Raw genomic sequence first — 113,571 nt, 5'->3', positions numbered from 1 at the left:
GAGGACACCGATCTCCTCTACCGCCTCCCGGACGAGGACCCCCGCAAGCCGATGGTGATGGCGTACCTCTGGCTGGGTGGACTCCAGGAGACCCTGGTCGAAACCCTTATGCCCTGACCTGTCAGGACATAACGCCTCTCGCGTTCGCTCAGCGGACGCTCAAATCCGGATAACGATCGCGTCACCGTAACCGCGTCCTATGGGGCGCGGTTCGACATTTTGTCCGGTTCTTCCTGTGGTCTGCGCAACACGACCCTCAACCGATCAACGCCGCCGCCGTGATAGATCTTCACGACCGCCCGGCAGGACACCACCCATGTCCCGCCGGGTGCGCCACCGAGCCGGCGGACCGCCGGCCAGGCACAGCTCCACCTATCCGGGGGGATCGGAAACCGATCCGAAGCCAAGGGACTGGCTCGGACCGGCATGGAGAAAGGCGCATCAGACATGACCTCATCGCAGGTCGGCAAGAGTTACGACGGCAGTGAGGCCGTGGGCGGCGACGCCCCCGAAGAGGGGTACGAGCGCGGGCTCGGCAGCCGTCAGGTCCAGATGATCGCGATCGGCGGCGCCATCGGCGTCGGCCTCTTCCTGAACGCCGGGGCGAACATCGCCAAGGCGGGACCCAGTCTCATCCTCATGTACGCCCTCGCGGGCGTGATCATCTTCTTCATCATGCGGGCGCTCGGCGAGCTCCTGCTCTACCGCCCGGTCTCGGGCTCCTTCGCGGAGTACTCCCGCGAGTTCCTCGGCCCGTTCTTCGGCTACTTCACGGCCTGGACCTACTGGCTGATGTGGGTGGTCACCGGCATGGCGGAACTGACCGCCGCCGCGATCTACGTCCACTACTGGTTCCCGTCGATCCACCAGTGGGTGTCGGCGCTGGTCTTCCTGGTCGTGCTGTTCGTGGCCAACCTGATCTCGGTGAAGCTCTTCGGAGAGATCGAGTTCTGGGCCTCGATGGTCAAGGTCACGGCCCTCATCGGCATGATCGTGATCGGCCTGGGCGTGCTCACCTTCGGCTTCAGCTCCGCCGGCGACACCGCGGCCGTCGGCAACCTCTGGCAGTTCGACGGCTTCTTCCCCAACGGCATCGGCTCGTCCCTGATGACCCTCCAGGGCGTCATGTTCGCCTACCTCGCCGTCGAGCTCGTCGGCGTCACGGCGGGCGAGTCCGAGAACCCCGAGAAGACGCTCCCCAAGGCCATCAACACCCTCCCGTGGCGCATCGCCCTCTTCTACGTCGGCGCCCTCACGGTCATCCTCTGTGTCGTCAAGTGGACCGAGTTCATGCCAGGGGTGAGCCCCTTCGTGAAGGCGTTCGCCGTGATCGGCATCCCGGCCGGCGCCGGCATCGTCAACTTCGTGGTCCTCACCGCCGCCCTGTCCTCCTGCAACTCGGGCATGTACTCCACGGGCCGCATGCTGCGCAACCTCGCCGACAACGGCGAGGCCCCCAAGGGCTTCAGCAAGCTGTCCTCGACCAAGACCCCGGCGCTCGGCATCACGATCTCGGTCCTCTTCATGGGCATCGGCGTGATCCTGAACTACGTCGTCCCCGAGAAGGCCTTCCAGTACGTCACCTCGGTGGCCACCGGAGCGGGCATCTGGACCTGGCTGATGATCCTGGTCAGCCACATCCGCTACCGCCGCGCGGTCGACGCGGGCCGGCTCCCGGCCTCGTCCTTCCCCGCCCCCGGCGGCGCGAAGTGCAGCTACCTCGCGGTCGCGTTCCTCCTCTTCGTCACCGGCCTGATCGCGTACGACCCCGAGTCGCGCATCTGCCTGTACGTGATGGCCGGCTGGGCCGCCGCGCTGGCCATCGGCTGGGCGATCCTCAAGGCCCGCAACCCGCAGGTCACCGAACGTCGCGAGCAGGAGTTCGAGACCGTCGGCTGACCGCCCCCACGGACGTCCGGCCGCTCCGGCCACCGCTCAGGACGTCCGGCATTCGGGCCGTCCCGTACCACACCTCGGTACGGGACGGCCCTTCTGTCTATCCTGACCAGCATGCTGACCATCACCGAGGCCCTGTTCGACCAGATCGTCGCGCACGCGCGCCAGGACCACCCCGACGAGGCGTGCGGCGTCGTCGCGGGGCCCGCGGGCACCGACCGCCCCGAGCGGTTCATCCCGATGCTGAACGCGGCCCGCTCGCCCACGTTCTACGAGTTCGACTCCGGCGACCTGCTGAAGCTCTACCGCGAGATGGACGACCGCGACGAGGAGCCCGTCGTCATCTACCACTCGCACACCGCGACCGAGGCCTACCCCTCCCGCACCGACCTCTCCTACGCGAACGAACCGGGCGCGCACTACGTGCTGGTCTCCACGGCGGACACGGACGACGCCGGCCCGTTCCAGTTCCGCTCCTACCGGATCGTGGAAGGCGAGGTCACGGAGGAGGAGGTCAAGGTCGTGGAGAGCTACTGATCTCACCCGTCGATCAAAAAGCGTCCGGAATGCGAGATCACACTCCGGGACCCGTACCGGGAATCGATACGATGAGCCCATGGTTTTCCACGACGTGAGCGAAAAGACGCCGGGCACACTGCTCGTGGCGCGGCTGCACGTCGACCTGTGCAGGCTGCAGAGCGCCATCTGTACGCGCTGACCTGCCGCCGCCGTACGGCCGAGAGCCGCGGCACCGCAACCGGCGTACCCCCTGCCTTGCCCGCGCCGCCGCGCGTCTTCCGACCTGACTTTCCTTCCGACAGGAGCCCGCAACCATGGCCATCGAGGTCCGCATCCCCACCATCCTCCGCACCTACACGAACGGCGAGAAGGCCGTCGAGGGCGGCGGGGCGACCCTTGCCGAGCTGTTCACCGACCTCGACACCCGTCACGCGGGCATCCGGGCCCGGATCGTCGACGGCGGCGAGCTGCGCCGCTTCGTCAACGTCTACCTCAACGACGAGGACGTCCGCTTCCTCGACGGCATCAACACCAAGCTGACCGACGGCGACAGCGTCACGATCCTGCCGGCCGTCGCCGGTGGCATGGCCTGATCGGCCGCTGGTCCCCATGCGCTACGACTCCCCGCTCGCCGCGGTGGGCAACACCCCTCTGGTGCGCCTGCCGCGGCTCTCGCCGTCCGCGGACGTCCGTATCTGGGCGAAGCTGGAGGACCGCAACCCGACCGGTTCGGTCAAGGACCGGCCGGCCCTCCACATGATCGAGCAGGCGGAGAAGGACGGCCGTCTGACGCCGGGCTGCACGATCCTGGAGCCGACCAGCGGCAACACCGGCATCTCGCTGGCCATGGCGGCGAAGCTCAAGGGCTACCGCATGGTCTGCGTGATGCCCGAGAACACCTCGCAGGAACGGCGTGACCTGCTCGGCATGTGGGGCGCCGAGATCATTCCCAGCCCGGCCGCCGGCGGCTCCAACACCGCCGTCCGCGTCGCCAAGGAACTCTCCGCGCAGCACCCGGACTGGGTGATGCTCTACCAGTACGGCAACCCGGACAACGCCGGCGCCCACTACGCCACGACGGGCCCGGAGATCCTCGCCGACCTCCCGTCCATCACCCACTTCGTGGCGGGCCTCGGCACCACGGGCACCCTCATGGGCGTCGGCCGCTTCCTGCGCGAGAACAAGCCGGACGTCAAGATCGTCGCCGCGGAGCCGCGCTACGACGACCTCGTCTACGGGCTCAGGAACCTGGACGAGGGCTTCGTACCGGAGCTGTACGACGCCTCCGTCCTCACCACCCGCTTCTCCGTCGGCTCGGCGGACGCGGTCACCCGCACCCGGGAACTCCTCCAGCAGGAGGGCATCTTCGCGGGCGTCTCCACGGGAGCCGCGCTGCACGCCGCGATCGGCGTCGGCAACAAGGCCGTCAAGGCCGGAGAGCCGGCCGACATCGCCTTCGTGGTCGCGGACGGCGGCTGGAAGTACCTGTCGACGGGCGTCTACACGGCGGCGACGACGGAAGAGGCGATCGAGGCATTGCAGGGCCAGCTCTGGGCCTAGCACCCCGATGACGCGGACGGAGGGCGCGGCGGCCGAGGAACGGCCCCCGCGCCCTCCGCCGTTTTCGAGGAGAAACATCTGTTCCGGCGCGTGCCGCGCGAACGGCGAGCCCGGTGCGGCCTCGGTGCCGCCTCCGCCCGGCGGTGCGACCCGGCCGTCTCCGCCCGGCGGTCTTGGCCCAGCGGAGACGGCCCGGCCGTCTCAACCCGGCGGTCTCGGCCCGGCGGTCTTGGCCCGGGGGTCTCGGTCCGGCCGTCTCAGCCCGCCAGGTAGCGGACCTGGTCCCACAGGACCGGGTCCACCACGCCCACCCGCCGGCGGAAGTCGCCCACCGGTACTTCGCGCAGCTCGTCCGTCTCGAGGAAGCTCGGCCGTCCGTGGGCGTCCCCCACGGCTCCCGGGGGCAGCGGGATCACCCCGGGCCTCTCGTCGTGGTACTTGCTGGTGATCTTCGCGACGGTCACCCGCTTCCCGTGCACCACCAGCACGAGACAGGGCCGGTCCTTGACCCCCGGCCCGTCCTCGTAGGGGACGTTCGCCCACCAGATCTCCGACGCCTGCGGAAGCGGCTCGCCGCGCCGGGTTCCGCCCCGGCGGGGTCCACGGGGCCGGCTCGGCGGACGCGTCCGCCCGGCCGGCCGGCGCCCGCGGCGCCCCCAGCCGTCCACCAGCGTCGCGACCAGTGCGAGCAGTACCACCGCCGCCAACGCGAGCCACCAGGATGTGTCCACAGCAAAGAAGGTACCGGCGCGCATGTGCGCCCGCCCGCCCTGCGGTGATCCCGGATGCCCCAAGGTCCATCCGAACCGGTGACAGCACAGGTGAGTTCGCCCACAACAGCCCCTGGCGGAGGAGCGACCGGCCCTTTTGCGCCTTACGCTCGATGGACCGCACGACCCCCGTTTCCGTATCTGCAACCGAGTACCTGCACCCCGCATCTACTCTCTGCACTTCCTGTCAGCGCGGAGGTTCCAGCTCTTATGAAGCTCACCGTCGTCGGCTGCTCGGGGTCGTTCCCGTCCGCGGAATCGGCCTGCTCGAGCTACCTCGTAGAGGCCGACGGCTTCAGGCTGCTTCTCGACATGGGCAACGGTGCCCTGGGCGAGCTGCAGCGCCACTGCGGTCTCTACGACCTCGACGCGATCTTCCTCAGCCATCTGCACGCCGACCACTGCATCGACATGTGCGCGTACTTCGTCGCCCGGTACTACCGTCACGACGGCGGCCGCTGCGACCCGATCCCCGTCTACGGACCCGAGGGAACGGAGCATCGCCTGACCACGGCCTACGCCGACACGCCGTCCGCGTCCTCGATGAGCGAGGTCTTCGACTTCCACACCGTCAAGCCGGGCACGTTCGAGGTCGGCCCGTTCACCGTGCACACGGAGCGGGTGCGCCACCCCGTCGAGGCGTACGGCATCCGGGTGGAACACGGCGGAAGGTCCCTCACGTACTCCGGGGACACCGGGGTGACCGGGACCCTGGACGAACTCGCCCGCGACACGGACCTGTTCCTGTGCGAGGCCGCGTTCACCCACGGCAAGGAGGACATCCCCGACCTCCACCTCAACGGCCGGGAGGCCGGCGAGACCGCCGCCCGCGCCGGCGCCCGCCGCCTCGTCCTCACCCACATCCCCCCGTGGACGGACCCCGGGACCAACCTGGCCGACGCCCGCTCGGCGTACACGGGTCCGGTGGAACTGGCGGCGCCCCGAGTGACGTACGAGATCTGACGGCTTCCGCGCACACGAAGGCCCCCGGAACCAGGTGGTTCCGGGGGCCTTCGGCCGTATGGAGGGACGGCTCACGCCTTCGTGAGGTCCTCGATCTCCTCCTCGGGCTCACGGCCCGGGGTGGCGAGGTTGAACTTGATGATCGCGAAGCGGAAGACCACGTAGTAGATCACCGCGAAGACCAGGCCGATCGGGATGATCATCCAGGGCTTGGTGGCCAGGTTCCAGTTCAGGAAGTAGTCGATCGCACCGGCCGAGAAGCTGAAGCCGTGATGCACGCCCAGGGCCCAGGTGATGGCCATCGACAGGGCGGTCAGGACCGCGTGGATCACGTACAGGACCGGCGCGATGAACATGAACGCGAACTCGATCGGCTCGGTGATGCCCGTGACGAACGAGGTGAGCGCGAGCGACATCATCATGCCGCCGACGACCTTGCGGCGCTCGGGGCGGGCGGTGTGCGTGATCGCCAGGGCGGCGGCCGGCAGCGCGAACATCATGATGGGGAAGAAGCCGGTCATGAACTGCCCGGCGGTCGGGTCGCCGTGGAAGAAGCGCGGCAGGTCGCCGTGCCACAGGGCGCCCGTGGAGTCCTTGTACGAGCCGATCTCCTGCCAGGCCACCGTGTTCACGAACTGGTGCATGCCGACCGGGAGCAGCGCGCGGTTGATCGCGCCGAAGATGCCGGCGCCGACGGCGCCGAGGCCGGTCATCCACTCACCGAAATTGGTGATGACGTCGCCGATGGGCTCCCAGACCAGGCCGAAGAACACGCCGACGGCGGTGCCGATGAAGGCCATCAGGATCGGGACCAGACGGCGGCCGTTGAAGAAGCCGAGCCAGTCGGGCAGCTTGGTGCGGTGGAACCGCTGCCAAGTGACGGCGGCTATCAGGCCCATGATGATGCCGCCGAAGACCTTCGGGTCGTTGTACGTCGCGGCGACGTCCGCGCCCTTGGTCACCTTGGCGTCGGTGATGGGGAACGCGGTCAGCACGTTCTTGTAGACCAGGAAGCCGACCAGCGCCGCCAGTGCCGTGGAGCCGTCGGCCTTCTTGGCGAAGCCGATGGCGATGCCGACACAGAACAGCAGCGGCAGGTTGCCGAACACGGCGTCACCTGCGGTCATGAACACGGCCGCGACCTTGTTCCAGCCGAGGCCGTCCTTGCCGAAGACGTCGTCCTGGCCGAGGCGGAGCAGAATGCCCGCCGCCGGCAGCACGGCGATCGGCAGCTGCAGGCTGCGGCCGACCTTCTGCAGGCCCTGGAACAGGCCGGATCCCCGCTTCTTTGCGGGTGCCGCCGATGCGGTGGCGGTGCTCATAGTTCCTCCATGTGCTGGCGCTGCCGGGGGACGGGAAGGGCGAAACAGGGGTGGGCAGCGGCCGCGTGGTCTACACCACTCAGTGGTGTAGACCTGTTCTAGCACGGTGAAGGCTGGATAAGGAAGGCACGAATTTTGTGGCCTCGGCCATAACGGGAACAAGCGGTTCCGGTCATGTCGAAGGGCCCCCGGACCGACAGGTCCGGGGGCCCTTCGTGAAACGGCCTCCGCCGCGGAGGCCTGGGCGGGCCTCCGCGGCAGAGGCCGCTGTCCTGGCGCGGAGCTCTACGCCTTGGTGGTGTCCTCCACGTCCTCCTCGGGCTCCCGCCCCGGAGTCTTCAGATCGAACTTCGTGATCGCGAACCGGAAGATCGCGTAATACACGGCGGCGAAGCACAGCCCGATCGGCACGATCGCCCACGGCCTGGTCGCCAGGTTCCAGTTGATGACGTAGTCGATCAGACCCGCGGAGAAGCTGAAGCCGTCGTGCACACCCAGCCCCCATGTCACCGCCATGGAAACGCCGGTGAGCACCGCGTGCACCGCGAAGAGCAGCGGCGCGATGAACAGGAACGAGTACTCGATCGGCTCGGTGATACCCGTGACGAACGACGTCAGCGCCACCGACAGCATCAGACCGCCGATCTCCTTGCGGCGATGGGGCTTCGCGGTGTGCGCGATCGCAAGCGCCGCCGCGGGCAGCGCGAACATCATGATCGGGAAGAAGCCCGAGAGGAACTGCCCCGCGTTCGGGTCGCCCGCAAGGAACATATTGATGTCGCCGTGCACGACCTGACCGTCCGGCTTGGTGTAACTGCCGAACTGGAACCAGATGGGCACGTTCAGGAACTGGTGCAGACCGATCACCAGCAACGCCCGGTTGGCCAGACCGAACACACCCGAACCCCACGCCCCCAACCCGACCAGCCAGTCGCTGAAGTTCTCCAGCGCGTCACCGATCGGCGGCCACACCCACACGCACAGAGAGGCGAACGCGATCGCCACGAACGCCATGATGATCGGCACCAGACGGCGGCCGTTGAAGAAGCCGAGCCAGTCCACCAGCTTCGTCCGGTGATAACGCTGCCAGAAGTACGCCGACAGCAGCCCGATGACGATGCCGCCGAAGACCCCGGGATTCTGGTAGGTGAACTCCACGACGGAGTTGTCCTCCAGCTGGCAGCCCAGCTTGATGGCGGCGCTCCCGGACGGACAGTCCTCCGGGAACGCGCGCAGCACGTTGTAGTAGACGAGGAAGCCCACGACCGCCGCGAGCGCCGTGGAACCGTCCGCCTTCTTCGCCATACCGATGGCCACGCCGACACAGAACAGCATCGGCAGCCCGAGCTGACCGTCCAGCAGCGCGCCGCCCGCCGCGCCCATCACCTTGGAGACGTTGTCCCAGCCGAGCCCGTCCGCACCGAACACGTCCGGCTGACCCAGCCGGTTGAGGATGCCGGCGGCCGGCAGCACGGCGATCGGCAACTGAAGACTGCGGCCCATCTTCTGCAGGCCCTGGAAGGCCTTGTTCCAGCGGGCGCGCGCCGGTGAGACAGCACTGACGGCACTCATGGGCGTCCTCCGGGCCGGGCCGGTTTGGCGACTCCAGGCCGACTGGTGTAGACCAGTTGACGACGGGTCGCTCTGTCGTGATCGCCATCATTCGGCACCTACGACATGGCCGCTCGCGAAGATGGGCCAACTGTGGGTTACTGCGACAAAGCGGTTCTGATCAGGGAGTAGGACATGGCCACGAAGGCTGAGAAGATCGTCGCCGGGCTCGGCGGCATCGAGAACATCGAAGAGGTCGAAGGCTGCATCACCCGGCTCCGCACCGAGGTCGCCAACCCGGACCTGGTGAACGAGGCCGCCCTGAAGGCCGCCGGCGCGCACGGAGTCGTCAGGATGGGCACCGCCATCCAGGTCGTCATCGGCACGGACGCCGACCCCATCGCGGGCGAGATCGAAGACATGATGTGAGCGACCGGACCCACTGAAGCCGGCCCGGCTCCCCGCGAGCCACCCACCGCTTCAAACGCTCCGGCTCACCCTTGAGGGGCTGTTTCCGCCACCGGCGGACAGCCCCTCACCCCTGTGCGGATAGGCTCGACGCCATGTCTCGAATCGACGGCCGCACCCCCGAACAGCTGCGCCCCATCACCATCCAGCGCGGTTGGAGCAAGCATGCCGAGGGCTCCGTCCTCGTCTCCTTCGGCGACACCAAGGTCTTCTGCACGGCCTCCGTCACCGAAGGCGTCCCGCGCTGGCGCAAGGGCAGCGGCGAGGGCTGGGTCACCGCCGAGTACTCCATGCTGCCCCGCGCCACCAACACCCGCGGCGACCGCGAATCGGTCCGCGGCAAGATCGGCGGCCGCACCCACGAGATCAGCCGCCTCATCGGACGCTCCCTGCGCGCCGTCATCGACTACAAGGCGCTCGGCGAGATCACCATCGTCCTCGACTGCGACGTCCTCCAGGCCGACGGCGGCACCCGCACCGCGGCCATCACCGGCGCGTACGTCGCCCTCGCCGACGCCGTCACCTGGGCCCAGGGCAAGAAGCTGATCAAGGCCGGCCGCAAGCCGCTCACCGGCACCGTCTCCGCCGTCTCCGTCGGCATCGTCGGCGGCGTCCCGCTCCTCGACCTCTGCTACGAGGAGGACGTGAAGGCCGACACCGACATGAACGTCGTGTGCACCGGCGACGGCCGCTTCGTCGAGGTCCAGGGCACCGCCGAGGCCGAGCCCTTCGACCGCAAGGAGCTCAACGCCCTTCTGGACCTCGCCGTCGGGGGCTGCGACGAACTCGCCGCCATCCAGCGCGCGGTACTCGAAGCGACAGGTGAGGCAACCGCGCGTTAACCTTTCGCGTTCTTAGGGGTACGGGCGTACGGTCCAGCCGTGCGCCCGCCGGCCCTGTCGGGCGGTTCGGGCCCTCCGCGCAGCGGAGTGCACCGGCCGCCGGCGCGGCCGCGCCACATCATGCCCACGGGGAGGGACCGTTCCATGGCCGCGCGCCACCGCCATCGTCGCCGTACCGCAGCACTCGCCGTCGTCGCCGCACTCGTCGCCCTGCCGGCGGCCGTCGGCTGCGACGCCGTGAGCAAGGCGCTCGACTGCGTCCAGACCGCCGACTCGATCGCCGACAGCGTCACCGACCTCCAACAGGCCGTCGAGAACGCGGCGAACGACCCGACGCAGACCGACGAGTCCCTCAACTCGATCGAGAACAACCTCGACAAGATAGGTGACAAGACCGACAACGCGGACGTCAACAAGGCGGTCGACGACCTCAGCAAGGCCGTCGCCAACGTCCGCACGGCCGTCAAGAACGGCGACAGCACCCCCGACATCAGCCCCGTGACGGACGCGGCGGGCGAACTGACGAAGGTGTGCACGCCGTAACGCACGCGCGGAACGGACGGGGACCGGACGGGGCCGACTCGGATCGGACCTGCGGACCGGACCCGAACCCGGACCGGCTCGGGATCGGACGGGCGACCGACTCGGATCGGACCCGGGGCCCGGACTCGGAGATACTGGCGACCATGACCCGCCTGATCCTCGCCACCCGCAATGCCGGAAAGCTCACCGAGTTGAAGGCGATCCTCGCCGACGCAGGGCTCACCCATGACCTCGTCGGCGCGGACGCCTACCCGGACATCCCCGACGTCAAGGAAACCGGCGTCACCTTCGCGGAGAACGCCCTGCTGAAGGCCCACGCGCTGGCGCAGGCCACCGGCCTGCCGGCCGTCGCCGACGACTCGGGCCTGTGCGTCGACGTCCTGAACGGCGCCCCCGGCATCTTCTCCGCCCGCTGGGCCGGCAGCCACGGCAACGACCGGGCCAACCTGGACCTGCTCCTCGCCCAGCTCTCCGACATCGACGCCCCCCACCGGGGCGCCCACTTCGCCTGCGCGGCGGCCCTCGCCCTGCCGGACGGCACGGAACGCGTCGTCGAGGGCCAACTGCTCGGCACCCTCCGCCACAACCCCGCCGGCACGAACGGCTTCGGCTACGACCCGATCCTCCAGCCCGAGGGCGACACCCGGACCTGCGCGGAGCTCTCCCCCACGGAGAAGAACGCGATCAGCCACCGGGGCAAGGCGTTCCGGGCACTGGTGCCGGTGGTACGGGAGCTGTTGGGCTGACGCAAGCGAGCCGTGGACCCGTCCTTGGCGGACTGGATCCACGGCTCGTCGGCAGTGCGGCCGGTGGGATTCGAACCCACACGGGTGTGAACCCACTGGGACCTAAACCCAGCATGACTGCCATTCCATCACGGCCGCTCAAAAACGGTCATAGTCTTCGACCGGCGGCGTTCAGTCTACGGGGGGAGCAGCTCGCCCGGCGAGTGGCATTCGCCCCTTCTGGCGGCACCACGTCTCCGTCAGGGCATGACAGTTGGGACACAGATACCGCAGATTCTCCCTGCGGTTGTCCCGCCAGTCCCCGTTGACGTGGTCGATCTGCAAGGTGATCCGGCGGCCCAACCACTCACCGGTGCTGCCGCAGCTCGTACATGCGTAAGGCACCCCGATCTCGGTCATGGCCCGGTGGAGCCGGGTTCTGTTGGTCCGTCCGGCTTTGTTCGGCATGACGACCAGCACCTGGTGTGCGATCGATGGAGGTGCTGGGCGCTCCGGCCGCCCCCAGGCCCGGCGCTTGAAGTGACTGGTGTCGAGAGCGAGGCGGGAGGCTGCGCGCCGGACCCGGCGGTGATTGGTGTCCGTAACGTTCATCCCGAGCCCGCGCATGACATCGGCGTAGCTGGTGGAACGTGCTACGAGACTGCGGAGCTCGTCCTCGGGAATCCGTGCGCGCTGGTGCGAGAAGTGTCCGATGTCGACGCCATGGGCCGCCAGCATGCGGCCCACTGCCGCTCGCGAGCGGCTGTCGTCCGGGACCCCCAGTGTGCGTGCCGTGCCACGCACGCTGGTGGCCGTGGCTGCGGCTTTCCGTAGTTCTTCAGGGGTGAAGGGCAGGCCTGGTTCGGCGCGATCCATGCCCGGGAAGTGGGCGATGTCAATTCCCGCCGCGCTGATGCGGCGTCGGATGTGGGAGAGCGTCCCCGTGGCCAGCGTGGCGCCCAGCTTCAAAGCCACTTCGCGCAGGGAGGACGACGAGGCGGCAGCTTCGGCGATGGCGGCATCGGGGTATTTGCGCCACGGGCTGCGTTTGGCGAAGTGGCTGGTGTCGAGCCCGTGATTCGCTACTTTCTCCTGGAGCACACGGCGTTGGCCCCCACTCGTCCTGAGACCGAGCCGTCGCATCAGATCAGTCCAGTTGCGCGCCTCGGCGATGACCGGCGCGAGTTGCTCCCTGCTGTACGGGTCTCGTTCTGGTGCGCTGTGGCCAGGCGCGGCCGTCGCGCCAGGTCCTGCCGTACTCCCCATGCTCATGTACCTCCTGCCTCGACCGCGCGTTCGCAGCTTCGTACGGAGTAACGAGCCGTTGATCGGATGGTCACCTCCCTTGACGTGCTGCTGACCGGCAGTCAGGTCCCCGGGGGTGGGGGCACGTCCGCCCAGGAGGCTTCTGGCGCGGCCGGGGCGGGTGACCTCAATGCCCCGACGTAGCCTTCAGCCCCACCACCGCCACCAGGAGCAGGCAGACGAAGAAGATGCGGGCCGCTGTTGCCGGTTCGCCGAGGATCGTCATGCCGAGGACTGCCGCGCCCGCCGCGCCGATGCCGACCCAGACGCCGTAGGCCGTGCCGATCGGGAGCGACTTCGCGGCGTAGGAGAGGAGGACCATGCTCGCGATGATTCCCGCGCCCGTCAGGAGGCTGGGGACCAGGCGTGTGAAGCCCTCGGTGTACTTCATTCCGATCGACCAGCCCACTTCGAGCAGACCGGCGACGATCAACAGGACCCAGGCCATGGGGGCACCTCCGGGAGACGACGGCTTGACGGCGGTGCGTCGTCTTTGCGGTGCCCGGTACGGCGCGTCTCGTCGGGGTCCCTCCACGGTAGCAAAGGGATGGCAAAAGGGGCCGGTGACCATGGTCACCGGCCCCTCTGGACGACGTATGCCCTACAAATACAGGCCGGTCGAGTCCTCGGACCCTTCGAACCGGTCGGCGGCCACGGCGTGCAGATCCCGCTCGCGCATCAGCACGTAGGCGGTCCCGCGCACCTCGACCTCGGCACGGTCCTCGGGGTCGTACAGGACCCGGTCGCCCGGTTCGACCGTCCGGACGTTCTGTCCGACCGCGACGACCTCGGCCCAGGCGAGCCGACGGCCGACGGCCGCCGTCGCGGGGATCAGGATGCCGCCGCCGGAGCGCCGCTCGCCCTCGGCGGCGTCCTGCCGTACCAGCACGCGGTCGTGCAGCATCCGGATGGGCAACTTGTCGTCATGGGTGCTGTGCTTTTCCCGATTGGCGCTCACGCCCCGAACCTACCTGTCCCTGCCGGTTTCGTACGCGGGCGGGTCAGCGCTTGCGCCGCTGCGTGCCCACCACGAGCAGCCCGACGAGTCCGACCGCGACCAGAGCCGCGGGCACGATGCGTCCCAGCCTGGGAGCGCCCTCTTCGGTGACGAACTGCCCCTTCACATCGCCGACGACGCGATTGACGCCGACGTAGGCGCGCCCCAGCGTGTGATCGATGTTCGAGGCGACCTTGGCCTTGGCGTCTCCGACGATCGTCTTCGGGTGTACTCGTACGCCGATCTCGTCGAGCGTGTCGGCGAGTGTTGCGCGGCGGTTCTTGATGTCCGCCTCGATCTGCGCCGGAGTCCTGGTATCCGGCGTTCTCGACGTATCCGACACCGCGCTGCCTCCGTGGTCGTGTTGTGACTCCCTGATTCGGACAGTCTGTCAGTTCGGACCGGACCGCACCCCTCGGCACCCCCCATTACGCTCGTTCCGTATCCATTCCATCCCCCCGGCCACGTGAGGTTCCGATGAGCGAGCGACTCCAGCCCGGCGACACCGCCCCCGCCTTCACCCTGCCCGACGCCGACGGCAACGAGGTTTCCCTCGCCGATCACAAGGGCCGCAAGGTCATCGTCTACTTCTACCCGGCCGCCCTCACTCCCGGCTGCACGAAGCAGGCCTGCGACTTCACGGACAACCTCGACGTGCTGGCGAGCGCCGGTTACGACGTCATCGGGGTCTCCCCGGACAAGCCGGAGAAGCTCGCCAAGTTCCGCGAGAAGGAGTCCCTGAAGGTGACGCTGGTCGGGGACACGGACAAGACGGTTCTGGAGGCGTACGGCGCCTTCGGCGAGAAGAAGCTGTACGGCAAGACGGTCGTCGGTGTCATCCGTTCCACGGTGGTCGTGGACGAGGAGGGCAAGGTCGAGCGGGCGCTGTACAACGTGAAGGCGACCGGGCACGTGGCGAAGATCATCAAGGATCTCGGGATCTGACCGCGGGGATCCGGCCGCAGGAGTCCGACCGGTGGCTGACCGCGGGGCTCGGACCGTTCAGGGCCTCCTGGGCGGGAGCCCGCTCAGGGCTTTCTGGACGTGAGCCCGCCCAGTGGGTCCACGCCTGGTGTCGTGCCCGTGGTGCCGCCGTTCGTGGCTCCGCCGGTCGTGCCGCCGCTGGTGGGGGATCCGGTGGTGCCGCCGCCCGTGGTGGCACCACCGGTGGTGCCGCTGGGGGTTCCGCCGGAGCTGTTGGTGCCGCCGGTGGCCGGACTCTGGGTCTGGCCGTTCGTCGGCGCCGGTGTGCTGCCGTTCGCTCCGCCCTGTGTCTCGTCCTCGTCCTGGCCGCCGTCCGTGCTGCCGTCGTCCTGACCGTCGGTGGCGTCCGGTTCGCTGGGCTCGTAGCTGGGATAGTCCGGTTCCTCGGCGCCCGGCTGGAGCCGGAGGTCGAAGTCCGCCGCCTCGGTGTCCCCGAGGGCGTCCCCGGTGAACTGGGCCCAGATCTGGGCGGGGTAGCCGCCGCCGTTGATGCGGGGCTGTCCGAGGGCGCCGTACAGGGACTTGTGGGCGCCGGTCTCGGGATCCTGGCCCATCACGGAGACGACGGTGGCGAGGTCGGGGGTGTAGCCCGCGAACCAGGCGGCCGTGTCCTCCTCCGCGGTGCCGGTCTTGCCCGCGGCGGGGCGGCCGGCGGCCTGCGCGGCCTGGCCGGTGCCGCCGTCGACGACGCTCTGGAGCATCGAGGTGGTGGTGTCGGCCGCCTCGCGGCTCACCGTCTGCCGAACGCTGCGGGCAGGCAGCTCCACATCCTCCTCGCCGTCCTTGGTGACCTTCTCGACGAGTGTGTACGTGCCGTGCCTGCCGTGGTTGGCGAGCGTGGCGTACGCCTCCGCCATGTCGAGGACGCTGGCGGTGGCCGGACCGAGGGCGATGGAGGGGGAGGCGGTCAGGTCGGGGGTGCCGGCGGGGAGGCCGAGGGCCACGGCGGTCTTCTCCACCTTGGCGGGGCCGACGTCGACGGCCATCTGCGCGTACACCGAGTTGACCGACTTGTCGGTGGCGGTGCGGACGGTGATGTCGCCGTACGAGACGCCGTCCTCGTTCTCCGGGGCGTAGAAGCCGCCGTTCCAGCCTTCCACGGGCCGCTGGTCGGTGCCGTCGTAGATCGTGTTCGGGGTGATGACGCGGCCGTCCTGGGTCTGCGAGTCGTTCTGGACGGCCGAGGTGAAGACGAACGGCTTGAAGGTGGAGCCGACCTGGTAGTCGCGGCGGGTCGCGTTGTTGACGTACTGCTGGGTGTAGTCGATGCCGCCGTACATCGCGAGGACCTTGCCGCTGGACGGGTCGATGGCGACGCCGCCGGCGCGGACGTAGGTGTCGACCTTGCGGTTCTTCTTGTCGAGCTGGTCCATCACCTGGTCGTTCACGGCCTTCACGAAGGCGTCCTGCTTGGGCTTCTGGAGTGTGGTGGTGACGCGGTAGCCGCCGGTGGTGAGGGTGTCCTCGTCGATGATCTTGTTCGAGGTCAGATAGTCGTTGACGGCCTGCACGAGGTAGCCGCGCTGGCCCGACATGCCCGCCGAGCCCTTGGCCTGCTTGGGCGGAGCGAAGGTGATGCGGGCGCGATCCGCCGGGGTCAGCCACTTCTTCTTGACCATGCCGTCGAGGACGTAGTTCCAGCGGGAGAGGGCCGCGGCCTTGTTCTCGGGGTGCGCGATCACGTCGTACTCGCTGGGCGCGTTGAGCAGGGCGGCGAGGTAGGCGCCCTGGGCGACGGTCAGACGCCGGGCGTCGACGCCGTAGTAGGCCTGCGCGGCGGCCTGGATGCCGTAGGCGTTGCGGCCGTAGTAGCTGGTGTTGAGGTAGCCCTCCAGGATGTCGTCCTTGCTCTTCTCCCGGTCGAGCTTGATGGAGATGAAGAACTCCTTCACCTTGCGGGTGACGGTCTGTTCCTGGCCCAGGTAGTAGTTCTTCACGTACTGCTGGGTGATCGTCGAGCCGGACTGTCTGCCCTTGCCGGTGACGGTGTTCCAGCCGGCGCGGAGCATCGCCTTCGGGTCGACGGCGGACTCGGTGTAGAAGTCGCGGTCCTCGGCGGCGAGGGTGGCGTGCTGGGCGTCCTTGGAGATCTGGGCGAGCGAGACGTTCTCGCGGTTGACGTCGCCGTCGCGGGCGAGCTGGCTGCCGTCGGCGTACAGGTAGACGTTGCTCTGCTTGGTCGCGGCGGCGTTCGCGGGCGGGATCTTGACGAGGAAGTAGCCGAGCGCGAAGAGGCCGATGACGAGCAGCAGCGCGCCGAGGATCGTGCCGAGCAGCATGCGCCAGGTCGGGACGAGCCTGCGCCAGCCGGTCCTTTTCCGCTTCTGCGTCTTGCCGGGCTTGCCCGGTCCTGTCTGTGGTCCCGCCGCGGGGGCCGGGGCCGGGCGGGGGCCCGGTTCCGGTTCCCTGGGTGCCCAGCCCTGGCTGCGTTGCTGCGGCTGCGGCTTGTCGCTCATCTGTTCGCCGAACTCCTGTTTATGGTCGTACGTTCCCATACGACCTCGTACGCCTGGTGCGTCCCCTCTTGAAGACTCTCGCACCATGCGTTCCGTTCCCGGATCCCGGGACGTGTCGCGCCGGAAAATGCCTGGCGGGCCACACGGGGCCGGGACTAGGCTCCTGCGCTTTGGCTCAACGCGGAGGAAAGGGACGGGTTGTGGGCACAGCGCGGTTGTACGCGTCCGTCGCGGCGAGCGGGTTCCGGCGCTACGCCACCTATCGGATCGCCACCGCGGCGGGTGTCTTCACCAACACCGTCTTCGGGCTGATCCTGGCGTACATCTTCATCGCCCTGTGGGACACCAAGCCGCACCTCGGCGGCTACGACCAGGCGCAGGCGCTCAGCTATGTGTGGCTCAGCCAGGCGCTGCTGATGGTGGTCGCCGTGATGGGCGGCGGCTTCGAGGACGAACTGATCGAGCGGATCCGTACGGGTGACATCGCGATCGACCTGTACCGGCCGGCCGACCTCCAGATGTGGTGGCTCGCCCAGGACATGGGCCGGGCGCTGTTCCATCTGATGGGCCGCGGAGTGATTCCGCTGGCCTTCGGCGCCTTCTTCTTCGACCTGGCGCTGCCCTCCGATCCGCTGACCTGGCTCGCCTTCCTGGTGGCGGTCGTGCTCGGGGTGGCCGTCAGTTTCGCGATCCGTTTCCTGGTGGCGCTGTCCGCGTTCTGGCTTCTCGACGGGGCGGGTGTGGCGCAGCTGGCGTTCATCGCGGGGATCTTCTGCTCGGGGATGCTGCTGCCGCTGAACGTGTTCCCGGGCGTCCTCGGCGACGTCGTACGGGCCCTGCCCTGGTCGTCGCTGATCCAGGCACCCGTGGACGTCCTGCTCGGCACGGCCGATCCGCTGAGCACGTACGTGTCGCAGGCCGCCTGGGCCCTCGGGCTGCTCACGGCCGGGCGGCTGGTCCAGTCGGTGGCGACGAGGAGGGTGGTGGTGCAGGGTGGCTGACCCGGTGGAGCGGGGGACGCGGGTCGTGGCCGGTCCGGTGGGGGAGGGGGCGCCCCGGTGGGCCGGTCCGGTGCGGGAGGTGGTCCGCGCGGCGGACTTCCCGCCCTTCGAGCGGCAGGGGGCGTACGAGCGGCTGCGCGACGGGCTGCGCGCCTACCGCCTGATCACCGCGATGTGGATCCGCTCCACGATGGCCTACCGGGCCTCCTTCGCGATGACGGCCTTCGGGAACTTCCTTGCCACCGCCCTCGACTTCGTGGCGATCCTGCTGATGTTCTCGCAGGTCGACCGGATCGGCGGCTACAGCCTGCCCGAGGTCGCCCTGCTCTACGGCGCGGCCGGCACCGCCTTCGGGCTCGCGGACCTCGCGCTCGGCTCGATGGACCGGCTCGGGCGCCGGGTGCGCGACGGCACACTCGACACGCTCCTGGTCCGCCCCGTGCCGGTGCTCGCCCAGGTCGCCGCGGACCGCTTCGCACTGCGCCGCCTCGGCCGTATCACCCAGGGTCTGCTCGTCCTCGGATACGCCCTCGTGGTTCTCGACATCCACTGGACGCCGCTCAAGGTGCTGATGATCCCGCTGATGCTGCTCAGCGGGGGAGCGATCTTCTCGGCGGTGTTCGTGGCGGGCGCGTCCTTCCAGTTCATCGCCCAGGACGCCGCCGAGGTGCAGAACTCCTTCACGTACGGCGGCAGCACGCTCCTGCAGTACCCGCCGACCGTCTTCGCCAAGGACCTGCTGCGCGGGGTGACCTTCGTGCTCCCGCTCGCCTTCGTCAACTGGCTGCCCGCGCTGTACGTGCTGGGGCGGCCCTATCCGCTCGACCTGCCGACGTGGGTCGCGTTCACACCACCACTCGTGGCGGCGGGCTGCTGCGCGCTGGCCGGGATCGCCTGGCGCGCGGGGCTGCGCGCGTACCGGAGTACGGGAAGTTAGGGGAATGGGCGTGGCCATCGCCGGGGACAGCGAATGCACCGGTCCGGAGCGGGACTTCACCGGGCCGGACCGGGAACGGGACTTCACCGGGCCGGAGAGGGAACGGGACTTCGCCGGGCCGGAACGGGACATCAAGGGTCCGGACGACGCCTTCATCGAGCTCGACGGCGTCGAGAAGGTCTTCGACGTGCGCAAGAAGACGGGCTTCCTGCGCAGTGAGCGCCGGCGGGTGCGGGCCGTCGACTCGATCTCCTTCACCGTGCGGCGCGGCGAGATGGTCGGCTACATCGGCCCGAACGGCGCCGGCAAGTCGACCACCATCAAGATGCTGACCGGCATCCTCACCCCGTCCGGGGGCCGGCTGCGTGTCGCGGGCCTCGACCCGTCGCGCGAGCGCACCCGTCTCGCGCGCCGGATCGGCGTCGTGTTCGGGCAGCGCACCACCCTGTGGTGGGACCTCCCGCTGATCGACTCCTACCGGCTGATGCACCGCATGTACCGCATCCCGGACGGTCGTTACCGGGAGAACCTCGACCGTTGTGTCGAACTCCTGGAGCTCGGCGACCTGTTGGACGTCCCGGTGCGGCAGCTGTCGCTGGGGCAGCGGATGCGCGGCGACATCGCGGCGGCCCTGCTGCACGACCCTGAGGTGCTCTACCTGGACGAGCCGACGATCGGGCTCGACGTGATCAGCAAGGCGCGGGTCCGGGAGTTCCTGCGGGACCTGAACGCCGAGCGGGGTACGACCGTTCTGCTCACCACGCACGACCTCACCGACATCGAGCAGTTGTGCCGGCGGGTGATGGTCATCGACCACGGGCGGCTGATGTACGACGGTCCGCTGAGCGGGCTGCACGAGGTGGGGGAGAGCGAGCGGACGCTGGTGGTGGACCTGGAGCGGGAACTGCCGCCGATCGAGGTGGAGTCGGCGCGGGTGGTGAAGGTGGAGGGGCCGCGGCAGTGGCTGGCGTTTCCCGCCGCCGGGTCGGCGGCTCCGCTGGTGGCGCGGATCGCGGCGGAGTATCCGTTGATGGACCTCTCGGTGCGGGAGCCGGACATCGAGGCGGTCATCAGCCGCATGTACGCGGGGAAGGCCGGTACGGCAGGGAAAGCGGTCTCGCAGCGGGAGGCGCCGGAAGGCCGGGCCGGATAGCCCGCGGGCGGGGGAACTCGTAGGCTGCTGTCCATGACCGACGACGAACTCCCGGAGCTGCGCGCCTCCGACGCCGATCGTGAACGAGTCGCCGAACAGCTGAGGGACGCCCTCGCCGAAGGCCGCCTCGACATGGAGGAGTTCGAGGAGCGGCTGGAGGCGACGTACAGCGCCCGTACCTACGGTGAGTTGACCCCGATCACCCGTGATCTGCCGGGCGCGGCCGCGAGTGCTCCCATATCCATGGTCAAGAGGCCTATGGACGACGGGAGTTGGGGCGCTCGTGTCGTCGGCGGCGAGGGCTCGTCCTCGTGGGGCGTGGCGATCCTGTCCGGATTCGAGCGCAAGGGCCGCTGGACGGTGCCGAAGCGTTTCAACTCCTTCGCCTTCATGGGCGGCGGCGAACTCGACCTGCGTGAGGCGAACTTCGCGGACCACGAGGTCGTCATCAACTGCGTCGCGATCATGGGCGGGATGAACGTGATCGTGCCGCCCGGCGTCGAGGTCGTCGTCCGGGGCATCGGCATCATGGGCGGCTTCGACCACCGTGAGTCGGACCAGGCCGGCGAACCCGGGGCACCCCGGGTGATCGTCACGGGCTTCGCCTTCTGGGGCGGTGTCGGCGTCGAGCGGAAACTCACCCGTGCCGAGCGGCAGCGCCTCAAGGAGGAGCGCCGCCAGGAGAAGCTGGAGCGCAGGGCGGCCCGCAAGGAGCTCCAGGGTTCACGGGGCGGGGGCCTCGACGACATGTTCGACGTGCTCGACGACGCCCGCGACCTGATCCGGGACCGTCACGAGGACCGGCACGAACGCCACGAGGAGCGCAGGGAGCGGCACCGGGAACGCCGGGAGGACCGCCACCGGCGGCGCGACGGCGACTACTGAACGGCGGCCCCGTCCGGGCCGCGGGCCTCTGGCGCCGTCCGGTGACACCGAGGTCCGGTGTCCTGCCACCGAGGCGTGCGCCGTCCGGGGCCGGCGACGCCCGGCGGATCACAGGTCCGCCGGAGCCGCACCCTTCAGGTCTCCCAGGTCGAACACGTCGGCCATCCGCCGGTACCCCTTGTCGCTGGGGTGCAGGTGATCGCCCGAGTCGTAGTCGCTCCGCAGCCGGCGCGGGTTGTACGGGTCCCGCAGGGCCGCGTCGAAGTCGACGACGGCGTCGTACACGTTCCCGGACCGGATCTCCGCGTTCACGGCCCGGCGTACGGCATCCCGCGCGTCCGTGTAGCCCCGGTGTCCCTGGAAGGGCATCAGTGTGGCGCCGACGACCCGCAGTCCACGGGCGTGCGCCTGCCGCACCAGGGTCCGCAGGCCGTCGGTGACGGTGCGCGGATCGACCTGGTTCGGGTTGCGCAGGATGTCGTTGACCCCGAGGTCGATGACGACGGCCCTGACGTTCGTACGGTCGAGCACGTCCCGCCCGAAGCGGCTCAGCCCGCTGGGGTTGTCGGCCGGCCGGCCGAGCCCGGCGGCGAGGATCCGGTTCCCGCTGATGCCCTGGTTGACGACGCTGTAGCGGGGCGTCTCGCCGCTTCCGGCCGAGGCGCGCAGCCGCTCCGAAAGGACGTCCGTCCAGCGGTGGTTGGCCCCCACGGTGGAGGTGATGCCGTCGGTGAGCGAATCGCCGAGGACGACGACGGTGCCCGCGGCCTCGTCGCTCAGCACGTCGAGCGCGGTCAAGTAGCGCCAGTACGGGCTCTGTCCGGTGTACGAGACGCCGCTCACGTCCTCGGTGCGGTCGCCCTCGGCGACGTACGAGAGCTGCCGTGCGAACGGGTGGTAGGTCACCGGTCCGGACGGGGTCGGCGAGTACGTCGTCACGAGGACGTCCGCGCCGTGCGGGATGCGCACCCGCACGGCGTCGCTCATCACCTGTCCGCCTGCCGGGACCGCGACCGTCGTGGCGCCGCCGAACGTGAGGCGGCGCATGGTGCCGACCGCGGCGGCGGCGTTGTTCGCCGTCGCGGCCACGGCGATCGTGGCGTGCGAGACGGTGAGCGGCTGCTGCCCGTAGAGATTGGACAGCGTGATGCGGGCACTCGTACCCCCGGCGGCCGCGTGCACGACGTTGCGCACGGAGCGGCCCGCCAGTCCGGTCGTTTCCGTGCCGGGCTCGGCTCCGGCCGGGGAGGCCGACCAGGCGCCGACCCAGGTGCCGGTGGAGGCGGGTGCGGCGGCGTTGTGTGTCGTGCGGCCACCGGCGACGTCGGACCTGGTGCCCGTGCCGTCGTCGGCCGCGACACCGATGTATATGGCTGCGGAAAGGACCACGACCACGGCAAGGACCGCGGCGAGCAGGGCATAACCGTGACGCTTGGTCATGCGATGCGTTTCTCCTCCAACGAGTGGGAGCCCGGGACTCCGATGTGATCACCCCATGATGCGTCATGGGGTGGACGAGCACCGAAGCACCCCCTACGGGACCCCCCGGTCGATTCCCCAACCGAACAGACGCCGGGAACTCCTGTGTCGTTCCAGGAGTCGGTCAGGAAGAGAGGGAGAAAGGGACAATGTGTACGGGGTGTGACGGGGCTTGCGAACGGGTGGAGTGAATGGAACGCACGAATTCGGGTGAACCGGACGACATGGAGCAGCATGCCCGTCCCGGCGCCGCCGCGAACACGACGACGGCCGCCGGGCCTCCGGGCCGGGCGATGAACACCTTCAGCCCCGCCGACGAGGAGAAGCGCCGCGGGGTGCGCCGGATGAAGGCGACCGCCACCGGCCTGCTGCTCTTCGTCGCCGTCGTCTACGTGCTGGCCAAGTGGGCCTCGCACGAGGGCGCGGGCGCCTGGGCCGGCTATGTCGCGGCGGCCGCGGAGGCGGGCATGGTCGGCGCGCTGGCGGACTGGTTCGCCGTCACGGCCCTCTTCCGGCATCCGCTCGGCCTGCCCATCCCGCACACCGCGATCATCCCCACGAAGAAGGACCAGCTGGGCGTCTCGCTGGGCGAGTTCGTCGGCGAGAACTTCCTCTCCGAGGACGTCGTCCGGCAGCGGCTGCGCGCCGTGGGCATCGGCAGCAGGCTGGGCGCCTGGCTCGCCGATCCCGAACACGCGGACCGGGTCACGGCCGAGCTGGCCGCCGCGCTCCGAGGCGCGCTGACCGTCCTCAGGGACTCCGACGTGCAGGCCGTCGTCGGTGAGGCGATCACCCGGCGCGCCGACGCCCAGGAGATCGCGCCCGGCATAGGGAAGATGCTGGAGAAGATCGTCGCGGACGGCGGCCACAAACGGATCGTCGACCTGGTGGTCACCCGCGCCCACGACTGGCTGGTGTTCCACGACGAGCAGGTCATGGACGCCGTCCAGGGCGGCGCGCCCGGCTGGACGCCCCGCTTCGTCGACAAGAAGGTCGGCGAGCGCGTCTACAGGGAACTGCTCCGCTTCGTCACGGAGATGCGCGACTCCCCGTCCCACCCGGCCCGCGGCGCCCTCGACCGGTTCCTCACCGACTTCGCCTCCGACCTCCAGTCCGACACCGACACCCGTGCGCGCGTCGAGCGCCTCAAGGGCGAGGTGCTGGGCCGGGGCGAGGTCCAGGACCTGATCGCCTCCGCGTGGACGGCCGTACGGTCGATGATCGTGTCCGCGGCCGAGGACGAGCGCAGTGAGCTGCGGCTGCGCGTGCGCGCCTCCCTGCTGTCCCTCGGCGCCCGGATGGCCACCGAACCCAAGCTCCAGGCCAAGGTCGACGGCTGGCTGGAGGGCGCCGCGGTGTACGTCGTGACCACGTACCGCAAGGAGATCACCTCGCTCATCACAGATACGGTCGCGGGCTGGGACGCCGAGCACACGACCAAGAAGATCGAGGCGAACATCGGCCGGGACCTCCAGTTCATCCGGATCAACGGCACGGTGGTCGGCTCACTGGCCGGACTGCTGATCTACGTCGTGTCACGGGCGCTGGGGGCGTAATCGGCCGGGTCGTGGGCACCCGGGCGGGGTTCGTCCGAAGAAGAGGGAGCCCATGTCAGCCCCAGCCTCGCCGGTTCCGACGCCCGCCTCCACCGATACCGTCACGACGGACGTGCCCGCCCGCCTGGACCGTCTGCCGTGGTCCCGCTGGCACTGGATGATCGTGATCGGCCTCGGGACCGTCTGGATCCTGGACGGCCTCGAGGTCACGACCGTCGGCAACATCGCGGGCCGGCTCTCCGAGGAGGGCAGCGGCCTGGCCGTCTCCTCGGCGCAGGTCACGGGTATCGCGGCGGCGCTCTATGTGGCCGGCGCCTGCGCGGGCGCCCTGTTCTTCGGGTGGCTGACGGACCGGCACGGCCGCAAGAAGCTCTTCATGATCACCCTCGTCGTCTACCTCTCGGCGACCGCGCTGACCGCGCTGTCCTTCGACGCCTGGTGGTTCTTCACCTTCCGCTTCCTCACCGGCTTCGGCATCGGCGGCGAGTACGCGGCCATCAACTCGGCGATCGACGAGCTCATCCCCGCCAAGTTCCGCGGCCGCGTCGACCTGATCATCAACGGCAGCTACTGGCTCGGCGCGATCGGCGGCGCGCTGCTGTCGATCGTCATGCTGAACACGGACATCTTCCCCAAGGACCTCGGCTGGCGGCTGACCTTCGGCCTCGGTGTCGTCCTCGGTCTGGTGATCCTGCTGGTCAGGCGGCATGTGCCGGAGAGCCCGCGGTGGCAGTTCATCCACGGCCGCGGCGCGGAGGCGGAAGATCTGGTCGGCTCCGTCGAGCGGGAGATCGAGGAGGAGAAGGGCACACCGCTGCCGCCTCCCGAGGGCGAGATCACCATCCAGCAGCGCAAGAGCATCGGCTTCGGCGTGATCGCCAGGACCGTCTTCGGGCGCTACCCGAAACGGGCCGTGCTCGGCCTCGCCCTCTTCATCGGCCAGGCCTTCCTCTACAACGCGATCACCTTCGGCTTCGGCTCGATCCTCACCACGTTCTTCGACGTGCCCACCGGCGGCACCGGCTACTACTTCGCCGTCATCGCGGCCGGCAACTTCCTCGGCCCGCTGCTCCTTGGCAAGCTCTTCGACACCGTCGGCCGCCGGGTGATGATCTCCTCGACCTATCTGCTCTCGGGTGTGCTGCTGTTCGGCACGGCATGGCTCTTCGACCAGGGCTCGCTCGACGCGGTGACGATGACAGCTTGCTGGTGCGTGGTGCTCTTCTTCGCGTCGGCGGGTGCCTCCAGCGCCTATCTGACCGTCTCCGAGGTCTTCCCCATGGAGACCCGGGCGATGGCCATCGCCTTCTTCTACGCCATCGGCACCGCCGCCGGCGGCATCAGCGGGCCGCTGGTCTTCGCCGACCTCACCAAGTCCGGCGTCGTCGGCGACACGGTGCTCGCCTTCCAGATCGGCGCCGGCCTGATGTGCGCCGCGGGCCTGGTCGCCGTGTTCCTGGCGGTCGACGCCGAGCGCCGCTCCCTGGAGGACATCGCCGCGCCGCTGTCGACGGCACCCGCCACGGCCGACGCGTCCTCGTCGGCATCGTCCGCGCAGGCGACCTGAGTCGGGCCCCCGCGCCTTCTGAGTATCCCGTTCTGAGTACGCGTACTCTGTCGCGCCCCCGCCGTGCGCGGAACCCTCGTACGCATGACCGAGAAGCTGCTCCGCCCCTTGCGAACGTGCCCCTGGCCGGAACGCTGGCTGACGCGCGTGCTCGGCGCCGCCCTGTCCTGCGCGGCGTACCTCATCTGCCTTCCCTGGGACCTGCGCAACCGCCCCGAGACGCCGGACTCCGTCGTGGAGACCACCCCGGTGACCGGGACGGGAGTCCTCGCCCTCGGCGCGGCCCTGCTGCTCCTGGCCGTCCACTTCGGGCACCGGGACGCGCTGGCCTGGCCGTTGCTGCTGGTCGTGGCACCTCCGGCGACCCTGCTGTACGTGTCGCTGCGCACCCACCCAGGCCCCCCGGACGGCTTCGCCGACGCGTGGCCGCTGACGTGGGCGTTCCTCACCCTGGTGGGGGCTGCCGCCGTGCTGTTCGTGGCCGCGGTGGCACGGCAGTTCCGGGCGGACCTGGTGGACGCGTGGGAGGAGGAACTGAGCCTGGCCGCCCGGTCGTGAGACCGTTCGTCCGATGGTCCGTGGCGCGCCGGCCGACTGCTCGTCACGCACCGCGCCCGCTGTGCGTCACGGACGTCGGCCGCCGTCCGTCACGGACGTCGGCCCCTGCCCCTGTGTCGCGAGGAGGACACCGGTGACCATCCGCAGGATCGTCCCCGACATCCAGGTCGGGTCCGAGCAGGACATGACGACGAACCGGGACTTCTACGGCCTGCTCGGCCTCGAGGAGGTCATGAACCAGGGCTGGGTCATGACCCTCGCGTCCCCGTCCAACCCCACCGCCCAGATCAGCTTCCTCACCGAGGAACGCACCGCTCCCGTCGTCCCCGACCTGAGCGTGGAGGTCGAGGACGTCGACGCCGTGTACGCGCAGGTGATGGCGTCGGGTGCGGAGGTCCTGCGGGAGCTGCGGGACGAGGAGTGGGGCGTACGGCGGTTCTTCGTACGGGATCCGAACGGGCGGGTGGTGAATGTGCTGGGGCATCGGGGCCCGTAAGTCCCGTGCCCTCACTGGCCGTAGAAGTACCGGGAACCCTTCTCGTTGAAGTACGAGGCGTAGACGCGTCCGAGGACCGGCTTGCCGCGGTACATCCCGACGTACTGGCGCGAACTGTCGACCACGACGGGCCGGGTCATGCAGGCGAACTTGACCCGCTGCTGCGCCTCGGCCCACTGCACGGCCGCCGGATCGACCCGGTCGCTGACCAGCAGCGGGAAGGCGCCGATGCCGTTCTGCATGCCGACGGGCAGACCGCCCTTGGTGTCCTTGGCGTACCGCATCACCTGGTCGGTGAAGCCGGAGAGAGCCGGCACGGTTATCTCCGGGACGGCCGCGGCCACCGTGAACAGATGCAGCTTCGTCGCCATCCAGCGCATCCGGAACTCGGCCCGCCGCCCGACGAGTACGGGCACCCCGGCCCAGTCCTCCCACCGCGTGGCGCAACCGTCCTCGGTCAACTGACGTTCCACGAAGGCCAGGTAGGTGCCCGGCGCCGACTGATCCTGGTGTGCGTACAGGGGCGGGATCTTAGGCCCCCGGAGACGGCACGCTAAGCCCCTGTGGTGGACCCCGGCCGGATGATCATCAGGACGGTGACGGTGGCCCACAGCAGGTTGAAGATCCCGGTGAACATCGCGAGCCGCACGGTCGCCGCACGGTCTCCCGCCCTCTCCGGGGTCAGGCCGTCCGCGGTCAGGCCCTCCGCGGTCAGGACCTCCAGGATCGCGCTCTGCCGGGGCAGCACCAGCGCGGCGAGGACCACGGCCGCGAGTGCGGTCAGCGCGATCGAGACGATCAGCCAGGTGTCGCCGAGCACGCCCATGGAGTTCGCCGTGGCGAACCCGAAGACGGGAACGACGACGCCCACCACGGCGTACACCCGGCAGATGCGGTGCAGCAGCCGCGTGGTGGCGAGGGCGTCCGCGCCGTCCGGCGCGTCGAGAACCTTGCGCGCGGCCGGCGGGAACATGCTCGCGGCCACCGTGACGGGCCCGATGGCGACGATCGCGGCGATGACATGGACGGCGAGGAGGAACTTGGTCACGGGGTGACGGTAGGTTCCGGGGCGGATCTTGCAGAAGTGGCACTTCTGCCAGGGAGCAACGGATTCCAGCCACCACCTGACGGCTGGTCCGAACTGGGCCGCATGGCTGGTCCGGGCCGGCCGTCAGGCGGCTTCACGGCCGGCCCGGGTCGGGCCGCGTGGCGGGTCCAAGCCGGGTTGCATGCCCGATCCGGACTCGGTCGCATGGCTGATCAGGGCTGGGCTGCATGGCTGATCCGGATTGGTCTCCATCGCTGGCCGGGGCCGGGGCCGGGCTTCGGGTTCTGTTCATGCCGGTGTGCGCCCGGCTGCTCGTAGCTTCTCCGGGTGACGGGAATCCGGCGTACGCCTAGGCTCCAGCCATGCACACCGTGGCCGTACTGGCACTGGACCAGGTCATCCCGTTCGACCTCTCCGCCCCGATCGACACCTTCGGCTGGGCCCGGCTGCCCGACGGGCGGCCCGCGTACCGGACCCGGGTGTGCTCGGTCACCGCTGACACGGAGGTGAGCGCGGGCCCGTTCACGCTGCGCGCCCCGTACGGTCTGGAGGCGCTGGCCGAGGCGGACACGATCATCCTGCCGGGCGTCGCCGACCCGTCCGCTCCCCTCCCGCCGGGCGTCGCCGAGGCGCTGCGCGCTGCCGCCGCGAACGGTACGCGGATCGCGTCGATCTGCGTCGGCGCGTTCGTCTTCGCCGCCACGGGCCTGCTGGACGGACTCCGAGCGACCACACACTGGCTCGCGGCCGGTGAACTGGCAGCGAAGTACCCCGCGGTGACCGTCGACCCGAACGTCCTCTACGTCGACAACGGCCAGTTCCTCACCTCTGCGGGCGCGGCGGCGGCCCTGGACCTGTGCCTGCACATGATCCGCAAGGACCACGGCTCGGCGGTCGCCGCACACGCGGCCCGGCTGTCCGTCATGCCGCTCGAACGGGAGGGCGGCCAGGCCCAGTTCATCGTCCACGCACAGCCGCCGGTACCGGCCGGGACGACCATGGAGCCGCTCCTCGTCTGGCTGGAGGAGAACGCGGACCGCGAGCTGACCCTGGAGAACATCGCGGACCACGCCGGCATGAGTACCCGCACGCTCAACCGCCGCTTCCGCGAACAGACCGGCACGACACCGCTCCAGTGGCTCCACCGGGCCCGGGTACGCCGCGCCCAGTACCTCCTGGAGACGACCACCTACCCGGTCGAACGCATCGCGTCCCAGGCGGGCTTCGGCTCCCCGACGGCTTTCCGGGACCGCTTCAAGCGGGTGGTGGGGACGAGCCCGTACGCGTATCGGCGGGCGTTCCGGGGGGTGGGGGTGTCCTGACGGGGTTCCGTGACCGGGCCGGGTTCTGTGACCGGGCCGGATTCTGTGACCGGGCTCCCTGACCCCTGATCCCTGACCCCTGATCCCTGACTCCTGATCCCTCACCCCTGATCCCTGACCCGGCTCCCTGAAGGGGGGAGGGGAGCCGAGCCGTTCCGGCCCACCGGCCGACGAATGGCCGGGCCCGCCGGGGTCGGCGAGCTGCTCGGGCCCGCGAGTGAGCAGCGTGTTCAGGCCGGCCGGTCGGTGAGTGGCTCGGGCCCGCCGGTCAGCGGATCGTTCAGGCCCGCCGGTCGGCGACGGCCCAGGAGGCGAGGGCCATGGCACCGGCGACGCCGAAGACGGCAGGCCAGGCGCCCACCTTCTTGGCCAGCGGATGCGACCCGGCGAAGGCGGCGACGTAACCGGCGGTCAACGCCCCGGCGGCCTTCCCGCCGGCCTGCTGCTTCCACTGCTGCGCGGCGACAGCCCCGGCGGCGGCCAGCACGACCCCGCCCAACTGCCGCTTCCTCGTCCAACGGGCGACGCCGTACCCACCGACAAGCCCGCCGGCGGCCACCATCGCGGCCGGAACCTTCGCCATCACTGCCTCCTCGTTCGTCACCCGAGGCTAACGCGGGAGTGGAATTGAGTAGACGGGTGCCCACCTTTCCGGCACATCGGAGAGGTCCGCTCCGCCCGGGCCCAGATCATTGGCCTCAATGCACGACCTCCACCGATGCGGCCGTCCAGTCGGCCTGGTCAACCGCGCAGATAGGCGTGGATGGCCGAGGCGATGGCCGTACCGAGAGGGATGGGAACGGCATTGCCGATCTGTCGTGCGATATCGGTTTTCGAGCCGCACCAGCGGAAGTCGAGGGGGAAGCCCTGTATCCGGGCGGCCTCGTAGTGGGTGATCGGTCGGTGCTCGGTCGGGTGAAGGTAGCGACCCTTCTCGGGCTTGAAGAACTCGGTTCGGATGGTTACCGAGGGCTCGCCCAGGCGCAGTCGACCCATGACGTCTCCGGTGCCCGTATCGTGCTTGTCCCAGCTGTCGGTGGAGAGGGGCCCGACCGGTGTCTTCACGCCGGAAGGATTCCGGGTTTCGAAGATCCGAATTTCGCCGTCCTCGTCCACGGTGAACCACTTGCCGCGAAGATCCTTGCGGTTTCCGCCTCGGGGGATTGCTCGGTAGCGGGCTCGTGAAAGCGGTTCAGGGTTTCGGCCGAAGTGGAGATCGCGTGTCGTGAAGATTCCGGAGACCATGGTCTCCACATCGGCAATGTAGTCCTTGCCGTCCGGAAGTTCGGTCCCTTGCAGGGGGAGTGGCTTCGACTCGTCGAACACCCCGTCGACCGAGCGCCAATAGGGGCCGTCCTTGATGCCGTCGAGCGGCTGAACCGAGGCGTCGAGGGCGCCCTTCGGGCGTCGTACGTGAGTCGCCGCGGGGTAGGTCATGGCTCGATCTGTGTCGATGTCTCGACGGACACCGATGACGATGGCACGCCTTCGAGCCTGGGGCGCGCCGTAGTCGGCGGCGTTGAGGAGGTAGCGCTTGTGTTTGCGTTCCTCTGTTTCAGTCGGTACATGACCGGGGGGATCGATCAGTTTGTACTCGCTCAACAAGCCGCCCTGTTGCACCTCGCTGAGCAGATTCTGGAATTCGTCCGACTTGAGAAAGCGATCGACATTCTCGATCACGAATACCTTCGGGCGAATTTTCGCCACGATGTGAACGTATTCCTCCCACAGGCGATTGCGTTCCAAGCCCTTCTTGTGTCGGTTCAGGGCAGAAAAGCCCTGGCACGGAGGACCTCCGACCACCACGTCTGCGTGGAGGGCTTCCTCCGACGGCTTCCATTCCTCAATGTCTTCGAGGTGTACCCGGGCTTCCGGAAGGCTCTCGTCCGGGCGGCGACTTCCGAAGTTCACGGCGTAGGTGGCAGCCGCGGCGAGGTCGTGTTCGACCGCCGCGACACTGTGGAACACGGGCCCGCCGCCCTTTGCCCCCTCGGGGCGGAACTCGTGGAACCCCTGAGTGAAGCCGCCACACCCGCTGAACAGGTCGAGGACAGTGATGGGCCGGGGGTCGAGGGGGCGGGGCGTGTGCATGGGCCGATCTTAGCTTCGGAGTGCGGCCGCGACGGCCCGTCCGACGGCTGTTGCCAGAGGCGGTGGCATCGCGTGGCCGATCTGTCGGTACCTGGACGTCTTGCCACCGAAGAAGCGCCATTCCGCGGGGATGGCCTGGATCGTCGCGGCTTGGTCGACGGTCAGCTTGGGTTGGCCGTCCGCGGGAAAACTCGAGTCAGGGGGTTCGTCGCCGAGACTGTTGCCGTTCACTCCGAGCGAGGCCCATGCCTTTTTGCTGCCGGTGGGGCCGAGGTCGGCACCGCCACGCCGGTCCGACCCTCCGACCAGCGCGGGTGCGATGCGATCGGCGCCCTTGATCCAGCGTTCCACTCCGGGCCACCCGTCCGCGGACATGGAGGGGCCGAGTACCTGGCCGACGGTGGGGGGAGGCGACGCGTCCCGTTCGGGCCAGGCGAATCGAGAGAAGTACGGGTTCTTCAAGGCGACTAGGAAGCCGCTGCTGCGGTTCTGCGGTACACCGAAGTCCGAGGCATTGAGGACTCGCCAACTCCAGCGGTAGCCCGCGTCGCCGAGCTGGGCCTCGATCCATGAGCGGTCGGTTTCGAAATCAGGACTCTCGACGAGGTCCGGAACATTCTCCAGGAGCACGGCTTTCGGGTCGATCTCGCGTATGAGCCCGATCACGGCCCTGAGAACGCCACGTTCCTCCGTGTCCTCGGAGCGACCCACGGTGGCGGAGGACTTCACCCGAGGGAGTCCACCGCTGACGAGATCGACGCCCCGAGCATCGGGGCGCATGCCTGGGTGGAATTGCGCCACGTCCATGCAGATCACGTCCCAGCCGGGTCGGTTGAGATCGATCGTGAAGCAGGCGTCGGCCTTGCTGTCGATGAGCAGCATGGGGTCGAATCCGGCACGTTCGAGTCCGAGCGCCTGGGCTCCGGACCCGGCGCAGACCTCCACCGAGCTGAAACGCCGGGGTTCGATCGGCGTCGTCGCGCCGGACTGCGGAGTGGGTTGTCTCCCAGCAGGCGCGGTCATGGGTGACCGTACAGCGGCGGAGCTGTTCCGATCAGCGTCTCGTCCGGTCTCCGGTGAGTGGTCCTCGGGGCGCGGGGAAGCCGCGCGTTGGGCGTTGACCGACTCCCTGGCGACCGCCCGAAGCTCGTCGTCCAGAGCCCTTTCCTCGATGCCGTCGAAGAGCACGAACGGGGCGAGCCGCAGCAGCCTCTTGAGGAAGTCGCGCAGGGTCTCGCGCTCGTTCAGGCCCGTGAGATCGAGGTCCTTCCAGACGCGGAGGATGGCTCGAACCATGTGCGGGCTGCCACCGAGTGCGGCACGGCGGGCGTAGATCTGGTCGAAGGCGGCCTCGCCGAGGATCTCGAGCGCGCTGTACGGCTCCGGGGCATCGGAGGAGCGCACGAGCTGAGCCCGCCACCACAGCCGGCCGAAGACATGGCGAGTGAGGTCCGTGCCCAGGACCCGATCCCTGGGGGGCTGCGGATAGCGCCAGAAGGCGACGTCCGGGAGCAGGACCAGCGCGAGGAAGGCCCAGACGTCCCTCGAAGCGGCTTCGGCGGGCACCATACCCATCTCGGCATGCAGAAGGGCCGCCAACTGGAGGTCGAACTCGGCGTTGCGGGCACGGTCGGACTCGTCGGGAAAGCCTGCGCGCTTGGCAAGGTCGACGACGCCGGTACGCAGTTCCTGAAGCCGGTGAGGGGAGACTCGGTCGCCACCGGTGGCCACGTACACGGCCGACTCGTGGGTTGCTGACACTCGACCGGCCAGTTCGGCGGTCGTCAGGTGCCGGTACTCCTCGAAGAGCGGTCTGGCCTGTTCGGCGAGCAGGCGGGGGTACAGGAAGCTCATCACGACACCTCGAAGATCTTGACTGCTGCCTGCAGGTCCGACGCGAACAGAGCGGGTGACTGGCGTCGACGCAACCGGATGTCATTGATCGACTGCCCGGGGAAGAGTTGGTCGAACAGGCTCAACAGCGTGGCGCCCAGTGAGCCGTCGGCGAAGTCCGCGTCCTCGGCGAAGTCGTCGTGACCGAGAGCGTGCTCGACCATTGTTCGTGCGGCGTCCGCGTACACCGCGGAGAGCACGATTCGATCGACCTGACGAGGCTTGCCGGCGTTCTCGAATGCCGTGGCGGTAACGGTGTTCCGCTCGTTGACCAGCAGGAGCAGCGACCCCATGGTCGCGCTCTCCAGTCCTCCGCTGATCTGCAGATGCCAAGCCGCGGTTTCGGGAAAAGAGGTTCGGGCGAAGTCGATCACAGCCATGGGGAACTGCGGTGCGTCTCCTTGGAGACGCAGAGTCTCCCGATCGCTCCACAGCACGGAGCCGGCCCGTCGGGGCGAGGAGGGACGAGCGTCGCTCCGGCGTTCGGCCAGGACCAGGGCGGTGTCCAGGAGGAGAAGGCCGCCCAGATCGGCGCCCCGCAGGCGGACGTCCAACTCCACCTTCTCTGTCCCGCCGGCGGTCAGGCGTATGTGCCGAGCCGGTCCGCTCAGGTTGGATCCGGTGGCCGTCCAGACGACCGCGAGCACGAGCGCCGTGTTGTTCGGAAGGCCCGACTGCGAGCGGACCCGATCCAGGTCGACACGAACGGTCCTGCGCAGGTGTAGGTCCATCTGGTAGTCCCAGTCCGGCAGCGCCTCGGGCAGGGCGATTTCGCCGTCCTCCGTCACCAACAACCACGGCTCGGCCATCATGACGTCCTCGGTCGGGACGCGGTACGGAAGAACGCGCCGAGTCATGTGGTCTTCACCGCTTCGACCTTGATGCCGATTTCGGTCATGGTGTCCGGGGCGGGGCACACGAGCGCGCGCCAGACATACTCGCCGCCGTTGATCACCAACGTCTCCGTGGCATGCAGGTGACCGTCGCCGTCCTCCCAACCAAGGAGCACAGGGATGCCGGCCCCCAGGGGCGGATCAGTCTCCCGACCGCCGGTTCCCGGGAGTGTGACGGCAAGGTCGATATGTACTCGCTGCGGTCCGGGCACAGGCAGTCGGAAGTCCTGGACGAGCACGGAGGCGTCGCCTCGTTCGTCGTAGTAGGGATCGCCGACGTACTGAACTCGTGGACGACGGCGAGGCGTGTCGGCCGCACCGCTCTCAGGTGAGTCCGCGAACGAAGGACCGTTGTCCTCGATATCGGCCGGGCCTGCCGCTCCGACGGGCGGGAGCGACCTCGTACGGGACGCGGTCGCGGCGGGTCGGCCCGATACCGACGAGTTCTCCTCGGCAGTGTCCTGCCGTGAGGTTCGCACGGCGGTGCTTCCGGGCTTGGAGTACGCGGTGGCTCCCCCGATCCCCCAGGCTCCCCCCACCAGTCCGGAGAAGAGTGAACTGGCAGCTCCCAGCGCGACATTGGCGGAACCCGAACGCGCGACTCCGCCGAGGGAGAGGAGCCGCGCCTGAGCCTCCGCGATGCGCGTGAATGTCGTATGCACGAAGGTGCTCTCGGGCCTGTCGAGAGACTGACCGTTCCAGGCGTCGTGCGTGGGTGGTTCGGCCTTCGCGTAGATGTCGTCCATGTCCTCGTCCGCGCGGAAGACGCCGGCGTAACCCTGATTCACACTGGGGGGCTTGGGCCCGGGGTGGTACGTGACGACGAGCTCCGCGGGGCGCATCAGGCAGACGTGATGGACGAGGTCCTCGATGTCGAGCATGCGGGAAGCACGCGTCGGTTCCAGCGGCGGCATGATCCTTTTCACCAGCCCGAGGCGCCCCAGATACCTCTTCGGCCTCAGGCAATGCAGATCGCTGCCGTCCGGCCCGGTCATGGTCTCGTAGGCGGCGACGAACATGTGGAGCGGGCGGGTGTCGCGCGGATCCGGTACGGAATGGTGGACGCCGTCACAGGTGACGGAGAAGCTCATGGCGGGTGGTCTGCCATCCGTCGAGATCATCTTCGGCCAGAGATGCCAGGTGATGGTCTCTGCCAAGTAGTCGGCCGCCTGGGTGGGTTCGAGATCGTCCAGATTCGGATCGATGACGACGACCGTGGTCCCTGTCTCCTCGGGACCGAAGGACTTGAGACCGAGACGTTGAGCAGTGGCGTCCGCCTCTTGGTCGACCAGGGGTTCGATGACGTCTCCCGAAGTGTCGCCCCACCAGTGCCGGCCGGTGTAACGGCGCTTTCCGGAGGGCTCGGCGGCCGTGTAGCTCTTCCAGAGCGTGCAGCCGATGAGACGGGTCTCGTAACCTCCCCGGTTTGTGCGGCACCGGGAGTGGACCAGGACGGTTCCGGACTTGGACAGCAGGTAGAAGATGCCCTTGCCGAAACCGTAGGTGCCGCCGCCCAGAGCAGTGTCGCGTGGCTCCCCGATGTTGCGAATGAAGGAGACGAAGTCGCGTTCGGAACCGACGGCGTCGTCAGCGCGGGTGGGCCCTCCCAGCCCTCGCGTGCCGCGGTCCGAGACGGCCAGGACGCGTATCGGGCCGCGCCGCAGGGTGTCCCGCAAGGGAAATGTCTCGGCGTCGCTGGGCGCGCCGTCGATCAGGAGCTCGCGCCATGCGCCGGTGTGGGCCGGCCCGACGGTCCACATGTCGATGCGGTAGTCGACCGTGGGGGCGGGCTGCCTGACACGGGCATCCCAGCTGTTCTGCGCGGACTCGCGCACGAGAATGGTGAGCAGATCGAGTTCCGGCCGACCGAGCTGGTTGCGGATGCCCTCGGCGGCGCTTGCGCCTTCCGGTGGATAAGGCTGGGAGAACCAGCGAGGACCGGTCACACGGACTCCTGGATCAGGTTTTGGGTCACCCGGGACACCTCGTCGGGGGGCAGCGGAGCAGGCGTGTCGCCGGACAGGTCGATGGTGTACTCGACGTCCAGAGCCGACACGGACAGACCTGCCGACTTGAGTGCCAGGCGGGTGAGCCCCGGGAAATCGGCACCGACTCGGTACCACCGCTCCTCACGGACCGTGAAGCGCACCTCCTGGTACCGGTCGGAGTCGGAAACGTGGTAGCCGGCGCCGGCGAGCAACTCGAGGAGCGCTCCCTCGTCGTCGCACAGGTGAAGGGCTCGATCGACCATGTGCACGAAAGCGGTGCCTGAACTGTTCGCGGTCGCGGGCTGAAGGCGGAGCCACGCCAGCCAGAGCGTCCCGCCCTCGGGTGCATCGAGTTGATCGAGCCCGTGAATCCGGGGCCTTCGCCCTTCGCCCTCGGTGGTCGATTTGACTTCGACGGCATTGACCCCGGCCGAGAAGTCGTGACGGTGTCCCTCGGGACCGCGCCACAGTCGATGCGCGCTGGGGTCCTCCGCGAGAAGGCGATTGAGGATGACCAGCTCGCCGAAGAGCCCGGCGAGCTGGTCCGGCCCCAGTGGTGCTCCCTGCGTTTTGAAGAGGGCCTTCCACCGGTCGAGGACGCGATACAGCGCCTTGATCGGATTGTCGGGCAGCTCGTCGGTCGCGCCGAGAACGTCCACGCACAGCTCGGTGAACAGATCGCTGAGATCGTCGCGGCGGCAGGCGAGGTCGGCATAGGCCTGGTAGGTCTGCTCGTCCTCAAGTATTCGTTTGTGCAGACTGAGTACTGGACCATCCAGGCCAGGACGTACTTTGCGGTTCGTGTGGATCGGCACCAGTAGGTGGCGGTGCCCGTCGTGGTCGACGGCCAGGGTCAGGGGGCCGCCCTTCGTGGCGACAGGCAGTTGGGCGACGCGCAGGCGTCGTTCCCCCGTGGTCTGCTCGGTCTCGAGCGCGGTCCAACGCTCCTCGATGAGTGTGCGGAGGGCGTCGTCGTTCATGCGTCCTCGCCGTCGAGCAGGCTGTAGTCCTCGTCCTCGATCCTCACGTTGGACAGGTCGGCCGAGATGTACTTCTTGACCGTGCTGTCCTCGTCCCAAGGCTTGGGGAAGACCAGTCCGACGCCGATGACGTGCTCGGCGGCGTCCAGCGGAACACGACGATTCTTCGACGGGCTCGGCTCGGACACCTTGTCGATCGGGTACAGAACCAGCAGGCCGGTGTCCGGGAGCTGGACGCGACGCTCGTCCATGATGGCCTCCTCGGGCAGCGTCGCGGTGTCACCGATCAGATCCACCGCGGCGTCGCGGCGGCTCATCAGGGTCTTGATGTCTGCGAAGTCGGGTGTGGGGTTGGAGAGATCGAGGCGTGCGCGGACGTTGAGCCCGACGGTCACGTTGTCGGCGAAGTCGAAGTCCTCTCCACGTGGGTTGCCGACAATCGCGACGTTCCACCGGCGGAGTGAGCTGGCGGTCGCCACTCGCTTCCTGATGTAGTCGATGATCAGGCCGGCGTCGTTCTCCGGGGACTTCTCATGGAACTGGTAGGTCGACAGGAAGTCGATGACGACGTCGTGGGGCACGTCACGGAAGACCCATCGACCCTGAGCCGAGCGATCCTCCACCTTGACCGCGTTCGCGACCGAGGCGGCGACCAGGACGCGTGCGGCGTTGATGTTCCCTTTCAACCAGTCGGAGTTGGTGTGGAAGTAGTGAGTTTGGATCCGCTTGCCGCCGTACGACGAGGCCGCCGTGACGGAGTCGCGCATCTTGGCGGCGGCGGTCACTCGTAGATTGGGGTGGGTGCGCAGACGCACGGCGAATGTCCGAGGAGTCTCGTCCTCGGTCATGTAGATGTCGATGTCGCGGCGCATCTCGGTTTCCACCGTGGCCAGGTGACGGAACCACTCGGCCAGTTCGTCGGTCATCCAGATCCGAGGCAGATCGGCATATCCGTTCCGGAAGCCGAACCAACGTCCCATCTGCAGCAGTGTGTCGTACGCGGACACGGCGCGGACGAAGTAGCTGACCGACAGGCCTTCCAGCGTCAGCCCTCGGGAGAGGGTGTTGCCGCCCACCGCGATCGCCACGACGGGACCGTTCTCGTAGTCGAGCCGGTCCTCACTGCCGGAGTTGTCCATGATGATGCGGCAGTTGTCCAGGACCTGCGGCAGCTCCGGCACCAACTCCTCGAACGGCACCTTCGATTCGCCGAGGTCTCCGGCCGGAACGCGCTCCGTCTCCCGCTCCCACAGGTCACGCAGTCGGGCGAGGAAGACCGCGTCGGTCAAGGACCGGGCGGATCGGTCGCGCAGACGCCTCAGCGGCCTCTCGAAGCTGTTGTGCACGGACGTGTTGACGCTGGTGTGGATCAACATCGTGCTGTGCGGATTGCCGGTTCGGCGCACGCGACGGGCCGCCGTGACGAGCCAGAAGTACTCGACTGCCGCACGGAGGGTCTCGGTGATGACAGGCTCGAAACCCTCGACGTCGGCCCTGGTCTCGGGGCGTACACAGGGAACGTCGTCCTCGGGGATCGACCGGATCATGTCGTATCCGTCGTCGACCTGCTCCGGGTCCTCACCGTCGAGGGCATAGCGGCCGAAGAGCACCTCGGTGCCGAAATGCCCGTCCGGTTTCGGGAGATTGACGACGAAGTCCTTGGGATACAGATCCTCGGCGCTCGGGTCGATGAGCAGGTTCGCGAAGGGGGAGGCCGTGTACCCGACGTAGGCGCTCCTCGGCAGCGAACTCATGATGTCGAGGATCAGCGGGTTGATCGACTTGGTCGCCACCGTGGCCTGGTCAGCTTCGTCGTCGATGATCAGAGCGGGGCAGTCCTCGAGGTAGTCGGACGCCTTCTCGAGCCATCGTGCGAGCTTGCGCAGCACCGTGGCGTTCTTCTTCACAACGCAGAGCACGCGTGTCTTGTTGCTCTTGCCGAAGTAGGAAGCCGGGTTCTCCTGCGGTGTGAAGTCCTTGTCGAGACCGGTCAGCTGAGACCACATGGAGGGATTCGGCTCCACCAGCTGCTGCACCAGTCGGGCTTGCGTCTGGCGCCGAAGGCCGTTGTGGATGCCGGCGAGGACGATGAACAACTTGTAGCCGCGGTCGGCCGCCTTGGCCACGACCGAGGTGAAATTGGTCGTCTTGCCGGACTGCACATAACCCACGACCAAGCCGCGAGTGGAGAAGGCCTTCTCCTTCGGGTGGTTCAGCAATGAGACGATGCGGGTTGAGGCTTCGTCGAGGCTGCTGATCGAGGGATCCTCGGGCCAGCCGTCCTTGCGGAGCAGGTTCACGATCGCGGGCCAGCATTTGTCCCTGGACTGCGGCCCTGTGTACCAGGTGTCGCGGTTGCCCAGAATCACCGCATGCGGCTCTTCGAGTTCCTTGATGCGTATCGTCTGTTGCTCGTGTCGCTCACGGATCTGCTCGACGACCTCGGGACTGATGCCGAACTGCTCGAGCCGCTTGATCGCTTCCGTCGGGGGGAACGCGTCCAGGAGCGCCTTGAACGTCCCGTACATGCCATCGAATTCGTCGGTCATGAGTATCGACCGTTCCCCCACTCTCGTTCCCTGAAGCCGCCGTGCCACGGCCCCACCTGCTGCCCCTCATGGAGGTGCGGCTCAAGGGACCAGTAGGCACGTCTCACACAACTTCTACACACTATTGGGTGTGGTGGGCACCGATAAGCGAAACGAGGGCTCCATCTTGCTGAGCCCCCGGGTTCGCCCGGCCCGCGGTGGAGTTTTTCTCCCTTTTGGGCCCCGTTTGCTCTCGGTGGTTGCCGTCGTCCTCGGCCCGTGGTGTCAGGGTTCGCGCGGAGACGACTGCTGAGCGGCGAGAGCGGCCTGGATCTTGCGTGCGACGTCCCCGCTCGACTCGTGCTCCCAGAACCTGAGGACGGTCCACCCCGCGGCGAGGAGGTGATCGGTTGTCTCGCGATCGCGTGTCACGTTCTTGCTGAGCTTGGCGCGCCACCACTCGGCATTGGCCTTGGGCTGCGTCGCGTGCTCGGGGCAGCCGTGCCAGAAGCAGCCGTCCATGAAGATGGCGATCTTCGCCTTGCCGAACACGATATCGATCGTGCGGCGTGGCAGGCCGGGCACGGGAACGTTCACTCGGTAGCGCAGTCCGGAGGAGTGCAGGAGGCGGCGAACCGCGATTTCGGGCGCGGTGTCGCGGGAACCTTGACGGCTCATGCGAGCAGACACCGCGGGAGAGGAGGGAACAGCATCAGCCACAGGTGCATTCTGCCGGCGTCGTCGGCATCACGTCCGGCAAGTGTCCACGAGACGAAACGCCCCCGGGCGCCGAGTGCGCCTGTGCGTGGCGCCCGGGGAGTGAGTCGCCGAACTCAGACCCCGTGACACTCGCCGTAAATCGCCTCCGACCCGCACCAGCACGCCGCCCCCCGCTGCGGCGGCCAAGCGACCGCCAACCCCCGGGCCGCCAGCGTCGTCGCGTACTGGGGGAGCAGGGTCGTGTCCGACGGGGACGAGGCCTCCGAGGCTGCGAAGGCCTCGTAGGACGGGACCGTGGCGGTGACGATGCCGAGGTTCGGGGTGCCGGAGGCGGCCAGTTCGCGCAGGGACGCCTCTATCGTCGCGAGGTGCTCCTCGTGGGAGGGGTACTCGGCGGTGAGGGCCGGGTACGCGGCGACCAGTTCCGCGAGTTCGGGCGCCGACCAGTGGAGGACCGCCACCGGGAAGGGGCGCGACAAGGCCTCGCGGTAGGCGCCCAGTTCGGCCTGGAGGCGGGTGATCTCGGCCTGGAGTTCCGCCGGGTTGTCCGAACCGAGGGACCAGACCCGCTTCGGGTCGTGGAGTTCGTCCAGGGAGATCGGGGACGAGTGGAGGGTGTCGGCCAGGGCGTCCCACTCGTCGTGGGCCGCACCCAGCATGCGGCGCACGCGGTGGCGGCCGAAGAGGAGGGGGAGCGTGGAGTACGGGGGTTCCGGTACGTCCGTCAGGAGCAGGACCGCTCCCTCGGTGAAGGTGTCCTGCGCCGCTTCCAGCTCGTCGTGCGACTCCAGGGCCTCCGCCACGATCACCCAGGGGGCCGGGTCACGGGGGGCCGCGGCCCTGACTCCGTCGATGATCGCGCGTGCCTCGGCCTCGTGGTCGTACTCCCACAGGTTCGAGGCCTTGAGGGCGCGTACCAGATACGGCCCCTCCAAGGGGGTGTCCGAGGCGAGGAGGCGGTCGTAGAGAGTGGTGGCGCCGGGGCGGTCGCCGGCCAGTTCGAGGTGGGCCGCGGCCTGCAGGAGCAGGTGCTCGGCGTCCTCCGGATACAGGCCGGCGGTCCGCTCCAGGCGAGCCGCTTCGGCGGTGTGGTCGACGTTCTCGGCAGGCGTGTCGGGGCGCATGGTGGACACCGTACTGCCGCCGGGCCGCCAAGGAGAGAGACCTGCAGGCCAGAGAGGCGGGAGTCCCCGGGGGCATATTCCGTAATCCCCCGAGGTGCGGTATCGCTTCCCGACGCCCAGGTCATCGAGTCCGTGCCGGGCAGCGCCCGGGCCGTGAGCCCCGTGCCTGCCCGCGCCCCGGCCGGAGACCGGGCGCTCGCCGACGCCCCGGCCAGGGCCGGGCGGGCTGACCTGGCCTGTCGGCCGGCTCCCTGCCCCGCGGGTCAACTCCTCCTGCCGCGGCCCCTTCGACGAGCCCTCTCACCCTCGCCTCACACCACCACGCCGTCCACCTGCATCGTCTGCACCGCCCCCGCCGCGAAGGGCACCGCGAGGGTCTTGCCGGTCAGGTGGGTGTCCGAATGGGGTGTGTAGAGGTCGCCGCCGCCGGAGGTCAGGGTGTTCCAGCGGGGGACCAGGCCGCCCGTGCCGCCGGTGACCGTGGTGAAACGGGAGAGGTCGAAGGTCAGGGTCTGGGCCGACGTGGCCTTGTTGGCCGCGACGATCACCAGGCGCTTCGCCGTCGCGTCGTACGCCGCCACCGCGTAGTCCACGCCCGTGTCCACGATCGTCATCCCCGGGCGGATGTGGCGGCTGAACTGGGCCATCACATAGAGCTTCGTCTCCACCGCGCCGGCCGTCAGGGTGCTCGCGTCGTACTTGATCATGCCCCAGCCCGCCGTGGGGTCCATCACCTGCCAGTAGACCCAGGCCGTCGGGTGCAGCCAGCGGAAGTCGAGGAGGAGGTTGCTCGCCAGGGTCAGTCCGGTGCCGTCACCGTCGCCGTACTCGGAGTTCCACAGCGCCTTGCCGGAGGAGGTCACGGCATCCGTGTAGAGGAGGTCCCGGCGGCCGCCCGAACCCTGGTAGCCGTGCACGTTGACCCGGTTGACCAGGCCCTTGGTCGTCGAGCCGAAGGAGTTCCACGTCGTACGGGCCAGGTCGTAGCTCGTCTCGTCCGACGCGGAGATCTTGGTGCCCGTCAGGCCCCGCTTGTCCAACTCGCCGCGCAGATAAGGAAGTACGGCCGACTGGACGGACGCGTCCATGTGACAGCCCTCCTGCGTGCCGGTGGACGTCCACCAGCTGGAGGCGGGCTCGTTGAACGCCTCCACGGTGGCGAAGTTCACACCCCAGTTCGTCTTCGCGTAGAGCGCGACCGCCGCGAGGTGGGAGGCGTGCTGGCGGTAGTTCCAGGACTGGAGGTTGTTGCCCCCGCCGGACGCACCCGACGGGTTGTGGTTCAGACACATCCACCACATCGGGGAGTTGGCGAACAGCTCGCTCGACGCGCCGCGTGCCGTCGCCTTGGTGAGGGCGGCGCGCTGGGTGGCGTCCGCCGTCCATTTCCAGGCCGACGACGTCGGGTCCTCGTTGTTCCAGTCCTGCCAGTAGCCCTCGATCTGCTTGAAGGAGGGGATGTTGGCGGAGGCGGTCATACTTTCGCCGCCCACGGTGTTCCAGCTGCACGCGCCGAGGTTGTAGCGGGCGATGGTCATACCCAGGCCGGGGCGTGAAGCGCCGTTGTACGTGGTCGACTTCGTGGTGAAGAAGAGGTCGGCGAAGTCGTCGCGGGCACCGAAGACGTTGGCCCACCACGCCAGAGAAGTGCCCCAGCCCTCCCATTTCCCGTACGTCGTGGCGGGGTTGACGGCGATCGTCGCGTCCGCGCGGGCGGTGCCCGTCGCCAGGGCGCTGCCGAGGGCCGTACCGCCCGCGGCGGCCAGAAGTGTTCTGCGTCGGATCATGGCTGGCTTCTCCGTCCGTCTGAAGCGCAACTGCCGGTCGTCCCACCGGAGTTGGCCGTCGGATTACGACTCGACTTCGACTCGGCCGCCGGCTCGTCCCCACCGGCGCTCGCCCGTCCCGCTGATGCCATCAGGAAGCATCGGGTGTGGCGTGTGGGGTTGTCGAGAGTTGTGACAGCCCTTTCTAAAACCAGTGGAGGAAGCAGTCACGGATGCGGCGGCTCCTCTGGGGAGAGTTCCGTCGTGGGGGTCCCGCTTCGTCGGGCGCGGGGGCGTCGTCGCGTACGAAAGCCGCGCGGGGCTGGTGAGTTGGCGGGGTGCCGCCTATCGTGCGGCCCGGCGAAGGGGGCGTAGGGATGCGAGCTCCGGGGATCGTGCACCACGGCACGCGGCGACGACGGGCCGTGTACCGGCGCGCGGTCTGGAGCGGCGCCGAGGTGCTCGTCACCGTCGGAGTGGTGCTGCTCCTCCTGGTCGTGCACCAGATGTGGTGGACCAACCGGCAGGCGCGGCACAACGCGGAGCGCAAGGTGCAGGCGCTGGAGCGGGAGTGGGGGAACCCGGCTCCGGGGAGTGCCGACCCCGGCACGAGCACCGGTCCCGGCACGGAGGAGAGCGGGGAGGGGAAGGGCGAGCCGGGGCAGACCGGTGCCGGGGGCGGCGGGCGGTCCGCCGGACAGTCCTCCTCGTCCGCTTCCGGGCGGGCCGGGGCCGACAGCGGCCGGACGCGGCCCCGTTGGTCCCAGGCCTACGCCGTCCTCGGCATTCCCCGGCTCTCCCTCCGGGTGCCCGTCGCCGAGGGTGTCAGCAAGCCGGACGTCCTCAACAAGGGCTATGTCGGCCACTACAAGGGCACCCAACAGCCGGGTCAGGCAGGGAACTTCGCGCTCGCCGGGCACCGGAACACGCACGGGGAGCCCTTCCGGTACCTCCCGAGGCTCCGGCGCGGCGACACGATCACCGTCGAGACGAAGGCCGCCGTCTACACGTACACCGTCGACCGGACGCTCTCGCGCACCTCCCCGCGGGACGGAGGGGTGATCCGCCCGGTGCCCCGCAGCACCGTCCGGCCGTCGTACGGGTACAGCGAGCCCGGGTACTACATCACGCTCACGACCTGCACCCCCGAGTACACCTCCACGTACCGCATGGCGGTGTGGGGGAAGCTCACCGCCATGCGCCCCCGATGACGCACGCCGGGCTCCGGATCCGGGTGACTCGGGCTGGGCCTCGCCGGCCCACACCCGGCACTGTTGCCTCACCGTCGGCTCCAGCGGCCCCCGCTCGGCCCCGTCGGCTCACGCCCGGTCCCGCAGCACCAGCACGCTCGCCGCCGCCAGTGCGGCGAGCCCCGCCGAGACGACGATCGCGATGTCCGCGCCGCGCGCCGGTCCGCCGGTGGAGGTGACGAGGGCGATCGTGAGGGCGACCCCGGCGCACGAACCGATGTAGCGGAAGGTCTGCTGGGCGCCCGAGCCCATCGCGGCGCGGGTCGCGGGCACGGATTCGACGGCGAGCAGTGGCAGCGCGGCGTTGAGCAGGCCGCTGCCCACCCCGGAGATGACGAAGCCCGGGAGCAGACGGGCCCAGGAGCCGGCCCCGACCGCGCCGAGCATCGTCAGGACACCGGCCGCGTGCAGCGCGAAGCCGAGGGCGAGCTGGTGGCGGTGGGAGACCCGGCCGGCGAGACGGCGGGCCTGGAGGGCGACCGTGAACGAGAGACCGGACCACAGCAGGAACAGCCAGGCGGTGTCCATCGCGGAGAGCCCGAGCGTCCGCTGGAGCAGTGCCGGCAGGAAGCTGAACAGACCGATCACCGCGAGGCCCATGAAGAGCCCGCCCGCCGACGAGGCGAGGAAACGGCGGTGGCGGAGCAGACCGAGGTCGATCATGGGCGTCCTGGTGCGGCGTTCGACGGCGACGAACACGGCCATCAGGACGAGAAACGCCGCCAGCAACAGCCCCACGGGCGCGCGCAGCCAGCCGTCGCGGCCCAGCGTCAGCGCGGCCACCAGCGACACCAGCGCCAGGCCGAAGGTCAGCGCCCCCGCGAGGTCGGGGCGGCCGCCGCGGGGTGCGCGGGACTCGGTCAGGGCGCGGGTGCCGAGAAGGGCGACGACCAGGGCGGCGGCGCCCAGGACGGCGTACGCCATCCGCCAGTTCCACCCCGCTATGGCCCCCGCGAGGAGCGGGCCCACCGCGATGCCGCCGCTCACGAACGCGCCCCACACCCCCGTCGCGTGCAGTCGTCCGCGCGGCGTCGGGAAGGCGTGCACGATCAGTCCCAGGCTGCTCGCGAGGATCGCCGCGCTCGCCGCGCCCTGCGCGATGCGGGTCAGGGTGAACAGCCAGGTCGAGCCCGCGAGCGCGCCGAGGGCGGTGGTGACGCCGAGCGCGACGGTGCCGGCCAGGAAGATCCGGCGGCGGCCGTAGTCGTCCGCGAGACTCCCCGCGACCAGGAGCAGCGCGGCCAGGCCCAGCGGGGTGCCGTTGAGCAGCCAGGCCTGGGCGGAGACCGAGGTGTGCAGCGCGGCCGCGGTGTCGGGGAGCGTGACCATCGGGGCCGTGTACGTCATCAGGGCCACGGCGGTGGCGGCACTGGTCAGGGCGAGGGTCGGAGTGGCCCGCGGAGAGCTTTCCGCGGGGGTTGCGACCGAGGACGCCGACGCCGGAGAGGGCGCGGAGGTCGAACCGGCCGGCGGGGTCGAGATCACGGTGCCCCCGGAGGACGCGGTGGCGTGGTCGGGCTGTGTGCTGGTGTCGGTCCGGTCGAGCCGGGTCATGGCCTGCCCCTTCGAAACGGCGGAACATCCGTACGGTGCCGCAGTAGGTTCGGTCATTGAACCTACCGCTGGGGTAGACCGTAACACCTGAGGTTCGTTCACTGAACCAACATGTCGGAAAGTGGCTACAGTGGGGTCATGGCTCTGGGCAAGGACTACGCGACGCAGGAGTGCTCGATCGCCCGCGCGCTGGAGATCGTCGGCGAGCGCTGGACGCTCCTCGTCGTCCGCGACGCGCTCTACGGCGTACGGCGCTACAACGACTTCCTCGTGCACCTCGGCATCCCGCGCGCCGTGCTCGCGGCGCGCCTCCAGACGCTCACCACCGAGGGCATCCTCGAGAAGCGCCGCTACCAGGAGTCGCCGCCGCGCGACGAGTACGTCCTCACCGATCGCGGTATCGCCCTGTGGCCCACCCTGCGCTCGCTCGGCCTGTGGGGGCGCGAGCACTTCGACGAGACCCGCCTGCGTTACTTCCGGCACGCCGCCTGCGGCACGGAGCTCGGCCCGTACGGCGAATGCCCCGCCTGCGCCATGGTCGTGCCCGTCCCCGACGTCGAGATGACACCGGGCCCCGGACTCGACCGGGACCCGGCGGATCCGGTCAGCCGGGCCCTGCTGGGGCCGAGGCGGCTGCTGGAGCCGATCGAGACGGACTCCCAGAAGCAGGCAGGGGCGGTCACCCGGAAGCCTGCCGGAGCGGGCCATCGGGAGTCGGCCGGAGCGGGCCATCGGGAGTCGGCCGGAACGGACCGGCGGGAGCCCGCCGGAACCGATCACCGGGAGCCCGCCGGAACCGATCACCGGGAGCCCGCCGGAACCGATCACCGGGAGTCGGTCGGAACGGATCACTGAGACGCGGCCGGAATCGCCCACCGAGACGCGGCGGGAACGGACCGGCGGGAGTCGGCCGGGGTGGACCGGCGGGAGCCCGTCGGAACCGATCACCGGGAGTCGGCCGGGGTGGACCGGCGGGAGCCCGTTGGAACCGATCACCGGGAGGCCCGCCGGAACCGATCACCGGGGTTCGGTCGGAACCGTCCACCGGGACGCGGTGGGAACGGACCGGGGAGAGGCGGCCGGGGCCGATTCCCGGGGGTCGGTCGAGAGGCATCCTGTATAACGAACGGAAGGGCACGCGCACCACGTACGAGAGGAGGGGGAGCCGATGATCCGGACCTGGGCCGACGCCCGCCCCGCCGGCGTACTGCTGCTCCTGCTCCTCGAGGTCGCCCTGCTCGACACCGGCAGCCTCACCGCCACCGTCGCGCTCGCCGCCACCGCCGCGGCCGGGTCCGCCTTCGCCGCCTGCTCCCTCATCGTGTCGCGCTGCGCGCCCGCCGTGCCGCCCACCCGGGTGCGCACGGCCATCCGCGACCGCGCCCGCCGCACGGCCTTCCTGCCACAACGCGATCCGGACGCCAGCGGCCGGCCGCGGCCCAGGGCCCCCGGACACGCCCTCCAGGCGACCGCGTAGGGCACCCCTTCGGCTCTCCACCCCCGGTGACTCTCCACCCGGGGTGGGCTCTCCGTCCCAGGTGACCCCGCGCGGGTCGTCATGCCGCGTTCCGTCATCCCGGCACGACGAGACCCCCGGAGGGCTCACCCATGTCCACGTTCATGTCCGCTTTCGCGCACTTGGTCGAGCGGTTCGCCGACCTGCTCCAGCCGTTGTTCCACGCCTCGGCGGCCGCTGCCGCGATCGTCCTGTTCACCGCGCTCGTACGACTGCTCGTGCACCCCCTGTCGCGAGCGGCGGCGCGGGGACAGCGGGCCCGCGCGGCGCTTCAGCCGCAGATCGCCCAGCTGCGCAAGAAGCACGGGAAAGACCCCGAGAAACTCCAGAAGGCGCTGATGGAGCTGCACGCCGAGGAGAAGGTGTCGCCGCTCTCCGGGTGCCTGCCCAGCCTGCTCCAGATGCCGGCCTTCTTCCTCCTCTACCACCTGTTCTCCAGCTCGACGATCGGCGGCGGGACCAACGCCCTGCTCGGGCACACGCTGTCCGCCGCACCGCTCGGGGGCCGCTGGGCGGACGCGCTCGGCGGCGGCGGGCTCTTCGGGCCGGCCGGCCTCGTCTATCTGGCCCTCTTCGCCGTCGTCGCGGCCGTGGCCACCTTCAACTACCTCCGGACGAAGCGCATGACCGCCGCGGCGCCCGTGGTGGGCGACGGCGAGCAGGTGCCCGGGCTCGCCTCGGTCACCAAGCTCATGCCGTTCATGTCCTTCTTCACGCTGTTCACCGTGGCCGTCGTGCCGCTGGCGGCCGCGCTGTACGTGGTGACCAGTACGACCTGGAGCGCGGTGGAGCGGGCGGTGCTCTACCGGGACATGCCGGGGGCCGCGCCCGCGACCGCGGCCGTCGTCTGACGGGGCTTCGCGCGCAGACCGGGCGCAGGCATGGGCGGTCCAGTCCGTGAACGGGGTCTTGCGGACTGGACAGCGAGCTTGGAGGATCGACCAGTCCTCCGATGGCTGCACCCGTCGGTCGACGGCCCGCGATCGAGGGAGATGGTGACCATGAAGCTGCTGCGAGTCGGTACGGCCGGGGCGGAGCGGCCCGCGTTGCTCGACACCGAGGGGACCCTGCGGGATCTGTCGGGCGTCGTCGCCGACATCGACGGGGCGCTGCTCGCCGACGGCGCGGCGCTCGGCCGCGTCCGGTCCGCCGCCGAGGCCGGTGAGCTGCCCGCGCTGGACCCGGCCGGACTGCGCGTCGGACCGCCGCTGGCCCGGATCGGCAAGGTCGTGTGCATCGGGCTCAACTACCACGACCACGCCCGCGAGACCGGCGCCGAGGCGCCCGCCGAGCCGGTGATCTTCTTCAAGGCCGCGGACACCGTGGTCGGGCCGAACGACACCGTGCTCGTACCGCGCGGGTCGGTGAAGACCGACTGGGAGGTCGAGCTGGCGGTCGTCATCGGCCGTACCGCCCGCTACCTGGAGTCCGGGGAGGAGGCACTCGCCCATGTCGCCGGGTACGCGGTGGCGCACGACGTCTCCGAGCGCGAGTTCCAGATCGAGCGGGGCGGCACCTGGGACAAGGGCAAGAACTGCGAGACGTTCAACCCGCTGGGTCCGTGGCTGGTGACAGCGGACGAGGTCCCGGACCCGCAGGCGCTGTCGCTGAAGCTCTGGGTGAACGGTGAGCTGAAGCAGGACGGCACGACGGCCGAGCAGATCTTCCCGGTGGCCGAGGTCGTCCGCTACGTGAGCCAGTTCATGACGCTGTACCCCGGCGACGTCATCAACACCGGTACGCCGGCCGGGGTGGCGCTCGGACAGCCCGAGCCGAAGCCGTTCCTGCGGGCCGGTGACGTGGTGGAGCTGGAGATCGCGGGGCTGGGGCGGCAGCGGCAGGAACTCAAGAACGCGTAAGCGCTCCGCTTGGTCTGCGGTTGGGGTCCGCGGGGGCGGGGGTGTGCTGTCCGCCTCGGGCCCGCTGTGGCTGGTCGCGCCGTTCCTCGCGCCCCCTTGGGGGTTCTGGTGTCCGCTTTCGGCTGCGGGTGCGTCGTGGCTGGTCGCGCAGTCCCTCGCGCCCCTGACGGGGCTCTGGTGGCCGTTGTGGTCGGTCGCGTAGTTCCTCGCGCCCCTGGACTGGGCTGCCGTCCTTGGTGATCTGCGGGTTCCCCGCGCCCCTTTCAGGGCGCAGGGAACCGGCTTGCTACGCCGAGAGGAACCTCTCCAGGGCCTCGACCACCATCTTGTGGTCCTCGACCTGGGGGAGACCCGAGACGACCACCGTGCCGATGACGCCCGCGTCCGTCACGGCGATCGGGAACGCGCCGCCGTGGGCCGCGTACGTGTCCGGGTCCAGGCGCGAGGACTCCTCGAAGGTCGTGCCCTTGGCGCGGAAGCGGGAGCCGACCAGGAGCGAGGAGCAGCCGTAGCGCTCGACGACGCGGCGCTTGCGGTCGATCCAGGCGTCGTTGTCCGGGGTCGAACCCGGCAGCGCCGCGTGGAAGAGCTGCTGGCCCCCGCGGCGGATGTCGACGGCGACCGGCGCGTTGCGCTCGCGGGCGAGCTCGACGAGAAGCGCGCCGAGGGCCCAGGCGTCGTCGTGGGTGAAGCGGGGGAGCGTCAGACGGCGCTCCTGCCCTTCCAGCTCGGTGATCAGCTCGGTGATCTCCGGTGCGGGCGCGTTCACAGGGACACCACCACTCCCTCGTGGGCGGAGCGGCGGGCCGCCTCCAGGACGTCGAGGGCGGCCGCGGCCTCGTGCGCGGTCACCGGGTTGGGGCCGCCGTCACGGATGGCGGCGGCGACGGCCGCGTAGTACGCCGGGTACGCGCCCGGGACCGTGGGCTCGGGGCGGCCGCCGCCGGTCAACGGGGACTCGCCGGAGCCGACGCGGCCCCACAGGGCCTCCGGCTCGATGCCCCAGTCGGCCGTGGCGCCCGGCCGCTTGCCCTCGCGCAGGTCGGCCTCCTGCGGGTCGAGGCCGTACTTGACATACCCCGCCTGCGAGCCGAGGACGCGGAGGCGCGGGCCGAGCTGCGCGGTCGTCGCGGAGACGTAGAGGTGGGAGCGGACCCCGCTCGTGTGCGTGATCGCGAAGAACGTGTCGTCGTCGGTGAGCGCGCCGGGGCGGCGGATGTCCGACTCCGCGTACACCGAGGCGGCGGGGCCGAAGAGGACGAGCGCCTGGTCGACGAGATGGCTGCCGAGGTCGTAGAGGAGACCTCCGATCTCTGCCGGGTCGCCGGACTCGCGCCAGCCGCCCTTCGGCTGCGGGCGCCAGCGCTCGAAACGCGACTCGAAGCGCCAGACGTCGCCCAGCTCGCCCTCGGCGAGCAGCTTGCGGAGCGTCAGGAAGTCGTTGTCCCAGCGGCGGTTCTGGAAGACGGAGAGCAGCAGGCCGCGGTCGTCGGCCAGGGCGGCCAGCTCGCGGGCCTCGGCGGCCGTACCGGCGATGGGCTTGTCCACGACCACGGGGATGCCGGCCTTCAGGGCGGCGGTCGCGATCGGGACGTGGGTCTTGTTCGGGGTCGCGATGACGATCAGGTCGAGCTCGTCGGCGCGTGCCAGCAGTTCGTCCGGCGTGGCGGCGAAGCGGAGTCCGTCGCCGAACTCGGCGCGGGCCTGCGCCTGGCGCTCCGGTTGGGAGGTGACGACCGTGTCGAGGGCGAGGCCCTCGGTCGTGGCGATCAGCGGGGCGTGGAAAACGGAACCCGCGAGGCCGTAGCCGACGAGACCCACGCGGAGGGGCGTACCAGTCATGCCTGTCATGCGTCCTACTTTCGCAACGCTGTTGCCAAAGTGCAAGCGCGGGGGACAATGGGTGATGTGAACAGGACCAAAGTGGGTGGGGCCGGGGTGTCGGGGATCCCAGGGAATCAAGGTGTTCCCGGAAATCCGGGAACCGTCGCGGGTGCCGGGGCGGCCGGGGTGAACCTGCCCGCCCTGCGCAGTCACAACGCCGCGCTGGTGCTCGATCTGCTGCGCACGGCGGGGGCCGCCGGCATCAGCCGCCTCGAACTCGCCGAGCGGACCGGACTGACCCCGCAGGCCGTCAGCAAGATCACCGCGCGGCTGCGGGCGGACGGTCTCGCGACGGAGGCGGGGCGCCGCGCGTCCACGGGCGGCAAACCCCGTACGGTGCTGCGGCTCGTGCCCGAGGCGGGGCACGCGGTCGGGCTGCACCTCGACCGGGACGAGCTGACCGTGGTGCTCTGCGATCTCACCGGGGCCGTGGTGGCCGAGCGGCGCGCACCGCTGGACCTGGGAGCCGGGGCCGACGCGGTGGTCGATGGGGCGGCCGGGGAGGTCTCGGCCCTGCTCGGCGGCGTGGCGCCGCTGGGTGTGGGGGTCGCGCTGCCGGGGCCGCTCGATCACACCTCGGGGGTGCTGCACCGGGTCACGGGTTTCCCCGAGTGGGACGGGTTCGCGCTGCGGGACGCGCTGACCGGGCGGCTCGGGCTGCCGGTGGTGGTGGACAAGGACACCAACGCGGCGGCACTCGGCGTCGCGGTGGGGCCCGGCACCGGCGTCGGCTCCGGCTCTTCCGGCGGCGGATCCTTCGCGTATCTGCACCTCGGTACGGGCCTCGGTGCCGGGCTCGTGCTCGGTGGGGTCGTACACCGGGGGACCCGTACCGGGGCCGGGGAGTTCGGGCATCAGGTCATCCAGCTGGACGGGCCGCTGTGCGAGTGCGGGAACCGGGGATGCATCGAGGTGCTGTGTCTGGACGCGGTGGGGCGCGGGACCGTGGCCGAGGCGGCCCGGGTGCTCGGCGCCGGGGCGGCGAATCTGGTGGGGCTGCTGGACATCGACCTCGTCCTGCTGGGCGGGCGCACGGTCGCTGCCCACGAGGAGGTCTTCGTACGTGGCGTCGGCGCCGTCCTTGAGGAACGGGCCCGGCGCGAAGGGGGCGGCGCCGCGGTGCCGGTCCGGGTGGCCCCCGGTGGGGCACGTGGAGTGGCCGAGGGCGCGGCCCAACTCCTGCTGGCCCCGCTGTTCGGCCGGGGAGAGGGCTGAGCGAGGGGGTGCGGGCGGCTCGGCCGGCGGGACGGCCGGGCGGCCGAGGACGTGGGCGGCTCGGCGGCCCGGCCGTCCCACCGGCCCGAGGACGCGGGCAGCTCGGCGAGGAGCTGACCGGGCGGAGGGGCTGTGGGTTGAGCCACGGGGTGCCCTGGCGGAGGGGATCCGGGCTGAGCCACGGAGTGGCCTGGTGGAGGGGATCCGGGCTGAGCCACGGGGTGGTGGCCTGGCGAAGGCTCAGCACTGAGCTCGAGGCATGTCGGCCGGGCTGAGGGGATGTGGGCTCAGTGGGACATGCGGGCGGCCGGGCGCGTGCGGGGATGCGGGTTGGGCCCGAGGCGTGTGGACTGGGCGAGGGGGTGGCGGGCCGAGCAGAGGAGATGGCTGGGCGGAGGGGCGGTGCGGGTCCGGTGATGGGGGTTCGGGCTCGGTGGCGGGGGATGCGGGCCGGGTGAGGGGATCTGTGCGGCCGAACGGGGTGACTCCGGGCGTGGCGGTCCGTCGGTGGGGGTGACGCGTGGCAGGGTCACGAGGCCATTGCCCGGTACCGACTGACGCTTTCGATCCTCCCGATCCCCGCCACCCTCCGATCGGCCAAAGGCTCCTCATGCGACTGCGTACGTCCCACCCGCTCGCCCCGACCGCCCTCGCCCCGACGGCTCTCGCCCTGTGCGTGACGCTCACGCCGACCCCGGCGCACGCGCTGGAACCCCGGCCCGCCTGCGTCTCGTCCGACACCCGCGACTTCCCGATCAAGACCCGTATCCACGGTGGTCCCGACGCCTATGAGGCCGGCGGCGGCTTCGGGACCTGGTACATCGACCTCACCAACACCACGGCGCACACCTGCGGTGCGATCCATCCGGTGGTCGTCCTCGTCGACGCGAAGCGGACGCTGCGGCCGGAGCAGGCACGGCTGGAGTTCTACGAGGGGGAGCGGACGCACGCGGTGACGTTCGTACGGAGCGACGAGGACGAGAACGTGGGGCCGTTCGACGACGGTTTCCCCGGGTTCACCGTGGCGCCCGGCCGCACCCTCACCGTGAAGGTGCGGCTCTCCCTGACCGCCGGCGCGACCGCGCCGAACACCGTCGTCGCGAACGCGGCCGTCGTGCAGCGGCACGAGGACGACGGCGACTGGGTGGGGGAGTCGAACGACTACCGGTTCCGCGTCGAGGACGACGGCACGGGCAAGAGCGAGGAGACGGGCGAGGAGGCGGGCAAGGAGACGGGCGAGGACGTGGGCGGCGCCGCGACCACCGGTACCGACGCCGGTGCCAGTGCCGGCACGGGCATTCCGAGCGGCGGGACCGGCAGCGGGACGACCGTCGGCGGGACCGCGGGGACCGGTGCGGCGGCGCCGTCCGCCGACCAGCTGGCCAGCACCGGACCCGGTGCCTCGAACCGGCTGGGACTGGCCGCGCTCGCGCTCACCCTGCTCGCCTCCGGAGCCGGACTTCTCGCCCTGGCACGACGGGTGCGTCCGCGCCGGCCCTGACACCTGACAGCCGCCCGCGAGACGGTGCGTCAATCGCTCCGCGAGCGCTGCTTGCCCGAAGGGAAGCTGCGGTGGCAGGGGCGCGGCACGGTGGTCGCCGGTCCCGAGCCGGAGCAGCCGCTGTCGCCGGCGAGCGGTACTGGGAGTCGACGGCGTATCGGTCGGGCCGGTCCGGCCCGGCCGGGCCGGGATCACGCCGCCCTGACTAGGCTGGGGGCGTCGGCACAGCGTCGTTCCGGCGCCCCCGGATCGAGTGCGTACGTACGCCAGGACGGCAGGAGACCCCGTACATGTCAGAGCGCAAGCCCATCGAGTCGTGGCTCACCGACATGGACGGTGTCCTCATCCACGAAGGTGTGCCGATCCCCGGCGCCGACGCGTTCATCAAGAAACTGCGGGAGTCGGGAAGGCCGTTCCTGGTCCTGACCAACAACTCGATCTACACGGCCCGCGACCTGCACGCCAGGCTCCGGCGCATGGGCCTGGACGTGCCCGTCGAGAACATCTGGACCTCCGCCCTCGCCACGGCCAAGTTCCTGGACGACCAGCGGCCCGGTGGCACGGCGTACGTCATCGGCGAGGCGGGCCTGACCACCGCGCTGCACGACATCGGGTACGTCCTGACGGACCACGAACCGGACTATGTGGTCCTCGGGGAGACCCGTACCTACTCCTTCGAGGCCATGACGAAGGCGGTCCGGCTGATCAAGGGCGGCGCCCGGTTCATCGCCACCAACCCGGACGAGACCGGCCCGTCCACCGAGGGACCGCTGCCCGCCACCGGAGCGGTCGCCGCGCTGATCACCAAGGCCACCGGCAAGCAGCCCTACTTCGCGGGCAAGCCGAACCCGCTGATGATGCGGACCGGGCTGAACGCCATCGGCGCGCACTCGGAGACGAGCGCGATGATCGGCGACCGCATGGACACCGACGTCCTGGCCGGTCTGGAGGCGGGGATGCAGACCTTCCTCGTCCTGACCGGACTGACCACGCCGGAGGAGATCGAGCGCTACCCGTACCGGCCGTCGAAGATCGTCGACTCGATCGCGGATCTCGTCGACCGCGTCTGAATCCCGGAGCGCGCCGAGCGGATCCGAAACCCGCACCGCCGCGGACTGACCCGTACGGAGCAGCGGCGGCCCCCTGAAGATGCGGGCCGCCGCCCCGAGGGGGAGTCTCCAGATATCTGGAGGTTTCACGATGCGCTCAATGCGACTCACTCTCTGTGCCGGGGCGGTGGTCGCGGCCGCGTTCACGCCCGCCGCGTACGCGGCCGACGCGGGACCGGCCGGTATCTCCGTGACACCCGTGTCCCCCGGCCCCGGCAGCGACATCCAGTTGCGGGTCATGGGCTGCGCGGGCCGGACGGGCACCGCGACGTCGGAAGCGTTCGTCTCGGACGCACGGCTGACCGGCGGGGGCGGCGGCGGACTGACCGGGGAGACCCGCGTCCGTACCTCGCTCCACCCCGGCAGCTACGGCATCGAGGTCGACTGCGACGGCCACTCCGGCCGGGTCAAGGGCACGGTCACCGTCGCGGCGCCGGACTCCGCCCCGGGCGTCTCCCCGCCCGCCTCGCCGATCGCGCCCGTGCACGCGGGTGGCGGCGGCACCGCCCACCTCGCCTCGGTGGACGCCAGGGCGGCCGGACCCGGCACCAAGCAGGCCGTGGTCGGCCTGGTCCTCGCGGGCGTCGCCGCGGCCGCCGTGGCGGTCCGCAGCGCGCGCCGGGGCCACGACAGCCGCGACTGACATGGCCGAACGGGAGCGTTCCCCGGGCGCCGGCCGCCTGCTGACCGGCGTGGCGTGGCTGGTGCTGCTGCTCGGACTGTGGCTGTGGGGCCGTCAGGTGACGGACCTGCGGCTGGGGATATCCGCGCCGACCACGGGGGACATCGCGGCCGTCGGCCGGCCGCCGGAGGTGCGGCTGCCGCCCGCGCTGAAGCCCCTCGGGAACGCCCGGCCGCAGCGCGTCGACATTCCCTCGATGGGCGTGCAGGCCCCCGTGGTGGCCCGCGGACTCGACCGGCGGGGCGCGATCGATCCGCCGCCGTACGAGCAGCCGGGCGTCGTCGGCTGGTACGCGGCCGGGGCGAAGCCGGGCGCCGCCGGGACCGCGCTGATGGTCGGGCATGTCGACACCGAGACCCGGCCCGCGGTCTTCTACAAGCTCAGCGCCGTCAAGCCCGGCGACACCGTCAGGGTCGTCCGCGACGACGGGACGGTCGCGGAGTTCACCGTGGACGACGTCCAGGTGCTCGCGCGCGACCATTTCGACGCCCAACAGGCTTACGGTGAACGGCAGTCGGGTCGGGCTGAGCTGCGGCTGATCACGTGCGGCGGGACCTTCGACCGGGCCAGCGGCAGCTACACGGCCAACGTGATCGTCTCGGCGTACCTCACGGGGAACGGGCCGTGAGCGGACACGGACGCGGTTACCGGGCCCGGTCGACGACCCGCTCCCCCGAAGCCGCCGACCGGGCTGGTCCTCTACCGCGCGCGCACGGGTTGCGGGAGTAACCCGGCGCCGGCGCGGGAGGTCTGGAGCCCGTCCGCCGGGGCGGGACGGTCGGGCCGGAGCAACCGGCCGGGGCCGCTCGAGGCCACCTGAGAACAGGTGAGCGGCCTGGCCCGGAGGCTGTCCGACGCCAAGTCCGCGACGGGTGATGCCCGCAGATCGGGCGCGGTCGCTCCGGAAGCCTTCCCGGAACGGCGGATGACTATGCGTTGCGTTCGCCCCGGTCCATGGCCCGGTCCGGGACCCGCGCGGCTCGTCCGCGGGGAGCCGGCGCCGGAGCGCTCGCCCGCGGAGGCGGGGCTGTAACAGCTCTCCGACAAGGATCGGGCGGCCTCGTGGGCCGCGCGGCAGGTATGTCACGATTGAGCCTTAGGACGGTGCACCCGAGGGGGAGTTGCATGTACGGCAAGAGGGGTGCCGGGGCACGGGCGTCCACGGCGGTGCTGGGGGCGGCACTGCTGCTCGCGGGGTGTTCCTCCGGGGGCGACGGCGGCAAGGACGAGGGTTCCGGAGCCAAGATCACACAGCAGCCGAAGAACGCGGACCCGTTCTGGGTGAATCCGGACGGGAACGCGGCCGAGCAGGTCGCCGCCTACGCCAGAGCGGGCAAGGACGAGGACGCCGAGCAGATCCGCAAGATAGCCGAGCAGCCCACCGGTGAGTGGATCGGCGCGGAGAACCCGGAGCAGGAGGCGCGTGGCTTCACCGAGGCCGCCGAGAAGGCCGACCGGGCCGCGATCCTCGTCCTGTACAACATCCCGCACCGCGACTGCGGCCAGTTCTCGCAGGGTGGTGCCGCCGACGGCGACGCCTACCGGACCTGGATCGACGGGGTGGCGAAGGGGATCGGGGACCGCCCCGCCACGGTGATCCTGGAACCGGACGCCATCCTGCACCTGGTCAACCAGTGCACTCCGGAGGAGTTCCACGAGGAGCGCTACGACCTCCTCAAGGGCGCCATCGGCAAGCTCAAGTCCCTGAAGAACACGAAGGTGTACCTGGACGCGGGCAACGCGGGCTGGGGTCACCCCGACCAGATCTTCCAGCCGCTGCAGTGGGCGGGCATCGCCGAGGCCGACGGCTTCTCCGTCAACGTCTCCAACTTCTACTCGACCGAGGACTCCGTCGCCTACGGCAAGCAGCTGGCCGCGAAGGTCGCGGGCAAGCATTTCGTCGTCGACACCAGCCGCAACGGCAACGGCCCCTACACGGGCGGCAAGGCCGACGAGAACTGGTGCAATCCGCCGGGCCGCGCGCTCGGCGAGAGCCCGACGACCAAGACCGCCGACCCGCTCGTCGACGCGTATCTGTGGGTCAAGCGGCCGGGCGAGTCGGACGGCACGTGCAAGGGAGGCCCGAAGGCGGGCGAATGGTGGGCGGAGTACGCCCTGAAGCTCGCGAAGGCCTCCGGGTAGCGGCAGTTCACACGCGATGGGGGCGCCCTCCGCTTCTCGCGGAGGGCGCCCCCATCACGTACGCGTGTACAAATGCCTTGGAATCAGGGCACCTTGACCCACTGAGCCTTGCTCGGGGTGCCCTGGTCGTCCGTCACGAACAGCATGTACCAGCCGGACTCGACGAGATTCCGGTTCTTCGGCACCGTCACCGAGATCCCGGTCTTCGTCTTCTTGAAGTCCAGGGCGATGGACCGCTGGTCGACATCGGTGACATGCGTGGACGCGCTCGGCCGGATCAGCCGGGCCGTCTTGATGGACGAGGTGTGCGCCGAGGTGAAGTCCGCCGAGGCGCCGCGGGCGATCGTCTTCGGTCCGCCGGACAGCGAGGGCCGCGAATCCCGGTAGAGGTACGGCGGCGTGTAGATCTCGATGCGCTGCTCGAAGGTGGCCGGCTTCGTGTTGGCCTTGTCCGCGTAGAGCGAGTTGGAGCCGAAGAACATCACGCGCCCGTCGGGCAGCAGGATCGAGCCCGAGTGGTAGTTGCGGCCCACCAGCGGGTCGGCCACCCGGTCGAAGCTGTTCGACCCGGGGTTGTAGATCCGCGCCTGGAGGATGTTGGAGTCGCCCCGCCCGCGGTAGTCCTCGGAGCCGCCGGACACCAGGACGGTGTCGTCGGGCAGGATCGAGGACTGCGGGTAGCGGGTGCCCTTCTCCAGCTCGGGCCCGTCCACGAACTTCGGATTCTTGTCCAGGAGGCCGATCAGCCGGGTCTTCTTGCTGGACAGCTTGGACTCGCCGACCCCGCCGCCGCCGATCACCATGTACTTCTCGTCCTGCGCGGGCGGAAGCAGGACGGTGCCGGACGTCTCCATCATGTTCGGGTCGCTCAGGCCCTTGAGCTTGCTGAACTTGTTGCTCTCCAGGTCCCAGACGCCGGGGTCGCGGCCCACGTCGTCGGGGCCGTAGCCGGCGTTCGCGCCCGAGTAGAAGAGCTTGCCGTTCTGCATCAGGGATATCGCCGGGTAGGTCGGGAACTGGCGGATGCCCTTGGCGTACGTCCACTTCTTGGTCTTCGGGTCGAAGACCTCGTTCTTGCCCGGGACGAGCTGGCCGATCTCGTCCAGGCCGGAGAGGCTGAGGATCTTGCCGTCGCCGAGAGTGGTCAGCGTCGGGTACCAGCGCGCCTCGTTCATCGGGTCGACCTTGATGTACTTCTCGGCGACCGGATCGAACTCGTAGGCGTCCCGGATGCCCTGGAAGTCCTTCTTGTCCAGGGCGAGCTTCTGGGCGATGCCGTAGGTGTTGCGGGCGTCGGTCCCGGTCAGCCCCTGGACCCGGTAGTTGTCCTGGGTGCCGGTCTCGTGCTTCTGGCCGCTCTGGTGCGCCTCGACATAGATGCGGCCGAGGCCCGGGTCGTTGCGCACGAACGCGCCGGTCGCCTTGTCGAAGACCTTCTTGGCGCGCGGAACGAGCACCGGGTCCTTCGACACGAAGGTCTTGCCGTTCTTCTTCCCGGTGAACTTGGTGCCCGCGGGCAGCGTGATGGGCTTGTCGGGGTTCTCGTTGTGGACGACCATCAGGCCGCCGGCCTTGGTGACGTCGCCCTTCAGCGTCTCGTACCGCTTGGTGCCGCCGGCGATCAGCAGATTGCCGTTGGCGAGCTGAGTGTGTCCCGTGCAGAACAGGTCGGCGGGCGTCGGGATCTTCTTGATCGTGCCCTTGACCGGGTCCCAGATCCGCGTGTCGAACTTCTTCGCGTCGAAGTTGTCCTGGTTGTTGCCCGAGCCCGCGATCAGCAGGATCTTGCCGGTGTGCAGCAGGGCCGCGTGGATCGTGTTGAGCCGGTACTCCTCCGGGAAATCGATGATGTCCCAGTGGCCGTTGGCGGCTTTGTACTCCGGCTTGTTGATCGTGTACTGGTGGTACTTGTTCGTTCCGAAGCGATACAGCCACGGCCCGTTCATTCCGGCCAGCGCGAGCACCACCACCCCGGTTATGCCGAGGCGGCGGGCGCGGCGGCGACGGGCACCGTCTTTCATTTCTTACGTCCCCCAAGGGCGATCTGCATGGTCTGGTCGTTCCCCCCGTTCGCGGCGGCCCAGCTGGGCTTCTGCTGCGCGTGCGGGGCGTGTTGTTCCTGCTGCGGCGCGGGGGCCTGCTGCGGAACGCGGACATCCTCGGGCGCGGCCGGCGGCTTCTTGCGCTCCTGGCGCATGGACCAGCGCCAGGCGAAGATCGGCGAGGCGGTGATCAGCAGGGCGAAGATTCCCCAGGTGATCATCGCGGGGTGGGAGTGCCCGAAGACGAAACCGGCGGTGATCGAGCCGGCGAAGACCAGGATGAAGAACAGGTGGATCCGGAAGGTCCCGAACAGTGTGTCGGGGCTGGCCGAGTCGCCCTTGGGCGTCACCACGAACTTGCTCTTGCGGCGCAGCACGGCGTCCATGAGCGACCGTGCGTAGATCGGTGCGGACAGCGCCGACATCACCATGCCGGCGACACCGCCGGAGCCTTCCGGCTCGTGCGGCGAGACGTTGTGCCGGCGGTTCCAGATGTACAGGCCGATCTGGAGCGCCGAGGCGTTGCCGTACAGCATCAGCCAGACCGTCGGGTCGATGTTCACGCCCGATGCGCCGAGCCCGAGGAACAGGGCGCAGCTCAGCGCCGCGAGGATCCAGTTGAGCGCGGACATCGGATAGAAGATGATCATCATCGTGTAGTTGAAGAGCTTGCCCGGAGGCATCGAGAAGAAGCCCTTCCAGTACTGCTTGAGGATCGTCTCGTAGGTGCCCCGCGACCAGCGCAGCTGCTGGGTGAAGAAGTCCGTCCAGGCGCCAGGACCCTCACCGACGGCCAGCACGTCCGGTGTGTACACGGACTTCCATTTGCGGCCCGTCGCCGGGTTCTTGGCGCGGTGCATCTCGAAGCCGGTCGCCATGTCCTCGGTGATCGAGTCGTACAGGCCGCCGATCTGCTTCAGCGCCTTGATGCGTACGGCGTTGGAGGTGCCCACGAACATCGGGGAGCCGTAGAAGTTGCCCGCCCGCTGGATGAGGGCGTGGAAGAGGAACTGCTGAGACTCCGCGGCCTTGGTGATGGGGTTGTCGTAATTGCCGTACACCTGCGGGCCGATGACGAATCCGACATTCGGGTCGCGGAAGAAGCCGAGCATCCGCTCCAGGTAGTTGGGCAGCGGCACGTGGTCGGTGTCGACCGAGGCGAAGTAGTCGTAGTCGTCGCCATGGGCTTCCAGCCAGGCGTTGTAGTTGCCGTGCTTGGTCTTGGCGCGGTGCGGGCCCTTGGCCTGGTTCCACTTCGCGACGCCCTTGCGGGAGAAGTGGTGCACGCCCAGGCGCGCGCAGACCTCCTTCACCTCGGGGTCGTCGCCCTCGTCGAGGAGCCAGATGTGCAGAAGCCCCCGGTGGCGCAGCTTGACGGCCGCCTCCAGGGTCTTCGTCACCATGGCGAGGGGTTCCTTGCCGGGGACGAAGGAGGTGAGGAAGGCGACTCTCGTGCCGGTTTCGGGCACCACCGGGACCGGGTCGCGGGCGACCAGGGTGGCGTGCGCGTTGGACAGCACGTTCATGCAGCGGAAGAACTCGATCAGGCCGATCGAGACCAGCATCACGATGTCCAGCGCGGGCAGGAAGTCATAGGCGGGATAGTCGCGTTCGGTCCAGTGCTCGGGCTGGAGCAGCCAGCCGAGCAGGACCAGCGAGAGAAGCGGTGCGGCGCCCAGCATCAGGGCCGCGCGTATGCGGTGCGTCTCCTGCGACAGCAGGGAGCGGTACTGCACCTTGTACGGCTTGCCCGGATCGGGCTGCGTGAGGGGTCCCGCGAGTCGGCTGTAGTGCTCGTAGTCGTACCTCGGAAGCGACTTCTTGATCCTGCGGAAGCTGCCCGTCCGGTGCGATGGCACACGGAGCTGGGTCGTCTCCGATCCGTCGAAATCCTGCCGGGCGCCCGTCGGCGTCGACGTCATGAGTCATCCCCCCGCACGCACCGTCGGGTGCGTGTTCGTCGGTTCTTTCGTTCGCTCGGGTCCCCCTCGACCCTCGCGGACACAGTCACTGGCCGGCCGGCGTCACCACATCATTCACACCATATAGACATGGAACTACGGCCTTCCGGTTGCATGATGCCCCCCTCGGCATCGTTCACGAATGGGCCCCCAGCCCCTCGCGGCCGCAACCGGTCCCGCCCCCGCCTGTCTCAACTGCCTTAAATCGACAGACTTTTGAAGCCCAGGGTTCTACGCCGTCCGTCATGATCGCAAGATGCGAAACGCGGTGTTAACCGGTCATACGCGCTCATTGGGATGTGAGTGCGAAAAGAGGACCGGCGCCCGATCCCGGTGGCGGACATTCCGGTATGACGACGGGCCCCCTCGTCGCTGCGAGGGGGCCCGTCGGTCTGTGCGCCGCCAGGGACTCGAACCCCGGACCCGCTGATTAAGAGTCAGCTGCTCTAACCAACTGAGCTAGCGGCGCCTGCTGACGCGAAAACTCTACCCGACCCGCGGGGGTGCTCCTGACCGGGAGGGGTGCTCCGTGGCAGGTGGGAGCGGTCCCGTACATCATTCGGACCGTCAACGTGCGACACCGGATGACAGTTGAGAAACTGACGAATGTGCAGAAATGCGGACATTTCCATCTGGAGTGTGAGGGGCAGCGCATGAAGACTCCGGTATTCGAGGAACTCGATCCCGCGAGTGACTGCGACTGCCCCGGATGCGTTCACTGGCGGCGCGTCCTGCCCTTCTCCTCACGGCCCGGGCCGTCCGGCCCGGTGGGCCATCCGGCGGCCCTCGCCCACGTTCGCGGCCTCGCCGGGGTGGGGCGGGCCCCCATGGCCCTCGCGCTCGTCGCCACGGCGGGCACCGTCCTCGGCGCGGTGCCCGCCGTGGCGGCCGTGCACGGTCCCGTCCGGCCCGGACTGCCCGCGGCCGACGAGCCCGACACCCCCCAGGGCGGCAAGGAGCCGCTGCACGGCCCCGCGGGGAAGCCGGCGCAGCCGGGACAGACCGTCAAGCTGCCCACCACCACCCGGGCCGAGATCATCAACCGGGCCAAGACCTGGATCAACGCGCGGGTGCCGTACAGCATGAGCGAGTACTGGCAGGACGGGTACCGCCAGGACTGCTCCGGCTTCGTCTCGATGGCCTGGAGCCTGCCGGGCAACGAATGGACGGGCAGCCTCGACAGCTTCGGGGCGCGGATCACCCGCGACCAGCTCCAGCCGGGCGACATGCTGCTCTTCCACAATCCCGCCGACCCGGAGAAGGGCTCGCACGTCGTCGTCTTCGGCGGCTGGACGGACTACACACACACCTACTACGTCGCCTACGAGCAGACCCCGCCGCAGGCCAGGAAGCAGTCCACTCCGTACGCCTACTGGACGAACTCGAGCCACTACGTGCCCTACCGCTACAAGGGGCTGAGCACGGGCGCGGGCGGTCCGGCGCCGAGCACGACGACCCGTTATCCGGGGGCCGCGTACTTCGGGCCCGGCGCGAACAACGCGTACGTCACCCAGCTCGGCCGGCTCCTGGTGGACCGCGGCGCGGGCCGCTTCTACACCACGGGACCGGGGCCGCGCTGGTCGAGCGCCGACCAGCGGGCCACCCAGGCGTTCCAGCGCGCGCAGGGCTGGACGGGGGCGGCCGCGGACGGGCTGCCGGGGCCGACGACCTGGTCCTATCTGGTCGGGAAGAAGGGCAGGAACATCCCCGGAGCGACGGGCAGCCCCGGGCCCCAGGCGCCGGGCACCTCGCCCGCCGTGCCCGCCTATCCGGGGCGCGCGATGTTCCGGCCCGGAGCGAACAACGCCCAGGTCACCCAGCTCGGGAAGCAGCTGGTCAAGAAGGGGTTCGGCACGCACTACACGACCGGTCCCGGACCGCGCTGGGGCGAGGCGGACCGGCGCAACGTCGAGGCGTTCCAGCGGGCGCAGGGCTGGCGCGGCGGGGCGGCGGACGGCTATCCGGGACCGGAGACCTGGCGGCGGCTCTTCTCCTGAACCGGCGGTCCCGCACGGCTCGTGAACACACTTCCAGGCGCGGAGGCATGGAGGCAGCTATGAGTACGACGACGTCACACACCCCGGAGTCCGAGGGGACGCCCTCGGCGGAGCCGCGGTCCGACACGGCGGCCGAGGGCGGCGGCGGTCCACGGTCCGCCCGGCTCATCCAGAACGAGGCGACCACCGAGATCCCTGTCCACCTGCTCTTCCGCGACGACCCCGAGCCGGTGTCCGTGCCGCTCGCCCCCGCCGTCGTCGGCCGCCGGCGCGGCACCGGCGAACAGCCGAGGATCCGGCGGCCCGCCACCGGAAGACCCCCGCGCCCGGTGCCGGAGGTGGACCCCGAGCTGGTGGAACGGCCCGCACGGGTGCTGCCCGGAGCGGCGGGTGCGCTGGCCGGGGCCTGTGGTGTGGCCGGATGTGCCCTCACCACGTGGTGGGCGGGAGTGCTGCCGCCCTCTGTACTGGAGGCGCTCGACCTGCCCGGGTCCGCGGCCGCCGGGCTCGGGCCGGCGCAGTGGGCGGCCTACGCCGGGGCGGGCGCCCTCGGCCTCTTCGGCTTCGGCGGTCTCGCCCGCGGCCGGACCGGGCGGGCCTGGGTGCTCGGTCTGTTCGGGCGCTATCGCGGCACGGTCCGGCGCACCGGTCTGATGTGGGTCAACCCGCTGGTGCTGCGCCGCCGGGTCGACGTACGGCTGCGGCACTGGCGCAGCGAGCCGATGTCCGTGGTCGACGCGAACGGGGTCGCGCTGCGGGTGGTGGTGCTCGTCGTGTGGCGCGTCAAGGACACCGCGCGTGCCACGCTCGCGGTCGACGACCATCAGGCGTATCTGCGCGAGTGCGTGGAGGCCGCCCTGTCGCGGGTGCTCTCGCAGCTGCCGGCCGAACTGCCGCCCTCCGTGGTCAAGGACCTGACCCTGCGCAACACGGACGCGGTCGGTGAGGCGCTGACCCGGATGGTGGCCGCGGACACGGCCCCGGTCGGCCTGGAGGTCTTCTCCGCGCAGCCGACCCGGATCGAGTACGCGCCCGAGATCGCCGCGGTGATGCAGCGCCGCCGGATCGCCGCCCTGGACGCCCAGCACCGCGACAGCGTGCTCGGCTCGGTCGTCGACTCGGTCGAGGACACGGTGACCCGGCTGACCCTGCGGGGGCTGGTGGAACTGGACGACTACGAGCGCAAGGCGTTGGTGAAGGACCTGACGGTGGCGTTCTGCACGGGACGCGGGGAGGTGTCCTCGTAGGGCCGCCGGCGGGACGGACAGGTTCGCTATTGGTATGGACATGTTCAACTACCCGCAATAATCTGGGACTTGGTCTAGACCTGAACGACGCGCGCACAGCTCACGGGAACATCCCCCACGTCCTCCAGGAGCGCCAGCATGCGCATTCGGACGAACCAGTCCCTCACCAGCAGAAAAGCAAAGATGTACGCGGCGGCGCTCGGCCTCGCCACGGCGGGCACCTTCGTGCTCTCCACCGGCGGAGCCAGCGCCCACGGCTACACCGACCAGCCCCTCAGCCGGCAGAAGATGTGCGCCGCGAACGGCGGAAGCGTCGCCAACTGCGGTGACATCCAATGGGAGCCGCAGAGCGTCGAGGGCCTCAAGGGCTTCCCGGCGGCGGGCCCGGCAGACGGCCGGATCTGCTCGGCCAACCACACCAACTTCAGCCAGCTCGACCAGCCCAAGACCCCCGCGGGTACGGCCTGGCCGACGACCAAGGTCACCGCGGGGCAGAGCTACAGCTTCCGCTGGCAGTTCACCGCGATGCACGCGACGACCGACTTCAAGTACTTCATCACCAAGACCGGCTGGAACCAGAACCACGCGCTGACCCGCGCGGACCTGGAGACCACGCCGTTCCTGACGGTCCCCTACAACGGGCAGCGCCCGCCGTCCACGCTCTCGCACACCGGCACCCTGCCGAGCGGCCGGAGCGGACACCACATCATCCTCGGGGTGTGGACGGTCGCGGACACGACGAACGCGTTCTACTCCTGCGCGGACGTCACGTTCTGAGGCCCGCCGCACGTCCAAGGCCGCGCTTCTGAGCCTTCCTTGAGGCGCGGACGCCTCCGGTGCGGGTATGTTCCCCGCACGCCGACTCGACCAGGTCGGCGTGCGGGGATCTGTATCCGACCACCGGGGGAATTGTCATGAGTGTGTTCTTCTATGCCGTGCCCAGCCTGATCATGGCCTTGGTGCTTTTCATGGCGGCCAAGGTGGTCCGCCGCTCGCTGGAGGTGCGCAGCGCCTGGAGCAGTGGACTGACCGCGGAGGCGCGCTGCCTGCGCTCGTACACGACGGTCAGCGGGGGCGGCCACGACACGTCCGTCTCCACGACCCTGCACCACGTCTACGAGTTCATGACGCGCGACGGCCGTGCCGTCCGCTTCGAGGAGAGCAACGGCCGCCCGACGGTCGTCGAGGGCGACATCGTCACCGTGCACTACGCCGCCCAGAACCCCGAGAAGGCCACGGCGCACGCGCCGAGCCCGGTCAGGGCGGCCGTGGGCACCGTCGTCATGGTGGCGTTCTGCGGTGTGATCGTCGCCTTCTGCATCGGCTTCATGATCACTTTCCATGAGATGTCCGCGAGCGGTGACGCGTTCTTCGGCGGGATCTGAGCGCGCGTACGCCTGAGTCGGGGCGCGTACACCTCTCTACATCTGACGACTCGTCAATTACTGTACGCTGCCATGGATTCCAGCAGGCGCACCGTCGGGGAGCTCGTACGGGAGCGGTGGGGCGACCACCGGCCGGGGCTGTGGTTCGAGGGCCGGGACATCAGCCACCACCAGGTGGCGGCGGGCGCGGCGGCCCGGGCGGCTCTGCTCGCCGAGCTGCTGCCGCCCGGTGCCGAGCCGCACGTGGGGGTGCTGCTGGACAACACCCCTGAATATCCCCTGTGGCTGAGCGCGGCCGCCCTCGCCGGTGCCGCCGTCGCCGGGATCAACCCGACCCGGCGCGGCCCCGAACTGGCCCGCGACATCCGGCACACCGAGTGCCGCGTCCTGGTCACCGAGCGGACCCACCTGCCCCTCCTCGACGGGCTCGAACTCCCCGGCGTACGCGTCCTGGTGACCGACACCGACGCCTACGCCGACCTCCTGAGGTCCTACGAGGGCGCGAAGCCCGACGCCGGCGCGGCCGGCCCGGACAGCCGCTTCCTGCTGCTGTTCACCTCCGGTTCGACCGGCGCGCCCAAGGCCGCGATCTGCACCCAGGGCAGGATCGCCGCGGCCGGACTCTCCCTCGTCGACCACTTCGGAGTCCGCTCGGACGACACCCACTACATCTGCATGCCGATGTTCCACGGCAACGCGGTGATCGCCGACTGGGCCCCCGCCCTGGCGGCCGGCGCGAGGATCGCGCTGCGCCGCCGCTTCTCGGCCTCCGGGTTCCTGCCCGACGTACGGGCCTGCGGGGCCATGTACTTCACCTACGTCGGCCGTGCCGTGCAGTATCTGCTGGCCACGCCCGCCCGTCCCGACGACCGCGACAACCCCCTGCGCACGGGATTCGGCACGGAGGCCGGCGCGGTCGACGCGGCCGCCTTCGAGAAGCGGTTCGGAGCACGGCTGATCGAGGGGTACGGCTCCTCGGAGGGCGGTGCCGCCATCCAGCGCACGCCCGGCACCCCGGCCGGGGCGATCGGACGGGCGGCACCCTCCGACGACCTCGCCGTGATCGACCCGGCGACCCGGCGCGAGTGCCCGCCCGCCGTCTTCGCCGACGACGGACGCCTGCTCAACGGCGCCGACGCGATAGGGGAGTTGGTGAACCGCGGGGCCAGCCCCTTCGAGGGGTACTGGCGCAATCCCGACGCCGACGCGGCCCGCCGCCGGGGGGAGTTTCCGCGGCAGGGTGACGCCGGGGCGGAGGAGGGCTGGTACTGGACAGGCGACCTCTTCTACCGCGACGCCGACGGCTTCCTCTACTTCGCCGGACGCACCGACGACCGGCTCCGCGTCGACAGCGAGAACCTCGCAGCCGCGATGATCGAGAACATCCTCGCCCGGTACGAGGACGCCGCCGCCGTCGCGGTGTACGCCGTGCCGGACCCGGTGGCGGGCGACCAGGTGATGGCGACCCTGGCCCTGAAGGAGGGGGCCCGCTTCGACCCGCTGACCTTCATGGAGTTCCTGCGTACCCAGCCCGACCTGGGCACGAAGATGGCACCCCGGTTCGTGCGGATCGTGGAGCGGATGCCCGTCACGGCCACCAACAAGATCCACCGGGTGGGCCTCAGGCGCGAGGGTTTCCGCTGCCCGGACCCGGTGTGGTGGCGGCCCCCGGGGGAGCCGGCGTACCGGACACTGCCGGCGGCGGAGGTGGACGGACTGGTGGCCCGGTACCGGGCGCACGGGCGGGAGGAACTGCTGGCACGGTAGGCACCGGTCGGGAGGCCCGGGCAGGCAGATGCTCGGACAGGCGGTGGCCGGGGCAGGTGGGCGCCCGGCGAACAGGCGCCGGGACTGGCGGCGCGGGACAGGTAGGGCCGGCCCTACCCCGCGGACACCCCCTGGCCGGATGGTCCGTGGTGTCGGCGCGCGCCTACGGTGGCGGCATGATCCGTCCGGTGGCGTACGCGGGATATCTCGTGGGCGGGGTGCTGGTCGGCGCCCCCCTGTCGGTGGGGCTGCTCGCCCTCGGCGCCGTCGGCGCGGTGCTCACCCCCCTCCTCGTGGGGCTGCCCCTGCTCGGGCTGCTCGCGCTGACCGGCATACCGGTGGGAGTGGTCGAACGGTGGCGGCTGCGACAGGTCGACGCACCGGCGGCGACGGGCCCCGCCGCCGGGTCCTCCCGGAGCCCGGGAGACCCGCACCGCACTCCGGACCGGCCCGGACTGGCGGCCTGGGCCGGACTCCGGTTCGCCGAGCAGGCGACCTGGCGGGAACTGGCGTACGCCGTGCTGCTCGCTTTCGTGCTGTGGCCGCTGGACCTGGTGGTCCTGGCCGTGGTCCTCGGCATCCCCGGCGCCATGATCGGAGCACCGGTCCAGCTCGCGCGCCTCGGCGGCGAGACCCGGATCGCCAAACTGTGGCTGGTCGATTCCTACGGGACCGCGTTCGTGTGCGCGGCCTGCGGATTCCTGCTGCTCCTCGTCCTGCTGTGGCCGCTCACGCTCTACGGCCGGGGCCGCGCCGCCCTCGCCCGGCTGCTGCTCACGCCGCGCGAGACGGAGCAGCGCCTCGCCGAGGTGACGGAGTCCCGGGCCCGGCTGGTCGCCGCCTTCGAGGCCGAGCGACGGCGGATCGAACGGGATCTGCACGACGGGGCCCAGCAGCGGCTGGTCGCCCTGAGCATGACGCTCGGGCTCGTCCGCCTCGACGCCCCGCCCGAACTGGCCGGCCGGCTCGCGGCCGCCCACCGGGAGGCCGACCAGGTCCTCGGCGAACTGCGGGAGTTGATTCACGGCATCCATCCCCAGGTGCTCGCGGACTACGGTCTCGCGGACGCGATAGCGGATGCCGCCGACCGGTCCGCCGTACCCGTGGAGGTGGAGGTCGACCTGCCCCGGTTCTCCGAATCCGTGGAGTCCGCCGCGTACTTCGCGGTACGGGAGGCGCTCGCCAACGTGGGCAGGCACAGCGGCGCGGACCGGGCGTGGATCAGCGCCGGATGCGGGGAGGGGGACCGGCGGGGGCGGCGGCTGTGGGTCGAGGTGCGGGACGACGGGCGGGGAGGCGCGCCGCGGCCCGGCACCCGTCACACCACGGGCCGCGGCGGCTCCGGCCTCACCGGACTCGCCGACCGGCTGGCGGTCCTCGATGGAACACTGACCGTCGACAGCCCACCGGGCGGCCCCACCGTGCTGCGTCTGGAGATCCCTTGCTGAGAGTCGTGCTCGCCGAGGACAGTGTGCTGCTGCGGGAGGGGCTGGTGGGGCTCCTGGACCGCTTCGGTCACGAGGTGGTGGCGGCCGTCGGAGACGCGGAGGCACTGCGGGACGCCGTGTCGGCGTACGCCCCCGACCTCGTCGTCACCGACGTACGGATGCCACCCGGGTTCCAGGACGAGGGGCTGCGCGCGGCCCTCGCGCTGCGCGCCGCCGACCCGCGCCTTCCGGTGCTCGTGCTCAGCCAGTACGTCCAGCGCGCGTACGCCGCCGAACTCCTCGACACCGGGGACGGCACCGGCGTCGGCTACCTCCTCAAGGACCGCGTCGGGCAGGTCGAGCAGTTCGCGGAGGCGGTGGAGCGGGTCGCGGCGGGCGGGACGGTCGTGGACCCCGAGGTCGTACGGCAGTTGCTCCGCCGGCGGCGCGATCCGCTGGAGGCGCTGACACCCCGGGAGCGCGAGGTCCTCGCCCTGGTCGCCGAGGGCAGGTCCAACGGCGCGATCGCGGGGGAACTCGTGGTCACCGAGGCCGCCGTCGGCAAGCACATCGGCAACATCCTGGCGAAGCTGGAACTGCCTCCGGCCGAGGGCACGCACCGCCGGGTGCTGGCCGTACTGGCGTATCTGCGGGGGTAGCCGAGGCCCGCCGACCTCTTTCGAACGACGTCGCGGGGAGGCATCCCGGCCGCTTGTCGCGGGGAGGATATCCGGGCGCGTGTGCCGAGGAGGGCCGTGCGCGGCGCGCGCGAGCCGACTCGAGCGCGAGCCGAGGAAGGCCCGAGCCGAGGGAAGAAGGACCTGCGTTGCCAGATCCGGGTCGCGGACACGGAAGCCGACGGGCCGTCCCGCCCCGGCTCGCGTCCGGACCGGGGACGACGGGGGCCGGGACCGCCCAAGAGATTGTCATGCCCCTGAAGGCCAGACCGCCTCCCGGGCGGACCGTCGCCCCGGTCGAACCGTGCGCCGGCCGGGCGGTCCGACGGCCCCCTGCCCCGACCCTCGACAAGCACCCGAAAGGCACTCATGTCCCCCACGCATGACACGCTCGACCGCGGACACAACGACGATCTGTTCACCTTCGTCAGAGCCAGCCCCTCGCCGTATCACGTGGTCGCGAGCGCGGCGCAGCGCCTGGAGAAGGCGGGCTTCGCGGAGTTGCGGGAGCGGGACGACTGGACGGCCGGAGCGGAGGGAGGCCGGTACGTCGTCCGCGGGGGAGCGCTGCTCGCCTGGTACGTCCCGCCGGGTGCCCCCGCCCGCACCCCGTTCCGGATCGTCGGCACGCACACCGACTCACCGAACCTGCGGGTCAAGCCCACGCCGGACACCGGTTCGGCCGGGTGGCGGCAGATCGCCGTGGAGGTCTACGGCGGCGTGCCGCTCAACACCTGGCTCGACCGCGATCTGGGCGTCTCGGGGCGGCTGGCCCTGCGCGACGGTTCGACCCGGCTGGTCTGCGTCGACAAGCCGCTGCTGCGGGTGCCGCAGCTCGCCATCCACCTCGACCGGACCGTCAACGAGGGGCTCGCCCTGGACCGCCAGCGGCACATGGCCCCGCTGTGGGGGCTCGGCGACCCCCGGCCCGGCGCCCTGCTCGGCCGGATCGCCGACGAGGCCGGCGCCGACGTCGCCGAGGTCCTCGGCTGGGACCTGATGCTGCACGACATCCAGCCGCCCGGGTACCTGGGCGCGGAGGAGGAGTTCATCGTCGCACCGCGCCTCGACAACCAGATCTCGGTGCACGCGGGCGTCACCGCCCTGGTCGCCGCCGCGGGCGCCGCACGGCCGCCCGCGCACATCCCGGTGCTCGCCGCCTTCGACCACGAGGAGGTCGGCAGCGGATCGGAGTCCGGCGCCCAGGGTCCTTTCCTGGAACGGGTGCTGGGCCGTGCCGTGACCGCCCGGGGCGGCGGGACGGAGGACTTCCACCGTGCCCTCGCCGGCGCGCTGTGCGTCTCCTCCGACATGTCCCACGCCGTCCACCCCAACTACGCCGAACGTCACGACCCGGACCACTGTCCGCTGCCCAACGGCGGTCCCGTGATCAAGGTCAACGTCAATCAGCGGTACGCCACCGACGGCACCGGTGCCGCGGCCTTCGCCGCCGCGTGCGAACGGGCCGATGTGCCGTGGCAGCCGTTCGTCTCCCACAACGCGATGCCGTGCGGGACGTCGATCGGCCCGATCACCGCGGCCCGGCTCGGTGTGCCGACGGTCGACGTGGGCGTGGCCGGGCTGTCGATGCACTCGGCGCGGGAGCTGTGCGGGGCGCGTGATCCGGGGCTGCTGGCGCGGGTGCTGACCGAGTTCGTCACCGCGGAGTAGGCCGGGTGTTCCGGGGATCGTGCGAGATTCCCGGGAATGCGTGAAGGCCCCCCACATGCGTGGAGGGCCTTCACCGAGGTGCGCCGCCAGGGACTCGAACCCCGGACCCGCTGATTAAGAGTCAGCTGCTCTAACCAACTGAGCTAGCGGCGCATGACTCTCGCCTCCCGCTTCCGCGGGCGGCGACAAAAGAAATACTACCTGGTCCGTGCGGGTGCTTCCGACCACCCGCACGGCCACCGGTCCGACCGCGTGGCCGGCCCCGACCGGCCGCCGGGCGGGATCGGCCCGCCGGCCCGGTGCGGTGCCGGGCTGCGCCCGGTACGGCCGCTGTCAGATCGTGAGGGAGAGCAGCACCGGAGTCGCGCCGCGGTTCAGCGTGTCCGCGGCGCGGCGCAGCCGGTGGGCGTGCTCGACGGGGAGGGAAAGGGCGAGGCAGCCGACGGAGGAGCCCGCGGTGATCGGGACGGCCGCGCAGACCGTGCCGATCGCGTACTCCTGGAGGTCGAGCACGGGCACGGTGGCCGGCTGGGAGTCGAGGCGGGACAGCAGGAGCCGCTCGCTGGTGATGGTCCGCGAGGTGAGGCGGGCCATCTTGTGGCGGGCGAGGTGATCACGGCGGCCGTTGTGGTCGAGCTGGCCGAGCAGGCTCTTGCCGACCGCGCTGGCGTGCGCGGAGGAACGGAAGTCCACCCATTCGTTCACCGCGGGGGTCGCCGGGCTCTCCGCGTACTGGGTGACGTGCACCTCGCCGTCGATGTAGCGGCTGAGGTAGATCGCGGCGCCGACCGAGTCGCGGAGCCGGTCGATCGTCTGCTGGAGTTTCTCGCGCAGGGCCTGGTCGCGGCCCTCGGCGGAACCGAGGCGGCTGAGGGCGGCGCCGGTGACGTACGCGCCGTCCGTGACCTGCTCGACGTAACCCTCCCGGCGCAGCATGCGCAGCAGTGCGGTCAGCCGGTCGGCCCCTAGGCCCGCCTGGCGGGCGAGTTCGGCCTCGGTGACGCCGGTGGTGTGCCGCGCCACCGTCTCCAGGACGCGGAGGGCGTCCTGGGCCGAGTGGTACGGCGCGGTCGGCTCGTTCATCAGCGCCACGGTTTCCCCCTGCGCTTCATGGCCCGGCTCAAAAAAGACGTCGGCCCGGACAGCTGGCCTCACTCCACGATAACCGTCAAGAAGCCATCTGTGAGCGTCTGTTGACGAGATTGGTGGTGCGCTCCATGCCTCTCAGCAGGAGCGCACCACCCTGGCATATGCCAAAGGCATGGCACGTCGGGCATGACCCAGGAGTCGGACCTCGCGCCTTCCCGTACGTGCTCCCCCTCCGCCCCTCGTTCACTCCCGGACGTCAGAGGACCGCGCTGAGGAATTCCCTGGTCCGCTCGTGCTCCGGGTCGCCGAAGATCCTCTCCGGCGGGCCGGACTCGATGACATGGCCAGAATCGAACATCAGAACCTGGTCCGAGATGTCCCGGGCGAAATTCATCTCGTGGGTCACGCAGAGCATCGTGATGTCCGTGGTGTGAGCGATGTCACGCAGGACATCGAGGACTCCCGCGACCAGTTCGGGGTCGAGCGCGGACGTCACCTCGTCCAGCAGCAGCACCTGCGGCCGCATCGCCAGCGCACGGGCGATCGCCACGCGCTGCTGCTGGCCGCCGGACAGCCGGCCCGGCCGCTCGTCGCACTTGTCCGCGAGGCCGACCAGGTCGAGCAGTTCACGGGCCCGCTCCTCGGCCTCGTCCCTGGACAGGCCGAGGACGGTGACGGGTGCCTCGGTGACGTTCCTCAGCACGCTCATGTTCGGGAACAGGTTGAACTGCTGGAAGACCATCCCGATCTTCTTGCGGACCTCGCGGACCCGCTTCTCGTCCGCGGGGAAGAGCGGGTCCCCGGCGACCGTGATCGTGCCCTCGTCCGGCTGGGTCAGGGTCATCAGCAGCCGCAGGATCGTCGTCTTGCCGGAACCGGACGGGCCGATCAGCGTGACGTGCTTCCCGGAATCGACGCGGAAGTCGAGCCCGTCGAGGACGGTATTGTCGCCGAAGCGCTTGGTGACCTTGTCGAACCGGATCAGCTCGCTGCCGTCCACGGGGGGATTGGCAAGGTCCTTCAGGGGGCCGGTGTCGGTGTTCGTGTCAGCGGACAAGACGTCGCTCCAGGGCTCGCAGCAGCAGGGAAGCCGGGTAGGAAATGAGGATGAAGGCCACACCGATGACCGTGAGCGGTTCCGTGAACTGGAAGTGCTGCTGCGAGTACAGCCGCGCCTCGCCGAGCATCTCCAGCACGGTGATCGTCATCAGCATCGGGGTGTCCTTGAGCATCGCGATGACGTAGTTGCCGAGCGCCGGCACCACACGGCGGACCGCCTGCGGCAGGATCACCGCCGTCCAGGTGCGCCGCACGGGCAGGCTGAGCGCCGTGGCCGCTTCCCACTGGCCGGAGGGCACGCCCTCGATGCCGGCCCGGTAGACCTGCATCGTGTACGTCGAGTAGTGCAGCCCGATCGCGACGACACCGGTGGTCAGCGCGGAGAACGTGATGTTCCACTCGGGCAGCACGTAGAAGAGGAAGAACAACTGCACCAGCAGCGGGGTGTTGCGCACGAACTCGGTGACCACCCCGACCGGCCAGCGCACCCAGCGCGTCGGTGTCCGCATGAGCAGGGCCCACACCAGACCGAGAACGAACGAGATCACCGAACCGATGGCCAGTGCCTGAAGGGTGATCAGCAGGCCGTCCCAGAAATGCGGCATGAAGTCGCCGACGGTGTTCCAGTCCCACGTCACGAGGCACCTCCGGTCGTCGTCTCCATGAGGTCCACGAGGTCCACGAGGTCCACGAGGTCCATGGGGTCCATGAGGTACTTGAGGTCCATCGGGTCCATGACGCTCATGCGTCACCTCCGCCCGCGGCGGCACCGGCGCCCACGCCCGTCGTCAGGGCCCGCTTCTGCGCACGCGCCACGGCGTCGCTCCGGGGCTCCTTGCCGATCCCGGCCTTGAGCCGCTTCTCCAGCCCGCGCATCAGCCGGGTGAGCAGGAAGGCGATGAAGAAGTAGATGAGCAGGACGTACGTGTAGACCTCCGCGCTCTGCTGGAGCGCGAGCCGCACCAGGTTGGCGCTGAACGTCAGATCACCCATGCCCATCACGGAGACCAGCGCCGTGCCCTTGAGCAGCTCGATCAGCAGGTTGCAGAAGGACGGGATCATCTCCGGCACCGCCTGCGGCAGCAGGATCAGCCGCATCCGCTGCCAGGGCGTGAAGCTGAGCGCGATACCGCCCTCGCGCTGCGCCGGATCGACCGCGATCAGCGCGCCGCGCACGATCTCGGAGCCGTACGCCCCGTACGTCAGCCCCAGCGCCAGCGTGCCCGCCCACAACGGGACGAGCTGCCAGCCGAAGGCGAGGGGCAGCACGAAGTACACCCAGAAGATCATGATCAGTGCGGACGTTCCGCGGAACACCTCGGTGTAGAAGCCCGCGAGGAAGCGGACGACCCACCGTCGCGAGGTGCGCGCGATACCGGCCAGGAAGGACATGGCGCCGGCCAACAGAGCGCTGAAGAACAGCAGTTGGACGGTGACCCAGATCCCTTCGAGGACGAGTTCCCAGAGTCCCGATGTCATCCGCGGCACAGCTCCTTCGCGGTCATGTCGGTCATCTCGGCCTTGGTGAAGCCGAACGGCCGCAGGATGCGGAAGAGTTCGCCGTTCGCCTTCATCTTCCGCAGCTCGACGTTGAAGGCGTCCCGCAGCCGCGTCTCCGGCGAACGGAACGCGAAGCCGCCGCCGTCGACGTGCGGCTTGCCCTTGACCAGGGGTGCGAAGGGCTTCGTGCTCTCGGCCTTGGCGGACTTCTTCACCACCTCGCGGACGGTCAGCGCGGTCCCCGCGAAGACGTCGGCGCGCCCCGCCTCGACGGCGTTCAGCCCGGCGACCTGGTCGGGCACGATCAGGATGTCGCTCTCCTCGTACCCGGCCTCGACCGCGTACTGGATCTCCGCGTAGCCGGTCCCCGTAGCGAACTTGGCCTTCTTCGCCACGACGTCCTTGTAGTCGTGCAGCCCCTTCGGATTGCCCTTGCGCACGATGAACGCGTCGAGCATCTGGTAGTCGGGGTCGGCGAAGATGACCTGCTCGCAGCGCTCGGCGTTGATGTACATCCCGGCGGACACGACGTCGAACTGCTGCGAGTTGAGCCCGGGTATGAGCGAGCCGAACTCGGTCGGCACCGGCTGGACACGGTCGACGCCCAGTCGTTTGAAGACGGCCTTCGCGAGTTCCGGTGCCTCGCCGGTCAGTTCGCCGTCCCGGTCGATGTAGCCGAACGGGATCTCGCCCGCGATACCGAGGCGGACGACGCCCTGTGCCTTCAGCCGGTCGAGGAGATCACCGCCGTCCGTCGCCGACGCCGTGGCCACGCGACTGCAGCCGGCCGCGCCGAGCGCACCGAGCGCCGCGACCCCCGCGAGCAGCGACCGGCGGGTCGTCCCGGACGGGTGTCTGTCATTTCCACGTGCGTTCCCACGTGCTTTCCCAAGTGGTGGAGCCATGGCCGCGCGGCTACCCGGGACCATGCGATGTATTCGGACCGATTCCGGCCCCATGCGCGCCCGGTGCGCTCTTGACCGCCGGGGGACCATGGAGTGCATGGCTGATCGATTCATCGAAGTCTCGCTGGTCGAGCGCGATGTGCACTGCACCGCGAAACTCCTCGACGACCGTGCGCCGATCACCTGCGCGGCGGTGTGGGAGGCGCTCCCGCTGAGCGGCGACGTCTATCACGCGAAATACGCGCGCAATGAGATCTACGCGCTCTTCCCCCCTTTCGCGACATCGGAGCCACCGCTGGAAAATCCGACAGTGACTCCTATTCCCGGAGACCTCTGCTATTTCGCCTTCGCGGGCACGGAACTGGGTACGCGGGCCTACGGGTACGACACCGACGTCCGTCCCGGCACCACCGTCGTCGACCTCGCCCTGTTCTACGAGCGCAACAACCTGCTCCTCAACGGAGACGTGGGCTGGGTCCCGGGCATCGTCTGGGGCCAGGTGGTCGACGGCCTCGACGCGATGGCCGAGGCCTGCAACGACCTCTGGCGCTCGGGTGCCGCGGGGGAGACGCTCAGCTTCCGGCGGGCGTAGAACCCGGCGCACCGGCGTCCGGGAGCGGCGGCGCCGGAGGTGCCGTCCCGGCGGCTCCCGCCTCGTACAGCGCGTGCGCCGTCCGCAGGACGAGGTCGTCCCGGTGCCGGGCGGCGACGATCTGCAGGCCGACCGGCAGACCGTCGCCGTCCATCCCGACCGGGACCGTCGCCGCGGGCTGCTGCGTCAGGTTGAAGGGGTACGTGAACGGGGTCCAGCCCGTCCAGCGGCGCAGGCCCGACCGGGCCGGGACCTCGGCGCCCGCCTCGAAGGCCGTCAGCGGCAGGGTGGGCGTGACCAGCAGGTCGTACGAGGTGTGGAACAGGCCCATCCGGCGGCCGAGCGCCATCCGGACATCCGTCGCTGCGAGATAGTCCAGCGCGCTGAGGCGGGCGCCCCGGCCGCAGATCTCGAGCAGCCCCGGATCGAGGAGGGCGCGCTGCTCGGGGCCCAGGCGCTGGGTCACCCGGGCCGCCCCGCTGAACCACAGGGTGTGGAAGGCGTCCACCGGATCGGCGAAGTCGGGGTCGGCCTCGGTGACATGCGCGCCCAGGCCCGCGAGCCGCTCCACCGCTCGCCGCACCGCCCGCGCGACGGCCGGGGAGACCGCGACCTGTCCGCCGAGCGAGGGTGAATAGGCGACCCGCAGACCCCGTACCCCATCGCCGAGGGCGTCCACGAAGGAGCCGCCGGCCGGCCCCAGCGCGGACCAGTCGCGGGCGTCCGGCGTGCCGATCACGTCCAGCATCAGCGCCGCGTCGGCCGCGTCCCGGGTCATCGGGCCCACGTGCGCGAGCGTCCCGAAGGCACTGGCCGGATACAGCGGAACCCTGCCGTACGTCGGCTTCAGCCCGAAGATCCCGCAGAACGCGGCCGGGATACGGACGCTGCCGCCGCCGTCCGTGCCGAGCGACAGCGGGCCCGCGCCCAGCGCCACGGCCGCCGCGCTGCCCCCGCTGGAGCCGCCCGCGGTGCGCGTGACGTCGTACGGATTGCGCGTCACCCCCGACAACGGCGAGTCCGTGACGCCCTTCCAGCCGAACTCGGGCGTCGTCGTCTTGCCGAGGAACACCGCGCCGTGCTCCCGCAGCCGGGCCACGGACGGCGCGTCCTCGTCCCAACGGCCACGCGCACTCGTGGTCCTGGAGCCGCGCAGCGTCGGATGCCCGCGCAGCAGCAGGATGTCCTTCACGGTGACGGGCACGCCGTCCAGCAGGCCGGTGGGCTCGCCCCGCCGCCAGCGGTCCGCCGACTCCCGTGCCCGGGCCAGCGCCTCGTCCGCGAGGAGACCGACGAAGGCGTTCACGGCCGGCTGGACGCGCTCGGCCCGCTCCAGGGCGGCGCGCGTGGCCTCCTCGGGGCCGAATTCGCCCTTGCGGTACCCGTCGACGAGTTGTACCGCGGTCAGCTCGGTGAGTTCCGGCATCGGCCCCTCCCAAGGCAGTTCAGTGTCCGGGTACGTACCCGCGCTTCTTGTCGACCACGTTCGACAGCGGCTTGCCCGCGGCCCAGCGTTCGTACAACTCCACGAACTGCGTGCCCAGTTCGTCCCGCCAGCCGACCGTGTCCCCGCTCATGTGCGGTGACACGATCAGGCCCGGGACCACCCACAACGGGCTGTCGGGGCCGAGCGGTTCGTGCTGGAAGACATCGAGGGCGGCGCCCGCGATCCACCGTTTCGACAGCGCTTCGGCGAGCGCCTCCTCCACGACGAGCTGCCCGCGCCCGACGTTGATGAAGCGGGCCGAGGGCTGCATCATCCCGAAGCGCCGCGCGTCGAACATGCCGCGCGTCTCCTCGGTGAGCGGTGCCGCGGACACCACCCAGTCGGCGCGCGCCATCAGCCGGTCCAGCTCCTCCGGACCGTGGACACCGGTGCGCGGGGTACGCCCCACCAGGGCGGTGGTGACATCGAGCGCCTTGAGGGTGCGGACGATCGCCCGCCCGATCGGCCCGGACCCCACCACGCAGGCCCGGGTCCCGGCCACACGCTGCGACTCCCGGTGCCGCCACTGGTGGCTCCGCTGCAGGTTCCAGGTCCGTGGCAGGTCCTTCGCCATGGCGAGCACCAGGGCCGCGACGTACTCCGCGATCGGCCGGTCGAAGACTCCGCGCGCGTTGGTCACCACCGTGTCGGAGGCGGCGAGCTCGGGGCACATCAGATGGTCCACACCCGCGCTGGCGGTGTGCACCCAGCGCGGCCGCGGCCCCTCGCCCGGCCAGGCGTGGCGCACGGCGTGCGAGGTGAAGTCCCACACGAGCAGCGCGTCCGCGTGCGGCAGCCGCTCCGCGAGCGTGGACGCGTCGGCGTGCTCGATCCGTACACGACCGGTGAGCCGGCCGAGGCGGGGGAGCGGGTCGGCGTCCAGGACGAGCAGGGTGACGGGGGCCGACGGGTGGGGCGGGCCAGGGGACATACGGGCGTTCATCGGGCGAAACCGTTTCGCAATGCGAGTCCGCTTTTCTGGTGGATCCTGAGGCGAAATGACCGGGGAGACGTGCGGGCGCAGCCGGCCCGAGCCGTCTGAGATGCGCGGATTGACCACGCTCGCACCCGAACCTACCTTCGTCAACACGGGCCCGCATACGGTCCGTTGCCCGCCTGTTTCCCTTCGTGAGGCCGGTGCCTGCCATGGACGTTTCCTTTCTCGGCGGTCCGTATCCGCAGCGCGGGGTCGGCGTCGTCGCTCCGTTCGACTTCGCCCTCGACCGCGAGCTGTGGCGGTGGGTCCCCGACGACGTCTCCCTGCACCTGACCCGCACCCCGTTCGTGCCGGTCGAGGTCGGCCTCGACCTGGCCCGCCTGGTCTCCGAGCACGAGACGCTCGGCGACGCGGTCCGCGCCCTGAACGCGGTCGCGCCCGAGGTCGTCGCGTACGCCTGCACCTCCGGCAGTTTCGTCGGCGGGGTCGCCGGGGAACGGGCGATGTGCGAGGCCATGACCCGGGCGGGCGCGCTTCCCTCGCTGACCACCTCCGGCGCCCTCCTCGACGCCCTGGAGGAGCTCGGCGCCCGCCGGATCGCCCTGGTCACCCCGTACACGATCTCGGTCACCACATCCCTGGAGGAGTACCTCGCGGAGGCTGGCATCACCGTCACGGAGCGCGCCTTCATGGGCCTGACCAGGCACATCTGGAAAGTCCCGTACCGCGATGTGGCCGACATGGCCCGCCGGGCGGCACGCGGCGCGGCGGACGCCCTCTTCATCAGCTGCACCAACCTTCCGACGTACGACGTCATCCCCCAGTTGGAGGCCGAACTGCGGATCCCGGTGATCTCGGCCAACCAGGTGACGATGTGGGCGGCGCTCCGTCAACTGGGTACCCGGGCGGTGGGCCCTTATCAGCGGCTGATCGATCCGGCCGCGCGCCGGGGGCCCGTACTGCCCGAAGAACAGGAAGGTTGGGCATGACCTCTCTCGGATTCCTCTACCCGGGCCACTCGGCCGAGGACGACTACCCCCGCATCGAGCAGCTGCTCGGCAGCGACGTCCGCCTGACCGTCGTCCACACGGACATCGGGGAGGACGCCCACCGCGTGGACGCGCTCCTCGAAATGGGCTCGGCGCACCGCCTCGAGGCGGGTGTCGAGGAGCTGCGCCTGGCCGGTGCGGAGGCCGTGGTCTGGGCGTGTACGAGCGGCAGCTTCGTGTACGGCCTGCAGGGTGCCCACGAGCAGGTCCGCGGCCTCGCCATGGCGGCCGGCCTGCCCGCCTCCTCGACGTCCTTCGCCTTCGCGCACGCGGCGCGGGAGATCGGGGCCACCCGGGTCGCCGTCGGGGCGACCTACCCCGACGACGTGGCCGCGCTCTTCGCCGCGTTCCTGAAGGAGGCCGGCACGGAGGTGGTGGCGGTGCGCGGCTCCGGTGTCGTCACCGCCGCCGAGGTCGCCGGCTGGGACTACGACCGGGTCCTCGCGCTGGCCCGTGCGGCGGACCGCCCGGACGCCGACGCGATCCTCCTCCCCGACACGGCCCTGCACACCGCGTCCCACCTGCCGGCCCTGGAGAAGGACCTGGCCAAGCCGGTCCTCACGGCGAACCAGGTCTCGGTCTGGGAGGCCCTGCGCCTGACCGACCGCCGAGTGAACGCCCCGGAACTAGGCACCCTTTTCACGAGGGAACCCATCGTGCAGGCGTGAGATCCATCCCCTCCAGGACAATCCGGCCCTGGGGCAAGACCATGCCGTCAGGCGATACCCAGACCCTGGGGCAGGATCCAGCCCCTCCGGCGTCTGAGGAGCGGGGTCCGGGGCGGAGAGCCCCCGGGTACGGGACGGGCAGGGGCGGAGGGGGCGAAACAAGTCGCCCCCAGCCTCACTCCGGGGGGAAGCTCCCCACGAGGAGAGCCCCTGCCAGGGACGCGCCTGCCTGAGGCGAGCCCCCGCCCGGGGAACCTCACAGGCCCGGCCGGGCTCCCGCGCCGGGGAATAACCGGAGTCACCCTCCTGTTCGTACGCGGAGGACACCAACGCGTACGCAACAGGAGGCACCCCGGTGGACGAGACGGCCGAGACGGGCGAGATCCGAGGCACGGCACAGGGCACCGCCCCCGTACCCCTCTCCGTGCTGGACCTGGTCACCGTGGGCGCGGGCCGCACCGCGACCGACGCCCTCCGCACCAGCGTCGGCATCGCCCGCCTCGCGGAATCACGCGGCTTCCACCGCTACTGGGTGGCCGAACACCACTCGATGCCCGGCGTGGCCAGCTCCTCGCCCGCGGTGATCCTGGCCCACCTGGCCGCTCACACGGACCGCATCCGGCTGGGCTCCGGCGGAGTGATGCTCCCCAACCACGCCCCGCTGGTCATCGCGGAACAGTTCGGCACGCTCGAGGCGATGGCCCCGGGCCGTGTCGACCTGGGCCTCGGCCGCGCCCCCGGCACGGACGGCGCGACGGCCGCGGCGCTGCGCCGCACCCAGCGCCTGAACGAGGGCGCCGACGACTTCCCCGAGCAGCTCGCGGAACTCATCCGCTTCCTGGACGACGACTTCCCCGACGGCCACCCCTACGCCCGTATCCACGCCGTTCCCGGGCCCGTCCAGTCGACGTCGCCGGGCGGGGTCCAGTCCCCGCACCGGCCCCCGGTCTGGCTGCTCGGCTCCTCCGGCTTCAGCGCCCGTCTCGCCGGATCCCTCGGCCTGCCGTTCGCCTTCGCGCACCACTTCTCGGCGCAGAACACGGTCCCGGCACTCGATCTCTACCGTGACTCCTTCCGGCCGAGCGCGGTCCTCGACGCCCCGTACGCCCTGATCGGCGTCTCCGCCCTCGCCACGGACGACGAGAAGGAGGCCCGCCGCCAGGTGCTGGCCGCCGCCCTGAACATGGTTCGTCTGCGTACCGGCCGCCCGGGTCTCGTGCCGACCCCGGAGGAGGCGGAGGCCTATGAATTCAGCCCGATGGAGCGGGAGTTCATCGACTCGTGGAACTCCAACGTCATCCACGGCACCGCCGACGAGGTCCGCGCCGGCCTCGACGACCTCCAGAAGCGCACCGGCGCCGACGAGTTGATGATCACGGGCAACGCGCACAGCGGCGACGTACGTCTGCGCTCGTACGAACTGATCGCGGACGCCTACGGGTTGCCGAAGGCGCAGGGCGCTCGGCTCTGAGGGCCGGGGCGCTCGGCCCGGAGAACCGCGGCACTCAGGTCCGGGGGCAGGCGGTCGACATCAGCAGCGCGGAGATGCGGTCCGGCGCCACCGGCCGGGAGTACAGCCAGCCCTGGCCGGTGTCGCAGCCGATCCCGCGCAGCCGGGACGCCTGCGAGGCGGTCTCCACGCACTCGGCGGTGACGGTCAGGCCCAGCCGGTGGGCGAGTTGGATGAGCGCCTCGACGATGACCTCGTCGGCGGGGTTGGGGTGGGCGGACGAGCCGTCGGCGTTCTCGTACTGGAAGCCGCGGACGAAGGAGCCGTCCAGCTTCAGCACGGACACCGGAAGCCTGCTCAGGTAGGCGAGGTTGGAGTAGCCGGTGCCGAAGTCGTCGATCGCGATGCGCACGCCCATGTCGCTGAGGGCCTGGAGGGCCTGGAGCGGCCGGCCCGCCGAGCCCATCACCGCCGACTCCGTCAGCTCCAACTGGAGGAGATGGGGGGCCAGTCCGGTCTCCGCCAGGATCTCCGCCACGTCCGCCACCAGATCGGAGTCCCAGACCTGACGCACGGCGACGTTGACGCTGACGAAGATCGGCGGGGCGTCCGGATGGTCGAGCTGCCAGCGGCGGGCCTGCCGGCAGGCGGTGGCCAGCACCCAGCGGCCGAGCTGGACGATCGAACCGTTCTCCTCGGCCAGTCCGATGAACCGATTCGGCGTCAGCATCCCGAACCGCGGGTGGTTCCAGCGGACGAGCGCCTCGACCCCGTGCACGCCGCCGTCCTCCATGCCGACCAACGGCTGGTACTCCAGGGCGAATTCACCCCGCTCGACGGCCGCGCGGAGGGTGGACGACAGGGCCTGGCGGGTCATGCGGTGCGCGTTGCGCTCCGGGTCGAAGAGCGTCCAGCGGCCCTTGCCGTCCGCCTTCGCCCAGTACAGCGTCGTGTCAGCGGCCTGCATCAGACCCGTCGCGGTCGTGCCGGTGGCGCGCCGCTCGACGACCCCGATGGACGCCGACAGCGACAGTCGCTGTCCCGACAGGTCGAAGGGCGCCTGGAGTGCCTTCAGCACGGACTCGGCGAGGTCCGCCAACTGGTCGGTGCCCGTGGAGTCCTCGACGAGCAGGGCGAACTCGTCCCCTCCCAGCCGCGCCACCAGGGGAGTGGTCGCCCTCGTCTGGCCGGCCTCGTCCGCGCAACGCGTCAGACGTTCGGCGACGGCGGCGAGCAGCCGGTCCCCGACCCGGTGGCCGAGGGTGTCGTTGACCGCCTTGAACCCGTCCAGGTCCAGATAGCAGAGCCCGATCCGGCCGGTGCCGCCCTCCTCGTACGCCTCCGTCTCCAGAGCCGCCGACAGGCGCTCGAAGAACAGTGTGCGGTTGGGCAGCCGGGTCACCGGGTCGTGCATCTGCAAGTGACGCAGCCGGGCCTGGAGTTCACGCCGGGCGCCGATGTCCGCGACCGAGATCAGGACCGCCCGCTCCTGCGGGGGCAGCGGCGCGACCGTGACCTGCACCCAGATCGCATGGCCGTCGGGGTGCTTGAGCCGGCGGGTGCAGCGCAGCCGCGCCTGCCGGCCGCCCAGCACCTCGCGGTACGCGTGCCAGGTGCGGGTGTCGGAGGCGAGGTCCACCAGGTCGGCCGCGATCCGTCCGGTGAACGTCCGCGTCTCGGCGCCGAGCAGAGTGCCCAGCGACTCGTTGGCCGTGACGACGAGACCCTCGCGGTCCACGACGGCCATGGCGAGGGGAGCGGTGGCGAAGGCCGCGTGGAAGGTGTGGGGTGACGTTCCGTCGGGAACCGCGGCGGGCGCGGACTCCCCGGGAGGTGGCCCCGGTGTCACGGGCGATACGGAAGGGGCGGGTGGGACGGGAGTGACGCCGACGGACGTACGAGGAGACGTGTCGACGTGACGCTTTGTGACGGTCGGCCGGACGAGGTCTCCCGCGGGCGCCGGCCCTTCGGACGTTCCGCTCACCGCTCGCTCCCGCAGTGCACTCGTTCTTCGTATGGGTCTCTCGGGGTGGTCGGCCGGTGATGGACGGCCGCACAAGCCGTGTCGGTGCAGGAAAGTGTGCCGATCATAGAGGCTGCCTTCCGGACGGTGCAGCCACTGTCCAGTGTCCCGGAACAACCACCCGTTCTGACAGATCGTTTCTGCCTGTATCTGGACGGGTTCCTTCCCCCGCCGACCGCATGTGACGTTCCGTGAAGGTCCGGGGGTGTCGGGGTGCACGCCCTCTCACTCTTCCGGTGCAGACAAACAAGGCAAAGTAGTACAAATTGAATCAGGCTGGGTGCGGTGTCCCGAAATCCGCATCCGGAGGTCGACGTGCCGCGTCCGCTCCCCTTGAGGGCTCTCGCTCGTGAGGCCCTGCGCGGTCTCGCCCGTGACGGGGCGCCCCGCTGGCGCAGCACCGCGGCCGTGTTCACCTCGATGACCGCGCTCGCCGCGACCTCCCTGGTGCCGGGCCCCGCGCTCGCCGAACCCCTGGCGACCCCCTGCGCCCTGACGCGGACCGATGCGCACCACTCGGAGGGCGTCGACACCTGGAACTCCGCCTATGTGCGCCCCACCCGTCCCCTCGACGCGGTGATGGTCTTCCTGTCCTTCCCCGACTCCACTCCGCGCACCACGCCCGCCGAGCTGACCGGCGACTACTTCCCGGCCACCAGCCGCTTCTTCGAGCGTGCCTCGTACGGCAGGTTCACGGTCCGCCCGCATCCGCAGCGCGCCTGGATCCAGATGCCGCACCCCTCCACGTCGTACGCCATACAGCGCGACTGGGACGCCTCCGACCGTGCCGCCTATCTGCGCGACGCCCTCGCGGTGGCCGACCCGCGGGTCGACTTCTCGCGCTACGACGTCGTCTACTTCGTCGCCGACCCGGACGCGCCGGGTGTCGACTCGGACGCCACGAAGGTCGTCAATCTGGACGCGCCCCTGCACGCGGACGGCAAGGACATCCGCCGCGTCGTCACGGTCTTCGAGAAGCACCCGCCGGACCGTCTCGTGCTCGCGCACGAGACCGGTCATGTCTTCGACCTGCCCGACCTCTACCACCGCCCCTCCGACGGCAAGGGCGACTGGGACACCTATGTGGGTGACTGGGACCTCATGGGCAGCCAGTTCGGGCTGTCGCCCGACCTCTTCGGCTGGCACAAGTGGCGGCTGGGCTGGCTGGAATCGCATCAGGTGGCGTGCGTGCAGGGCTCCGGCGTCACCCGGCTGACGCTGGAGCCGCTGGGTGCCGGTCCCGTGAGTGCCGCGGCGGGCGCGCGGGCCGGCGGGGCGCCGGCCGCCGGGGTGCCGGCCGCTGCGGTGCCGACGTCCGCCTCGGCCGCGCCGAGCGGGCCGCGGACGTCCTGGCATCAGCGCTTGGCGTCCTCGCGCGGGTCGGAGGCGGCCACGTACGGGCCCCGGGCGCCCTCGCGCGGCCCGGGCGCGGCGACGTCCCCGAACGGCGTGGGCGTCGCGGCCCTCCCCGGCTCGCAGAGCTTCGGCTCCGGCCGGGGTACCAAACTGGCGGTGGTCCAGACGGGCCCGGACAGCGCGCTCGCCTTCGAGGCGCGCGGCTCGGCGGGCAACGACGACGCGACGTGCACGCAGGGCATCCTCGTCTACCGGGTCCGCAGCCAGACCGAGTCGGGCAGCGGTCCCATCCAGGTCCTCGACGCCCACCCCCGTACCGAGGCCTGCTGGGAGGACTCGGTGTACCCGCCTCTCGCGGACGCGCCGGTGGGCCTCGGCGAGAGCTTCACGGTGCCGGGCGCGAAGGTCCGCGTCGAGGTGGAGGACCGGACGGTGTCGGGAGCCTGGACGGTCAAGATCACGACAGGCTGAGCCCCGCGGGGCCGGGGCACCGGTCCTTGGGAGGGGACGGGAGGCGGGAGGCGGGGAGGGAGGGGAGCGTCGGGCGGGGCGAGGGGCCGGTCGACGGGAACGGGAGCGCGAGGCGGACGGCGCGAAGGGGCGGGGCGACGAAAGGGGTGAGAGGGGGCGACGCGGACGAGCGCGGCGAGGGGAAGGGGCGACGCGGGCGGTGCGAGGAGGGCGAGGCGCGGGCCGAAGTGGGCGGAAACGACGAGAGCGGGATGCTCGCGTTTCCGCGAATCATCCCGCTCTCGTTGGCGTGCGCCGCCAGGGACTCGAACCCCGGACCCGCTGATTAAGAGTCAGCTGCTCTAACCAACTGAGCTAGCGGCGCCTGCTGACGTCGTAGACCTTAGCATCCTGATCGGCGGGAGGAAAAATCGATATCCGCACCGCCGCCGACGCCGCCGCACGGGCCGCCCGTACGGCCGCCCAGAGCAGGATCTCGGGGCCGGGAAGCCAGGGCTGCCGCGTGTCGGGGGCGACCAGCCAGCGCGAATCGGGCCGGACGGTGTCCGGCCCGCCGCCGTCGGCGTTCAGCGCGGGCACGGTGACCGCGTCCCCCGTGCCGTGGCAGAGCAGCGGCGGCACCTCCCGGCACCGCCCCACGTGCCCGCCCCGCCCTTCGGCCTCGCGCTCCCCGTCCTGATGCCCCGCGGAGGCGCCCGAGCCCCACTCCTCCCACTCCATCAGCGAGGGGAGCCGCTGGGCGGTGCCGGGCGCGGCGAACAGCAGCATCCGCCCGCGGTACGCCGCCACCGGACCCGAGCCCGGTCCGTCGTCCCAGAGCCGGTCGAGCATCCGTCGGCCGAAGAGCGCCGGCGCGCTGACGACGTCGAAGGTGCTGCCGCAGGGCAGGACGACCGGGGCGCTCGGCCGCTCGCTCCACAGGGCCAGCGCGCTGCGCGGATACGGTCCCGCCGAGGCGAGCCAGGCGGCTCCCTCGGAAGTGACACCCGAGACGTCCAGCCGCTCGGGAAACGGCGCTCCGGGGCTGTGGGGGGTGCTGCTTGCCGGGTTCCGTGTGCTGCTCATGCCGAGTACATCTACCGGTGGTGAGCACGCCGTCCCGGAGGGTTGCCGGAAACCGGGACAGGACCGGGTGAGGTGGAGTATCTTGCCCGGCTGGCATATGCCACGGGGGTGCCGCGAGGGCCTGGGCAGACGGGAGCGGAACCCTCCCGCTGCCGGTCTCGAGCCGCTGCCGGTATGAAGCCCGCTCCCGGTCCCGGGCACGAGGGTCAGCTCGGGTCGGTCACACCGTGACCGTGCCCGTTGCCCTCCGCGCCCCGAAGCAGGTCCTGGCCGAACTCGACCATCTTCTTCGCGTAGTCCTCGGTCCACTCGGCCCGCTCGGCGATCGAGGCGGCGGTCAGCCGGTCGAAGCGGCGCGGATCGGCGAGCTGCGCGGCGGCGATCGCCTGGAACTCGACCGCCCGGTCCGCGGCGGCACGGAAGGCGTGCGTCAGCTCCGTGGCCCGGTCCAGCAGCGCGCGCGGATCGTCGATCGACTCCAGGTCGAAGAAGTGCTCCGGATCCCCCGCGGCCTCCGCGGGCTCGAAGAGCAGGGGCGCGGGGCGTAGCCGCGGTTCGTTCCGACGCGGCGTGGGCTCCGCCATGTCTTCTCCTCCTCGTACGGTTCAGGGGGCCCTCTCGGTAAAGGGCCACCGTCCATTCTCCCCCGCTCGCGCAAGTGGGCCCGAAGGGCCGAGTGCGCCCCCTCGGCCGGGATTCCGCCGGCCCGGTGTGCCCGGAGCGGGGCTCAGGGCCGCCACGCCACCCGATGCTCCGCCAGATGGGACAACACCGCGTGATTGGCCTCCCAACCGTCCGGGAATTTCACGGTGACTCCCAGCTGCACCGGCTCGGTCGACGGATGGTCGTCCAGCAGTTCGGTGACGCCTTCCCGGCAGACCACGATGCACGCGTGCCGGTGCCGGGACGCGAGCACGCACAGCCGCCCCGTCTCCAGATGGAACGCCGTGGCGTCCGGCCGCCCCGACAGCGGATGCAGGACGACCGTGACGTCGAACTCCCGCCCCTGGAGCCGGTTGGCCGTGTCGACGGTGACGTCCGCGACACCGAGGGCGGTCAGCGCCGCCCGTACGGCCGCGGCCTGGTCACGGTGCGCCGTGCCGACGGCGATCCGGTCGGCCGTCAGCGGCACCGGTTCCTCCGCCCGCTCCGACGTGGCCGCCCCACCCCGGTCGAGCAGCCGTCGTACGACCGCGGCCACCGCGCGCACCGCCTCCGGGTCCGTACGCGGTGTGTGCCGGGCGGGCAGCTCCAGCAGCCCCCAGCCGGACTCGGCCGCCTCGTCGATGACCCGGTCGGTCCCCGAACCGTCCGAGGGGACACCGAAGTTCAGCCGTCGGTCGCCGTGGCCGGTGCCGCTGCGGAACGGCGTGTACGGATAGAAGGCGTGCGAGACCAAGGGCGCCGCCGACGCGGGCAGCCGCCAGGACACCGGAAGCCGGTGCTGCGGCAGCTGCGGATTGTGCGCCAGCAGGGTGGTCACCGCGGACGCCGACGGGTCGTACGACAGACCCGCCCACTGCTCCGAACCGACGATCGCGAACGGGTCCAACTGCCCCGGATCGCCCACGAACAGCGCCCGCTCGAAGAGCCCGGCGACGGCGAGCAGCGCGTCCGAGCGCATCTGGTACGCCTCGTCGACGATCGCGTGCCGCCACGGCTCGACGCCCTTGACGTGGGCCCACTTCGCGGCGGTGGAGATGACGACGTCGAGCCCCGCCAGGTCGGCCGCCTTCGTCGACTTGCGCACCTGGTCCAGGCCGTCGAGTGCCTTGTCGTACGGGTCGGAGTCGCTGCTGTGCAGCCGCCCCACGGGCAGCTCCGGGGCCTTCTCCGCGAGCCGCAGCACCAGATCGTCGACCTGGGCGTTGGTCTGCGCGATCACCATCAACGGGCGCCCGGCGGAAGCCAGTTCGAGTGCGGCCCGGACGACGAGGGTCGACTTGCCGGCGCCCGGTGGGGAGTCGACCACGACGCCGCGGTCGGTGCCGTGCAGGGTGTCGCGCAGAATCGCGTCGGTTGCGCGGCCGGCCTCGGCACCCGGGTCGAAGACGGCGGTCACAGGACGTCCTCCTCGGTCACCGGGTCCGGCAGCGGCAGGGCGTCGGGCTCACCCGGCGGCCCTCCGTGCGTCCACGGTGTCTCCTCCGGGTCGGGCAGCTTGGCGCCGCCCCGCTGTTCGTGCTCGAAGAGGGTGAAGCAGACGAGGTCCCCCTTCTCCGGCACGGACCCGGCCTCGGGTTCCTTGCCGCGCCCCATCTTGTCGACGATCCGCAGCACCAGGGCCGCGCCGTCGTCCTCGGCCGCCACGAACTCCGCTGCCTGCGGCTTCCCGCCCAGCGAGCGGTACACCTTGGCCCGTTCCCCCAGATGCGGTCGGTCGTCCGTGCGGACGGTCACCAGCGGGCGGGGGCTCGGCCGCTTGCCCTCGCTGTACGCCATCACGACATCGGTGACCTCTCCCGCGAACGCCTCCCCGGCGAGCCGCCGGCCCGCCATGACCAGCGGGTCGTCCAGGGCCTCCTGGGCTTCCAGTCGGGCCTGTTCGCGCTCGCGCGTGGCCAGCTTGTTCGCGGCGGTGACCGCGTCGTCGCGGCGCGGCTGCGGCGGCTCGCCCGCCACGACCCGGTCACGGTGTCCGGTGAACGACCAGCGGTCGCGGGTCCACCGGTCGGCGGCGTGCGCCCCTTCCGGCAGCGCCCGCAGCAGGTCGAGCCCGTGCCAGACCGCGTCCCAGGTGGGCCGTGCGACGCGCTCGACGAGAGCGCGGATCTCGCGCTCCGCGGCGGTGAGTTCGCCGAGCCTGTCGTCCGCCTCGATGCCGTCCTCGGCGGCGGCCAGCGCCGTGCGCGCGCGGTCGTAGCGCTCGATGGCGGGGGCCAGCAGCTGGTTGTCGAAGGCGGGATCGGTGGCGGGTCCGGCGGGCGGGCAGACGAGCTGGCCCCGTGCGTCCCGCTGGAGCTCGGCCCGCACCGCGGCCTCGGCGCCCGGCTCGCCGTCCGGCGGGTCGATCCAGGCGAGCAGCGCGCCGAGATGCTGGTCCTCCAGACTGCTCTGCCCGGTCGCCCAGTGCCGGGACACGACGTCGGTGAGGGCGAGGAGCAGGGCCGAGCCGGGCACCCGGGCTCGCTCGCCGAAGTGGGTCAGCCAGCGGCCGAACAACGGCACCCGGGGCGGCGCCGGATGCGGGGTCTCGGGATCCTGCTCGGCGGTGCGGCGAAAGCGCGTGGAGCGCCCGAGAAGGCGGACGAACTCGATACCCGCCCGGCCCGGCACGATCAGCTGCGGAGCGTCCGCGCACAGCTCGACCTCGACCTTGACGCGCTTGCCGGTCTCCGGGTCGGTCTCGCTGCGCTCGGCCGCCTCGACCATGTCCGCGTACGTGTCGATGTACGGCAGGACGACGTCCGCCAGCTCGGCGAGGAACGCGAAGCGCAGGTCGCGGTCGCGGGGCTGCGGGACGACCAGCAGCCGGGGCGCCTCCCGGTCCGTGCCGACCAGCGCGCCGAGCGGGGCTCCCGCCTCACCGGCGGTGGTGAGCGGCACGAACACCAGCGGCCGTTCGGTGAGATGGCGGTGGAGCACGGTGGCGGCGGGCTGTGCCCGGCCGCTCTCGACGGCCTCCAGCCGGGCGAGGGTGGCGATCAGCGACATGCGCTGGCCTCCCGTCCGTCCGACACGCCGGCCACCGGCACCGGCACCGGGACGTCGCCGCCCACGGGCCCCGGGGTGCCGGACGCCTGACTCTGCCCCACCCCGGCCTTCCAGGTGCGGGCCTCCGGAACCGTGCCGCTCAGGGCCTCCGCCCGCAGCAGCGCCGCTCTCCTGAGCGCCGCGACGGCCGGGTCCCCGGGGTCGCCGGCCTCCCCGTGGGCCGCCGCCAGTACGTCCGTGACGGTCGTCAGGCCGCCCAGCTCCGCGCGCAGTGAGCGGCCCAGGGACGTCACCGCACCCTCGGCGCGCGAACGGGCGCGGCAGTGGAAGGCCAGCTCGCAGGCGGACAGGCACTCGGGCGCGTAGGTCGCGGGGACCGCCTCGACGGCGGTGATCAGTTCCTCTGCGGGAAGGCCGGGGGAGAAGCAGCTGCCCTCGGGGAGGGCGGCCGCGATGTCCTCGACGCGGGTGAGCCGGTCGAGCTGGCGGCGGGTGACCGCCCGCTGCTTGCGGACGTCGACGGCCGAGGCGGTCGGGAGGTTGGAGAAGTCCTTGGGGCAGACCAGGAGGACGCGGTGGCGGACCGCGGGGGCGGGATCGAGGCGGGCGGCGACCTCCTCCAGGGCGAGGACGTACACCGCGGACTGCCGGGCGGCGGCGCCCACCTTGGCCGGGTCGGCCGAACCGTCCAGCATGGGGAACGACTTGATCTCGACGACCGTCCAGTCGCCGTCCGGGTGGACGACCACGGCGTCCGGCTCCAGGAAAGCGGCGGAGCCCGCGACGTCCAGGGCGAGCATGGGGTGGTCGAGCAGGGTCCAGGAGCCCGCCTCGGTGGCCTCGCGCAGCGCCAGCTCCGTACGCTTCGCGCGTCCCTCGGGTCCGATCGCGCTGAGGTCGGGCACCGCACCCGAGCCGGGCGGTTCGGCGCCGGGATCCAGCTTCTCGTGCACCAGCCGCAGCAGCTCGGCACCGCCGTCGGCCTTGACCCGCGCCTCGAACGCGTTGCCCCGCATGAACGCGAACTGCGACATCCCGAACGCGGACGGCGCGCCGAGCGCGCTCGCCAGCTTCGCCTTGTCGACACCCGCGCCGTCCAGCAGGGCGCGGCGGTCGCACCCGGGGTTGGCGGCGAGCGCCGCGAGGGCGCGCGCGTCGAGCGGCTTCGGTGCGACGTCCGGACCGCGCAGCTCAGCGAGCTGCTGCCGCAGCGCCGTCCCCCGCGTCCGTGGGAGAGGCACCCGGCTCGGCTCCCGGCCCGGTTCGGGACTCGCGCTGTCGGGGAATTCGTTCACCCGTGGAAGTCTGGCATCCCGCACTGACAATCGCGGAACCCTCGCCCCGGGAGGCACCCGCGACCCAGGGGGCGCGGACCGCCAGGACGGTCCGCAGGCGGTTCGCCGTGCGCATCACGAACGGGGTCAGCAGCAGTCCGGCCCCCATGACCGCGGCGCCCGCGACGGCGTCCAGGAAGTAGTGGTTCGCCGTGCCCATCACCACGATCGTGGTGACCAGCGGATACACGACACCGGCGACCTTGGCGGCGGGCGTGCGGCCGTAGCGCCACAGCATCACTCCGCACCACAGCGCCCAGCCCACGTGCAGGCTCGGCATCGCCGCGTACTGGTTCGTCATCCCGCCCAGACCGCGCGGCGCGCTCGCCTCGCCGCCCCACCAGCCGTAATCGCTGTACTGGGCCATCGTGTCGACGAAGCCGTGGCCGGACGACAGCAGCCGGGGCGGGCAGGTCGGCAGCAGGGTGAAGCCGATCAGGCCCAGGAAAGTGGAGGTCATCAGCCATGTGCGGGCCGCGCGGTAGCGCACGGTCCGGGAGCGGAAGAGCCAGATCAGGATCGCGGGCGTCACCAGGTAGTGCAGCGACGCGTACCAGAAGTCGGCGGGGACGCCCAGCCAGGCCTGACGCGTGAACAGCCGGTTCAGCGGGTGTTCCGCGTTGAGGTGGAGGACCTTCTCGATGCGCAGGATCTCGAGTCCGTGACCGACCGCGCCGGCGGAATCGCCCCGGGCGAGCAGCCGGCCCGCCGAGTAGGACGCGTACACGAGCAGGATCAGCGGGAGCTCGGTCCACCAGCGGAGCCGGGCGGATGCCGCCGCGGACGCGCGCAGCTCCGTCCACCGGCGCAACCGGGCGCGTGGCGCCGCTTCGGTACGCGGTGCGTCGGTCTGCGGCATCCGATCGCCCTCCCCCATCTGTTTGTGGTGGCCCGACAGTACGCAGTCTGCTGACGACGGTCCGTGGCCAACCGGATTTTACGATGAACGCGAATGCCCCGACGGGGCGCCCCCGGTCCTCAAAGACGCGGAGATCGCCCCCCGGGTTGCCCCGGGCGGGGGTGAGCGATGATGGAGTGACCCACTCCTCAGTCGTCATCGAGTGAGCCGACCCCTCACTCGTGCCGCCCGTTCCGGAAAGGCTCCTCTTCATGGCACCGCGCATCCTGCTGGCCCGGCACGGACAGACGGAATGGTCGCTGTCCGGAAAGCACACCGGCAGGACCGACATCCCACTCCTGGAAGAGGGCCGGCGCGGCGCCAAGCTGCTGGGTGAGCGGCTCCACCGGGCGCCGTTCGACGGGCTCTCCGGTGTCGAGGTGCGCACCAGCCCGCTCTCGCGCGCGCGGGACACGTGCGAACTCGCCGGTTTCGGGGAGCGCGCGACCACCTGGGACACGCTCATGGAGTGGGACTACGGCGCCTACGAGGGCATGACCCCGGCGGAGATCCAGGGAATCCGCCCGGGCTGGTTCATCTGGCGCGACGGTGTCCCCGAGGGGGAGACGCTGGAGCAGGTCACCGCGCGCGCGGACGAGGTCGTCTCCTGGGCACGCTCGGCGGACCGCGATCTCCTGATCTTCGCGCACGGCCACATCCTGCGTTCCATAGGCGCCCGCTGGCTGGGCCTTCCACTGGACTTCGCGGCCCGCATCCGCCTCAACCCGACCTCTCTGTCGGTGCTCGGCTGGGCCTACGAGGAGCCCGCGATCGAAGTGTGGAACGACTGCGGGCACCTGAGCGCCTGACCGGCGTTCGCGGCATCCCTCACGCCGTGCGCGGCAGGCTCGCGTGGCGGTCGAGGAACGCGGAGACGCCCGAGGCCCTGCGGTGCGGGAGCAGAACGCGGGCCGTCGCCGCCAGCATGGTCTGGATGCGGGAGGACTGGACCTCGTTCAGCAGGTCCAGGACGCGCAGACCGGCGGCGGCGGCCTCGTCGGGGCGGCCGCCACGGGCCAGGTCGTCGGCGAGTTCCGCGGTGTACAGGGCGATGTTGCGGGTGAAATGCGGGTCCTGGAGGTGGGCGGCGCGGCGTGCGTGGCGGGCCGCCCGGGGCCAGTCGCCCAGCGTCGACCAGCACTGCGCCTCGAGACCTTCCAGTTCGGCCTCTCCGTAGAAGGTCATCCACTCGGGGTCCGTCTCCGAGGGACCCCGCTCGTAGAGGGCCTGCGCGCGCGCCATCGCCTGCTCGCACCCCTTGCGGTCGGCGAGTCCGGCCCAGCCGCCCGCCTCGCGCAGCGCGAGCAGCGAGAGCAGGCGCGGGGAGCCCAGGGGCCGGGCGGCGCGCTGTGCCGCCTGGGCCGCGCGCACGGCCTCGCGGGGGCGCCCCGCGTCGCGCGCCAGGAACGCCGTGTTGCAGAAGGCGTGGGCCTCCAGGCCCGGGTCGCCCGCCATCCGGGCGGTCGCGAGGGCCTCCGCGTAGTGCGAGCGCGCGTCGTCGAAGCGCCCGGAGTCGTGTGCCAGCCAGCCCACCGAGATGGCCAGTTCGCCCGCGCCGGCGTACAGCCGGTCGGCGGTGGCCTGCCGGGTGGTGCCCGCGTCGAGCAGCGCGTACGCCGTGCGCAGCGGTGCCGCGGCGCGCCGGTAGAGCCCGTCGGCCCCGTGCCGGTCGTCGAGCAGCCGGATCTTGCGGACGGCCTCTTCGAGGGTGCCCGCCTCGGACGTACCCGCCCGGTGGACGCGTCGTTCGGCGGCCGCGGCGCTGCCGCCGAAAGCACCCGTGAAAGGTCCCATCGAGGCAGCCGCCACGGTGGCGGTGCCTCCCGTCATGAATGCGCGACGCTGCACGTCGCTCTCCTCGTGGTTCTGATCGCGTTTCTCGTACGTGTCGTACGGGTCGCACGAGCGGTGCGGGTCGTACGGATCGAGCGGATCGAGCGGGTCGTGCGGATGGTGCGCGGTGTACGGCGCCGGGAGGTGATGCGGGTCCGGCGTCTCATACGTCTCGTACGCCCCGCCCGTCTCATAGGGGGCATGCGAAGGGTTCGTGGAGTGCGCGAGGGGTGCCTCGTCCATGTCGCGCGCCCCGCGTCCGCGTACCCATGAGCGGGGCGCGAAACCGAGGTCGGTCAGCGTGCGGCCGGGGAACATGTGCAGGAACACCCGCTCGTACGCGTAGTTGGGACAGCGGATCTCGCCCGCCTCGACGCGCCCGATGTAGCGCGCGTCGCAGCTGACCCGCTCGCCGATCTCGCGCGCGGCCCGCCGCACCGCCGCGGCGAACTCGCCCGGGGAGCGCTGGCCGCGCAACCGCCGGAAAGCGAGATTCGGCCGCGGTGGCCGGGGGGACGGGGACGAGGTCACCGTTGACGACGCCATGGCCGGGCCCTCTCTTGCGAACCGTCGAACCATGCCGGAAAGCGGGGCGAGTTGACCGGGTTGTGCCCAGTAGGTGCCCTGCGTCCGGCGGGGCAAGAACGTACCTGCTGTGACAACGCCACCACGCTGGGTTTGGCTACAAACCGGATATCTCATCCACGATCTGCCATGAACTGCCATCCTTTGTGGCGGAGTTTCGCCGTAGCCGTTGACGTCCTGCCGCGTTGAACCCGGTGGACCGGGAGCCGCCCGAACTCCCGACCCACTCGTCATGAGGAGGGGTTCCGTTGGAGGCCGGGATGCAGATCAGACAGAGCACCGAGTTCCCTACACCACCGTCGGCAGCGCAGCACGGACCGTCCCAGGAAGGCGGCGTCCCGCTGCGGCCGGTCACCGCGTGCGAGCTGGTGACCGTTCCGGCACGCCAGGGACTGGAGGCGGTCGACATCCTGCGCCGTGGCGCGGGCGAGGCCGTGGGGCCGGTCCTGCACGACGACGGATGCGACACCCTCGGCTTCCTGGTGCCGCCCGGCACCGCCGACGCCTGGGACGTTCCCGGCAGCACCTGTACCCAGACCGACGGCCGAGGCCTGCGGATGGCCCCCGAGCCCCCGGTCGAGGGCTCGGACTGGCTGCTCCCGCCCGGCGAGGCGGATCTCGCCACCGACCCGGCGGTGCTGCGGGCCGCGCTGGGCGAGGCGGCACGGCTGATCGAGGCGGCGGACGGCTGCCGGTGAGCTCGCCGGGCGGACGTCGGGCGGTGACCCGGCGGACGTCGGGCGGCGGCCGGTGACCGCCCTCATCGACGCCCTGGGCGGCGGGATCGGGCCTCGGGAACGACGCCGGTGAACCCTGTCGTCGCCCGTCGGGGAGCCCTGGCGATCGGTCGCTGAGCCGACCCGCCCCCGCGCCCCGATAATGGCGGGATGGCGAGGGCGAAGAATCAGCGGGTGGACGACGGCCGCGACACGGGGCGGGGCGGGCGGCGCGGGCAGGCGGCCGAGGCGGTCGTCGAGGCCGTCGACGGCGGGCTCGCCGAGCTGCTGCCGGACCGCGACCGGGCGCGCGCCTGGACCCTGCTCATCGACGGTGCGCCGCAGTCCCACGTCGACCTCGACGACCCCTCCTTTCTGAGCTTCGAGTACCAGCGCCGCCTCGGCCACGTCATCGACCTCGTCGCCCCGCCCGGCAAGCCCGTGCACGTCGTGCACCTCGGCGGCGGCGCCATGACGCTCGCCCGCTACACCGCCGCCACCCGCCCCCGGTCCACCCAGCAGGTCGTCGAACGCGACGCGGCCCTCGTGCAACTGGTGCGCCGGGAAGTTCCGTTGGATCCGAACGCCCGGATCAGGGTGCGTTCCACGGACGCCCGGGAGGGTCTCGCCAAGGTGCCCGACGGCTGGGCGGACCTGGTCGTCGCGGACGTGTTCAGCGGCGCGCGCACGCCCGCCCACCTGACGTCCGTCGAGTTCGTCACGGAGGTCCGCCGGGCGGTGAAGGACTCCGGGATCTACGCCGCGAACCTCGCCGACGGACCTCCGCTCGCCCATCTCCGGGGCCAGATCGCCACCGTGGCCTCCGTCTTCCCCGAACTCGCCCTGGTCGCCGACCCGACGGTGCTGCGCGGCAAACGCTTCGGGAACGCGGTCCTCGTCGCCTCCGGCCGGCCGCTGCCGATCGCCGAACTGACCCGCCGCGCCGCCTCCGACCCGCATCCCGCCCGGGTCGAACACGGCAGGGAGCTCCTGGACTTCACGGGCGGCGCGTCCCCGGTCACGGACGCGGTGGCGGTGGCGTCGCCTGCACCGCCGCCGTCGGTGTTCCGCTGACCCGGCGTCAGCGCGCCCGGGCCGCCCGCACCGGCCGTGTCCGCGGGGCGACCCGCCGGCCCGTCCGTCCGCCGAGTACGGCGGTCAGTACGTCCCGATCTCCACGTGCGGCGGCCCGTCGTGCCAGGTGCAGAACACCGAGACCCGGTCCGCGCCCGAGCTGAACTCCACGCGGATCCACGACTCCGTCTTCCACACCTGCATCGACCAGCTCGTGTTCGGCGTCGCGGACACCAATGTCGCGTAGGCGCTGCCGATGTCGAAGACCACCCGGCCGCCTTCGGTGTCGTAGCTCTTGACCTGTCCGGAGGGCGGCGGGGAGGCCGCCGGCGTCGGGGAGGTCGCCGAGGAGCTGCTGCTCGGGGACGCGCTTCGCGAGGGCGTCGCGCTCGCCTTCGCGCTCGTGGAAGGCCTGTCCGACGCGCTCCTGGACGGCTCGGCCCGCCGCGTCGAGGAGGCCAGTGGTTTCGGCTCCTGCGTCGTCGCCCCGGCCGCCGTGATGGGCAGGGCCCGCGGAGGGTCGTATGCGGTCCCCGTCATCACGGTGTGGACACCCCACCACGACAGCGTGACCGCCGCGCCCGTGGCGAGCGACCACGCGAGTACGTGTACGAGTCCTCTGCGCATCGCGGCCATACTGCACCACGAGCCCCACGGGTGTCTCATGGCCCTGCCCAGAGCCGAGTTGTCCACAGCGGGCGGGCCGTGATTGTCCACAGGTGCCCGTCGGAGGTTGTCCACAGGCACCGGACGGCATCGCCCGGATGGCGTACGGTGCCGCCCATGGCAAGTGTGCTCGTTGTCGAGGACGATCAGTTCGTACGCTCGGCCCTCATCCGGCATCTGACCGAGGCCGCGCACATCGTGCGCAGCGTCGGCACCGCCCTGGAGGCGCTGCGCGAGGTCGCCCATTTTTCCTTCGACGTCGTGATCCTCGACCTCGGACTGCCCGATCTGGACGGGTCCGAGGCGCTGAAGATGCTGCGCGGGATCACCGACGTCCCGGTGATCATCGCCACCGCGCGGGACGACGAGGCGGAGATCGTCCGACTGCTGAACGACGGCGCGGACGACTACCTGACCAAGCCGTTCTCGGTCGAGCACCTGTCCGCGCGGATGGCGGCGGTGCTGCGCCGTGCGCGCACGAGCGCGGGCGACGCGCCTCCGTCGACGGTCATCCGCGTCGGCGGGCTCGCCATCGACCCGCTGCGACGCCAGGCGGAACTGGACGGTGTACGACTCGACCTCACCCGGCGCGAGTTCGACCTGCTCGCCTTCCTGGCCGGGCGCCCCGGCGTCGTCGTGCCGCGCAAGGAACTGCTCGCCGAGGTCTGGCAGCAGGCGTACGGCGACGACCAGACCATCGACGTCCATCTGTCCTGGCTGCGCCGGAAGTTGGGGGAGACGGCGGCGCGACCGCGCTATCTGCACACCCTGCGGGGCGTCGGCGTGAAGCTGGAACCGCCGAGAGCGGAGCGGCCGCTATGAGGTGGGCGCTGGTCAAGGTGTGCGTGGCGGTGACGACGATGGTCGTGATCGCCTTCGCGGTCCCGCTCGGCCTGGTGATCAAGGAGATGGCGCGGGACCGGGCGTTCTCGAACGCCGAGCGGGAGGCCGCCGCCGTCGCGCCCGCGCTCTCCATCACCACCGACCGGGACGAGCTGGAGCGCGTCGTCGCCTCGGCCGGCTCGGACGCGGGGATGGGCGTGCACATACCCGCCGCCGACGGCAGTCCCGCGGTCGAGATCGGCAAGCAGCGCGCCGCGGGCAAGGACATCGCCATGACCCGCAGGCTGGGCCGGGCCTCCACCACGGAGGTGCCCGGCGGCTCCACGCTGCTCCAGCCCATCGCGCTCAGCTCCGGTGAGATCGCCGTCGTCGAGGTGTACGTCCCCGAGGCCGAGGTCAGCAACGGCGTCGGGACGGCGTGGGCGGTCCTCGCCGCGGTCGGCGTCGCCCTCGTCATCGGCTCCGTCGCGGTCGCCGACCGGCTGGGCGTGCGGGTGGTGCAGCCCGCGCAGCGTCTCGCCGAGAGCGCGCACGAACTGGGCGAGGGACAGCTGGGCTCCCGCGTGCCCGAGGAAGGGCCGACCGAACTGCGGCTGGCAGCCGTCGCCTTCAACTCCATGGCCGACCAGGTCGTCCAACTGCTCGCCAACGAGCGGGAACTGGCCGCTGACCTCTCGCACCGCCTGCGTACGCCGCTGACCGTGCTCCGCCTCAACACCGCCTCGCTCGGCGACGGGCCGGCCGCCGAGCAGACCCGGGCCGCCGTCGCGCAACTGGAGCGCGAGGTCGACACGATCATCCGGACGGCGCGGGAGGCCAAGCCGCAGACCGCGGCGATCGGTGTCGGCGCCGGGTGCGACGCGTCCGAAGTCGTCCGTGAGCGCATGGACTTCTGGTCGGCGCTCGCGGAGGACGAGGGCCGCAAGGTGCGGGTGGCCGGTGTGGACCGGCCGGTCCGCATACCCGTGGCCCGCGCCGACCTCGCCGCCGCGCTCGACGCCCTGCTCGGCAATGTCTTCCGGCACACCCCCGAGGGCACGGCCTTCGCGGTCGACGTGCACAACCCCGAGGACGCCGTGATCATGCTGGTGTCGGACGCCGGCCCGGGCATCGTGGACCCGGTCGCCGCGATGGCGCGCGGAAGGGGCTCGGGCAGCGACGGGTCGACGGGCCTCGGCCTGGACATCGTGCGCCGGCTCGCGGAGTCGACGGGCGGTGACGTACGGATCGGGTCCTCCGTGCTGGGCGGAACCGAGGTGCGTATCTGGATCCAGCTGGACGGAAGGGCACCGGTCCGGCGCGGGCACCGGGGCAGCGTACGGCGCCGGAGGCGCGGCGTGGGCGTGAGCTGAGCGGGGGGGCGCCACGTGGCGCCAATCCGCCCACATTGGTCTCGACCTTTAACCGCTCCCGATGCCTTCCTTAAGCGCACCCTAAGATCCTCAACCTCCGTCCGGATGAACCGGTTTGACCGATTCCGGATCGCTAGCGTGATGCCGCACTCCCTGGGACGTCCCCAGCGATCCCAGCGAACCCCCGTGAATCCGCGAAGGCAGGCACGCGATGAGCAGTACGCACCGACGCAAGGTCAGTGGCAGGAACAAGGCGATAGGCGGCATCGTCGCGGCGGCCGTGGTCGGTGGTGGCGCACTCCTGTTCACCGGTACCGCTCAGGCGGCGAGCGTCGGCGCCGCGTACACCCGGACCAGTGACTGGTCCACGGGTTACACCGCGCAGTACGTCGTCACCAACGACACGGACCGGACGAAGGCGGACTGGACGCTGGAGTTCGACCTGCCGCCGGGCAGCAAGCTCAGCTCGCTGTGGAACGCGACGTCCACGGTCAGCGGGCAGCACGTCACCGTGAAGCCCCCGTCCTGGGACAAGGACGGTCTGGCGGCCGGCGAGTCCGTCACCGTCGGCTTCGTCGTGAACGGCACCGCGAACCCGACGGGCTGTCTCATCGACAGCACCAAGTGCTCGGTGGACGACGGCGCGACGCCCGAGCCGAGCGGCCGTCCGACGAGTTCCGCCACCCCGACGGCCACGCCCACCCCGACCGCGACCGCCTCGCAGAGCGCGACCCCGAAGCCGACCGCGACCGCGACTCCCACCGCCACCGCGTCTCCCTCGCAGAGCTCCGGCAGCGGCGGGACGACGAGCGCGGGCTTCGCGCCCTACGTCGACACCTCCCTCTACCCGGCCTTCGACCTGGTCAAGTCCGCCGACGCCACCGGCGTGAAGAACTACAACCTCGCGTTCATCACCGACGGCGGCGGCTGCACGCCGAAGTGGGGCGGGGTGAGCGACCTCGCCAGTGACGCGGTGGCGGCGCAGATCGGCGCGCTGCGCGCCAAGGGCGGCGACGTCCGGGTCTCCTTCGGCGGGGCCTCCGGCACGGAGCTGGCCACGACCTGTTCCTCGGCCGACGCGCTGGCGGCGGCGTACGGAAAGGCCGTGGACGCCTACAAGCTCACGAAGGTCGACTTCGACATCGAGGGCGGCGCCCTGCCGAACACGGCCGCCAACACGACCCGTGCGAAGGCCATCGCCAAGCTCCAGCAGCAACACCCGGACCTGGACGTCTCCTTCACCCTGCCGGTCATGCCGGAGGGCCTCACCCAGGACGGCGTCAACCTGCTCTCCAACGCCAAGTCCAACGGCGTGAAGATCAACACCGTGAACATCATGGCGATGGACTACGGCCCCGCGTACAGCGGTGACATGGGCACCTACGCGGAGCAGGCCGCGACCGCCACGCAGGCGCAGGTCAAGAGTGTCCTCGGCCTCTCCGACAGCGCCGCGTGGAAGTCCGTCGCCATCACCCCGATGATCGGCGTCAACGACGTCGCGTCCGAGATCTTCAAGGTCGACGACGCCTCGCAGTTGGTGAGCTTCGCGCAGTCCAAGGGCATCGGCTGGCTCTCCATGTGGTCCGCCACCCGTGACAAGCAGTGCGCCGGCGGCGCCAAGAACTCCGCCGACGCGGTCTGCAGCTCCATCGTCCAGAGCGACGGCGCCTTCTCGAAGGCGTTCGGCGCCTTCAAGTAGCCCGCACAAGCCATCGCGAAACGGGGGTTGCGCGCCCCGGCCGGATCTCTCCACCCCCCACCCGGCCGGGGCGTCGTAGCGTGCCCAAGACCTGGGCCGTGTCCGGTGAACTCCGCCCGGACACGGCCCAGACCCCATTTCACCGGTCCTGGCCGGGCCCCCAGGAGCCGTCCTTCAGCAGGTGGAGCAGGCCGGCCAGGGCGTGGGGGGTGGAGGTGGCGATGTCGCACGGACGGTCGCTCTCGCGGAGGTGGATGTGACCGGACACCGCTGCCGCCAGTTCCACGCAGTTGCCCTCGCCGCCCGTGCTGAACGAGGACTTCTGCCAGATGAGTCGGGGCATGCGGGAGGTTCCTTTCACAGGGCGTACATGACGTGCTGGACCAGGCTCAGTGAGTCGCGGGACGCGTGCGACTCGGGTGTCGACTCGGGGTCGACCGGTGCCAGCGCCAGCTCCGACAGCCGCTCGAACATCTTCGTGTACTGATCGAGGTGGTTCGCGTCCCGGAGGAAGAGGGAGTGCGTCGGGTGTTCCAGGTAGACCGTGTCCAGTTCGGGTGCGGTGCTCCCGTGGAGGACGAACGACTGGGAGTGCGCCGAGTAGATCCCCGCCTCGAACGGGTACACCTGCACGGCGACGTTGGGCAGCCGTGAGATCTCCATCAGCCGCAGCAGCTGCCGGCGCATGACCGCCGCGCCGCCCACCTGGGTGTGCAGCGCGGCTTCGTGGATGACGGCCCGGTACGTCACCGGTGAGTCGCCGGTGAGCACGAGCTGGCGGGCCAGGCGGAACTCGGCGTAGCGGTGGGCGCGCCGACGGTCCCTCTCGGTGGCCTCCAGGACCGCGCGGGCGTACTCCTCGGTCTGGAGCATCCCGGGGATCACGAGGGGCTCGTGCGTCCGCAGCACCGTCGACCGGGACTCCAGTTCCGCCAGGTCCCGGGCCCCCGGTCCGATGGTGTCGTTGAACTCGTCCCACCACCCCTTGCCGCTCTCCTGGGCCATCGCCATCAGCCCGTCGAAGTAGGCCCCGGGCGGACAGCCGTACTCCTGGAGAACCTTGTGGAGGCGGTTGCGCGAGACATCGATGCGTCCGGTCTCGATGTTGCTGATGCGGGCGCGGTCCGCGCCGAGGATGGCCGCCGCGCGCTCGCCGGAGAGCCCGGCGCGGACGCGCAGTCCGCGCAGTTCCGCGCCGAGCCTGCGCTGGCGCTCGCTCGGGTTGCTCCTGGGTGCCATGGCCGACCTCCTCGCGGAGAAGTCTGCCGATCTCGACGTCCGGGGGTCGCCGACCTGTCGCCACGTCACTCACGTGGGTGACATCGGCGGGAGATGCTTGCGCCGGAGGAAAACATTTCCCTACGGTCGAGGCGATCCACCTCGCCCCCGCGCCCCCGAGGAAGTGCCCCCGTACTCAACGGAGTTGAGGAACCAGGGGCCTGGTTCACCGCGGCCGCGCGCAACCCGAAGGAGCCCCCTCCGATGGAGGATCACCGACGCCCCACCGACGTCTCCCTCGTCTTCCCGCCCCACCCCGTCTGGGTCCGCACCGCCCGGGACACCGTCCGCACCCTCCTGGCCGTGTCCCACCGGCCCGAGCTCACCGACATCGCGGTGCTTCTGACCTCCGAGGCGGTCACGAACGCCATCAAGGCCTCCGCCGGCCGGGGCCGCCCGACCCCCGTCACCCTGCACGCGGGCTGGGCCGGCCCCCGTCGCCTGCGTGTCCTCGTCCACGACGAGGCGCCCGGCCTTCCCGACCTCCGCATCCCCGGCCCCGACGAAGAGGGGGGCCGGGGGATGCAGCTCATCTCGAACGGTGCCGACGCCTGGGGCGTGTGCGGGCGCGGGCCGGGGCGGGGCAAGGCGACCTGGTTCGAGCTGGGGCGGTCAGACCTCGGCGGGTGAGCGTCCCGGGTCGGCGGACCTGTCCGCGGGGGAGTCCGCGGGGGACGGGCCCTCGCTGAGGCCGAGCCGTCCGTGCACGGCCCGCAGGGGCTTCGGCGCGTACCAGGCGGCGCGGCCCAGCAGTCGCATGGCGGCGGGGACGAGCACTCCTCGTACGGCCACCGCGTCGATCAGGATCGCCAGACCGCTGCCGAGGCCGAACATCTGGATGAAACTGACGTGAGCCGTGCCGAAGGCGAAGAAGCTCACCGCGAGCAGCCCGGCGGCCATGGTCACGATCCGTCCGGTGTGCGAGAGCCCGTTGGTGACCGCGGTCTCGGTGTCGGCGCCCGCGTCGTGGAGCTCCTTGATGCGGCTGGTCACGAAGACCTCGTAGTCCATGGACAGACCGAAGGCGATGCAGAACATCAGCACGGTCATCGAGGTGTCCATCGGCTGCGGCGTGAAGCCGAGCAGGGAGGACAGGTGACCGTCCTGGAAGATCCACACCATGACGCCGATGGCCGCGGTGAGGCTGACCGCGTTCAGGACCAGGGCGCGCAGCGGCTGGACCACGCTGCCGGTGAAGAGGAACAGGATCAGGAAGGTGCTGCCCGCCACCAGGCCGATGGCGGCCGGGAGCCGGTCCGCGATCGAGGACTTGGAGTCGACCAGCCGGGCGTCACTGCCGCCGACCAGCGCCTCGCTCCCGCCGGGCACGTCGACGGCCCGTACGGCCTCGACCAGGTCCTGGGCCTCGTCCGACTTGGGGGTCAGGCCTGTCACGACGGTGATCCGCTGGGCGTCGGGGCGGCCGAGCGCGGCGGCGGCGGGTCCGGGCGGACCGGACCGGCCGTCCGTGTAGGTGCCGGCGGAGGTCTCGACGCGGGCAGCGCCGTCGAGCCGCGAGAGCGAGACGGCGTACGCGCTCAGCTCGCCCGGTGACACCGGGCCGGTCGTCACGATCTGCACCGCCGACTCGTCGCTGCCGGTGAAGTCGCCCTGTACGGCGGTGGCGACCTGCCGGCTCTGCGCGCTCTCGGGCAGGACCCGTTCGTCGGGGGTGCCGAAGGTGACACCGAGCAGCGGGGAGGCCGCGAGCAGCAGGACGGCCAGGACGGGGAGCGCGGTCAGGGCGGGCCGGCGCATGACCGTGCGGGAGAGCCGGGCCCAGAGCGGGGCCTCGGCGCTGCGCACCGTCTTCGCCCAGGGCAGGCGGCCCTTGTTGATGCGGTGACCCAGCACGGCGAGCAGGGCCGGCATGACCAGCAGCGCGCTCAGGGCGGCGACGGCCACCACACCGATGCCCGCGTAGGCGAAGGAGCGCAGGAAGAACTGCGGGAAGACCAGCAGCGCGGCGAGCGCGGCGGCGACGGTCGCGGCGGAGAAGGTGATGGTGCGTCCGGCCGTGCGGACCGTGTGCCGCAGGGCGTCCGGGACCTCGGCCCCCTCCGCGAGATGCTCGCGGAACCGGCTGATCATGAGCAGCGCGTAGTCGATGCCGAGGCCCAGGCCCAGCGCGGTGGTGAGGTTGATCGAGAACACCGACACGCTCGTGAGGCTGCCCAGGACGTAGAGCTCGGCGAAGGTGCCGACGATCGCGATCAGCCCGATGACCAGCGGGAGCAGCGCGGCGACGACACTGCCGAAGGCGATCACGAGCAGGACGAGGATCAGCGGTACGGCGATGGACTCGGCCACCGCGAGATCCTTGGCGACCTGGGTGGGCACCTCGTCGCCGACCGCCGCCTCGCCGCCCGCCCGTACGGTCAGCCCGTTCCGGTCGCCGGTGTACCGGTCGATGACCGCCGAGGCGTTGTCGCCCTGCTCGGTCTCGTCCCCCTTGACGTGGGCCAGCACGAGGGCCTGCTTCCCGTCCCGGGAGGTCAGCGCGGAGGCGCCGGTGTCCCAGTACGAGATCACGTTCGACAGGGCGGGCTCGGCCTTGAGCCGGGAGGTCAGGTCGCGCCCGGCGCGCTCCGCGGCGGGGGAGCCGATGGCCCCGCCGTCGTCGGACCGCGCGAGCAGGACGAGGTTGCTCTCGCCGCCGAACTTCTCGTCGATGACGGCCTGCGCGCGGGCCGAGGGCGCGCTCGGATCTTCGAAGCCGCCGCTCTGGAGCTTGCCGAACGCCCCCAGGCCGACGGCCGCCATGGCGACCACGGCCACCACGGTGAGGGTGAGCAGGAGCCGGCTCCGATGGAGGGCCAGCTGTGCGATGCGGTCGAACATGGTGATCGCCTCCGGATGTTTACGCCGTTAACATCGACGATGGCATACGATGTTAACGGCGTCAACTTTAAAAAGTCGGCGGCGTGGTGGAAGACAGGACGGGGGGGCGGGTGGAGCCACTGATTCGGGCAGGATGGGGTCATGGAATCGATCACGGGCGGCAGGGCGGACACCGGCGGTGACGTGGGCGCCGGGTCCGGCACGGGAGGTGGCGCCTCCGGCGCGAGCGGTGGCTCCGGTGCGGACGGCGGCCCGGGTGCGGCCGGCGCCTCGGGTGCACGTGGCGATGGCGCCTCCGGCGTGGGCGGCGGGTCCGGCGCCGACAGCCCTTCGGTTGCGGGTGACGACGGTGGCTCCGAGAAGGACCGCGGCGCCGGTCGCGGCGGGTCCGGTGCGGACAGCGGCCCTTCCGGTGCGGGTGGGTCCGGTGGGAACGATGGGTCCGGTGCGGGTGGCCGGGGGAGAGCGGGCGCCCGGACGCGGACGAGCGGCGGCCGGACGCGGACGAGCGGCGGCCGGTCGCGGTACCACCACGGCGACCTCCGCAACGCCCTGATCGAGGCCGCGGTCGAACTCGCGACGGAGGGCGGCCCCGAACGGGTCGTGCTCCGGGAGGCGGCCCGCAGTGTCGGGGTGTCGCCCACCGCCGCCTACCGGCACTTCGAGGGGCAGGGGGAACTGCTGGAAGAGGTGAAGATCCACGGTCAGCAGGCGCTCGCCGCCTCGATGTCCGACGCCGTCCGCGCCCTGCCCGCGGCCGACGACCCGGGCGAGGAGGCGGTGCGCAGGACCGAGGCCATCGGCCGCGGTTACGTCCGCTTCGCGATCGAGCACCCCGGCCTCTACCGCACCGCCTTCTGCCGCACCGCAGCGGCGGAGGAGAGGGACTTCACCGGCCTCGAAGCACCCGACGCCGGGGCGGAGTTCGCCGCGTTCAGGGAACTCTCCGACTCCCTCGACACCCTGGTGGCGACGGGCCGGATGGCCCAGGAGAACCGCCCCGCCGCCGAGGTGGCCGCCTGGTCGACCGTGCACGGTCTGTCGCTGCTCATCCTCGACGGCCCGCTCGCCCTGCTGCCCCCGGACCAGCGCGACGCGGTGGTGGACCGGACGCTGACCGCGATCGTCGCGGGACTCATCCGGTAGGCACCGCGAGGCCGGCGGTCACGCACCCGCACCGGCGGAGCCCGCACGGGTACGAGGATGCCCGTCCGGCCGACCGGGACGCGGTGGGGCGCGGCACCCCCCTCGGGTGTCGCGCCCCGTCCTCCGTCCCCCGTGCCCCCGTGCCCCCGTGCCCCCGTGCCCCCGTGCCCCCGTGCCCTCGTGCCCCCGTGGCCCCGTGTCCCCGTGTCTTTCGGGCGATGGCCTACTCGGCGGGCGTCACCGGTGACAGCGTCCCCGTGCGGGCCGCCTGGCTGTACCAGTGGGCGCTCGACTTCGGGGTGCGGATCTGGGTCGCGTAGTCGACGTAGACCGCGCCGAAGCGCTTGCCGTAGCCGTAGGCCCACTCGAAGTTGTCCATGAGGGACCAGAGGTAGTAGCCGCGGACGTCGGCGCCGTCGGCGATCGCGCGGTGCACGGCGGACAGGTGGCCGTTCAGGTAGGCGATGCGCTCGGGGTCGTGGACTCGGCCGTCCGGGTCCGGCTTGTCGTCGTAGGCGGCGCCGTTCTCCGTCACGTACAGGGGCAGGCCGGGAACCTCCCGGGTGTAACGCATGATCAGGTCGTGCAGGCCCGTCGGGTCGATCGTCCAGCCCATCTCGGTGCGCTCACCCGGGGTCTGGTGGAACGCGACGTCGTCCGCGCCCGGCCAGGGGGAGTGCGAGCTGGCGCCGTGGCCGTCCGCGCGCGGACCGTCCGCGGACGCGGCGGCCGCCGAGACCAGCGTCGGCGTGTAGTAGTTGAGGCCGAGCGCGTCCAACGGCTGGTGGATCGCGGTGAGATCGCCGTCCTGGACGTACGACCAGTCGGTGACCGATCGCGTCGCCGCGAACAGGGTCTGAGGGTAGGCGCCGTGCAGCATCGGGCCGTGGAAGACGCCGTTGGCCAGGTCGTCGATGCGCTGGACGGCGTCGAGGTCCGCCGGGTCCTGCGAAAGGGGCCTGACCACCGAGGAGTTGAGGCTCACCGCGACGGAGTTGCGGGACGGCATCACGGAACGGAGCGCCGAAGTGCCCAGACCGTGCGCCAGGTTCAGATGGTGGGCGGCACGGAGCGAAGCCGCCGGGTCCGTCCGGCCGGGGGCGTGCACCCCGGAGCCGTACCCCAGGAAGGCGCTGCACCAGGGCTCGTTCAGCGTGATCCACTGCTCGACGCGGTCGCCCAGCGCCTCGCCGACGATCTGCGCGTACTCGGCGAAGCGCAGCGCCGTCTCGCGCTCGGGCCAGCCGCCCGCGTCCTCCAGCTCCTGCGGCAGGTCCCAGTGGTAGAGGGTGACGGCCGGCTTGATGCCGTGCGCCAGCAGCTCGTCGACCAGACGCCGGTAGAAGTCGAGGCCGCGCTGGACCGCGGGGCCCCGGCCGGTCGGCTGCACCCGCGACCAGGAGACCGAGAAGCGGTACGCGCCCAGCCCGAGCCCGGCCATCAGGGCCACGTCGTCGCGGTAGCGGTGGTAGTGGTCGACAGCGATGTCACCGTGCTCGCCGCCGGCCGTCTTGCCGGGTGTATGGCTGAAGGTGTCCCAGATCGAGGGCGTGCGGCCGTCCTCCCGTACCGCCCCCTCGATCTGGTACGCGGAGGTCGCCGCGCCCCAGAGGAAGGCCGGAGGGAAAGTCACGGGCGTTACGGACTCAGGCATGGAAGCGCTCCCAAGGGGGTCGTGAAGACCGACGGGTTGGAGGAGGGGAAGAGAGGCGGGACGGAGGGGCCGAGGCGGCGGTGACCCGGCCCCCGGGAGGGCGGTCAGCCCTTGATGGCGCCCTGCATGATCCCGCCCACGATCTGCTTGCCGAACAGGAGGAAGGCGATGAGCAGCGGCAGTGTGCCGAGCAGCGCGCCCGCCATGATGACGGCCTGGTCGGGGATGTAGCCGGTGCCCAGCGAGTTGAGGGCGACCTGCACCGTCGGGTTCTGCTGGTTCAGGGCGATGATCGGCCACAGGAAGTCGTTCCAGGCCATCACGAACGTCAGCAGGCCGAGCACGGCCATGGCCGGCCGCGCCGCCGGGAAGACGACGTGCCACACCACGCGCAGGCTGTTCGCGCCGTCCACCCGTGCCGCCTCGATCAGCTCGGAGGGCAGGGCCTGCACCAGGTACTGGCGCATGAAGAACGTACCGAAGGCGCTGACCAGGGTGGGCAGGATGACCGTCTGGAGCTGGTTGGACCAGCCCAGGTCGCTCATCCACAGATACAGCGGTACGACGGCCAGCTGCGGCGGGATCATCATCGTGCCGATGGTCAGCAGCAGAAGAAGACCGGAGAACTTGAACCGCAGTTTGGCGAAGGCGAAGCCGGCGAGCGTGGAGAACACGACCGTACCGACGGTGATGGTCCCGGCGACGATCGTGGAGTTGACCATCGCGGTGCCGAGCCCGGCCTGCTCCCACGCGGCCTGGAGGTTCTTGAACAGGTTCCCGCCGAACCACAGCGGCGGCGGTGACTGCGCCAGCCGCACGTTGTTGCGGGAGGCCGCGACGGCCGTCCAGACCAGCGGAGCGAGCGAGACCAGCGCGAAGACGGTCAGGACGACATAGGTGACCGGGCCCGCGTGCAGCTGCTTGCCCGCGCCGAGCACCCGGCGGCGTCCGGGGCCCCGGCCGTCCGGGGTTCCCTTCGCCTCCGCCTGGGGGACAGTCAGTTCAGTGGTGGTCATTGGGATTTCCTCAGCCGTCGGGTGATCAGCAGGTTGATCGCGGCGACGATCAGCAGGATCAGGAACATCGTCCATGCGATCGCCGACGCCTTGCCGAGGTTGCCGATGTTCCAGCCCTGGTCGTACATGTACAGGCCGAGCGTCTGGTACTGGTGCGCGGAGCCGCCCTTCGAGCCGCTGACCCCGCCGAACAGGAGCGGTTCACCGAACAGCTGCGTCGCGCCGATCGTGGACACGACGACCGTGAACAGGATCGTCGGCCGCAGCATCGGGATCGTCACGTGGCGGAACTGCTGCCAGCGGCCCGCGCCGTCGAGAGCCGCCGACTCGTACAGGTCGGTCGGGATCGCCTGCATCGCCGCGAGGTAGATCAGCGCGTTGTAGCCGGTCCACCGCCAGATCACGATCGAGGAGACGGCGAACTGGCCGCCCCAGTCGGACTCGCGCCAGTTGATCGGGTCGACCCCGACGAAGTGCAGCAGCCAGTTGATCATGCCGCCGTCCCACGAGTACAGCAGCGTGAAGACCAGCGTCGCCGCCGCCACCGAGGTGGCGTACGGGGTGAGCATCACGACCCGCCACACGGTCGAGCCGCGCAGCCGGTAGTTGAGCAGGTGGGCGATCCCGATCGCCATGAGCAACTGCGGCACCGTGGAGATCACGCCGATGGTGAAGGTGTTCCCCAGGGCGTTCCAGAAGAACTCCGAGGACAGCAGGTTCTTGTAGTTGTCCAGGCCGACCCAGGTCTGGTGGTCCAGGCCGGACAGCTGCACGTCGTGCAGCGAGTACCAGGCCGTGTAGAGCAGGGGCACGAGCCCGAAGGCCCCGAAGATGATGAAGAAGGGGGAGATGAACGCGTACGGCGACGCCTTCATGTCCCAGCGGTACAGCCGGCTGCGCCAGGACTCGGGGCCCGACGGCGGCGTACCGCGACCCTGAGCGCCCCGGGCCGCGCCCGGCTGGGAGCCGGGCGCGGCGTCGGCGCTCGTCGCGGGGTGCGCGAGAGCCTGCTTGGAGCTGGTCACTGGCCGAGCACGTCCTTGACCTCAGCCTTTGCCGCGTTCCAGCCCTGGGCGGGGGACTTGCCCTTCTGCTCGACCTGGAGGATGCCCACGTCGGAGATCGCGGTGTTGATCGGCTGGTCCTTGGTGCCGAAGTACTGGACCGGGATGGTCTTCGCCGAGTCGCCGAAGATCTGCGTGATCGGGGCGTTGGAGAAGTACTCCGTGGTGGCGGCGGCCGGCTTCAGGTCCGCGTACGCCGACGGGGTCGACGGGAAGCTGGCCTGCTTGGCGAAGACCTTCGCCTGCTGCTCGGGCGCGGTCAGCCACTTGGCCAGCGCGACGGCCTCCTTCTGGTGCTTGCCCGCGGTCGGGACACCGATGAACGAGCCGCCCCAGTTGGCCGCGGTCGGCGCCGCCGCCACGTCCCACTTGCCCTTGCCCGCGTCACCGGACTTCTCCTGGATGTAGCCCATCATCCAGGCGGGGCAGGCCACCGTCGCGAACGAACCCTTGGCGAAGCCCTGGTCCCACGTCGGGTCGAACTGCTTCAGCTTCGCCGACATGTTGCTGGTCGCCACCGACATCGCGGCGTTCCAGGACTTCTTCACCCCGGTGGACTTGTCCCAGATGACGTTGCCGTCCTTGTCGTAGTACCGCTCGCTCTCGCCCCCGAGCGCCGCGTTGTAGACCGAGGAGGCGGAGTCCACGAACTTGGTGCCGCTCGGCGCCTTCTTCATGTAGTCCTTGCCGACGGCGACGTACTTGGACCAGTCGCCCTGCCACTGCGCGGCGAGCTTGACGCGGTCCGTCTCCAGACCGGCCTTCTCGAACAGGTCCTTGCGGTAGCAGATCGCCATCGGACCGATGTCGGTGCCGAGCGCGATCGTCTTGCCGTCCTTGGTGGTGGCCTGGGAGGTCTTCCAGTCCAGCCACTGCGACTTGTCGACGTCCTTGCCGAGGTCGACGAACTTGTCGGCCTGGGTCTGGACGGCCTCGGTGACGTTGCCGACCTCGATCGCCTGGATGTCGTCGGTGCCGGAGCCGGCCTGGAGGCGCGTGAGGGTCTTGGGCCAGTAGACGTCGGTACGAGTGGTGACGTTCTCCTTGATGGAGATCTCGGGGTGGAGCTTCTGGTACTCGGCGTAGAGGCCGGCCTGCTTGTAGCCGAAGACGCCGAAGGTGCCTATGGTCAGGGTCGTCTCGCCCTTGCCACCTCCACCGTTGTTCGCGTCCGACGAGCCGTCGTCCGGGTCGCTGGAACAGCCGGCCAGCAGTCCCGTAGCCAGCGCGGCGACGACCGCGATGGCCCCCAGCCTGCGGGACCGGCGGGTACTCGTGCGCATTGCGTCCTCCTGTTGCCTGACGTGCCGACCCCCCGGCCAACTGCATTGGTGGCGCCCGTTGTTTCTCGCTGCGGCTCGGGCGGGGAACGTGCGGGATGTGTATGTGTCAGGTACTGTGGGAGCGCTCCCACAGGTGATGTGTTGAAGAGTCGTCGGTTCGAGCGGGGGTGTCAAGGGTGGGGGAGCGGAGAGATGCGTTCAGTTATCGGCCTGTTAGCTGAAGATGTCATTCCGCCACATGGCCAGAAGAGTCTTATAGCTCGTTCGGCGTCCGAAGACGAGCGGCCGGTGCGGCAAGGGCTCCTGGGGTGGCGGCCCAGTGACGCTCGCCTCCTCGGGTGAGGCTGTTACATTCCAGGCCACTTGGTGTCGACGGGAGGCGGAGCCCATGGCAGTCCACGGAGCGCGGGGCCGCAGTGGCGGGCGGCCGACCCTCGAAGAGGTGGCCGCTCGCGCCGGCGTGGGCCGGGGCACGGTCTCCCGGGTGATCAACGGCTCCCCGCGGGTCAGCGACGCGACCCGTGCCGCGGTCGAGGCGGCTGTCGCGGAGCTCGGTTACGTCCCCAACACGGCGGCCCGCGCCCTCGCGGCCAACCGCACGGACGCGATCGCCCTCGTCGTGCCCGAACCGGAGACCCGCTTCTTCGCGGAACCGTACTTCTCGGACATGCTGCGCGGTGTCGGTGCCGAACTCTCCGAGACCGAGATGCAGTTGCTGCTGATATTCGCGGGCAGCGACCGGGAGCGCCAGCGCCTCGCCCAGTATCTGGCGGCGCACCGCGTGGACGGCGTCCTGCTGGTCTCGGTGCACGCCGACGACCCCCTTCCCGACCTGCTCTCCCAGCTGGAGATCCCGGCGGTGATCAGCGGCCGGCGCTCGGCGGAGGAGACGCTTCCGTCGGTGGACTCCGACAACTACGGCGGCGGGCGCGCGGCCGTGGAGCACCTGATCGCCCGGGGTCGTCGTTCGATCGCCCACCTGGCCGGCCGCATGGACGTCTACGGTGCCCAGCGCCGTGTCGACGGCTACCGGCAGGGCCTGCTCGACGCGGGCCGCCCGGTGGACGAGCGGCTGATCGTCCCCGGCGACTTCACCGAGGAGGGGGGACGCCGGGCCATGACCCTGCTGCTGGAGCGCTGCCCCGACCTCGACGCCGTCTTCGCCGGCTCCGACGTGATGGCGGCGGGCGCCCGCCAGGTCCTGCGGGAGAGC

102 protein-coding genes, 4 tRNA genes, 2 pseudogenes and 1 riboswitch (2 of these 109 cut by a window edge) are annotated in these 113,571 nt (G+C 70.7%); of the genes and pseudogenes, 55 read left to right on the top strand and 53 right to left on the bottom strand.

Translation table 11 applies throughout. The features are described 5' to 3' along the window. The 6 genes from OG788_RS18800 to OG788_RS18775 all read left to right on the top strand — a co-directional run. Window positions 1–117, top strand: partial view of a DUF2017 domain-containing protein gene (locus OG788_RS18800; protein WP_351541877.1) — the final stretch only. The gene continues 489 nt to the left of window position 1, outside the view; the window shows 117 of its 606 coding nt (coding positions 490–606); its start codon lies beyond the left edge, outside the window; its stop codon occupies window positions 115–117. Window positions 118–447: 330 nt separating this feature from the next. Further along, the gene (locus OG788_RS18795; RefSeq protein WP_406372209.1) at window positions 448–1,899 is read left to right on the top strand and encodes an amino acid permease; all 1,452 of its coding nucleotides are present in this window, start codon (window positions 448–450) and stop codon (window positions 1,897–1,899) included. A gap of 111 nt (window positions 1,900–2,010) precedes the next feature. Continuing rightward, window positions 2,011–2,433, top strand: a complete 423-nt coding sequence (locus tag OG788_RS18790) for a M67 family metallopeptidase (protein ID WP_266759231.1) — start codon at window positions 2,011–2,013, stop codon at window positions 2,431–2,433. A gap of 79 nt (window positions 2,434–2,512) precedes the next feature. Further along, window positions 2,513–2,614, top strand: coding sequence for a putative leader peptide (locus tag OG788_RS18785; RefSeq protein WP_323178808.1), 102 nt, complete (start codon window positions 2,513–2,515; stop codon window positions 2,612–2,614). Window positions 2,615–2,729: 115 nt separating this feature from the next. Next, on the top strand, window positions 2,730–3,008 hold the full coding sequence (locus OG788_RS18780; RefSeq protein ID WP_266759229.1) for a MoaD/ThiS family protein: 279 nt from the start codon (window positions 2,730–2,732) through the stop codon (window positions 3,006–3,008). A 16-nt stretch (window positions 3,009–3,024) separates the two neighbouring features. Then, complete coding sequence (locus OG788_RS18775) at window positions 3,025–3,975, top strand: cysteine synthase (RefSeq protein ID WP_356748099.1); 951 nt, start codon at window positions 3,025–3,027, stop codon at window positions 3,973–3,975. A 257-nt stretch (window positions 3,976–4,232) separates the two neighbouring features. On the opposite strand, the gene OG788_RS18770 is transcribed toward OG788_RS18775, so the two are convergent. Then, window positions 4,233–4,706 carry a type II toxin-antitoxin system PemK/MazF family toxin gene (locus tag OG788_RS18770; RefSeq protein ID WP_406372207.1) on the bottom strand — a complete coding sequence of 158 codons (474 nt, stop codon included), beginning with the start codon at window positions 4,704–4,706 and terminating at the stop codon, window positions 4,233–4,235. Between the two features lie 249 nt (window positions 4,707–4,955). On the opposite strand from OG788_RS18770, the gene OG788_RS18765 reads away from it, so the two are divergent. After that, window positions 4,956–5,708: an MBL fold metallo-hydrolase gene (locus OG788_RS18765; protein ID WP_406372205.1), complete on the top strand. Its 753-nt coding sequence runs from the start codon at window positions 4,956–4,958 to the stop codon at window positions 5,706–5,708. 71 nt (window positions 5,709–5,779) lie between these two features. Here OG788_RS18765 and OG788_RS18760 read toward each other — a convergent pair whose 3' ends face one another. Both OG788_RS18760 and OG788_RS18755 read right to left on the bottom strand, forming a co-directional pair. Further along, entirely contained in the window at window positions 5,780–7,030 is a 1,251-nt protein-coding gene (locus tag OG788_RS18760) for a PTS transporter subunit EIIC (protein ID WP_356748105.1), read from the bottom strand. Window positions 7,031–7,315: 285 nt separating this feature from the next. Then, window positions 7,316–8,602 (bottom strand): PTS transporter subunit EIIC, encoded by a 1,287-nt coding sequence (locus OG788_RS18755; protein ID WP_406372202.1) that lies wholly within the window; start codon window positions 8,600–8,602, stop codon window positions 7,316–7,318. Window positions 8,603–8,776: 174 nt separating this feature from the next. On the opposite strand from OG788_RS18755, the gene OG788_RS18750 reads away from it, so the two are divergent. From OG788_RS18750 to rdgB, 4 genes are all read left to right on the top strand, one after another. Continuing rightward, window positions 8,777–9,010: a PTS glucose/sucrose transporter subunit IIB gene (locus OG788_RS18750; protein WP_266759220.1), complete on the top strand. Its 234-nt coding sequence runs from the start codon at window positions 8,777–8,779 to the stop codon at window positions 9,008–9,010. A gap of 134 nt (window positions 9,011–9,144) precedes the next feature. Beyond that, window positions 9,145–9,891: a ribonuclease PH gene (gene rph, locus OG788_RS18745; RefSeq protein ID WP_406372200.1), complete on the top strand. Its 747-nt coding sequence runs from the start codon at window positions 9,145–9,147 to the stop codon at window positions 9,889–9,891. 144 nt (window positions 9,892–10,035) lie between these two features. Beyond that, on the top strand, window positions 10,036–10,434 hold the full coding sequence (locus OG788_RS18740; RefSeq protein WP_266759216.1) for a hypothetical protein: 399 nt from the start codon (window positions 10,036–10,038) through the stop codon (window positions 10,432–10,434). 143 nt (window positions 10,435–10,577) lie between these two features. Continuing rightward, a complete protein-coding gene (gene rdgB, locus OG788_RS18735; RefSeq protein ID WP_406372199.1) occupies window positions 10,578–11,180 on the top strand; it encodes an RdgB/HAM1 family non-canonical purine NTP pyrophosphatase in 603 nt (200 codons plus the stop codon). A gap of 55 nt (window positions 11,181–11,235) precedes the next feature. On the opposite strand, the gene OG788_RS18730 is transcribed toward rdgB, so the two are convergent. The 5 genes from OG788_RS18730 to OG788_RS18710 form a co-directional block, all read right to left on the bottom strand. Next, a tRNA-Leu gene (locus OG788_RS18730) sits at window positions 11,236–11,318 on the bottom strand. Window positions 11,319–11,351: 33 nt separating this feature from the next. Beyond that, window positions 11,352–12,260, bottom strand: a complete 909-nt coding sequence (locus OG788_RS18725; protein WP_406372197.1) for an HNH endonuclease signature motif containing protein — start codon at window positions 12,258–12,260, stop codon at window positions 11,352–11,354. Window positions 12,261–12,591: 331 nt separating this feature from the next. Continuing rightward, on the bottom strand, window positions 12,592–12,912 hold the full coding sequence (locus OG788_RS18720) for a DMT family transporter (RefSeq protein ID WP_406372196.1): 321 nt from the start codon (window positions 12,910–12,912) through the stop codon (window positions 12,592–12,594). Window positions 12,913–12,945: 33 nt separating this feature from the next. After that, a riboswitch (guanidine-III (ykkC-III) riboswitch) is annotated at window positions 12,946–13,016 on the bottom strand. 49 nt (window positions 13,017–13,065) lie between these two features. Further along, window positions 13,066–13,368 carry a co-chaperone GroES gene (locus tag OG788_RS18715; RefSeq protein WP_052454563.1) on the bottom strand — a complete coding sequence of 101 codons (303 nt, stop codon included), beginning with the start codon at window positions 13,366–13,368 and terminating at the stop codon, window positions 13,066–13,068. Window positions 13,369–13,465: 97 nt separating this feature from the next. After that, complete coding sequence (locus OG788_RS18710; protein ID WP_351541865.1) at window positions 13,466–13,804, bottom strand: DUF3618 domain-containing protein; 339 nt, start codon at window positions 13,802–13,804, stop codon at window positions 13,466–13,468. A 134-nt stretch (window positions 13,805–13,938) separates the two neighbouring features. Here OG788_RS18710 and bcp point away from each other — a divergent pair, with 134 nt between their 5' ends. After that, complete coding sequence (gene bcp / locus OG788_RS18705) at window positions 13,939–14,406, top strand: thioredoxin-dependent thiol peroxidase (RefSeq protein ID WP_351541864.1); 468 nt, start codon at window positions 13,939–13,941, stop codon at window positions 14,404–14,406. A gap of 83 nt (window positions 14,407–14,489) precedes the next feature. On the opposite strand, the gene OG788_RS18700 is transcribed toward bcp, so the two are convergent. Next, on the bottom strand, window positions 14,490–16,901 hold the full coding sequence (locus OG788_RS18700; RefSeq protein WP_406372193.1) for a transglycosylase domain-containing protein: 2,412 nt from the start codon (window positions 16,899–16,901) through the stop codon (window positions 14,490–14,492). Between the two features lie 200 nt (window positions 16,902–17,101). On the opposite strand from OG788_RS18700, the gene OG788_RS18695 reads away from it, so the two are divergent. The 4 genes from OG788_RS18695 to OG788_RS18680 all read left to right on the top strand — a co-directional run bounded on the left by OG788_RS18695 (window position 17,102) and on the right by OG788_RS18680 (window position 20,877). Then, on the top strand, window positions 17,102–17,902 hold the full coding sequence (locus tag OG788_RS18695) for an ABC-2 family transporter protein (RefSeq protein ID WP_351541862.1): 801 nt from the start codon (window positions 17,102–17,104) through the stop codon (window positions 17,900–17,902). Window positions 17,903–17,981: 79 nt separating this feature from the next. Beyond that, window positions 17,982–18,839 carry an ABC transporter permease gene (locus tag OG788_RS18690; RefSeq protein ID WP_406376786.1) on the top strand — a complete coding sequence of 286 codons (858 nt, stop codon included), beginning with the start codon at window positions 17,982–17,984 and terminating at the stop codon, window positions 18,837–18,839. A gap of 4 nt (window positions 18,840–18,843) precedes the next feature. Continuing rightward, complete coding sequence (locus OG788_RS18685) at window positions 18,844–19,992, top strand: ATP-binding cassette domain-containing protein (RefSeq protein WP_406372191.1); 1,149 nt, start codon at window positions 18,844–18,846, stop codon at window positions 19,990–19,992. A 33-nt stretch (window positions 19,993–20,025) separates the two neighbouring features. Next, on the top strand, window positions 20,026–20,877 hold the full coding sequence (locus tag OG788_RS18680) for a DUF1707 domain-containing protein (RefSeq protein WP_406372190.1): 852 nt from the start codon (window positions 20,026–20,028) through the stop codon (window positions 20,875–20,877). A gap of 108 nt (window positions 20,878–20,985) precedes the next feature. Here OG788_RS18680 and OG788_RS18675 read toward each other — a convergent pair whose 3' ends face one another. Continuing rightward, on the bottom strand, window positions 20,986–22,317 hold the full coding sequence (locus OG788_RS18675) for an SGNH/GDSL hydrolase family protein (protein ID WP_406372189.1): 1,332 nt from the start codon (window positions 22,315–22,317) through the stop codon (window positions 20,986–20,988). 230 nt (window positions 22,318–22,547) lie between these two features. Between OG788_RS18675 and OG788_RS18670 the strand changes: the two genes are divergently transcribed. From OG788_RS18670 to OG788_RS18655, 4 genes are all read left to right on the top strand, one after another. Further along, the gene (locus tag OG788_RS18670) at window positions 22,548–23,912 is read left to right on the top strand and encodes a DUF445 domain-containing protein (RefSeq protein ID WP_406372187.1); all 1,365 of its coding nucleotides are present in this window, start codon (window positions 22,548–22,550) and stop codon (window positions 23,910–23,912) included. A 52-nt stretch (window positions 23,913–23,964) separates the two neighbouring features. Then, window positions 23,965–25,479, top strand: coding sequence for an MFS transporter (locus tag OG788_RS18665; protein ID WP_351541857.1), 1,515 nt, complete (start codon window positions 23,965–23,967; stop codon window positions 25,477–25,479). A gap of 84 nt (window positions 25,480–25,563) precedes the next feature. After that, window positions 25,564–26,037 (top strand): hypothetical protein, encoded by a 474-nt coding sequence (locus OG788_RS18660; RefSeq protein ID WP_406372185.1) that lies wholly within the window; start codon window positions 25,564–25,566, stop codon window positions 26,035–26,037. A gap of 133 nt (window positions 26,038–26,170) precedes the next feature. Continuing rightward, entirely contained in the window at window positions 26,171–26,533 is a 363-nt protein-coding gene (locus OG788_RS18655; protein WP_406372183.1) for a VOC family protein, read from the top strand. Window positions 26,534–26,544: 11 nt separating this feature from the next. Here the strand turns inward: OG788_RS18655 and OG788_RS18650 are convergent, their stop codons facing one another. Next, a complete protein-coding gene (locus OG788_RS18650) occupies window positions 26,545–27,006 on the bottom strand; it encodes a levansucrase (RefSeq protein ID WP_406372181.1) in 462 nt (153 codons plus the stop codon). An 80-nt stretch (window positions 27,007–27,086) separates the two neighbouring features. Continuing rightward, the gene (locus OG788_RS18645; RefSeq protein ID WP_406372180.1) at window positions 27,087–27,581 is read right to left on the bottom strand and encodes a DUF2269 family protein; all 495 of its coding nucleotides are present in this window, start codon (window positions 27,579–27,581) and stop codon (window positions 27,087–27,089) included. A 362-nt stretch (window positions 27,582–27,943) separates the two neighbouring features. Between OG788_RS18645 and OG788_RS18640 the strand changes: the two genes are divergently transcribed. After that, on the top strand, window positions 27,944–28,903 hold the full coding sequence (locus OG788_RS18640; protein WP_406372178.1) for a GlxA family transcriptional regulator: 960 nt from the start codon (window positions 27,944–27,946) through the stop codon (window positions 28,901–28,903). 280 nt (window positions 28,904–29,183) lie between these two features. Here the strand turns inward: OG788_RS18640 and OG788_RS18635 are convergent, their stop codons facing one another. The 10 genes from OG788_RS18635 to OG788_RS18590 all read right to left on the bottom strand — a co-directional run bounded on the left by OG788_RS18635 (window position 29,184) and on the right by OG788_RS18590 (window position 42,907). After that, complete coding sequence (locus tag OG788_RS18635; RefSeq protein WP_351541851.1) at window positions 29,184–29,486, bottom strand: hypothetical protein; 303 nt, start codon at window positions 29,484–29,486, stop codon at window positions 29,184–29,186. Between the two features lie 158 nt (window positions 29,487–29,644). Continuing rightward, window positions 29,645–30,994: a DNA cytosine methyltransferase gene (locus tag OG788_RS18630; protein ID WP_406372176.1), complete on the bottom strand. Its 1,350-nt coding sequence runs from the start codon at window positions 30,992–30,994 to the stop codon at window positions 29,645–29,647. Window positions 30,995–31,003: 9 nt separating this feature from the next. Continuing rightward, entirely contained in the window at window positions 31,004–32,848 is a 1,845-nt protein-coding gene (locus OG788_RS18625; protein WP_406372175.1) for a DUF6339 family protein, read from the bottom strand. Further along, on the bottom strand, window positions 32,848–33,744 hold the full coding sequence (locus OG788_RS18620; protein WP_406372173.1) for a hypothetical protein: 897 nt from the start codon (window positions 33,742–33,744) through the stop codon (window positions 32,848–32,850). Before OG788_RS18620 ends, OG788_RS18625 begins: the two co-directional genes overlap by 1 nt. Further along, entirely contained in the window at window positions 33,741–35,726 is a 1,986-nt protein-coding gene (locus tag OG788_RS18615; RefSeq protein WP_406372171.1) for a hypothetical protein, read from the bottom strand. The genes OG788_RS18620 and OG788_RS18615 overlap by 4 nt, the downstream gene beginning before the upstream one ends. Then, window positions 35,723–36,748: a PD-(D/E)XK motif protein gene (locus tag OG788_RS18610; RefSeq protein WP_406372169.1), complete on the bottom strand. Its 1,026-nt coding sequence runs from the start codon at window positions 36,746–36,748 to the stop codon at window positions 35,723–35,725. The genes OG788_RS18615 and OG788_RS18610 overlap by 4 nt, the downstream gene beginning before the upstream one ends. Further along, the gene (locus OG788_RS18605) at window positions 36,745–39,297 is read right to left on the bottom strand and encodes a Z1 domain-containing protein (protein ID WP_406372167.1); all 2,553 of its coding nucleotides are present in this window, start codon (window positions 39,295–39,297) and stop codon (window positions 36,745–36,747) included. Before OG788_RS18605 ends, OG788_RS18610 begins: the two co-directional genes overlap by 4 nt. 264 nt (window positions 39,298–39,561) lie before the next feature. Next, window positions 39,562–39,954, bottom strand: coding sequence for a very short patch repair endonuclease (locus OG788_RS18600; protein WP_406372165.1), 393 nt, complete (start codon window positions 39,952–39,954; stop codon window positions 39,562–39,564). Between the two features lie 155 nt (window positions 39,955–40,109). Beyond that, window positions 40,110–41,120, bottom strand: a complete 1,011-nt coding sequence (locus tag OG788_RS18595; protein WP_406372164.1) for a hypothetical protein — start codon at window positions 41,118–41,120, stop codon at window positions 40,110–40,112. A 311-nt stretch (window positions 41,121–41,431) separates the two neighbouring features. Continuing rightward, window positions 41,432–42,907: a beta-1,6-galactanase gene (locus OG788_RS18590; protein ID WP_406372163.1), complete on the bottom strand. Its 1,476-nt coding sequence runs from the start codon at window positions 42,905–42,907 to the stop codon at window positions 41,432–41,434. A 356-nt stretch (window positions 42,908–43,263) separates the two neighbouring features. Between OG788_RS18590 and OG788_RS18585 the strand changes: the two genes are divergently transcribed. Next, on the top strand, window positions 43,264–44,097 hold the full coding sequence (locus tag OG788_RS18585; protein WP_406372161.1) for a class E sortase: 834 nt from the start codon (window positions 43,264–43,266) through the stop codon (window positions 44,095–44,097). A gap of 108 nt (window positions 44,098–44,205) precedes the next feature. Here the strand turns inward: OG788_RS18585 and OG788_RS18580 are convergent, their stop codons facing one another. Then, window positions 44,206–45,690: an MFS transporter gene (locus OG788_RS18580; protein WP_406372160.1), complete on the bottom strand. Its 1,485-nt coding sequence runs from the start codon at window positions 45,688–45,690 to the stop codon at window positions 44,206–44,208. A gap of 138 nt (window positions 45,691–45,828) precedes the next feature. On the opposite strand from OG788_RS18580, the pseudogene OG788_RS18575 reads away from it, so the two are divergent. The 4 genes and pseudogenes from OG788_RS18575 to OG788_RS18560 form a co-directional block, all read left to right on the top strand. Then, window positions 45,829–46,347, top strand: a pseudogene (locus OG788_RS18575) (winged helix-turn-helix transcriptional regulator); the annotation flags it as partial. Between the two features lie 511 nt (window positions 46,348–46,858). Then, complete coding sequence (locus tag OG788_RS18570) at window positions 46,859–47,167, top strand: DUF6412 domain-containing protein (RefSeq protein WP_406372158.1); 309 nt, start codon at window positions 46,859–46,861, stop codon at window positions 47,165–47,167. Between the two features lie 131 nt (window positions 47,168–47,298). Continuing rightward, window positions 47,299–48,057: a YidC/Oxa1 family membrane protein insertase gene (locus tag OG788_RS18565; RefSeq protein WP_406372156.1), complete on the top strand. Its 759-nt coding sequence runs from the start codon at window positions 47,299–47,301 to the stop codon at window positions 48,055–48,057. Between the two features lie 150 nt (window positions 48,058–48,207). Next, window positions 48,208–49,065: a fumarylacetoacetate hydrolase family protein gene (locus OG788_RS18560; protein WP_406372154.1), complete on the top strand. Its 858-nt coding sequence runs from the start codon at window positions 48,208–48,210 to the stop codon at window positions 49,063–49,065. Between the two features lie 286 nt (window positions 49,066–49,351). Here OG788_RS18560 and OG788_RS18555 read toward each other — a convergent pair whose 3' ends face one another. Together OG788_RS18555 and OG788_RS18550 are read right to left on the bottom strand one after the other, a co-directional pair. Next, window positions 49,352–49,834, bottom strand: a complete 483-nt coding sequence (locus OG788_RS18555; RefSeq protein ID WP_406372153.1) for a heme-degrading domain-containing protein — start codon at window positions 49,832–49,834, stop codon at window positions 49,352–49,354. Then, window positions 49,831–50,916, bottom strand: coding sequence for a Gfo/Idh/MocA family oxidoreductase (locus OG788_RS18550; protein ID WP_351541832.1), 1,086 nt, complete (start codon window positions 50,914–50,916; stop codon window positions 49,831–49,833). Before OG788_RS18550 ends, OG788_RS18555 begins: the two co-directional genes overlap by 4 nt. Window positions 50,917–50,964: 48 nt before the next feature. Between OG788_RS18550 and OG788_RS18545 the strand changes: the two genes are divergently transcribed. The 7 genes and pseudogenes from OG788_RS18545 to OG788_RS18515 all read left to right on the top strand — a co-directional run bounded on the left by OG788_RS18545 (window position 50,965) and on the right by OG788_RS18515 (window position 57,598). Beyond that, a complete protein-coding gene (locus OG788_RS18545) occupies window positions 50,965–52,164 on the top strand; it encodes an ROK family protein (protein WP_406372151.1) in 1,200 nt (399 codons plus the stop codon). Between the two features lie 610 nt (window positions 52,165–52,774). Next, window positions 52,775–53,665, top strand: coding sequence for a hypothetical protein (locus tag OG788_RS18540; protein WP_406372149.1), 891 nt, complete (start codon window positions 52,775–52,777; stop codon window positions 53,663–53,665). Window positions 53,666–53,677: 12 nt separating this feature from the next. Beyond that, window positions 53,678–53,875 (top strand): annotated as a pseudogene (locus OG788_RS18535) (GntR family transcriptional regulator); the annotation flags it as partial. Between the two features lie 80 nt (window positions 53,876–53,955). Beyond that, a complete protein-coding gene (locus tag OG788_RS18530; protein WP_351541829.1) occupies window positions 53,956–54,735 on the top strand; it encodes an HAD-IIA family hydrolase in 780 nt (259 codons plus the stop codon). 130 nt (window positions 54,736–54,865) lie between these two features. After that, complete coding sequence (locus OG788_RS18525) at window positions 54,866–55,417, top strand: hypothetical protein (protein ID WP_406372147.1); 552 nt, start codon at window positions 54,866–54,868, stop codon at window positions 55,415–55,417. 1 nt (window position 55,418) lies between these two features. After that, a complete protein-coding gene (locus OG788_RS18520; protein ID WP_406372146.1) occupies window positions 55,419–56,084 on the top strand; it encodes a class F sortase in 666 nt (221 codons plus the stop codon). A 497-nt stretch (window positions 56,085–56,581) separates the two neighbouring features. Beyond that, a complete protein-coding gene (locus OG788_RS18515; protein WP_406372144.1) occupies window positions 56,582–57,598 on the top strand; it encodes a glycoside hydrolase family 6 protein in 1,017 nt (338 codons plus the stop codon). Window positions 57,599–57,681: 83 nt separating this feature from the next. Here the strand turns inward: OG788_RS18515 and OG788_RS18510 are convergent, their stop codons facing one another. The 3 genes from OG788_RS18510 to OG788_RS18500 form a co-directional block, all read right to left on the bottom strand. Then, entirely contained in the window at window positions 57,682–59,619 is a 1,938-nt protein-coding gene (locus OG788_RS18510) for a galactose oxidase-like domain-containing protein (protein WP_406372142.1), read from the bottom strand. Beyond that, window positions 59,616–61,562, bottom strand: a complete 1,947-nt coding sequence (locus tag OG788_RS18505; protein ID WP_406372140.1) for a glycosyltransferase family 2 protein — start codon at window positions 61,560–61,562, stop codon at window positions 59,616–59,618. The genes OG788_RS18510 and OG788_RS18505 overlap by 4 nt, the downstream gene beginning before the upstream one ends. A 434-nt stretch (window positions 61,563–61,996) precedes the next feature. Beyond that, a tRNA-Lys gene (locus OG788_RS18500) sits at window positions 61,997–62,070 on the bottom strand. Window positions 62,071–62,254: 184 nt separating this feature from the next. On the opposite strand from OG788_RS18500, the gene OG788_RS18495 reads away from it, so the two are divergent. The 8 genes from OG788_RS18495 to OG788_RS18460 all read left to right on the top strand — a co-directional run bounded on the left by OG788_RS18495 (window position 62,255) and on the right by OG788_RS18460 (window position 71,772). Next, complete coding sequence (locus OG788_RS18495) at window positions 62,255–63,598, top strand: peptidoglycan-binding protein (protein ID WP_406372138.1); 1,344 nt, start codon at window positions 62,255–62,257, stop codon at window positions 63,596–63,598. A gap of 59 nt (window positions 63,599–63,657) precedes the next feature. Continuing rightward, window positions 63,658–64,845 carry an SPFH domain-containing protein gene (locus OG788_RS18490; protein WP_406372136.1) on the top strand — a complete coding sequence of 396 codons (1,188 nt, stop codon included), beginning with the start codon at window positions 63,658–63,660 and terminating at the stop codon, window positions 64,843–64,845. Between the two features lie 138 nt (window positions 64,846–64,983). Then, the gene (locus tag OG788_RS18485; protein WP_351556990.1) at window positions 64,984–65,622 is read left to right on the top strand and encodes a lytic polysaccharide monooxygenase; all 639 of its coding nucleotides are present in this window, start codon (window positions 64,984–64,986) and stop codon (window positions 65,620–65,622) included. Window positions 65,623–65,759: 137 nt separating this feature from the next. Next, window positions 65,760–66,230, top strand: coding sequence for a DUF3592 domain-containing protein (locus tag OG788_RS18480; RefSeq protein WP_406372134.1), 471 nt, complete (start codon window positions 65,760–65,762; stop codon window positions 66,228–66,230). 72 nt (window positions 66,231–66,302) lie between these two features. Continuing rightward, window positions 66,303–67,997, top strand: coding sequence for a long-chain-fatty-acid--CoA ligase (locus OG788_RS18475; protein WP_406372132.1), 1,695 nt, complete (start codon window positions 66,303–66,305; stop codon window positions 67,995–67,997). Window positions 67,998–68,173: 176 nt separating this feature from the next. Next, entirely contained in the window at window positions 68,174–69,445 is a 1,272-nt protein-coding gene (locus OG788_RS18470) for a sensor histidine kinase (protein ID WP_406372130.1), read from the top strand. Further along, on the top strand, window positions 69,439–70,083 hold the full coding sequence (locus OG788_RS18465) for a response regulator transcription factor (protein ID WP_351542026.1): 645 nt from the start codon (window positions 69,439–69,441) through the stop codon (window positions 70,081–70,083). The genes OG788_RS18470 and OG788_RS18465 overlap by 7 nt, the downstream gene beginning before the upstream one ends. Before the next feature lie 387 nt (window positions 70,084–70,470). Further along, window positions 70,471–71,772, top strand: a complete 1,302-nt coding sequence (locus tag OG788_RS18460) for a M18 family aminopeptidase (protein ID WP_406372128.1) — start codon at window positions 70,471–70,473, stop codon at window positions 71,770–71,772. Window positions 71,773–71,851: 79 nt separating this feature from the next. On the opposite strand, the gene OG788_RS18455 is transcribed toward OG788_RS18460, so the two are convergent. From OG788_RS18455 to ehuB, 6 genes are all read right to left on the bottom strand, one after another. Further along, window positions 71,852–71,925, bottom strand: a tRNA-Lys gene (locus OG788_RS18455). 180 nt (window positions 71,926–72,105) lie between these two features. Then, complete coding sequence (locus OG788_RS18450) at window positions 72,106–72,864, bottom strand: IclR family transcriptional regulator C-terminal domain-containing protein (protein ID WP_351542028.1); 759 nt, start codon at window positions 72,862–72,864, stop codon at window positions 72,106–72,108. Window positions 72,865–73,117: 253 nt separating this feature from the next. Next, complete coding sequence (gene ehuA, locus OG788_RS18445; RefSeq protein ID WP_406372126.1) at window positions 73,118–73,918, bottom strand: ectoine/hydroxyectoine ABC transporter ATP-binding protein EhuA; 801 nt, start codon at window positions 73,916–73,918, stop codon at window positions 73,118–73,120. After that, window positions 73,908–74,558 (bottom strand): ectoine/hydroxyectoine ABC transporter permease subunit EhuD, encoded by a 651-nt coding sequence (gene ehuD / locus OG788_RS18440; RefSeq protein ID WP_406372124.1) that lies wholly within the window; start codon window positions 74,556–74,558, stop codon window positions 73,908–73,910. Before ehuD ends, ehuA begins: the two co-directional genes overlap by 11 nt. A 103-nt stretch (window positions 74,559–74,661) precedes the next feature. After that, window positions 74,662–75,399: an ectoine/hydroxyectoine ABC transporter permease subunit EhuC gene (gene ehuC / locus OG788_RS18435; RefSeq protein WP_406372122.1), complete on the bottom strand. Its 738-nt coding sequence runs from the start codon at window positions 75,397–75,399 to the stop codon at window positions 74,662–74,664. Continuing rightward, window positions 75,396–76,325, bottom strand: coding sequence for an ectoine/hydroxyectoine ABC transporter substrate-binding protein EhuB (gene ehuB / locus OG788_RS18430; RefSeq protein WP_406372120.1), 930 nt, complete (start codon window positions 76,323–76,325; stop codon window positions 75,396–75,398). The genes ehuC and ehuB overlap by 4 nt, the downstream gene beginning before the upstream one ends. Window positions 76,326–76,422: 97 nt before the next feature. On the opposite strand from ehuB, the gene OG788_RS18425 reads away from it, so the two are divergent. Next, window positions 76,423–76,917, top strand: a complete 495-nt coding sequence (locus tag OG788_RS18425) for a DUF3830 family protein (protein ID WP_406372119.1) — start codon at window positions 76,423–76,425, stop codon at window positions 76,915–76,917. Here OG788_RS18425 and OG788_RS18420 read toward each other — a convergent pair. Continuing rightward, window positions 76,898–78,343, bottom strand: coding sequence for an amidase (locus OG788_RS18420; protein WP_406372117.1), 1,446 nt, complete (start codon window positions 78,341–78,343; stop codon window positions 76,898–76,900). The two genes, OG788_RS18425 and OG788_RS18420, sit on opposite strands and share 20 nt — an antisense overlap. A gap of 19 nt (window positions 78,344–78,362) precedes the next feature. Next, window positions 78,363–79,346: a D-2-hydroxyacid dehydrogenase gene (locus OG788_RS18415; protein WP_406372115.1), complete on the bottom strand. Its 984-nt coding sequence runs from the start codon at window positions 79,344–79,346 to the stop codon at window positions 78,363–78,365. Window positions 79,347–79,549: 203 nt separating this feature from the next. Here OG788_RS18415 and OG788_RS18410 point away from each other — a divergent pair, with 203 nt between their 5' ends. From OG788_RS18410 to OG788_RS18400, 3 genes are all read left to right on the top strand, one after another. Continuing rightward, window positions 79,550–80,329 (top strand): aspartate/glutamate racemase family protein, encoded by a 780-nt coding sequence (locus OG788_RS18410; RefSeq protein WP_351542036.1) that lies wholly within the window; start codon window positions 79,550–79,552, stop codon window positions 80,327–80,329. Beyond that, the gene (locus OG788_RS18405; RefSeq protein WP_406372113.1) at window positions 80,326–81,057 is read left to right on the top strand and encodes a decarboxylase; all 732 of its coding nucleotides are present in this window, start codon (window positions 80,326–80,328) and stop codon (window positions 81,055–81,057) included. The genes OG788_RS18410 and OG788_RS18405 overlap by 4 nt, the downstream gene beginning before the upstream one ends. 355 nt (window positions 81,058–81,412) lie before the next feature. After that, window positions 81,413–82,528: an LLM class flavin-dependent oxidoreductase gene (locus OG788_RS18400; RefSeq protein WP_351542038.1), complete on the top strand. Its 1,116-nt coding sequence runs from the start codon at window positions 81,413–81,415 to the stop codon at window positions 82,526–82,528. Window positions 82,529–82,562: 34 nt separating this feature from the next. On the opposite strand, the gene OG788_RS18395 is transcribed toward OG788_RS18400, so the two are convergent. After that, on the bottom strand, window positions 82,563–84,491 hold the full coding sequence (locus OG788_RS18395; protein WP_406372112.1) for a putative bifunctional diguanylate cyclase/phosphodiesterase: 1,929 nt from the start codon (window positions 84,489–84,491) through the stop codon (window positions 82,563–82,565). A gap of 324 nt (window positions 84,492–84,815) precedes the next feature. On the opposite strand from OG788_RS18395, the gene OG788_RS18390 reads away from it, so the two are divergent. Further along, complete coding sequence (locus OG788_RS18390; RefSeq protein ID WP_406372110.1) at window positions 84,816–86,357, top strand: M6 family metalloprotease domain-containing protein; 1,542 nt, start codon at window positions 84,816–84,818, stop codon at window positions 86,355–86,357. Between the two features lie 290 nt (window positions 86,358–86,647). Here OG788_RS18390 and OG788_RS18385 read toward each other — a convergent pair. The 7 genes from OG788_RS18385 to OG788_RS18355 all read right to left on the bottom strand — a co-directional run bounded on the left by OG788_RS18385 (window position 86,648) and on the right by OG788_RS18355 (window position 93,269). Next, window positions 86,648–86,721 (bottom strand) — tRNA-Lys (locus tag OG788_RS18385). Further along, window positions 86,712–87,422 (bottom strand): bifunctional DNA primase/polymerase, encoded by a 711-nt coding sequence (locus OG788_RS18380; protein ID WP_406372108.1) that lies wholly within the window; start codon window positions 87,420–87,422, stop codon window positions 86,712–86,714. Before OG788_RS18380 ends, OG788_RS18385 begins: the two co-directional genes overlap by 10 nt. Window positions 87,423–87,628: 206 nt before the next feature. Beyond that, window positions 87,629–88,006: a hypothetical protein gene (locus tag OG788_RS18375; RefSeq protein ID WP_351542041.1), complete on the bottom strand. Its 378-nt coding sequence runs from the start codon at window positions 88,004–88,006 to the stop codon at window positions 87,629–87,631. 143 nt (window positions 88,007–88,149) lie between these two features. Then, window positions 88,150–89,484 carry an AAA domain-containing protein gene (locus OG788_RS18370; RefSeq protein WP_406372106.1) on the bottom strand — a complete coding sequence of 445 codons (1,335 nt, stop codon included), beginning with the start codon at window positions 89,482–89,484 and terminating at the stop codon, window positions 88,150–88,152. Further along, entirely contained in the window at window positions 89,481–91,076 is a 1,596-nt protein-coding gene (locus OG788_RS18365) for a hypothetical protein (RefSeq protein ID WP_406372104.1), read from the bottom strand. The genes OG788_RS18370 and OG788_RS18365 overlap by 4 nt, the downstream gene beginning before the upstream one ends. Then, on the bottom strand, window positions 91,067–92,317 hold the full coding sequence (locus OG788_RS18360; protein WP_406372102.1) for a hypothetical protein: 1,251 nt from the start codon (window positions 92,315–92,317) through the stop codon (window positions 91,067–91,069). The genes OG788_RS18365 and OG788_RS18360 overlap by 10 nt, the downstream gene beginning before the upstream one ends. Beyond that, a complete protein-coding gene (locus OG788_RS18355) occupies window positions 92,268–93,269 on the bottom strand; it encodes a phosphatase PAP2 family protein (protein ID WP_406372100.1) in 1,002 nt (333 codons plus the stop codon). Before OG788_RS18355 ends, OG788_RS18360 begins: the two co-directional genes overlap by 50 nt. A gap of 251 nt (window positions 93,270–93,520) precedes the next feature. On the opposite strand from OG788_RS18355, the gene OG788_RS18350 reads away from it, so the two are divergent. Then, the gene (locus OG788_RS18350) at window positions 93,521–94,117 is read left to right on the top strand and encodes a histidine phosphatase family protein (RefSeq protein ID WP_406372098.1); all 597 of its coding nucleotides are present in this window, start codon (window positions 93,521–93,523) and stop codon (window positions 94,115–94,117) included. 19 nt (window positions 94,118–94,136) lie between these two features. Here OG788_RS18350 and OG788_RS18345 read toward each other — a convergent pair whose 3' ends face one another. Continuing rightward, complete coding sequence (locus OG788_RS18345; protein WP_406372097.1) at window positions 94,137–95,687, bottom strand: hypothetical protein; 1,551 nt, start codon at window positions 95,685–95,687, stop codon at window positions 94,137–94,139. Between the two features lie 299 nt (window positions 95,688–95,986). On the opposite strand from OG788_RS18345, the gene OG788_RS18340 reads away from it, so the two are divergent. Together OG788_RS18340 and OG788_RS18335 are read left to right on the top strand one after the other, a co-directional pair. Next, entirely contained in the window at window positions 95,987–96,424 is a 438-nt protein-coding gene (locus OG788_RS18340) for a hypothetical protein (protein WP_351542048.1), read from the top strand. A 189-nt stretch (window positions 96,425–96,613) separates the two neighbouring features. After that, window positions 96,614–97,516: a spermidine synthase gene (locus OG788_RS18335; protein WP_406372095.1), complete on the top strand. Its 903-nt coding sequence runs from the start codon at window positions 96,614–96,616 to the stop codon at window positions 97,514–97,516. Between the two features lie 84 nt (window positions 97,517–97,600). Here OG788_RS18335 and OG788_RS18330 read toward each other — a convergent pair whose 3' ends face one another. Beyond that, complete coding sequence (locus tag OG788_RS18330) at window positions 97,601–98,143, bottom strand: hypothetical protein (RefSeq protein ID WP_406372094.1); 543 nt, start codon at window positions 98,141–98,143, stop codon at window positions 97,601–97,603. A 156-nt stretch (window positions 98,144–98,299) separates the two neighbouring features. Here OG788_RS18330 and OG788_RS18325 point away from each other — a divergent pair, with 156 nt between their 5' ends. From OG788_RS18325 to OG788_RS18315, 3 genes are all read left to right on the top strand, one after another. Then, the gene (locus OG788_RS18325; RefSeq protein WP_266759091.1) at window positions 98,300–99,004 is read left to right on the top strand and encodes a response regulator transcription factor; all 705 of its coding nucleotides are present in this window, start codon (window positions 98,300–98,302) and stop codon (window positions 99,002–99,004) included. Beyond that, window positions 99,001–100,377: a sensor histidine kinase gene (locus OG788_RS18320; protein WP_406372092.1), complete on the top strand. Its 1,377-nt coding sequence runs from the start codon at window positions 99,001–99,003 to the stop codon at window positions 100,375–100,377. The genes OG788_RS18325 and OG788_RS18320 overlap by 4 nt, the downstream gene beginning before the upstream one ends. 211 nt (window positions 100,378–100,588) lie before the next feature. Next, entirely contained in the window at window positions 100,589–102,076 is a 1,488-nt protein-coding gene (locus OG788_RS18315; RefSeq protein ID WP_406372090.1) for a cellulose binding domain-containing protein, read from the top strand. 139 nt (window positions 102,077–102,215) lie between these two features. Here OG788_RS18315 and OG788_RS18310 read toward each other — a convergent pair whose 3' ends face one another. Both OG788_RS18310 and OG788_RS18305 read right to left on the bottom strand, forming a co-directional pair. Then, complete coding sequence (locus OG788_RS18310; RefSeq protein WP_351542053.1) at window positions 102,216–102,419, bottom strand: DUF397 domain-containing protein; 204 nt, start codon at window positions 102,417–102,419, stop codon at window positions 102,216–102,218. Between the two features lie 14 nt (window positions 102,420–102,433). Next, complete coding sequence (locus tag OG788_RS18305) at window positions 102,434–103,315, bottom strand: helix-turn-helix transcriptional regulator (protein WP_356748233.1); 882 nt, start codon at window positions 103,313–103,315, stop codon at window positions 102,434–102,436. A 243-nt stretch (window positions 103,316–103,558) separates the two neighbouring features. Between OG788_RS18305 and OG788_RS18300 the strand changes: the two genes are divergently transcribed. After that, a complete protein-coding gene (locus tag OG788_RS18300; RefSeq protein WP_356748235.1) occupies window positions 103,559–103,984 on the top strand; it encodes an ATP-binding protein in 426 nt (141 codons plus the stop codon). Here the strand turns inward: OG788_RS18300 and OG788_RS18295 are convergent. After that, a complete protein-coding gene (locus OG788_RS18295; protein ID WP_406372088.1) occupies window positions 103,967–106,195 on the bottom strand; it encodes an MMPL family transporter in 2,229 nt (742 codons plus the stop codon). The genes OG788_RS18300 and OG788_RS18295 overlap by 18 nt on opposite strands. A 141-nt stretch (window positions 106,196–106,336) precedes the next feature. Between OG788_RS18295 and OG788_RS18290 the strand changes: the two genes are divergently transcribed. Next, on the top strand, window positions 106,337–107,341 hold the full coding sequence (locus OG788_RS18290; RefSeq protein ID WP_406372086.1) for a TetR/AcrR family transcriptional regulator: 1,005 nt from the start codon (window positions 106,337–106,339) through the stop codon (window positions 107,339–107,341). Window positions 107,342–107,564: 223 nt separating this feature from the next. Here OG788_RS18290 and OG788_RS18285 read toward each other — a convergent pair whose 3' ends face one another. The 4 genes from OG788_RS18285 to OG788_RS18270 form a co-directional block, all read right to left on the bottom strand. After that, window positions 107,565–108,995 carry a GH1 family beta-glucosidase gene (locus OG788_RS18285; protein ID WP_406372084.1) on the bottom strand — a complete coding sequence of 477 codons (1,431 nt, stop codon included), beginning with the start codon at window positions 108,993–108,995 and terminating at the stop codon, window positions 107,565–107,567. 104 nt (window positions 108,996–109,099) lie between these two features. Continuing rightward, the gene (locus tag OG788_RS18280; RefSeq protein ID WP_406372082.1) at window positions 109,100–110,011 is read right to left on the bottom strand and encodes a carbohydrate ABC transporter permease; all 912 of its coding nucleotides are present in this window, start codon (window positions 110,009–110,011) and stop codon (window positions 109,100–109,102) included. Beyond that, the gene (locus OG788_RS18275) at window positions 110,008–111,036 is read right to left on the bottom strand and encodes a carbohydrate ABC transporter permease (RefSeq protein WP_406372080.1); all 1,029 of its coding nucleotides are present in this window, start codon (window positions 111,034–111,036) and stop codon (window positions 110,008–110,010) included. The genes OG788_RS18280 and OG788_RS18275 overlap by 4 nt, the downstream gene beginning before the upstream one ends. After that, the gene (locus OG788_RS18270; protein ID WP_406372078.1) at window positions 111,033–112,358 is read right to left on the bottom strand and encodes an ABC transporter substrate-binding protein; all 1,326 of its coding nucleotides are present in this window, start codon (window positions 112,356–112,358) and stop codon (window positions 111,033–111,035) included. Before OG788_RS18270 ends, OG788_RS18275 begins: the two co-directional genes overlap by 4 nt. 388 nt (window positions 112,359–112,746) lie before the next feature. On the opposite strand from OG788_RS18270, the gene OG788_RS18265 reads away from it, so the two are divergent. Continuing rightward, window positions 112,747–113,571: the 5' portion of a LacI family DNA-binding transcriptional regulator gene (locus OG788_RS18265; protein ID WP_356748247.1), read on the top strand. 231 nt of this gene lie beyond the right edge of the window; 825 of the gene's 1,056 nt are visible here — the first part of the coding sequence; it begins with the start codon at window positions 112,747–112,749; its stop codon lies off the right edge, out of view.

It is taken from the genome of Streptomyces sp. NBC_00647 (assembly GCF_045207245.1).
Classification (GTDB): domain Bacteria; phylum Actinomycetota; class Actinomycetes; order Streptomycetales; family Streptomycetaceae; genus Streptomyces.
Note: the sequence above shows the minus strand (reverse complement) of the source record. Positions and strands in the feature narration are given on the sequence as shown.

Coding starts and splice junctions, on each gene's coding strand:
- OG788_RS18795 (WP_406372209.1), top strand. CDS start 448: ATGACCTCATCGCAGGTCGGCAAGAGTTACGACGGCAGTGAGGCCGTG.
- OG788_RS18790 (WP_266759231.1), top strand. CDS start 2,011: ATGCTGACCATCACCGAGGCCCTGTTCGACCAGATCGTCGCGCACGCG.
- OG788_RS18785 (WP_323178808.1), top strand. CDS start 2,513: ATGGTTTTCCACGACGTGAGCGAAAAGACGCCGGGCACACTGCTCGTG.
- OG788_RS18780 (WP_266759229.1), top strand. CDS start 2,730: ATGGCCATCGAGGTCCGCATCCCCACCATCCTCCGCACCTACACGAAC.
- OG788_RS18775 (WP_356748099.1), top strand. CDS start 3,025: ATGCGCTACGACTCCCCGCTCGCCGCGGTGGGCAACACCCCTCTGGTG.
- OG788_RS18765 (WP_406372205.1), top strand. CDS start 4,956: ATGAAGCTCACCGTCGTCGGCTGCTCGGGGTCGTTCCCGTCCGCGGAA.
- OG788_RS18760 (WP_356748105.1), bottom strand. CDS start 7,030: ATGAGCACCGCCACCGCATCGGCGGCACCCGCAAAGAAGCGGGGATCC.
- OG788_RS18755 (WP_406372202.1), bottom strand. CDS start 8,602: ATGAGTGCCGTCAGTGCTGTCTCACCGGCGCGCGCCCGCTGGAACAAG.
- OG788_RS18750 (WP_266759220.1), top strand. CDS start 8,777: ATGGCCACGAAGGCTGAGAAGATCGTCGCCGGGCTCGGCGGCATCGAG.
- rph (WP_406372200.1), top strand. CDS start 9,145: ATGTCTCGAATCGACGGCCGCACCCCCGAACAGCTGCGCCCCATCACC.
- OG788_RS18740 (WP_266759216.1), top strand. CDS start 10,036: ATGGCCGCGCGCCACCGCCATCGTCGCCGTACCGCAGCACTCGCCGTC.
- rdgB (WP_406372199.1), top strand. CDS start 10,578: ATGACCCGCCTGATCCTCGCCACCCGCAATGCCGGAAAGCTCACCGAG.
- OG788_RS18720 (WP_406372196.1), bottom strand. CDS start 12,912: ATGGCCTGGGTCCTGTTGATCGTCGCCGGTCTGCTCGAAGTGGGCTGG.
- OG788_RS18715 (WP_052454563.1), bottom strand. CDS start 13,368: ATGCTGCACGACCGCGTGCTGGTACGGCAGGACGCCGCCGAGGGCGAG.
- bcp (WP_351541864.1), top strand. CDS start 13,939: ATGAGCGAGCGACTCCAGCCCGGCGACACCGCCCCCGCCTTCACCCTG.
- OG788_RS18700 (WP_406372193.1), bottom strand. CDS start 16,901: ATGAGCGACAAGCCGCAGCCGCAGCAACGCAGCCAGGGCTGGGCACCC.
- OG788_RS18685 (WP_406372191.1), top strand. CDS start 18,844: ATGGGCGTGGCCATCGCCGGGGACAGCGAATGCACCGGTCCGGAGCGG.
- OG788_RS18680 (WP_406372190.1), top strand. CDS start 20,026: ATGACCGACGACGAACTCCCGGAGCTGCGCGCCTCCGACGCCGATCGT.
- OG788_RS18675 (WP_406372189.1), bottom strand. CDS start 22,317: ATGACCAAGCGTCACGGTTATGCCCTGCTCGCCGCGGTCCTTGCCGTG.
- OG788_RS18670 (WP_406372187.1), top strand. CDS start 22,548: ATGGAACGCACGAATTCGGGTGAACCGGACGACATGGAGCAGCATGCC.
- OG788_RS18665 (WP_351541857.1), top strand. CDS start 23,965: ATGTCAGCCCCAGCCTCGCCGGTTCCGACGCCCGCCTCCACCGATACC.
- OG788_RS18660 (WP_406372185.1), top strand. CDS start 25,564: ATGACCGAGAAGCTGCTCCGCCCCTTGCGAACGTGCCCCTGGCCGGAA.
- OG788_RS18640 (WP_406372178.1), top strand. CDS start 27,944: ATGCACACCGTGGCCGTACTGGCACTGGACCAGGTCATCCCGTTCGAC.
- OG788_RS18635 (WP_351541851.1), bottom strand. CDS start 29,486: ATGGCGAAGGTTCCGGCCGCGATGGTGGCCGCCGGCGGGCTTGTCGGT.
- OG788_RS18630 (WP_406372176.1), bottom strand. CDS start 30,994: ATGCACACGCCCCGCCCCCTCGACCCCCGGCCCATCACTGTCCTCGAC.
- OG788_RS18625 (WP_406372175.1), bottom strand. CDS start 32,848: ATGAGCTTCCTGTACCCCCGCCTGCTCGCCGAACAGGCCAGACCGCTC.
- OG788_RS18620 (WP_406372173.1), bottom strand. CDS start 33,744: ATGACTCGGCGCGTTCTTCCGTACCGCGTCCCGACCGAGGACGTCATG.
- OG788_RS18610 (WP_406372169.1), bottom strand. CDS start 36,748: ATGAACGACGACGCCCTCCGCACACTCATCGAGGAGCGTTGGACCGCG.
- OG788_RS18605 (WP_406372167.1), bottom strand. CDS start 39,297: ATGACCGACGAATTCGATGGCATGTACGGGACGTTCAAGGCGCTCCTG.
- OG788_RS18600 (WP_406372165.1), bottom strand. CDS start 39,954: ATGAGCCGTCAAGGTTCCCGCGACACCGCGCCCGAAATCGCGGTTCGC.
- OG788_RS18595 (WP_406372164.1), bottom strand. CDS start 41,120: ATGCGCCCCGACACGCCTGCCGAGAACGTCGACCACACCGCCGAAGCG.
- OG788_RS18590 (WP_406372163.1), bottom strand. CDS start 42,907: ATGATCCGACGCAGAACACTTCTGGCCGCCGCGGGCGGTACGGCCCTC.
- OG788_RS18585 (WP_406372161.1), top strand. CDS start 43,264: ATGCGAGCTCCGGGGATCGTGCACCACGGCACGCGGCGACGACGGGCC.
- OG788_RS18580 (WP_406372160.1), bottom strand. CDS start 45,690: ATGACCCGGCTCGACCGGACCGACACCAGCACACAGCCCGACCACGCC.
- OG788_RS18570 (WP_406372158.1), top strand. CDS start 46,859: ATGATCCGGACCTGGGCCGACGCCCGCCCCGCCGGCGTACTGCTGCTC.
- OG788_RS18565 (WP_406372156.1), top strand. CDS start 47,299: ATGTCCACGTTCATGTCCGCTTTCGCGCACTTGGTCGAGCGGTTCGCC.
- OG788_RS18560 (WP_406372154.1), top strand. CDS start 48,208: ATGAAGCTGCTGCGAGTCGGTACGGCCGGGGCGGAGCGGCCCGCGTTG.
- OG788_RS18550 (WP_351541832.1), bottom strand. CDS start 50,916: ATGACAGGCATGACTGGTACGCCCCTCCGCGTGGGTCTCGTCGGCTAC.
- OG788_RS18545 (WP_406372151.1), top strand. CDS start 50,965: ATGGGTGATGTGAACAGGACCAAAGTGGGTGGGGCCGGGGTGTCGGGG.
- OG788_RS18540 (WP_406372149.1), top strand. CDS start 52,775: ATGCGACTGCGTACGTCCCACCCGCTCGCCCCGACCGCCCTCGCCCCG.
- OG788_RS18530 (WP_351541829.1), top strand. CDS start 53,956: ATGTCAGAGCGCAAGCCCATCGAGTCGTGGCTCACCGACATGGACGGT.
- OG788_RS18525 (WP_406372147.1), top strand. CDS start 54,866: ATGCGCTCAATGCGACTCACTCTCTGTGCCGGGGCGGTGGTCGCGGCC.
- OG788_RS18520 (WP_406372146.1), top strand. CDS start 55,419: ATGGCCGAACGGGAGCGTTCCCCGGGCGCCGGCCGCCTGCTGACCGGC.
- OG788_RS18515 (WP_406372144.1), top strand. CDS start 56,582: ATGTACGGCAAGAGGGGTGCCGGGGCACGGGCGTCCACGGCGGTGCTG.
- OG788_RS18510 (WP_406372142.1), bottom strand. CDS start 59,619: ATGAAAGACGGTGCCCGTCGCCGCCGCGCCCGCCGCCTCGGCATAACC.
- OG788_RS18505 (WP_406372140.1), bottom strand. CDS start 61,562: ATGACGTCGACGCCGACGGGCGCCCGGCAGGATTTCGACGGATCGGAG.
- OG788_RS18495 (WP_406372138.1), top strand. CDS start 62,255: ATGAAGACTCCGGTATTCGAGGAACTCGATCCCGCGAGTGACTGCGAC.
- OG788_RS18490 (WP_406372136.1), top strand. CDS start 63,658: ATGAGTACGACGACGTCACACACCCCGGAGTCCGAGGGGACGCCCTCG.
- OG788_RS18485 (WP_351556990.1), top strand. CDS start 64,984: ATGCGCATTCGGACGAACCAGTCCCTCACCAGCAGAAAAGCAAAGATG.
- OG788_RS18480 (WP_406372134.1), top strand. CDS start 65,760: ATGAGTGTGTTCTTCTATGCCGTGCCCAGCCTGATCATGGCCTTGGTG.
- OG788_RS18475 (WP_406372132.1), top strand. CDS start 66,303: ATGGATTCCAGCAGGCGCACCGTCGGGGAGCTCGTACGGGAGCGGTGG.
- OG788_RS18470 (WP_406372130.1), top strand. CDS start 68,174: ATGATCCGTCCGGTGGCGTACGCGGGATATCTCGTGGGCGGGGTGCTG.
- OG788_RS18460 (WP_406372128.1), top strand. CDS start 70,471: ATGTCCCCCACGCATGACACGCTCGACCGCGGACACAACGACGATCTG.
- ehuC (WP_406372122.1), bottom strand. CDS start 75,399: ATGACATCGGGACTCTGGGAACTCGTCCTCGAAGGGATCTGGGTCACC.
- ehuB (WP_406372120.1), bottom strand. CDS start 76,325: ATGGCTCCACCACTTGGGAAAGCACGTGGGAACGCACGTGGAAATGAC.
- OG788_RS18425 (WP_406372119.1), top strand. CDS start 76,423: ATGGCTGATCGATTCATCGAAGTCTCGCTGGTCGAGCGCGATGTGCAC.
- OG788_RS18420 (WP_406372117.1), bottom strand. CDS start 78,343: ATGCCGGAACTCACCGAGCTGACCGCGGTACAACTCGTCGACGGGTAC.
- OG788_RS18415 (WP_406372115.1), bottom strand. CDS start 79,346: ATGAACGCCCGTATGTCCCCTGGCCCGCCCCACCCGTCGGCCCCCGTC.
- OG788_RS18410 (WP_351542036.1), top strand. CDS start 79,550: ATGGACGTTTCCTTTCTCGGCGGTCCGTATCCGCAGCGCGGGGTCGGC.
- OG788_RS18405 (WP_406372113.1), top strand. CDS start 80,326: ATGACCTCTCTCGGATTCCTCTACCCGGGCCACTCGGCCGAGGACGAC.
- OG788_RS18380 (WP_406372108.1), bottom strand. CDS start 87,422: ATGAGCAGCACACGGAACCCGGCAAGCAGCACCCCCCACAGCCCCGGA.
- OG788_RS18375 (WP_351542041.1), bottom strand. CDS start 88,006: ATGGCGGAGCCCACGCCGCGTCGGAACGAACCGCGGCTACGCCCCGCG.
- OG788_RS18365 (WP_406372104.1), bottom strand. CDS start 91,076: ATGTCGCTGATCGCCACCCTCGCCCGGCTGGAGGCCGTCGAGAGCGGC.
- OG788_RS18355 (WP_406372100.1), bottom strand. CDS start 93,269: ATGCCGCAGACCGACGCACCGCGTACCGAAGCGGCGCCACGCGCCCGG.
- OG788_RS18350 (WP_406372098.1), top strand. CDS start 93,521: ATGGCACCGCGCATCCTGCTGGCCCGGCACGGACAGACGGAATGGTCG.
- OG788_RS18345 (WP_406372097.1), bottom strand. CDS start 95,687: ATGGCGTCGTCAACGGTGACCTCGTCCCCGTCCCCCCGGCCACCGCGG.
- OG788_RS18340 (WP_351542048.1), top strand. CDS start 95,987: ATGCAGATCAGACAGAGCACCGAGTTCCCTACACCACCGTCGGCAGCG.
- OG788_RS18335 (WP_406372095.1), top strand. CDS start 96,614: ATGGCGAGGGCGAAGAATCAGCGGGTGGACGACGGCCGCGACACGGGG.
- OG788_RS18330 (WP_406372094.1), bottom strand. CDS start 98,143: ATGCGCAGAGGACTCGTACACGTACTCGCGTGGTCGCTCGCCACGGGC.
- OG788_RS18325 (WP_266759091.1), top strand. CDS start 98,300: ATGGCAAGTGTGCTCGTTGTCGAGGACGATCAGTTCGTACGCTCGGCC.
- OG788_RS18320 (WP_406372092.1), top strand. CDS start 99,001: ATGAGGTGGGCGCTGGTCAAGGTGTGCGTGGCGGTGACGACGATGGTC.
- OG788_RS18315 (WP_406372090.1), top strand. CDS start 100,589: ATGAGCAGTACGCACCGACGCAAGGTCAGTGGCAGGAACAAGGCGATA.
- OG788_RS18310 (WP_351542053.1), bottom strand. CDS start 102,419: ATGCCCCGACTCATCTGGCAGAAGTCCTCGTTCAGCACGGGCGGCGAG.
- OG788_RS18305 (WP_356748233.1), bottom strand. CDS start 103,315: ATGGCACCCAGGAGCAACCCGAGCGAGCGCCAGCGCAGGCTCGGCGCG.
- OG788_RS18300 (WP_356748235.1), top strand. CDS start 103,559: ATGGAGGATCACCGACGCCCCACCGACGTCTCCCTCGTCTTCCCGCCC.
- OG788_RS18295 (WP_406372088.1), bottom strand. CDS start 106,195: ATGTTCGACCGCATCGCACAGCTGGCCCTCCATCGGAGCCGGCTCCTG.
- OG788_RS18290 (WP_406372086.1), top strand. CDS start 106,337: ATGGAATCGATCACGGGCGGCAGGGCGGACACCGGCGGTGACGTGGGC.
- OG788_RS18285 (WP_406372084.1), bottom strand. CDS start 108,995: ATGCCTGAGTCCGTAACGCCCGTGACTTTCCCTCCGGCCTTCCTCTGG.
- OG788_RS18280 (WP_406372082.1), bottom strand. CDS start 110,011: ATGACCACCACTGAACTGACTGTCCCCCAGGCGGAGGCGAAGGGAACC.
- OG788_RS18270 (WP_406372078.1), bottom strand. CDS start 112,358: ATGCGCACGAGTACCCGCCGGTCCCGCAGGCTGGGGGCCATCGCGGTC.